General features: G+C 57.5%; 110 protein-coding genes, 2 tRNA genes and 2 pseudogenes (1 of these 114 running past the window's edge). 65 read left to right on the top strand and 49 right to left on the bottom strand.

The features are described 5' to 3' along the window. The 5 genes in view from AC2FFD_RS11855 to AC2FFD_RS11835 are tightly spaced (at most 21 nt apart) and all read left to right on the top strand, a layout consistent with a single transcriptional unit that may run on beyond the window. A protein-coding gene (locus AC2FFD_RS11855; RefSeq protein WP_171617376.1) for a flagellar hook-basal body complex protein crosses the window boundary here: on the top strand, window positions 1-4 show its final stretch. 707 nt of this gene lie to the left of the window's left edge; only the last 4 of its 711 coding nucleotides appear in the window; the start codon falls outside the window, past its left edge; the stop codon is at window positions 2-4. A 21-nt stretch (window positions 5-25) separates the two neighbouring features. Then, window positions 26-811: a flagellar basal-body rod protein FlgG gene (flgG, locus tag AC2FFD_RS11850; RefSeq protein ID WP_170345694.1), complete on the top strand. Its 786-nt coding sequence runs from the start codon at window positions 26-28 to the stop codon at window positions 809-811. Continuing rightward, window positions 811-1,227: a flagellar basal body P-ring formation chaperone FlgA gene (gene flgA / locus AC2FFD_RS11845; RefSeq protein WP_170345693.1), complete on the top strand. Its 417-nt coding sequence runs from the start codon at window positions 811-813 to the stop codon at window positions 1,225-1,227. Before flgG ends, flgA begins: the two co-directional genes overlap by 1 nt. Next, entirely contained in the window at window positions 1,227-1,958 is a 732-nt protein-coding gene (gene flgH, locus AC2FFD_RS11840) for a flagellar basal body L-ring protein FlgH (protein WP_170345692.1), read from the top strand. The genes flgA and flgH overlap by 1 nt, the downstream gene beginning before the upstream one ends. A 9-nt stretch (window positions 1,959-1,967) precedes the next feature. Beyond that, window positions 1,968-2,474 carry a flagellar basal body-associated protein FliL gene (locus AC2FFD_RS11835; protein ID WP_209834197.1) on the top strand — a complete coding sequence of 169 codons (507 nt, stop codon included), beginning with the start codon at window positions 1,968-1,970 and terminating at the stop codon, window positions 2,472-2,474. Between the two features lie 33 nt (window positions 2,475-2,507). On the opposite strand, the gene AC2FFD_RS11830 is transcribed toward AC2FFD_RS11835, so the two are convergent. From AC2FFD_RS11830 to AC2FFD_RS11795, 8 genes are all read right to left on the bottom strand, one after another. Further along, window positions 2,508-2,894 carry a hypothetical protein gene (locus AC2FFD_RS11830; protein WP_496873142.1) on the bottom strand — a complete coding sequence of 129 codons (387 nt, stop codon included), beginning with the start codon at window positions 2,892-2,894 and terminating at the stop codon, window positions 2,508-2,510. Continuing rightward, window positions 2,891-3,979 (bottom strand): flagellar type III secretion system protein FlhB, encoded by a 1,089-nt coding sequence (gene flhB, locus AC2FFD_RS11825; RefSeq protein WP_496873141.1) that lies wholly within the window; start codon window positions 3,977-3,979, stop codon window positions 2,891-2,893. Before flhB ends, AC2FFD_RS11830 begins: the two co-directional genes overlap by 4 nt. Next, window positions 3,976-4,749, bottom strand: a complete 774-nt coding sequence (locus tag AC2FFD_RS11820) for a flagellar biosynthetic protein FliR (protein ID WP_496873140.1) — start codon at window positions 4,747-4,749, stop codon at window positions 3,976-3,978. Before AC2FFD_RS11820 ends, flhB begins: the two co-directional genes overlap by 4 nt. Continuing rightward, a complete protein-coding gene (gene flhA / locus AC2FFD_RS11815; protein WP_425079376.1) occupies window positions 4,746-6,833 on the bottom strand; it encodes a flagellar biosynthesis protein FlhA in 2,088 nt (695 codons plus the stop codon). Before flhA ends, AC2FFD_RS11820 begins: the two co-directional genes overlap by 4 nt. A 9-nt stretch (window positions 6,834-6,842) precedes the next feature. Next, window positions 6,843-7,541, bottom strand: a complete 699-nt coding sequence (locus AC2FFD_RS11810; protein WP_496873139.1) for a transglycosylase SLT domain-containing protein — start codon at window positions 7,539-7,541, stop codon at window positions 6,843-6,845. 73 nt (window positions 7,542-7,614) lie between these two features. Continuing rightward, window positions 7,615-8,043: an Lrp/AsnC family transcriptional regulator gene (locus tag AC2FFD_RS11805; protein WP_171120148.1), complete on the bottom strand. Its 429-nt coding sequence runs from the start codon at window positions 8,041-8,043 to the stop codon at window positions 7,615-7,617. Window positions 8,044-8,095: 52 nt separating this feature from the next. After that, window positions 8,096-9,415, bottom strand: coding sequence for an MFS transporter (locus AC2FFD_RS11800; protein ID WP_170345685.1), 1,320 nt, complete (start codon window positions 9,413-9,415; stop codon window positions 8,096-8,098). A 3-nt stretch (window positions 9,416-9,418) separates the two neighbouring features. Further along, on the bottom strand, window positions 9,419-9,676 hold the full coding sequence (locus tag AC2FFD_RS11795) for a metal-sensing transcriptional repressor (protein WP_257599819.1): 258 nt from the start codon (window positions 9,674-9,676) through the stop codon (window positions 9,419-9,421). A 133-nt stretch (window positions 9,677-9,809) separates the two neighbouring features. Here AC2FFD_RS11795 and AC2FFD_RS11790 point away from each other — a divergent pair, with 133 nt between their 5' ends. The 7 genes from AC2FFD_RS11790 to ptsN all read left to right on the top strand — a co-directional run bounded on the left by AC2FFD_RS11790 (window position 9,810) and on the right by ptsN (window position 14,593). Then, window positions 9,810-10,424 (top strand): ribonuclease D, encoded by a 615-nt coding sequence (locus AC2FFD_RS11790; protein ID WP_496873138.1) that lies wholly within the window; start codon window positions 9,810-9,812, stop codon window positions 10,422-10,424. Continuing rightward, window positions 10,421-11,389 (top strand): KpsF/GutQ family sugar-phosphate isomerase, encoded by a 969-nt coding sequence (locus AC2FFD_RS11785; protein WP_170345682.1) that lies wholly within the window; start codon window positions 10,421-10,423, stop codon window positions 11,387-11,389. The genes AC2FFD_RS11790 and AC2FFD_RS11785 overlap by 4 nt, the downstream gene beginning before the upstream one ends. An 11-nt stretch (window positions 11,390-11,400) precedes the next feature. Next, entirely contained in the window at window positions 11,401-12,000 is a 600-nt protein-coding gene (locus AC2FFD_RS11780) for an LPS export ABC transporter periplasmic protein LptC (protein WP_257599821.1), read from the top strand. Between the two features lie 3 nt (window positions 12,001-12,003). After that, window positions 12,004-12,495 (top strand): LptA/OstA family protein, encoded by a 492-nt coding sequence (locus tag AC2FFD_RS11775; RefSeq protein ID WP_425079372.1) that lies wholly within the window; start codon window positions 12,004-12,006, stop codon window positions 12,493-12,495. Beyond that, window positions 12,495-13,253 carry an LPS export ABC transporter ATP-binding protein gene (gene lptB, locus AC2FFD_RS11770; RefSeq protein ID WP_152459766.1) on the top strand — a complete coding sequence of 253 codons (759 nt, stop codon included), beginning with the start codon at window positions 12,495-12,497 and terminating at the stop codon, window positions 13,251-13,253. The genes AC2FFD_RS11775 and lptB overlap by 1 nt, the downstream gene beginning before the upstream one ends. A 252-nt stretch (window positions 13,254-13,505) precedes the next feature. Then, window positions 13,506-14,069 (top strand): ribosome hibernation-promoting factor, HPF/YfiA family, encoded by a 564-nt coding sequence (gene hpf / locus AC2FFD_RS11765; protein ID WP_170345680.1) that lies wholly within the window; start codon window positions 13,506-13,508, stop codon window positions 14,067-14,069. 59 nt (window positions 14,070-14,128) lie between these two features. Beyond that, complete coding sequence (ptsN, locus tag AC2FFD_RS11760) at window positions 14,129-14,593, top strand: PTS IIA-like nitrogen regulatory protein PtsN (RefSeq protein WP_117872900.1); 465 nt, start codon at window positions 14,129-14,131, stop codon at window positions 14,591-14,593. Between the two features lie 56 nt (window positions 14,594-14,649). Here the strand turns inward: ptsN and dalA are convergent, their stop codons facing one another. Further along, window positions 14,650-15,165, bottom strand: coding sequence for a divisome-associated lipoprotein DalA (gene dalA, locus AC2FFD_RS11755; RefSeq protein WP_171120163.1), 516 nt, complete (start codon window positions 15,163-15,165; stop codon window positions 14,650-14,652). A 169-nt stretch (window positions 15,166-15,334) separates the two neighbouring features. Here dalA and AC2FFD_RS11750 point away from each other — a divergent pair, with 169 nt between their 5' ends. Further along, on the top strand, window positions 15,335-15,934 hold the full coding sequence (locus AC2FFD_RS11750) for a L,D-transpeptidase (RefSeq protein WP_170345678.1): 600 nt from the start codon (window positions 15,335-15,337) through the stop codon (window positions 15,932-15,934). Between the two features lie 139 nt (window positions 15,935-16,073). Next, window positions 16,074-16,256 carry a hypothetical protein gene (locus AC2FFD_RS11745; protein WP_117870963.1) on the top strand — a complete coding sequence of 61 codons (183 nt, stop codon included), beginning with the start codon at window positions 16,074-16,076 and terminating at the stop codon, window positions 16,254-16,256. 72 nt (window positions 16,257-16,328) lie between these two features. On the opposite strand, the gene hemH is transcribed toward AC2FFD_RS11745, so the two are convergent. Together hemH and AC2FFD_RS11735 are read right to left on the bottom strand one after the other, a co-directional pair. After that, window positions 16,329-17,378 (bottom strand): ferrochelatase, encoded by a 1,050-nt coding sequence (gene hemH / locus AC2FFD_RS11740; protein ID WP_257599823.1) that lies wholly within the window; start codon window positions 17,376-17,378, stop codon window positions 16,329-16,331. 56 nt (window positions 17,379-17,434) lie between these two features. Next, window positions 17,435-18,265, bottom strand: coding sequence for a methyltransferase domain-containing protein (locus AC2FFD_RS11735; protein WP_496873137.1), 831 nt, complete (start codon window positions 18,263-18,265; stop codon window positions 17,435-17,437). On the opposite strand from AC2FFD_RS11735, the gene AC2FFD_RS11730 reads away from it, so the two are divergent. Genes AC2FFD_RS11730 through AC2FFD_RS11715 form a run of 4 tightly spaced genes read left to right on the top strand, consistent with a single transcriptional unit; the run spans window position 18,246 to window position 20,589 of the window. Next, on the top strand, window positions 18,246-19,010 hold the full coding sequence (locus AC2FFD_RS11730) for a double zinc ribbon domain-containing protein (protein ID WP_496873136.1): 765 nt from the start codon (window positions 18,246-18,248) through the stop codon (window positions 19,008-19,010). The two genes, AC2FFD_RS11735 and AC2FFD_RS11730, sit on opposite strands and share 20 nt — an antisense overlap. Before the next feature lie 38 nt (window positions 19,011-19,048). Next, on the top strand, window positions 19,049-19,306 hold the full coding sequence (grxC, locus tag AC2FFD_RS11725; RefSeq protein ID WP_152459773.1) for a glutaredoxin 3: 258 nt from the start codon (window positions 19,049-19,051) through the stop codon (window positions 19,304-19,306). Continuing rightward, window positions 19,306-20,136: a carbon-nitrogen hydrolase family protein gene (locus AC2FFD_RS11720; protein WP_425079368.1), complete on the top strand. Its 831-nt coding sequence runs from the start codon at window positions 19,306-19,308 to the stop codon at window positions 20,134-20,136. Before grxC ends, AC2FFD_RS11720 begins: the two co-directional genes overlap by 1 nt. 12 nt (window positions 20,137-20,148) lie before the next feature. Further along, window positions 20,149-20,589 (top strand): MarR family winged helix-turn-helix transcriptional regulator, encoded by a 441-nt coding sequence (locus tag AC2FFD_RS11715; protein WP_170345673.1) that lies wholly within the window; start codon window positions 20,149-20,151, stop codon window positions 20,587-20,589. Between the two features lie 100 nt (window positions 20,590-20,689). On the opposite strand, the gene AC2FFD_RS11710 is transcribed toward AC2FFD_RS11715, so the two are convergent. Both AC2FFD_RS11710 and ubiG read right to left on the bottom strand, forming a co-directional pair. After that, window positions 20,690-21,271: a hypothetical protein gene (locus AC2FFD_RS11710; RefSeq protein ID WP_496873135.1), complete on the bottom strand. Its 582-nt coding sequence runs from the start codon at window positions 21,269-21,271 to the stop codon at window positions 20,690-20,692. Window positions 21,272-21,281: 10 nt separating this feature from the next. Beyond that, window positions 21,282-22,028, bottom strand: coding sequence for a bifunctional 2-polyprenyl-6-hydroxyphenol methylase/3-demethylubiquinol 3-O-methyltransferase UbiG (gene ubiG, locus AC2FFD_RS11705; RefSeq protein WP_425079365.1), 747 nt, complete (start codon window positions 22,026-22,028; stop codon window positions 21,282-21,284). 48 nt (window positions 22,029-22,076) lie between these two features. On the opposite strand from ubiG, the gene pip reads away from it, so the two are divergent. The 6 genes from pip (at window position 22,077) to infB (ending at window position 29,371) form a co-directional block, all read left to right on the top strand. Then, window positions 22,077-23,054, top strand: coding sequence for a prolyl aminopeptidase (gene pip / locus AC2FFD_RS11700; RefSeq protein ID WP_496873134.1), 978 nt, complete (start codon window positions 22,077-22,079; stop codon window positions 23,052-23,054). Continuing rightward, complete coding sequence (locus AC2FFD_RS11695) at window positions 23,051-23,872, top strand: ABC transporter substrate-binding protein (protein ID WP_496873133.1); 822 nt, start codon at window positions 23,051-23,053, stop codon at window positions 23,870-23,872. Before pip ends, AC2FFD_RS11695 begins: the two co-directional genes overlap by 4 nt. 160 nt (window positions 23,873-24,032) lie before the next feature. Next, window positions 24,033-24,623 (top strand): ribosome maturation factor RimP, encoded by a 591-nt coding sequence (gene rimP, locus AC2FFD_RS11690; RefSeq protein ID WP_152459779.1) that lies wholly within the window; start codon window positions 24,033-24,035, stop codon window positions 24,621-24,623. Next, entirely contained in the window at window positions 24,623-26,242 is a 1,620-nt protein-coding gene (nusA, locus tag AC2FFD_RS11685; protein ID WP_170345668.1) for a transcription termination factor NusA, read from the top strand. Before rimP ends, nusA begins: the two co-directional genes overlap by 1 nt. Window positions 26,243-26,264: 22 nt before the next feature. Then, window positions 26,265-26,888, top strand: coding sequence for an RNA-binding protein (locus tag AC2FFD_RS11680; RefSeq protein ID WP_257599831.1), 624 nt, complete (start codon window positions 26,265-26,267; stop codon window positions 26,886-26,888). Window positions 26,889-26,896: 8 nt separating this feature from the next. Beyond that, entirely contained in the window at window positions 26,897-29,371 is a 2,475-nt protein-coding gene (gene infB / locus AC2FFD_RS11675) for a translation initiation factor IF-2 (RefSeq protein ID WP_170345666.1), read from the top strand. Window positions 29,372-29,444: 73 nt separating this feature from the next. Here infB and AC2FFD_RS11670 read toward each other — a convergent pair whose 3' ends face one another. The 6 genes from AC2FFD_RS11670 to AC2FFD_RS11645 all read right to left on the bottom strand — a co-directional run bounded on the left by AC2FFD_RS11670 (window position 29,445) and on the right by AC2FFD_RS11645 (window position 35,078). Further along, entirely contained in the window at window positions 29,445-30,269 is an 825-nt protein-coding gene (locus AC2FFD_RS11670) for an alpha/beta hydrolase (protein WP_496873132.1), read from the bottom strand. A 3-nt stretch (window positions 30,270-30,272) separates the two neighbouring features. Continuing rightward, a complete protein-coding gene (locus AC2FFD_RS11665; RefSeq protein ID WP_496873131.1) occupies window positions 30,273-31,157 on the bottom strand; it encodes a tryptophan 2,3-dioxygenase in 885 nt (294 codons plus the stop codon). Between the two features lie 64 nt (window positions 31,158-31,221). Next, a complete protein-coding gene (tdh, locus tag AC2FFD_RS11660; protein WP_496873240.1) occupies window positions 31,222-32,250 on the bottom strand; it encodes an L-threonine 3-dehydrogenase in 1,029 nt (342 codons plus the stop codon). A gap of 19 nt (window positions 32,251-32,269) precedes the next feature. Continuing rightward, window positions 32,270-33,220 carry a PLP-dependent cysteine synthase family protein gene (locus AC2FFD_RS11655; protein ID WP_496873130.1) on the bottom strand — a complete coding sequence of 317 codons (951 nt, stop codon included), beginning with the start codon at window positions 33,218-33,220 and terminating at the stop codon, window positions 32,270-32,272. Then, the gene (locus AC2FFD_RS11650; RefSeq protein WP_496873129.1) at window positions 33,217-34,404 is read right to left on the bottom strand and encodes a glycine C-acetyltransferase; all 1,188 of its coding nucleotides are present in this window, start codon (window positions 34,402-34,404) and stop codon (window positions 33,217-33,219) included. The genes AC2FFD_RS11655 and AC2FFD_RS11650 overlap by 4 nt, the downstream gene beginning before the upstream one ends. Window positions 34,405-34,514: 110 nt before the next feature. Then, complete coding sequence (locus AC2FFD_RS11645) at window positions 34,515-35,078, bottom strand: helix-turn-helix domain-containing protein (RefSeq protein ID WP_170345661.1); 564 nt, start codon at window positions 35,076-35,078, stop codon at window positions 34,515-34,517. Between the two features lie 116 nt (window positions 35,079-35,194). Here AC2FFD_RS11645 and AC2FFD_RS11640 point away from each other — a divergent pair, with 116 nt between their 5' ends. Continuing rightward, the gene (locus AC2FFD_RS11640) at window positions 35,195-36,370 is read left to right on the top strand and encodes an acetyl-CoA C-acyltransferase family protein (RefSeq protein ID WP_170345660.1); all 1,176 of its coding nucleotides are present in this window, start codon (window positions 35,195-35,197) and stop codon (window positions 36,368-36,370) included. 95 nt (window positions 36,371-36,465) lie between these two features. Here the strand turns inward: AC2FFD_RS11640 and ubiB are convergent, their stop codons facing one another. Beyond that, a complete protein-coding gene (ubiB, locus tag AC2FFD_RS11635) occupies window positions 36,466-37,995 on the bottom strand; it encodes a 2-polyprenylphenol 6-hydroxylase (protein WP_170345659.1) in 1,530 nt (509 codons plus the stop codon). 3 nt (window positions 37,996-37,998) lie between these two features. Next, window positions 37,999-38,751, bottom strand: coding sequence for a bifunctional demethylmenaquinone methyltransferase/2-methoxy-6-polyprenyl-1,4-benzoquinol methylase UbiE (gene ubiE, locus AC2FFD_RS11630; protein ID WP_170345658.1), 753 nt, complete (start codon window positions 38,749-38,751; stop codon window positions 37,999-38,001). 86 nt (window positions 38,752-38,837) lie between these two features. On the opposite strand from ubiE, the gene mutM reads away from it, so the two are divergent. From mutM to recF, 6 genes are all read left to right on the top strand, one after another. Beyond that, a complete protein-coding gene (gene mutM, locus AC2FFD_RS11625; RefSeq protein ID WP_496873128.1) occupies window positions 38,838-39,689 on the top strand; it encodes a bifunctional DNA-formamidopyrimidine glycosylase/DNA-(apurinic or apyrimidinic site) lyase in 852 nt (283 codons plus the stop codon). Between the two features lie 66 nt (window positions 39,690-39,755). Continuing rightward, the gene (gene acuK, locus AC2FFD_RS11620) at window positions 39,756-40,532 is read left to right on the top strand and encodes an acryloyl-CoA hydratase (RefSeq protein WP_117870917.1); all 777 of its coding nucleotides are present in this window, start codon (window positions 39,756-39,758) and stop codon (window positions 40,530-40,532) included. Between the two features lie 223 nt (window positions 40,533-40,755). Then, entirely contained in the window at window positions 40,756-41,019 is a 264-nt protein-coding gene (rpsT, locus tag AC2FFD_RS11615; RefSeq protein WP_170345656.1) for a 30S ribosomal protein S20, read from the top strand. A 556-nt stretch (window positions 41,020-41,575) separates the two neighbouring features. Continuing rightward, entirely contained in the window at window positions 41,576-42,961 is a 1,386-nt protein-coding gene (gene dnaA / locus AC2FFD_RS11610) for a chromosomal replication initiator protein DnaA (protein ID WP_170345655.1), read from the top strand. Window positions 42,962-43,185: 224 nt separating this feature from the next. Next, a complete protein-coding gene (gene dnaN / locus AC2FFD_RS11605; protein WP_170345654.1) occupies window positions 43,186-44,307 on the top strand; it encodes a DNA polymerase III subunit beta in 1,122 nt (373 codons plus the stop codon). 59 nt (window positions 44,308-44,366) lie between these two features. Continuing rightward, window positions 44,367-45,464 carry a DNA replication/repair protein RecF gene (recF, locus tag AC2FFD_RS11600; protein WP_257599837.1) on the top strand — a complete coding sequence of 366 codons (1,098 nt, stop codon included), beginning with the start codon at window positions 44,367-44,369 and terminating at the stop codon, window positions 45,462-45,464. On the opposite strand, the gene AC2FFD_RS11595 is transcribed toward recF, so the two are convergent. Further along, entirely contained in the window at window positions 45,461-46,027 is a 567-nt protein-coding gene (locus tag AC2FFD_RS11595; RefSeq protein WP_257599838.1) for a carboxymuconolactone decarboxylase family protein, read from the bottom strand. The two genes, recF and AC2FFD_RS11595, sit on opposite strands and share 4 nt — an antisense overlap. Before the next feature lie 100 nt (window positions 46,028-46,127). Here AC2FFD_RS11595 and AC2FFD_RS11590 point away from each other — a divergent pair, with 100 nt between their 5' ends. The 3 genes from AC2FFD_RS11590 to AC2FFD_RS11580 all read left to right on the top strand — a co-directional run bounded on the left by AC2FFD_RS11590 (window position 46,128) and on the right by AC2FFD_RS11580 (window position 50,346). Beyond that, on the top strand, window positions 46,128-46,700 hold the full coding sequence (locus tag AC2FFD_RS11590) for a TetR/AcrR family transcriptional regulator (RefSeq protein ID WP_496873127.1): 573 nt from the start codon (window positions 46,128-46,130) through the stop codon (window positions 46,698-46,700). A gap of 114 nt (window positions 46,701-46,814) precedes the next feature. Then, entirely contained in the window at window positions 46,815-49,232 is a 2,418-nt protein-coding gene (gene gyrB, locus AC2FFD_RS11585) for a DNA topoisomerase (ATP-hydrolyzing) subunit B (RefSeq protein ID WP_257599840.1), read from the top strand. A 385-nt stretch (window positions 49,233-49,617) separates the two neighbouring features. Then, window positions 49,618-50,346, top strand: coding sequence for an SDR family NAD(P)-dependent oxidoreductase (locus AC2FFD_RS11580; protein ID WP_257599841.1), 729 nt, complete (start codon window positions 49,618-49,620; stop codon window positions 50,344-50,346). A 48-nt stretch (window positions 50,347-50,394) separates the two neighbouring features. Here AC2FFD_RS11580 and AC2FFD_RS11575 read toward each other — a convergent pair whose 3' ends face one another. Beyond that, window positions 50,395-51,150: an N-acyl homoserine lactonase family protein gene (locus AC2FFD_RS11575; RefSeq protein ID WP_496873126.1), complete on the bottom strand. Its 756-nt coding sequence runs from the start codon at window positions 51,148-51,150 to the stop codon at window positions 50,395-50,397. A gap of 41 nt (window positions 51,151-51,191) precedes the next feature. Between AC2FFD_RS11575 and AC2FFD_RS11570 the strand changes: the two genes are divergently transcribed. The 3 genes from AC2FFD_RS11570 (at window position 51,192) to AC2FFD_RS11560 (ending at window position 54,298) form a co-directional block, all read left to right on the top strand. Further along, entirely contained in the window at window positions 51,192-52,310 is a 1,119-nt protein-coding gene (locus AC2FFD_RS11570; RefSeq protein WP_496873125.1) for a pyridoxal phosphate-dependent aminotransferase, read from the top strand. Between the two features lie 188 nt (window positions 52,311-52,498). Beyond that, on the top strand, window positions 52,499-52,972 hold the full coding sequence (locus AC2FFD_RS11565; RefSeq protein ID WP_257599844.1) for a DUF427 domain-containing protein: 474 nt from the start codon (window positions 52,499-52,501) through the stop codon (window positions 52,970-52,972). 84 nt (window positions 52,973-53,056) lie between these two features. Next, entirely contained in the window at window positions 53,057-54,298 is a 1,242-nt protein-coding gene (locus AC2FFD_RS11560) for an ABC1 kinase family protein (RefSeq protein WP_496873124.1), read from the top strand. Window positions 54,299-54,472: 174 nt separating this feature from the next. Here the strand turns inward: AC2FFD_RS11560 and AC2FFD_RS11555 are convergent, their stop codons facing one another. Further along, a complete protein-coding gene (locus AC2FFD_RS11555) occupies window positions 54,473-54,919 on the bottom strand; it encodes a thiol-disulfide oxidoreductase DCC family protein (protein WP_496873123.1) in 447 nt (148 codons plus the stop codon). A 613-nt stretch (window positions 54,920-55,532) separates the two neighbouring features. On the opposite strand from AC2FFD_RS11555, the pseudogene AC2FFD_RS11550 reads away from it, so the two are divergent. From AC2FFD_RS11550 to AC2FFD_RS11505, 10 genes and pseudogenes are all read left to right on the top strand, one after another. Next, window positions 55,533-56,057: pseudogene (locus AC2FFD_RS11550) on the top strand (deoxyribodipyrimidine photo-lyase); the annotation flags it as partial. Window positions 56,058-56,117: 60 nt separating this feature from the next. Continuing rightward, a complete protein-coding gene (locus tag AC2FFD_RS11545; RefSeq protein ID WP_496873239.1) occupies window positions 56,118-57,191 on the top strand; it encodes an FAD-binding domain-containing protein in 1,074 nt (357 codons plus the stop codon). Further along, complete coding sequence (locus tag AC2FFD_RS11540) at window positions 57,188-57,328, top strand: DUF2256 domain-containing protein (RefSeq protein ID WP_425079349.1); 141 nt, start codon at window positions 57,188-57,190, stop codon at window positions 57,326-57,328. The genes AC2FFD_RS11545 and AC2FFD_RS11540 overlap by 4 nt, the downstream gene beginning before the upstream one ends. Then, a complete protein-coding gene (locus AC2FFD_RS11535) occupies window positions 57,268-58,569 on the top strand; it encodes an FAD-binding domain-containing protein (protein ID WP_496873122.1) in 1,302 nt (433 codons plus the stop codon). The genes AC2FFD_RS11540 and AC2FFD_RS11535 overlap by 61 nt, the downstream gene beginning before the upstream one ends. Before the next feature lie 3 nt (window positions 58,570-58,572). Further along, window positions 58,573-60,072 carry a cryptochrome/photolyase family protein gene (locus AC2FFD_RS11530; RefSeq protein ID WP_496873121.1) on the top strand — a complete coding sequence of 500 codons (1,500 nt, stop codon included), beginning with the start codon at window positions 58,573-58,575 and terminating at the stop codon, window positions 60,070-60,072. Window positions 60,073-60,087: 15 nt separating this feature from the next. Continuing rightward, window positions 60,088-60,336, top strand: a complete 249-nt coding sequence (locus AC2FFD_RS11525; protein ID WP_425079346.1) for a YdeI/OmpD-associated family protein — start codon at window positions 60,088-60,090, stop codon at window positions 60,334-60,336. Window positions 60,337-60,372: 36 nt separating this feature from the next. After that, window positions 60,373-60,633 carry a YdeI/OmpD-associated family protein gene (locus AC2FFD_RS11520; RefSeq protein ID WP_425079345.1) on the top strand — a complete coding sequence of 87 codons (261 nt, stop codon included), beginning with the start codon at window positions 60,373-60,375 and terminating at the stop codon, window positions 60,631-60,633. Window positions 60,634-60,910: 277 nt separating this feature from the next. Further along, window positions 60,911-61,141 carry a hypothetical protein gene (locus AC2FFD_RS11515; RefSeq protein ID WP_496873120.1) on the top strand — a complete coding sequence of 77 codons (231 nt, stop codon included), beginning with the start codon at window positions 60,911-60,913 and terminating at the stop codon, window positions 61,139-61,141. A 286-nt stretch (window positions 61,142-61,427) separates the two neighbouring features. Beyond that, window positions 61,428-61,880, top strand: coding sequence for a TspO/MBR family protein (locus AC2FFD_RS11510; RefSeq protein WP_425079343.1), 453 nt, complete (start codon window positions 61,428-61,430; stop codon window positions 61,878-61,880). An 11-nt stretch (window positions 61,881-61,891) separates the two neighbouring features. Continuing rightward, window positions 61,892-62,446 carry a CIA30 family protein gene (locus AC2FFD_RS11505; RefSeq protein WP_425079342.1) on the top strand — a complete coding sequence of 185 codons (555 nt, stop codon included), beginning with the start codon at window positions 61,892-61,894 and terminating at the stop codon, window positions 62,444-62,446. Window positions 62,447-63,005: 559 nt separating this feature from the next. Here AC2FFD_RS11505 and AC2FFD_RS11500 read toward each other — a convergent pair. Continuing rightward, window positions 63,006-63,512, bottom strand: coding sequence for a hypothetical protein (locus AC2FFD_RS11500; RefSeq protein ID WP_425079340.1), 507 nt, complete (start codon window positions 63,510-63,512; stop codon window positions 63,006-63,008). Window positions 63,513-64,428: 916 nt separating this feature from the next. Between AC2FFD_RS11500 and AC2FFD_RS11495 the strand changes: the two genes are divergently transcribed. The 4 genes from AC2FFD_RS11495 to AC2FFD_RS11480 all read left to right on the top strand — a co-directional run bounded on the left by AC2FFD_RS11495 (window position 64,429) and on the right by AC2FFD_RS11480 (window position 66,719). After that, entirely contained in the window at window positions 64,429-65,391 is a 963-nt protein-coding gene (locus AC2FFD_RS11495) for an IS1595 family transposase (protein ID WP_496873119.1), read from the top strand. 201 nt (window positions 65,392-65,592) lie between these two features. After that, window positions 65,593-66,123: a hypothetical protein gene (locus AC2FFD_RS11490; protein ID WP_496873118.1), complete on the top strand. Its 531-nt coding sequence runs from the start codon at window positions 65,593-65,595 to the stop codon at window positions 66,121-66,123. A 231-nt stretch (window positions 66,124-66,354) separates the two neighbouring features. Further along, the gene (locus AC2FFD_RS11485) at window positions 66,355-66,510 is read left to right on the top strand and encodes a hypothetical protein (protein ID WP_496873117.1); all 156 of its coding nucleotides are present in this window, start codon (window positions 66,355-66,357) and stop codon (window positions 66,508-66,510) included. Next, window positions 66,510-66,719 carry a hypothetical protein gene (locus AC2FFD_RS11480; protein WP_496873116.1) on the top strand — a complete coding sequence of 70 codons (210 nt, stop codon included), beginning with the start codon at window positions 66,510-66,512 and terminating at the stop codon, window positions 66,717-66,719. Before AC2FFD_RS11485 ends, AC2FFD_RS11480 begins: the two co-directional genes overlap by 1 nt. Window positions 66,720-66,826: 107 nt before the next feature. Here the strand turns inward: AC2FFD_RS11480 and AC2FFD_RS11475 are convergent. Further along, window positions 66,827-67,352 (bottom strand): annotated as a pseudogene (locus tag AC2FFD_RS11475) (IS5 family transposase); the annotation flags it as partial. A gap of 148 nt (window positions 67,353-67,500) precedes the next feature. Here AC2FFD_RS11475 and AC2FFD_RS11470 point away from each other — a divergent pair. Together AC2FFD_RS11470 and AC2FFD_RS11465 are read left to right on the top strand one after the other, a co-directional pair. Beyond that, window positions 67,501-68,097 carry a TetR/AcrR family transcriptional regulator gene (locus AC2FFD_RS11470; RefSeq protein ID WP_480685681.1) on the top strand — a complete coding sequence of 199 codons (597 nt, stop codon included), beginning with the start codon at window positions 67,501-67,503 and terminating at the stop codon, window positions 68,095-68,097. 122 nt (window positions 68,098-68,219) lie between these two features. Continuing rightward, window positions 68,220-69,326 carry an alkene reductase gene (locus AC2FFD_RS11465; RefSeq protein WP_496873115.1) on the top strand — a complete coding sequence of 369 codons (1,107 nt, stop codon included), beginning with the start codon at window positions 68,220-68,222 and terminating at the stop codon, window positions 69,324-69,326. A 512-nt stretch (window positions 69,327-69,838) separates the two neighbouring features. Here AC2FFD_RS11465 and AC2FFD_RS11460 read toward each other — a convergent pair. The 5 genes from AC2FFD_RS11460 to AC2FFD_RS11440 form a co-directional block, all read right to left on the bottom strand. Continuing rightward, window positions 69,839-71,338, bottom strand: a complete 1,500-nt coding sequence (locus AC2FFD_RS11460) for an AMP-binding protein (RefSeq protein ID WP_170347396.1) — start codon at window positions 71,336-71,338, stop codon at window positions 69,839-69,841. Continuing rightward, complete coding sequence (sauS, locus tag AC2FFD_RS11455) at window positions 71,335-72,738, bottom strand: acylating sulfoacetaldehyde dehydrogenase (RefSeq protein WP_496873114.1); 1,404 nt, start codon at window positions 72,736-72,738, stop codon at window positions 71,335-71,337. The genes AC2FFD_RS11460 and sauS overlap by 4 nt, the downstream gene beginning before the upstream one ends. Before the next feature lie 64 nt (window positions 72,739-72,802). Further along, the gene (locus tag AC2FFD_RS11450) at window positions 72,803-73,765 is read right to left on the bottom strand and encodes a tripartite tricarboxylate transporter substrate binding protein (protein WP_257599854.1); all 963 of its coding nucleotides are present in this window, start codon (window positions 73,763-73,765) and stop codon (window positions 72,803-72,805) included. Window positions 73,766-73,814: 49 nt separating this feature from the next. Further along, complete coding sequence (locus tag AC2FFD_RS11445; protein WP_496873113.1) at window positions 73,815-74,285, bottom strand: tripartite tricarboxylate transporter TctB family protein; 471 nt, start codon at window positions 74,283-74,285, stop codon at window positions 73,815-73,817. Further along, window positions 74,282-75,793 carry a tripartite tricarboxylate transporter permease gene (locus AC2FFD_RS11440; protein WP_496873112.1) on the bottom strand — a complete coding sequence of 504 codons (1,512 nt, stop codon included), beginning with the start codon at window positions 75,791-75,793 and terminating at the stop codon, window positions 74,282-74,284. Before AC2FFD_RS11440 ends, AC2FFD_RS11445 begins: the two co-directional genes overlap by 4 nt. Before the next feature lie 99 nt (window positions 75,794-75,892). Here AC2FFD_RS11440 and AC2FFD_RS11435 point away from each other — a divergent pair, with 99 nt between their 5' ends. Continuing rightward, window positions 75,893-76,933: a LacI family DNA-binding transcriptional regulator gene (locus AC2FFD_RS11435; protein WP_496873111.1), complete on the top strand. Its 1,041-nt coding sequence runs from the start codon at window positions 75,893-75,895 to the stop codon at window positions 76,931-76,933. 280 nt (window positions 76,934-77,213) lie between these two features. On the opposite strand, the gene AC2FFD_RS11430 is transcribed toward AC2FFD_RS11435, so the two are convergent. Both AC2FFD_RS11430 and AC2FFD_RS11425 read right to left on the bottom strand, forming a co-directional pair. Continuing rightward, window positions 77,214-82,826, bottom strand: coding sequence for a RecQ family ATP-dependent DNA helicase (locus tag AC2FFD_RS11430; protein WP_496873110.1), 5,613 nt, complete (start codon window positions 82,824-82,826; stop codon window positions 77,214-77,216). Window positions 82,827-83,480: 654 nt separating this feature from the next. Continuing rightward, a tRNA-Thr gene (locus tag AC2FFD_RS11425) sits at window positions 83,481-83,556 on the bottom strand. Between the two features lie 175 nt (window positions 83,557-83,731). On the opposite strand from AC2FFD_RS11425, the gene AC2FFD_RS11420 reads away from it, so the two are divergent. Continuing rightward, window positions 83,732-84,607: a hypothetical protein gene (locus AC2FFD_RS11420; RefSeq protein ID WP_496873109.1), complete on the top strand. Its 876-nt coding sequence runs from the start codon at window positions 83,732-83,734 to the stop codon at window positions 84,605-84,607. Between the two features lie 267 nt (window positions 84,608-84,874). On the opposite strand, the gene AC2FFD_RS11415 is transcribed toward AC2FFD_RS11420, so the two are convergent. The 4 genes from AC2FFD_RS11415 to AC2FFD_RS11400 form a co-directional block, all read right to left on the bottom strand. Beyond that, window positions 84,875-85,594 (bottom strand): alpha/beta fold hydrolase, encoded by a 720-nt coding sequence (locus tag AC2FFD_RS11415; RefSeq protein ID WP_496873108.1) that lies wholly within the window; start codon window positions 85,592-85,594, stop codon window positions 84,875-84,877. After that, window positions 85,591-87,132 carry an ABC transporter permease gene (locus AC2FFD_RS11410; RefSeq protein ID WP_257599861.1) on the bottom strand — a complete coding sequence of 514 codons (1,542 nt, stop codon included), beginning with the start codon at window positions 87,130-87,132 and terminating at the stop codon, window positions 85,591-85,593. Before AC2FFD_RS11410 ends, AC2FFD_RS11415 begins: the two co-directional genes overlap by 4 nt. After that, window positions 87,129-88,184: a quaternary amine ABC transporter ATP-binding protein gene (locus AC2FFD_RS11405; protein ID WP_257599862.1), complete on the bottom strand. Its 1,056-nt coding sequence runs from the start codon at window positions 88,182-88,184 to the stop codon at window positions 87,129-87,131. The genes AC2FFD_RS11410 and AC2FFD_RS11405 overlap by 4 nt, the downstream gene beginning before the upstream one ends. A gap of 67 nt (window positions 88,185-88,251) precedes the next feature. Next, window positions 88,252-89,217, bottom strand: a complete 966-nt coding sequence (locus tag AC2FFD_RS11400) for an ABC transporter substrate-binding protein (RefSeq protein WP_425079331.1) — start codon at window positions 89,215-89,217, stop codon at window positions 88,252-88,254. A gap of 268 nt (window positions 89,218-89,485) precedes the next feature. Here AC2FFD_RS11400 and AC2FFD_RS11395 point away from each other — a divergent pair, with 268 nt between their 5' ends. Beyond that, complete coding sequence (locus tag AC2FFD_RS11395; RefSeq protein WP_496873107.1) at window positions 89,486-90,370, top strand: LysR family transcriptional regulator; 885 nt, start codon at window positions 89,486-89,488, stop codon at window positions 90,368-90,370. 50 nt (window positions 90,371-90,420) lie between these two features. Here AC2FFD_RS11395 and cuyB read toward each other — a convergent pair whose 3' ends face one another. After that, window positions 90,421-91,128 (bottom strand): cysteate racemase, encoded by a 708-nt coding sequence (gene cuyB / locus AC2FFD_RS11390; RefSeq protein ID WP_496873106.1) that lies wholly within the window; start codon window positions 91,126-91,128, stop codon window positions 90,421-90,423. Window positions 91,129-91,131: 3 nt separating this feature from the next. Continuing rightward, window positions 91,132-92,145: a D-cysteate sulfo-lyase gene (gene cuyA / locus AC2FFD_RS11385; protein ID WP_480685713.1), complete on the bottom strand. Its 1,014-nt coding sequence runs from the start codon at window positions 92,143-92,145 to the stop codon at window positions 91,132-91,134. A 122-nt stretch (window positions 92,146-92,267) separates the two neighbouring features. Between cuyA and AC2FFD_RS11380 the strand changes: the two genes are divergently transcribed. From AC2FFD_RS11380 to AC2FFD_RS11370, 3 genes are all read left to right on the top strand, one after another. Beyond that, on the top strand, window positions 92,268-93,191 hold the full coding sequence (locus AC2FFD_RS11380) for a LysR family transcriptional regulator (protein ID WP_496873105.1): 924 nt from the start codon (window positions 92,268-92,270) through the stop codon (window positions 93,189-93,191). Between the two features lie 133 nt (window positions 93,192-93,324). Next, window positions 93,325-94,662 carry a serine hydrolase domain-containing protein gene (locus AC2FFD_RS11375; RefSeq protein WP_496873104.1) on the top strand — a complete coding sequence of 446 codons (1,338 nt, stop codon included), beginning with the start codon at window positions 93,325-93,327 and terminating at the stop codon, window positions 94,660-94,662. A 181-nt stretch (window positions 94,663-94,843) separates the two neighbouring features. Then, window positions 94,844-97,636, top strand: coding sequence for a bifunctional aconitate hydratase 2/2-methylisocitrate dehydratase (locus tag AC2FFD_RS11370; protein WP_496873103.1), 2,793 nt, complete (start codon window positions 94,844-94,846; stop codon window positions 97,634-97,636). Between the two features lie 214 nt (window positions 97,637-97,850). On the opposite strand, the gene AC2FFD_RS11365 is transcribed toward AC2FFD_RS11370, so the two are convergent. The 5 genes from AC2FFD_RS11365 to AC2FFD_RS11345 all read right to left on the bottom strand — a co-directional run bounded on the left by AC2FFD_RS11365 (window position 97,851) and on the right by AC2FFD_RS11345 (window position 101,062). Further along, window positions 97,851-98,372, bottom strand: a complete 522-nt coding sequence (locus tag AC2FFD_RS11365) for a GNAT family N-acetyltransferase (protein ID WP_170347379.1) — start codon at window positions 98,370-98,372, stop codon at window positions 97,851-97,853. Next, window positions 98,369-98,923, bottom strand: a complete 555-nt coding sequence (locus AC2FFD_RS11360) for a helix-turn-helix domain-containing protein (RefSeq protein WP_496873102.1) — start codon at window positions 98,921-98,923, stop codon at window positions 98,369-98,371. The genes AC2FFD_RS11365 and AC2FFD_RS11360 overlap by 4 nt, the downstream gene beginning before the upstream one ends. A gap of 118 nt (window positions 98,924-99,041) precedes the next feature. Next, a complete protein-coding gene (locus tag AC2FFD_RS11355; protein WP_257599869.1) occupies window positions 99,042-100,055 on the bottom strand; it encodes a Fe(3+) ABC transporter substrate-binding protein in 1,014 nt (337 codons plus the stop codon). Window positions 100,056-100,771: 716 nt separating this feature from the next. Further along, window positions 100,772-100,897 (bottom strand): type B 50S ribosomal protein L36, encoded by a 126-nt coding sequence (gene ykgO, locus AC2FFD_RS11350; RefSeq protein WP_005648635.1) that lies wholly within the window; start codon window positions 100,895-100,897, stop codon window positions 100,772-100,774. Window positions 100,898-100,987: 90 nt separating this feature from the next. Then, window positions 100,988-101,062, bottom strand: a tRNA-Val gene (locus AC2FFD_RS11345). A 148-nt stretch (window positions 101,063-101,210) separates the two neighbouring features. Between AC2FFD_RS11345 and AC2FFD_RS11340 the strand changes: the two genes are divergently transcribed. Continuing rightward, window positions 101,211-102,071, top strand: coding sequence for an N-formylglutamate amidohydrolase (locus AC2FFD_RS11340; RefSeq protein ID WP_170347375.1), 861 nt, complete (start codon window positions 101,211-101,213; stop codon window positions 102,069-102,071). 2 nt (window positions 102,072-102,073) lie between these two features. Here AC2FFD_RS11340 and AC2FFD_RS11335 read toward each other — a convergent pair whose 3' ends face one another. Continuing rightward, complete coding sequence (locus AC2FFD_RS11335) at window positions 102,074-103,327, bottom strand: DNA polymerase IV (RefSeq protein WP_170347374.1); 1,254 nt, start codon at window positions 103,325-103,327, stop codon at window positions 102,074-102,076. Between the two features lie 338 nt (window positions 103,328-103,665). Further along, window positions 103,666-104,376 (bottom strand): orotidine-5'-phosphate decarboxylase, encoded by a 711-nt coding sequence (gene pyrF / locus AC2FFD_RS11330; RefSeq protein WP_170347373.1) that lies wholly within the window; start codon window positions 104,374-104,376, stop codon window positions 103,666-103,668. Window positions 104,377-104,463: 87 nt separating this feature from the next. Between pyrF and AC2FFD_RS11325 the strand changes: the two genes are divergently transcribed. From AC2FFD_RS11325 to clpB, 3 genes are all read left to right on the top strand, one after another. Further along, window positions 104,464-105,720 carry a tetratricopeptide repeat protein gene (locus tag AC2FFD_RS11325; protein WP_496873101.1) on the top strand — a complete coding sequence of 419 codons (1,257 nt, stop codon included), beginning with the start codon at window positions 104,464-104,466 and terminating at the stop codon, window positions 105,718-105,720. Between the two features lie 93 nt (window positions 105,721-105,813). After that, entirely contained in the window at window positions 105,814-106,131 is a 318-nt protein-coding gene (locus AC2FFD_RS11320; RefSeq protein ID WP_170347371.1) for a hypothetical protein, read from the top strand. Between the two features lie 126 nt (window positions 106,132-106,257). Beyond that, window positions 106,258-108,876 carry an ATP-dependent chaperone ClpB gene (gene clpB / locus AC2FFD_RS11315; RefSeq protein ID WP_496873100.1) on the top strand — a complete coding sequence of 873 codons (2,619 nt, stop codon included), beginning with the start codon at window positions 106,258-106,260 and terminating at the stop codon, window positions 108,874-108,876. 45 nt (window positions 108,877-108,921) lie between these two features. Here clpB and AC2FFD_RS11310 read toward each other — a convergent pair whose 3' ends face one another. Both AC2FFD_RS11310 and AC2FFD_RS11305 read right to left on the bottom strand, forming a co-directional pair. Then, a complete protein-coding gene (locus AC2FFD_RS11310; RefSeq protein WP_257599875.1) occupies window positions 108,922-109,407 on the bottom strand; it encodes a hypothetical protein in 486 nt (161 codons plus the stop codon). Window positions 109,408-109,578: 171 nt separating this feature from the next. Further along, entirely contained in the window at window positions 109,579-110,394 is an 816-nt protein-coding gene (locus tag AC2FFD_RS11305) for a cyclase family protein (protein ID WP_171364160.1), read from the bottom strand. Window positions 110,395-110,725: 331 nt separating this feature from the next. Here AC2FFD_RS11305 and msrP point away from each other — a divergent pair, with 331 nt between their 5' ends. Both msrP and msrQ read left to right on the top strand, forming a co-directional pair. Further along, complete coding sequence (msrP, locus tag AC2FFD_RS11300; RefSeq protein ID WP_257600893.1) at window positions 110,726-111,628, top strand: protein-methionine-sulfoxide reductase catalytic subunit MsrP; 903 nt, start codon at window positions 110,726-110,728, stop codon at window positions 111,626-111,628. Between the two features lie 4 nt (window positions 111,629-111,632). After that, the gene (gene msrQ / locus AC2FFD_RS11295) at window positions 111,633-112,247 is read left to right on the top strand and encodes a protein-methionine-sulfoxide reductase heme-binding subunit MsrQ (RefSeq protein WP_170347367.1); all 615 of its coding nucleotides are present in this window, start codon (window positions 111,633-111,635) and stop codon (window positions 112,245-112,247) included. Window positions 112,248-112,365: 118 nt separating this feature from the next. Here msrQ and AC2FFD_RS11290 read toward each other — a convergent pair. Further along, window positions 112,366-112,604 (bottom strand): hypothetical protein (locus tag AC2FFD_RS11290; protein ID WP_496873099.1); only part of this gene is annotated, 239 nt, incomplete at its 5' end.

Below are 112,604 nucleotides of genomic sequence, written 5' to 3'. Positions count from 1 at the left end.
CTGATTTGGATGAGGAGAGTTGGACATGCGGGCCCTTAAAATTGCCGCCACCGGGATGACAGCACAACAGATGCGGGTCGAGACGATCTCGAACAACCTCGCGAATATGAATACCACCGGCTACAACGCCCGACGGGCCGAGTTCGCCGACCTGCATTATCAACAGATGGCGCGGGCCGGCACCGTGAATGCGTCGGACGGAACGGTTCTGCCCACGGGTATTCAACTGGGTCTGGGTGTGCGACCGGCAGCGGTGACAGTGCAATTGGAACAAGGCGCCTTGTCGGCCACCGGGAGCGATCTGGATGTTGCAATCGAAGGTCGCGGATATCTGGAGGTGACCTTGCCCAGCGGTCAGGCTGCTTATACGCGCGACGGCAGCTTGAAGCGGTCGGCGGAAGGACTGATCGTTACCTCTGACGGGTTTGCGGTTTCGCCTGAAATCACCATCCCCGACGATGCGCGTTCTGTTTCGATCAACGCGTCGGGCGAGGTCTATGCATATTTTGACGATTCCCCCGAAGGTCAGTTGCTTGGCGAGTTTACGCTGGCCAGTTTTTCGAACGCCAAAGGGCTGGAAGCCGTCGGAAGCAATCTGTTCAAGGAAACCGAAGCGTCCGGTGCTCCGGTTCTGGGTACGCCAGGCGAAGACGGTCTGGGAACTTTGCGGCAGGGATATCTGGAAGACAGCTCGGTTGACGCCGTTCGCGAAGTTACCGAGCTGATCGAAGCGCAACGCGGCTATGAGATGAATGCCAAAGTCATCACCGCGGTGGACCAGATGATGAGCGCGACAACGCAGGTACGGTGATGCGATATCTGGTTCTTTCTCTGGTGCTGCTGGCGCCAATTGCCGCCCAGGCTGACATCGTGGTGCCGACACGCACGATCCGGGCCAAGGAAGTCATTTCTGCGGCCGATCTCGAGTTGAAGCCAACAGATGTTGCGGATGCAATTTCAGACCCTGACCTTCTGATCGGACAAGAGGCCCGGGTGGCGCTCTACCCCGGTCGGCCAATTCGCGGCTCTGATGTCGGGCCACCTGCCATCGTGGATCGAAACGATCTGGTCGTGCTGGTGTTCAGCAGCCAACCCTTGTCGATCACCACAGAGGGCCGGGCCTTGGGGCGCGGTGCGGCGGGGGATCGCATTCGGGTCATGAACCTTTCATCCCGAACAACCGTAACAGGCCGAATCCGTCCGGACGGTCAAATCGAGGTACAGTGATGCACGGATTGCCAAAAACCCTTGTCCTGACGGCTTTTGTCTTGTCCGCATGTGGTCGAATGGATCATTTGGGCAAACCGCCAAGTTTCACACCCAACGAGGATTCCCCGGAACAGGTTGCAATGTTGTGGCCGGGTTTGCCATTGCACACCCAACCCCAGCGAAACGTCGACCGGTCCTCTTTGTGGAGCGGCGGGCAGCATTCGCTTTTGGGCGACCAGCGTGCGATCAAGAAAGGCGACATCCTGACCGTTGTCATCGAGTTGGACGAGAAGGCCGAAATTTCAAACAACACCAGACGATCCAGATCCGGGTCTGAGAATCTTGAAGTCCCCAGCCTCTTTGGCCTGCCTCAGCGTGTGCAAAAGAACCTGCCCCAGGGCGCGTCCTTGGATGAAGCCGTTTCGATTGAGGCGGATTCCTCAAGCTCTGGCCGCGGATCCGTCAGGAGAAACGAAAAACTGACTCTGCGTGTTGCCGCAACAGTGCTGGATGTGTTGCCGAACGGAATTCTTTCAATATCGGGATCCCAGGAGTTGCGGGTCAACTTCGAGCTGCGAGAGCTTCTTGTCACGGGATATGTCCGCCCGCAGGACATCTCGCGGCAAAACGAAATAACCTATGACAAAATCGCGTCAGCGCGCGTGTCATATGGCGGCAGAGGGCAGATAACGGATGTCCAGCAACCCCGCTATGGTCAGCAAGTTCTTGATTCCCTTTTGCCGTTCTGAGGTGAGACCGTGGTTGCGAAATTGATTCCCGTGATTTTTCTGATTGTTGGACTCGGCGCGGGTATTGGCGCGGGGCTGGCTTTTGCACCTGCGAAAAAACCTGAAACCGCGGTTGCCGAAGAAAAAGCAGTCAAAGAGGACAAGGCGACCGGCAAGAAAACAGGAAAATCAAAGGAAAAGGGTGAGGCGAAAAGCTTTGAATATCTGAAAATGACCAAGCAATTCGTCGTCCCCGTTGTGAAAGACGACCAGATCGAAGCCATGGTAACGCTGTCGCTGAGCCTTGAGGCGAACCCGGCAATTACAGAAACCTATTATGCAATCGAGCCTAAACTCAGGGATGGCTTTCTTCAGGTTCTTTTTGACCATGCAAACACGGGTGGTTTTGACGGGGCTTTTACAGAATCCGGGAACCTGGATGTATTGCGGAAATCCTTGCTGGAAGTGGCGCGCAAAGAATTTGGCGACGACGTGTCCAAAGTGCTGATCCTGAGTGTAAACCGACAAGACAGCTGACACTGGTCAGCCCGAAACTTCGGGCCGGTCAAGCTATGGCCCGAAGTGCTTTCTGGTTTTTGCTTTTCGGTTTGCCTGCTGAACGTTCTTCCGCAATGTTTCCACGGCTTGTTTTCGCCCAAAAGCAGCACGTAAAGCTTCCATTCCGGCCAGTTTCTGCGCGCGGGTTCGTGCCAGTTGCAGGTTCAATTGTCTCCGCGTCGCGGACTCCCAACTATTCCAGAGAACGTCGGTACCTGAAACCTGATAGCCTTCGACCTTGGTGCTGTCTTGGCGCGCCTGATGGAGTTGACTGTCCAATCTGGCAAGTTGCTGCCTGATCCGTGCCTCGGCCTCCAGGATCGGTCGCAGCGCTTGAAACTGCTTCTGAAACGCTGCGTCGGTCACTTTTTCCAGATCGGGTAATTGCGTGCGAGTCATCGAACTTGCTCCTTCGCGCGTTTCCGCATCGCTTCGGCAAACCGGATCGCGGCGGCAACAGGATGATAGTGCTCTTCGGTGATCTCCTGACCTATGTCCACGGTCGCGTGAAGTGCGCGAGCTGTGGGAGGGTCCGAATGGATCGGAACGCCTGCTTCTCCTGCGGCGGATCGGATGGTGGCGGCGATTTCGTCCACCCCCTTGGCAACACAAACCGGGGCGCTGCCCGCAACCCGTGTCCATTTCAGCGCCACGGCATAATGGGTGGGGTTTACGATCACGACATCCGCGCCGGGAACATCTGCCAACATTTGGTTGGTTGCGATTTCCTGTGCACGCTGGCGCCGGTGTTGTTTGACATGGGGGTCGCCCTCGGCATCCTTGGTTTCATCCATGATCTCCTTGCGCGACATACGGTTCTTGCGCATGTGCTCGGCATATTGCCAAAGGAAATCGACAACCCCGATGGCCAGTGCGATTGCGATCACGATGAACAGAAAGCGAAACAGCAGGTTCATCATCAGCAGAATGGATGATTTTGCCGGCGCCGCGCTGGCAGACAGAATCTCGGTTAGATTGGCCTTCAGAAACAGCGCAAGGCAGGTGCCGTAGATCAACAGTTTGGTGGTGCTTTTGGCAAACTCGAACAACCCGCCCCGTCCGAACTTGTTCTTTGCGTTCGAAATCGGCGAGATACGCGAAAGTTTTGGTTTCAGTTTGCTTGGGGCAAAGATCAGCGCGCGCTGTGCGATCAAGTTCAGCAGAACAGCCGCGGCAGGAAGGCAGAACAGCAAAGCAACAGGCAGTAGGGCACTTTTCAAAACCCCAGCAACCGGAGCATGCGATGGCCCATCCGTCAGAAGCCTTGCAAATGCGTCGGACTGATCGATCAGGACCATGAACACGGTGCCCATATGCTCGACGGTGTATTGACCGACTGTAAGCAGGGCGATCAGAAGCCCGGTATATGCCGCCACAACCGACAAGTCGTTGGATTTTGGAACCTCACCTTTCTCGCGCGCTTTCAGCAGTTTTTGCGGTGTCGGTTCGTATGACTTGTCGCTTTCGTCATCACCTGCGCTCATCTTTGCGCTCCCATCGGGTTGGTGAAGAAAGCGACCAGCGCGTCAGCCCACACGGAAAGGATCAGCGGTGTGCCTGCGAACAGCAGAAACAGCCCAGCAAAGGTAATCGCCGGAGCACCGACGAAGGCTACCATCAACTGCGGCATTGCCCGGTTGATGACCCCAAGTGCCAGATTGTAGATCAATGAGGCGATGACGAACGGCGTTGCCAGTGCAAAAGCCAGCCCAAAGCTGTTGGCGACCTGATGCAATCCCCAGCGCGACACATCCGAGGCTTTGGGTGCCAAACCTATTGGAAACAGGGCATAACTCTGGATCAGGAACTGTGCGGCCCGGACGTGCAGGTCCATGATTACCGCGAGTGTCAGCCCTGCCAGGGTTAGCAGGTATCCCATGGCGGGGACCGGATCGGCCGCCGCGCCACCCAGCAGTTGCGACAATGACGTGGACTGAGCCGCAATAGACCCTGCGGTTTGCAGTGCGAGAACGAAAAGGCGCAAGCCTATCCCAAGGACAAGCCCGATCAGAACTTCGGTGCCGACCAGCCGCACGGTCGCCCAAAGGCTGGGGTCAATTCTGACGGGAGGCGCAGCGGGCAGTATGATCAGCGTGAAAGCAACGGAAGCACCAAGCTTTACCCGTGTCGGAATACTACGTTCACCGAAAGCTGGGAGCAGCGAGACAAGAGCGGAGACGCGCAGAAACACGACAAAGGCCTGCCACATTGCTTCGGCCAGCTGCGACAGCATTTCTGGCGGCAGGGCAATCACGCTGCAACAGTTCCGACCAAGGCAGGTTTGGCTTCCAGCCCGATTTCTTCGAAGGACAAAACCGGGTTGGACACGCCGCGTGCCTGCATGACGGTGCGCAGCAACCGACGGCGCCGGGTCGAGGTCACGACAGCCGGAAACAGGCCGTTGTCAGCGGATTTGGCGATGCTGCTTACAACTCCGTCGGCCAGTTTGTTGAACACGTTCGGGGGCAGCGCGACGTCCATGCCGGTATTTGGGGCGTCGATCTGGTAAGAGGCGAATGTGTCCTCCCATTCCGGGGCCAACTGGATCAGAGGGATCGAACCATCCTCGCGCTTCATGTCCGCGACCAGCTGAAAGCCAAGACGCTGACGCACCAGTTCACAGATGCCTTCGGGCTGGGTTGTGGTCAGCCGCGCCTCGGCGACACTTTCAAGGATCAGCGCCATGTTCCGGATCGACACACGTTCGTCAAGCAGCAGGCGCAGAACCGCGTGCAAAGTGTCGATCGGCACTTTGTCGGGGATCAGTTCATCCAGCAGTTTGCGGTTGGCTTCGGCGCGTACCGGGTCGCTCAGACGGGTCATTTCCGACAGCAGGCGACGGAGGGATTTCAGGGTCAGCAGGCGCGAGAAGTTCTGTTTGATGATCTCCAGCAGATGGGTGGCAAGAATTTCGGGCGGTGAGACTATAGTGGCTCCATTCAGCGCGGCGTCCTCCTGATCCTTGGGCAGGATCCAGCGTGCCGGAGCACCATAGACCGGCTCGGTCACGTCATTGCCCTCCGGCAAAAGGTCAAAACCGTCCTGCACGAGCGCCAGGATCAGATCGGGGTGCAAGACACCGCGTGCCTGTTCGACGCCCTGAACCTTGATCACATACGTTCCGGTCGGCAGGTCGGCGCGGTCGGTCAAGCGGATTTCGGGCAGGATCAGGCCAAAGGTCGACGCCACATAGGTCCGCATATTGGCAATTCGGGCGTCCAGCCCGGTGCCCGGATTCAGAACCATGCTGACCAGATCCGGCGCGAACTCCAGATGGACATCATCCAGGTCCAGGATGTCGCCGATAGCTTGGGATGTCGGCGCTTCGGTTTCGGTCGAGGGCAGGTTTGCCGATGCGGTTGCGTCTTTCTGTTTTCGGTGAACATTGTAAGCCGCGTATCCCAGAATGGCCGCGCCAAGGATGAATGGCAGAAAAGGGAGACCGGGCACCAGCGCGAACAGGACCATGAGCACCGCGACAGTGGACAATGCTGCCGGGTGGCGGCCGAGTTGAGAAAAGATGGCGGTGTCTGTTGCCCCCTGCGTGCCGCCCCGTGCCAGCAGCAGGGCGGACGCTATGGAAATGATGACGGCGGGAATTTGCGACACCAACCCGTCGCCGACGGTCAGAATCGCATAGGTTTCGAACGCCGAGGCCACGGGCATTCCATGCACGACGACGCCCATGACCAGGCCCATGACGAGGTTCAGCAACGTGATCAGAAGCCCGGCGACGGCGTCTCCCTTCACGAATTTCGACGCACCATCGAGAGAGCCAAAGAATGTCGTCTCCTGCTGTTCCAGCTCTCGCCGTTCCTTGGCTTGCTGATGATCGATTGCCCCGGCGGACATATCGCTGTCGATCGCAAGTTGTTTGCCGGGCATCCCGTCCAACGCAAAGCGTGCGCCTACTTCGGCCATGCGGGCAGCGCCCTTGGTGATGACCATGAAATTCACGATCAGCAGAACGCCGAACACCACCAGCCCAAGAAAAATGCTGCCGCCCATGACGAAACTGGCAAAACCTTCGATCACGTCTCCTGCCGCATTCGGGCCGGTGTGCCCCTGCCCGATGATCAGTTTCGTCGACGAAACATTCAGCGACAGGCGCAACATCAGAGACGCCAGCAGAATCGTCGGGAAGGACGAAAAGTCCAGCGGGCGTTCAATGAACAGGGTCAGGGTGAAGATCAGGATCGCCAGCGCAAAGGAGGCCGCCAAACCCACGTCCAGAACCCAGGCTGGCATGGGCAGGATCATCATGACGATGACCGTCATCAGCGCAATCGCCAGCAGGACAGTAGGCGAAAACAGGGACTGGATGTCGATCTTGGGCACGCGAAACTCCTAATTGAAGGCGATAAACGCTGTTGCGGCGCCTGCGGCTGGCACCAGAGACCCAAGCGCGCCGGTCCGGGGCGATGCCGCCGGAATGGGGATCAAGGGGAGTCCGGCCCCGGTGAACGGATCCCGAGATCTGGCCGCAACCCGGGTTCGGGGGCCACCCTCGAGCTGTGCCAGCACCGTATGAAACCGCTCTTTGTAAGCTTCGGCAAGGGGTGATGTGCGGGAATGGTAAGCCCCCGCTGCCGCGGGCCACGATCCAAGCTCGGCATGGAGTTCGTTCAGGAACCGGGCGGCGTAGGTTGCATTCTCATCTGGATCGAACATCGCGTCTATCGAACGGAAGGCTTTGCCGTGCCAGCGATAATTGATCTGAAAACAGCCCACATCAAAGCTGCGTGCGCCGGTTTTGAAGATTTTGAACGCATAGGCCTTGGCTTCGACCTCGGACTTGAACCAGTACCCCTGACCGCCGACATTGATCGTCCAGGGCCAGGGCTGCAACCGGCCGTCCAGCCTGCGCCCGGTTTCAACGCGCGAGATGGCGCGCAGCACGTCCAGGGGCACGCCTTCGGACAAAGCGGCGCGGCGCGCGGCCTGATCGCACAGGTCACCGGTTTTGGCATCTGGCATGGCAAACCCTGCCTGCGCCAAAAGCACATGCACCAACATGAGTAACAGCGGGAACTTCTGATTTGGCATTCTGCCGGTCCGGGATTCTGATCTGTCCCGGCCAAGCTAGCCAACGATCGGTTTACAGAGAGTTATCGCCGCTTCAGTTTCGATCTATCCTGCGCCCGAACACGACGCTGGTATTGGTGCGCAGGACACCGGGGATCTTCGCCAGGTCGTCGACCAGAATGTCCAGATCCTCCAGCCTGGGCGCCTCTGCCGACAGCATAAGATCGAACTCTCCGTTGATCGACAGGCATAGCTTGACCTCGGGGTAGGCTTCGAGCCGCCTGATGATCCGGCTGGTTTCCTTTTGCTGCACTTCAAGCATGACGATGACCTGCACTTTCGGCGTGTCTTCGGTGGACCCGAGGCGCACGGAATATCCTTCGATCAGGCCGCGCTGTTCCATCCGGTTTATTCGCTCGTGCACGGTTGTCCGGGCAACACCCAGCGTGGTCGCAATCTGCGTGGTCGAGGCGCGTGCGTTGGCTTGCAGGGCGGCGATGATGCGGCGGTCAAGCTGGTCCATTGGGGCTCTGGTTCGTGGTCATTCCGGGTTGAGATCAGATCGAAGCGCCCGCTCAGGGTTCGCGCGGGATGCGCGGGTGCAGATCGTCGATGATGATCGGATGCGCGTGCGGGCCTGGCCCGGCCAGATGTGGGTGATCGGGCGGCAGGTCGGGGTGATCATGGGTGATCGGTTCCTGGTCGAGGCGCGGCCAAAGGCCGATTGCACCGACGACGCCGGCCACGGACAGCGTCGCCATGCTGCTGAGTGTGACGGTCGGACCAAACACGGTCATCAGCCACCCTGCCAGCGGGTAAAGAACCAGCCAGCAGCCATGCGAAAGGGTAAACTGTGCGGCGAAGACGGCAGGGCGATCCTCGGGGTGGGCCGACCGGGTCAAAAGGCGGCCCGAGGGTGTCAGGGTGGTGGAATATCCGAAGCCGGTGAATGCCCACAACGCGGTCAGCAACCCGAGCGACAGAGGAGCAATTGCGGCCAGCATCGCGGCGACGGCCATGGAACCAGTGGCAAAAACGGCGCCCGCGACCATGACCCGACGGTCCTCGATCCGATCCAGAAGGCGGGGCAAGGTAAAGGCCGCCAGCATCGATCCGCCCCCGAACCCGGCCAGGGCAATGGCCACGGCGCTTTCCGACAGGCCCAGATTGGCACGCACGATGACCACGGTGTTCACGATCACCATCGAGCTCAGTGCCGCCGCGCTCCAGCTGAGTGCAAGCAGCCCGCGCAACCGGGGTGTTTTCAGATAGATACGTATGCCGCGTGTGGTGCGGTCATAGATGCCGCGGGGCCGGCTTGGCTTGGGTGACGGAAGCACGACCGAGACAACCAGCATTGCCGATGCGACAAAACCCAGCGCAGTACCCCAGAACAGGCTGTTGAAGCTGACCAGCAGCAGCAATGCGGCGGCGAACATCGGGCTCAACAGGCTTTCCATATCGTAGGCCAGGCGCGACAGCGACAAGGCACGCGTGTATTCAGCTTCGTCCGGCAGCACGTCCGGAATCGTGGCCTGAAAGGCGGGCGTAAAGCCCGCCGACGCAGATTGCAGCACGAAGATCAGCACGTAGATCTGCCAGACTTCGGTCACGAACGGCAGGCACACTGCCACCGCAGCGCGGATCAGGTCCAGCACGACCAGCATCTTGCGACGATCCAGACGCTCGGCAAATGCAGCGGCGAGTGGGGCAACGGTGACGTAAGCCACCATCTTGATCGTCAGCGCGGTGCCAAGGACAAGGCCCGCGGCATTCCCGGCCAGATCAAAGGCGAGCAGCCCCAGCGCAACCGTGGCCAGCCCGGTTCCGGTCAGGGCGACGATCTGGGCCGCGAACAGGTGGCGGTAGGTGCGGTTTCTCAGAATACTCAGCATGGCTCAGAGGTACTTTGTGATCGCTTTGAACTCTTCGATCCCGCTGCCATCGTCGTCAGAGGACAGGCAGTGTTCGATATGATCATGAATCAAAGCGCGTTTGGCATTGGTGACAGCCTTTTCAACAGCAAACAACTGTTGTGCGACGTCCGAACAGGGGGCTTGCCCCTCGAGCATGGCAATGACCTTGGCCAGATGCCCATGGGCCCGCTTCAGCCGGGCCATGATCTGTGGATGTGACTCGTGGGCGTGATTTGACATGGCTTATCCATATCCCCCCGATGGGGATATGGTCAAGGATTTGGCATCGAATGGCCCGCGACTTTTGGACGGCGTTGAGTTTGGGGGCCAAACCGCCTATCTCGGGGGCGATGTCGCACAAAGGAATAGTCGCGTGGCGAACCATTTGTACAAAAACGATCTGCCGGATGGGCTGGATCTGGGCCCGGTTGTGGCCATTGACTGTGAAACCATGGGGCTGAACCCGCATCGCGATCGCCTGTGCGTGATTCAGATGTCAGGTGGTGACGGAAACAGCCATATCGTTCAGGTGGAAAAAGGCCAGACCCAGGCGCCGAACCTGAGTGCCATGCTGGAAAACCCTGACGTGCTGAAGCTGTTTCATTTCGGACGTTTCGACATTGCCGCGATGTATCACACCTTTGGCGCCCTGGCCGCACCGGTTTACTGCACCAAGATCGCCAGCCGGCTGGTGCGCACATACACCGACCGCCACGGGCTGAAGAACCTGTGTCAGGAACTGATTGGCGTGGATATCTCGAAACAACAGCAGATGAGCGATTGGGGCGCTGAAACCCTGACGGATGCGCAACTGGACTATGCGGCCTCGGACGTTCTTTATCTGCACCGCCTGCGGGACGAGTTGAACAAGCGGCTGGCGCGCGAGGGTCGGGCCGAGATGGCGCAGGCCTGTTTTGACTTCCTGCCGATGCGTGCGAAGCTGGACCTCGCCGGTTGGCCCGAAACGGATATTTTTGCGCACTCATGACCGATACCGAAGCATTCCTGAAAACCGCCCGCCAGGTCGTCACCGATGAAGCCCGTGCGCTGGACGTTCTGGCCGACAGCCTTGACGAACATTTTGCCGAGGCCGTGCATCTGATCCTGAAAGCCACCGGGCGTATCATCATCAGTGGCATCGGCAAATCGGGCCATATCGGCCACAAGATTGCCGCCACTCTGGCAAGTACCGGAACGCCTGCCTATTTCGTGCACCCGGCCGAGGCCAGCCATGGCGATCTGGGCATGGTTTCCAAAGGCGATGTGGTGCTGGCGATTTCGAATTCCGGCGAAGCGCCCGAGCTGGCCAACCTGCTGGCCTTTACGCGCCGCTTTGGCATTCCGCTGATCGGGCTATCCAGCAAGCCAGAAAGCACGTTGATGAAACAGGCCGATGTGCATCTGCTGATCCCGTCGATGGGCGAGGCCTGCGGTTATGGCATGGTGCCTTCGATCTCGACGACGCTGACCCTTGCCATGGGCGATGCGCTGGCCATTGCGCTGATGAAGTATCGCGATTTTCGCCCCGAGGATTTCCGTGCCTTCCACCCCGGCGGCAAGTTGGGAGCGCGGCTGAGTACGGTGGGTGACCTGATGCATACCGGCGACGCCCTGCCTCTGGTCGCCGCGAACACCCCGATGAGCGACGCGTTGATCGAAATCAGCCAAAAGGGTTTCGGCGTGGCCGGTGTAACGGATGCGCAGGGGCAGTTGTCGGGCATCATTACGGACGGTGACTTGCGGCGGCACATGGATGGCCTGCTGGATAAAACGACCGAGCAGGTCATGACCGCCAATCCGACCACCATAACACCGGGCGCCTTGGCGGAAGAGGCGGTGGCGATCATGAATGATCGCAAGATCACTTCGCTGTTCGTGGTTGACGAGGCTTCATCAGGTCAGCCCCTGGGCCTTCTGCATATCCACGACTGCCTGCGCGTCGGCCTGGGCTGAGGGAGGCTGAAGTGGACAGGTATTCCCGCATGGTACAGTTCCTGAAGGTTCTGTTGCCGCTTGCGGCCATTCTAATGCTGTCCACCGTGTTCCTGCTGTCCCGCAGCATCGAAACCAACGTGTCGGTGCCATTTGCAGAGAAAGACATTGACGAGCGGCTGGCGCAGCAGGTGGTCACACAGCCGAAGTATCGCGGGACAACCCGCAAAGGCGAAGATGTCCAGATCGAAGCCATCCAAGCCAAGCAGGGCGGCGAAGACGAAACTCCGACCGCATCCGAATTTCGGGGCCGTCTTGGGCTTCTCAGCGGTGGAGCGATATTTCTGGATTCCAATTCAGGTTTGATCCGCCCTGATGAGGGCACGGCAACTTTTGTCGGCGACGTGGTGATTACAACCGCCGACGGTCTAAAGGTCACAACGGATCTGCTCAACACGTCGCTGGACGAAATCCGGGGCGACACGCCGGGGCAGGTAAATGGAACCGGGCCGATCGGCAACTTTTCCGCCGGACGCATGACCTTCGGGGCTGAAAAAAAGGACGGACCGGTCCATATTGTTTTTACAGACGGCGTGAAGCTGGTATACGAGCCTGAAAAAGCAGAAAGATAACCTGTGTTCGATTTTCGTTTTGTTCCTTTGTGCCTTGCTCTGGTTGCAGGTGCCGTAACCGCGACTGCGCAGGAGGCGCAGGTGGCTTTTGGTTCTGCAAATGCCGACCCAAGCCTTCCGGTCGAGGTCACGTCCGAAACGTTGAACGTCAACCAGGAGGACGGTTCTGCCGAATTCCTCGGAAATGTCGTCGTCATCCAGGGCGAAATGCGGCTGACCGCTGAACGGGTTCTTGTGATCTACAACGAGGAACGATCGGCGATTGAACGGATGGAAGCCACCGAGAATGTAGTTCTGGTCAGCCCGCCGGATGCGGCAGAGGGCGATTGGGCAGAATACACGATCGATTCCGGTGTGATCGTCATGAAAGGCAATGTCCTGCTGACGCAAGGCCCCAGCATCATCAGCGGCGATCAGATGAACGCCAATCTGACAACCGGCACAGCGACCATGACCGGGCGCGTCAAAACGATCCTTCAACAGGGAAACAACTGATGGCGCGACCCGACCTGTCAGTGGCCGAAGGCAATTCCGGGCTGCGCATCGAGAAGCTGCGGAAATCCTACCGTAAGAAAACGGTGATCCGCGATGTCTCGATGACGCTGGACCGGTCCGAAGTCGTCGCCCTGTTGGGACCCAACGGGTCGGGTAAGACCACGACTTTTTATTCCGTGGCAGGGCTTGTTTTCCCGGAGGCCGGCAAAGTCACGATAGATGGCCAGAATGTTACGACTTTGCCGATGTACCGGCGTGCGCGAATGGGAATCGGTTATCTGCCGCAGGAAATGTCGATCTTTCGCGGCATGAGCGTCGAGGACAATATCGCTGCGGTACTGGATATCACGGTTCCTCATGCTCACAGGCGGAAAGAACGGCTGGAAGAGCTGTTGTCGGACTTCTCGATCGAACATCTGCGCCGCGCGCCGGCTCTTGCCCTTTCCGGCGGTGAGCGCCGCCGCGTTGAGATAGCGCGATGTTTGGCCGCAGATCCGAAATATCTTTTGCTGGACGAACCATTTGCGGGTGTTGATCCGATCAGCGTCGGCGATATCCGGCATCTGGTGGCCGACCTGAAAAAACGGGGGATCGGTGTTCTGATCACCGACCATAACGTGCGGGAAACGCTGGAAATTGTCGATCGCGCTTACATCCTGCATGACGGGCAGGTTCTGATGTCCGGCACACCTGACGAGGTCGTCGAGAACGAGAATGTCCGCCGTGTCTATCTGGGCGAAAACTTCCGTATTTCATAGGCTTGCTCTGGTCTGCGTCGGGTGCATGGCGGAAATCGCGTATATACACATCTGTTTTGATTGACTCTTCCGTCGTCTCTTGCCTCAATTGTCGCATGGCATTTACCCGGTTTCAGTCTGGAGATCGTTGTCCCTTCGTTGAAGGGCTGGAGTTAAGACAACCGCGGAAAGTGCCTCGACCCCCCACCCGATAAAAACAAGTTCGTCACGCAACGTGACGTCAGAATGGGTGTGAATTGTGAAGGAGATCACATGCGTTACCAAATCAGCGGAAAACAGATCGACATCGGTGCGGCGCTTCAGACTCACGTGCAGACCGAATTGGGCGAGGTTGTGAGTAAATATGCTCAGCGGCCTACCGATGCCAACGTCGTCTTTTCCCGTTCAGCGCATGAATATGTATGCGAAACAACAGTGCACCTGTCCACCGGGCTGACCGCTCAGGCCAAGGCGCATGCAACCGAAATCTATGCAGCGTTCGAGGCATGCTGCGACAAAATGGAAACACAACTGCGGCGCTACAAACGTCGTTTGAAGGACCACCACAAGGATCGATCCGAGCCGGTTGAACTCTTTGGGGCGTCCTCTTATATCCTCGCCTCTGACGAATCGGACACGGCCGATGAACCCGAATCGCTACAGCCCATGATTGTGGCTGAGATGGAAACAAAAATCCCGTCTTTGAGCGTTGGTGAAGCCGTGATGCAAATGGAACTTGCCGGTGCCCCGGTGCTGGTGTTCAGAAATGAGAACAAGGATGGATTGAACGTCGTGTATCGTCGCGAAGACGGTAACATCGGCTGGATTGATCCTTAACAGGCAAGGATACGGGGCCGCACCCGCCGAGGCGGGTGCCGTTCCCATGGAGCGTGATCATGGAGCTTTCGAGCATACTGAAGCCCGAAGCAGTGCGTGTACTATCCGCCGCTTCCAGCAAGAAGCGGTTGTTTCAGGAAATCGGCGATGTAGCAGCCGCCAATCTGGGGCTCGACTCTCAGGCGGTCGTTGACTGTCTGCTTGAACGGGAAAGCCTGGGCCCGACCGGTGTGGGGCATGGCGTTGCGCTTCCGCACGCGCGTTTGCCCGAGCTGGATTCGGTTTCGGGCGTATTCGTCATGCTGGAAAAGCCCATCGACTTTGGGTCGGTTGATCGTCAACCCGTCGACATCGCCTTTGCACTGTTTGCACCGGAAGAGGCCGGCGTCGATCATCTCAAGGCGCTGGCGCTTGTGTCGCGCACGCTGCGGGATACTTCGGTGTGCACCAAGCTTCGGGCGAACCCTGATCCGGTCAAACTCTATGCGATCTTGACCGAAGCGCAGTCCATGCAAGCAGCGTAAACTGAAAAAAAGCCCCCGAAATCCGGGGGCTTTTTCTGTGTAAGCGGTGATCGGGATCAACCGCCGGTTCCCATTTCCAGCGTCCACCAGATTTTCCCGCCTTTTTCCTGATGCCAGGCGAACCCCATCTGCGTGGCCTTGGGGTCCATAATGACGGCGCGCGGTCCGGGTTCCTGCATCCAAGCAGCAAGGGTTTCGGTTTCGGTTTCGTAGGTCTCGGAAATGGCTTCACCGAGGAATGTGCCGAAATATCCGACCCGTGCAGCCCGATCGATCGGAGAAGAACCGTCGGACCCAAAGTGCCAGGGCCGGTTCTGCCTTGCCATGTCCTTGGAATGGGTCGCCGCCGCCGCGTTCAACTGCGCGTTCAGCTGGACAGGCTGCAATCCCTGGGCCTGACGCAGGGCGTTGACCGAATCAACCATGCGGAACTGCAACTTTTCCGGGTTGCCGCGAATTTTGTAGACCGTGGGCAGCGGGCGGCCGTCCGCACCAATGGTTGTGGTGCCGGTGTCTGTACATGCCGCCAGCGCGACAAAGCAAATCAAAAGTAAAGAAACGATACGCGTCATGATCGACCTGGTTATTGTGTCTTTACAGGGCATAGCGCGCCTGACAGCTCTGAGCAAACGCGCAATGGCCCCAACTTGCGTGATTCTGCCGGTTTGATTTGCGACTGAAGCATTCTGGCAATAGAATGTCACGGATTTCAGACTTCACTTGAACACAGGACCCGTTGTCATGGTCAAAAAGCGCATTCAAACGTCTACACGCAGGGGTTTTCTGGCTGGGGCCACCGCAACGCTGGCAACCCCCGCACTGGCACAGTACACCCCCGGTGATCCGCTGCGTCCCGCACCCGAACCCGAGCCATCGGTGCGCCGGAACGTATCGGGTTTTCGGGCACTGGATTGGCAGCCGTATTTTTCGAACACCAGAAACGGCGCCATTCTGGTCGATACCGTATCGCGCGCGCTGCACTATTGGTCGGATGATCAAACCATATACAAACTATACCCTTCATCGGTTCCACTGACCGAGGAACTGACCCGCCGGGGGCGCACCAGCGTGATCAGAAAGGTTGAAGGGCCCAGCTGGTCTCCGACTCCGTCCATGAAAAAGCGAAACCCGGAATGGCCTGACTATATCCCTCCTGGGCCGGATAACCCGCTGGGAACACATGCTTTATACCTGAGCTGGAAATACTATCGCATTCACGGAACGCACGATACGCGCAAAATCGGTCGCCGGTCGTCGAATGGCTGTATCGGTCTGTTCAACGAAGACATTGCCGAGCTGTTCTCGATGGCGAAGGTCGGCACGCAAGTGTTGCTAATTTGACGACATTTTCGTGTGGGAACCCGCTTAGCGGTCAAGTTGCAATTGCATTCCAGCGTCAATGCTGATTAGAAAAAACCACGAGGTAAGTCTTAGATGTGCGGTTCCGGGCATTGGAACTGCGCAAATTCTGGAGGTTAATATGAAGAAACTCGTTCTCGCTGCTGCTCTGACTGCTGCTGCTTCGACCGCTTATGCTGGTAACCTGGAAGAGCCGGTTGTTGAAGCACCTGTTGTTGTAGAAGAAACTCAGGGTTCGTCGCAGGGCATCCTGCTGCCGCTGATCCTGTTGGTCGTTGTTGCTGCTGCTGTTGCTGCAAGCTAATCCGACACGGAATTCATGAAAAAGGCGGTGGAGCAATCCACCGCCTTTTTTGTTTTCCCAAGGCTGTGCCGGTCAGTCCAGCCAGCCGCGCAAGTTTTCTTCGATCACCGTGCCCAATGCAGCAATGTGCGCCGCATCGTCATTGAGGCATGGAATATAGGTGAAGGTTTCACCGCCCGCGTCTTCAAAGCTTTCCTTGATCTCTTCGTTGATCTCTTCCAGCGTTTCGATGCAGTCGGCCGAGAATGCCGGCGCGATGACCGCTATGTTCTTTTTGCCCTGCTTGGCCAAATCCGCCACATGATCCACTGTATAAGGTTTCAGCCATTCCTCGGGGCCGAATCGCGACTGGAACGTCGAAACCAGTTGATCATCCGACCATCCCAGCCGTTCCTTCAGCAGCCGTGTCGTCTTGGCGCACTGGCAATGATAGGGATCACCCTGTTGCAGATACCGTTCCGGCATCCCGTGATACGAGCAGACCAGAATATCGGGTTTTGTCTCTGCCGCTGCATAAGCACGTTCAACCGATTGCGCCAGGGCGTCGATATAGGCGGGTTGGTCGAAATAGGCCGGTACGGTTCGCGAGGCGGGCTGCCAGGTTTCGTCCATGAGTGCGCGGAAGAACTGGTCATTGGCGGTGGCCGTGGTTGCGCCCGCGTATTGTGGGTAAAGCGGGAAGAACAGAATACGGTCACAGCCTGCGGCAACCATCTCGCGCACTTTGGATTTGGTTGACGGGTTGCCGTAGCGCATACAGAAATCGACCATCACCTGATCCCCGTACCGATCCTGCATCGCGTCGCGCAGTTTGGCAGTCTGGTCCTTGGTGATCGTCATAAGCGGGCTTTCGCCCTTCTCGTGATTCCAGATCGATTTGTAGGCTTCACCCGAACTGAATGGCCGCTTGCTGAGGATGATCCCCTGAAGAATCGGTTGCCATTTCCATTTCGGATAGTCGATGACCCGCTGATCCGACAGGAACTCGTTCAGATAGCGGCGCATCGGCCAATAGGTGTAATCGTCCGGGGTGCCCAGATTGGCCAGCAAAATGCCAACGCGGCCCATCTTGACCTTCGGATGGTCGGCAGGGGCATGAGCGGGGCGAGTGGCATCAAACATGTGGGCATTCCTGAGTTATCGTGTTCTGACCTGAGATAAAGGGATTTGGTTGCGCGTCAATCCGGCAGTTTGCCCTCTTCCGTGCGCAAGGCATCTGCAAGACGCATTTGGGCTGACCCCGGGCGCAGCGGCTTTGGTTGGCAGCCATCGGGGGACCAACCGGTCAGGCAAATCAGTTCGAAGGTTGCGGCAAGGCGGCCTGTTTCCGTCGAAAAGTGATCGGAATAGACGCGCTGCGCGGTTTCGAACACTCTGCGTCGCGTCGGGCATTTCAACCGGGCAGCCAAAGCGTTGGTTTCACCCATGTCCCTCAGATCGTGCATCAGGTGCCAGATGTCGCGGTATTCTGCCGTCAACGGTACGGCATCGGCCACTGGCAATGCCAGACCGGCCCGTTGCAGCAATCCACCCAGATCGCGCAGCTCGGCCATGGGGGCGATTCGGGGGCTGAGCCCGCCCGTGACCTCGATTTCGGCCTGACCCAGCGCGGCGCGCAATTCGTGAAGGGTCTCACCCCCGAGGCACAGGACAAGCACCAGCCCGTCTGGCTTCAAAGCCCTTTTGCATTGGATCAGCTGGCCGACCGGGTCATTGGCGCAGTGCAGCGCCATCACATGAATCGCCAGATCATGCGCACCGGGTTGCAGTGACAGCACATCGTCATCCGCGACAATGGCGGCATCCGGAAAAACGTCTGCCCAAAGCTGTGGGAAAGGGGTCACAACCGCAGGTGCCGTAAAGCTTCTGTTAACCATGGAGAGCCGATCCTGAACCTCATCAATGGCGGCGCGGTGCAAGAACAGGGCGTCGTCCTTCGCGCGGGCGCGATGATGCAGAATGGCGTTACGGTCGAAAAGAGAGGATGCGGTGGGCTCGGGCAGTTTCATAGGTCGCAAGTATCGCATTGCGCGGCGGATTCAAACTGCCCTTGCATTGATCTATCCGCCGCGATGCATGGGTTGCGGAGAGCCGACGGAATCAGATTTCGGCCTGTGTGGGACGTGTTGGCGGGATACGCCGTTCATCGGTGGCACGGTTTGTGAAAGCTGTGGTGTGCCAGTGATCGGAAGCGCAGACAGGTTCCGGACCGAGTGCGACGATTGTCTGAAAACCCCTCCGCCGTGGAAAGCGGGTCGCGCTGCGCTGATGTATGATGGGAAGGCGCGGTCACTTGTTCTGGCTTTGAAACATGGTGACCGGACCGAACTGGCCCGCCCCGCTGCGCGTTGGATGGCGCAGGCCGGGCGCGAGCTGTTGCGGCCCGGGATGGTGATTGCTCCGGTGCCGTTGCATTGGTCGCGCCTGCTGAAACGGCGATACAATCAGTCTGCACTGTTGGCACGCAACCTAGGGCGAGAAACCGGATTGGACTGCGTGCCGGATCTGCTGGTGCGCAAACAGCGGACCCCGGTGCTGGACGGAAAGACCGCGCGGGAAAGGGGCGAGACCTTAGAGGGCGCAATTGACATCCACCCAAGGCGGGCACTGCATTTGAAGGGGCGCGATATCCTGCTGGTGGATGACGTGATGACATCCGGCGCGACGTTGGCGGCGTGCACGCGTGCGTGTCAGGCCGCAGGGGCAAATCATATTTTCGTGTTGGCACTGGCGCGCGTTGCCAAGGATGCCTAATTCGCCCAAGATTGCACGAAATCCAAAGGGACCGGAACATGAAGCCCGTAGAAATCTATACCTCGCCGCTCTGTGGTTTTTGCCACGCGGCCAAGCGTCTGCTGAAGCAGAAAGGCGTTGAGTTCAAGGAAGTTGACATTCTGATGCACCCCAAACGCAAACCCGAGATGATCCAGCGCGCAGGCGGCAAACGCACCGTGCCTCAGATTTTCATCGGGACGCAGCATGTGGGCGGCTGCGACGACCTTTACGAGCTGGAGCGGCAAGGCAAGCTTGACCGTCTGCTTGCGGCCTGATGAAGACCGCGCTGCTGCAAATCACCTCGTCGGATGATCCGGTCGAAAACCTGGACATGGTGCGCGCTATGGCGGCCGACGCGGCAGGGCAGGGGGCGCGGTTTATCCTGACGCCAGAGGTCACGAATTGCGTGTCAAACAGTACGACGCGGCAACACGAGGTTCTTCAGCACGAAGAAGACGACATCACCTTGGCCGGCCTGCGGGATCAGGCCGCCCGACTGGGCGTTTGGGTGTTGATCGGATCACTGGGGATCAAGACTCATGACGCTGACGGGCGGTTTGCCAACCGCTCTTTCATGATCGATCCGCAAGGTCAGATCGTGGCGCGCTACGACAAGATCCATATGTTCGACGTGCAGGTCACGGAAACCGAGACGTTCCGCGAATCGAAAAACTACCGCCCCGGCGAACAGGCGGTCATAGCCGAGACCGACTTTGGCAAGGTGGGGCTGACCATCTGTTACGACATCCGGTTTCCATACCTGCACGCGGCTTTGGCACAGGCAGGCGCACGGGTTTTGACCGTTCCGGCGGCGTTTTCACCGGTAACGGGCGCCGCACATTGGGAATCGCTGTTGCGGGCCCGGGCGATCGAGACGGGCTGTTGGGTCTTGGCTCCGGCACAAACGGGGGAACACCCGACGACGCGTGGAAAGACACGTTTTACCCATGGGCACAGCATGGTTGTGGACCCTTGGGGAAAGGTGCTGATCGACGCAGGGACAGATCCGGGCATTCACATTTTCGATTTGGATGATAGTTCTGTGACAGAGGCGCGCCGTCGCGTGCCGTCGTTGACACACACCCGGTCTTTCACGGGACCCTGACAGAACTGAACAATGACAGAAGACACCAATGCCCTTGCGGTTACGCTGTTCAGCGAGATCCTGACCGCAGACCAGTTGTTGCGTAACCGGCTCAGCCGGGTGCTGCCCAAGGGCATGGAAATTTCGCATTTCTCGGTGCTGAATCATCTGGTTTTTGTCGGCGACGAGCGTAGCCCCGCGCAACTGGCCAGCACATTCCACGTGACCCGAGGCGCGATGACCAACACCTTGGCCAAGCTGGAATGGTCCGGGTACATCCACATCCGCCCCGACTGGGACGACGCCCGCCGCAAGATGGTGGCGATCAGCCCCGCAGGCCGACGGGCGCGGGATCAGGCGATTTCCTCGATTGCACCGCTGATCAACCGCGTGGTCGGAGAGCTGGGGCTGGAGCGGGTCCGCAGCGCCCTGCCAGTACTGCGGGATTTGCGGTTGCAGTTGGAGGGGGAGTAGGGATCAGCGAACCGTTGTCCCAAGGTGGATCCAGGACTGGTGTGGTCGGGCGCTGGCAGGCTTGATGCTCATGCAATGTGCCGCGGACTAAACGGCCACTTCATTCTAAGAGCATTCTATCCAGAAGCTGCCGTAAATCACGGGGATGCAAAGCAGGAAGATCAGCCAACCAAATTCCGGCCGAAGCCGCCGCCGCAAAAAGAAGGCAGGATTCAATTCCTTCTTTGCCCTCATATTGCCCACCATGAACAAGCCATACCAAATACTCTCCTTTTTCTTCTTCATTCGTGGAGAATATTCTCCCTACATTGCATCCTTCGTCAGAGAGTTCGTGTTTGGAAAATGGTTCTGTCGCCTCCTCCGTCAGTTCTAATTCGACTGGTTTCACAAACTTGCCATCCGAAACTATCTCGGGGTCAATAAAGACGAAAAAATACAACGCCCTTACCAGATCATAGTTGTTCGAGTTCGAACCCAAGTAACGATCTGCTATTTCCTGAGTCGCCTCAGAGACTTTAGGATCGCTTACATAGCCATACAGCGGAACGCCTTCATGTTCGTACACGAACACGCCCGCATTCTCTTCTGCTGTGGCTAGTGTGTTATCGAACAAGGTAGCAGCGGAAATTGCCGCACCAAAAAATACCGCGCGCCACGGCGCGCAACTTAAAGATCGAATCAAAAAACCTACCTCACCCCGGCTTCACACTCGCCGTCACGTAATTCACGCTCAAGTCCCGGTCCGAGATCGACCAGCTCCACAGGATCGGGTTGAAGACAAACCCCTTGCGGTCCACCGGGTCCAGCCCGGCCTGACGCAGCAGGTCGAACAGTTCATCCGGGGTGATGAACTTGTTCCATTCATGCGTGCCGCGCGGCAGCCAGCGCATGACGACCTCGGCCCCGAAAATCGCCATCGCATAGGATTTCGGGTTGCGGTTGATGGTTGAACAAATCTCCAACCCGCCGGGCTTAAGCAACTGACGCGTGGCGGTCAGATAGGACAGAGGATCAGCCACATGTTCGACCACTTCCATGTTCAGCACCACATCGAACTGCTCGCCCGCAGCGGCCATGTCCTCGGCCGTGGTGTGGCGATAGTCGATTTGCAGCCCCGATTGCTCGGCATGGATGCGGGCCACGGGCAGGTTGCCCTCGGCGGCGTCGGCACCCACAACGTCAGCACCGAGCCGCGCCATGGGTTCGCTCAGCAGCCCGCCGCCGCAGCCGATATCCAGCAGGCGCAGGCCTTCGAACGGCGTCGGCGACTTTAGGTCGCGATCGAATTCACCGGCGATCTGCTGCGTTATGTAGTCCAGCCGGCACGGGTTAAGCATGTGCAATGGTTTGAATTTTCCGTGCGGGTCCCACCATTCAGCCGCCATCGCCTCGAATTTTGCGATCTCGGACGGGTCCACCGTGTTCGGATGCGCTTGCATTCCTGTCTCCGTGTGCTCTTTTACGCTTAAGGACTATATAGGGCCATAATGGACAAGTACCCGGACCAAAAGCGCGCAGTTCAATATCTGTATCCGCCGATCGACCCTTTCGATCAGCGGATGGTCGATATGGGCGATGGGCACCGTATCTATGTGGAACAATGCGGCAATCCTGACGGCATACCCGTCGTGATCCTGCACGGGGGGCCGGGTGGTGGGTGCAGCCCGGCCATGAGGCGATACTTCGATCCACAGGCCTACAGGGTGATTCTGTTTGACCAGCGCGGATGTGGCCGGTCGCGCCCTACCGCTTCGGTCGAAGACAACACGACGTGGCATCTGGTGGCCGACATAGAGCGGCTGCGCAAACTGTTCGAGATCGAAGAATGGATCGCATTTGGTGGCAGTTGGGGTGCGACTCTGGCGTTGATCTATGCCCAGACTCATCCCGACCGTGTCAGCCGGTTGGTGTTGCGCGGCGTGTTTCTGGCGACTCAGGCCGAGCTTGACTGGTTTTACGGCGGCGGCGCCGGGCGGTTCTGGCCCGAGCAATGGCAGAAATTCACCTCGCTGCTGCCCCAGGTTGAACTGGGCGACACCATTGCCGCCTATAACAAACGTCTGTTTTCGGGCGACCGTGCGACAGAGATCCTGTACGCGCGGGCCTGGTCGCATTGGGAAAACGCGCTGGCCTCGATCCACACCAACGGATCGGTTGGCGAAAGCCCCGGCGAATACGCGCGCACCTTTGCGCGGCTCGAGAATCACTATTTCACCAACAAGGCGTTTCTGGAAACGGACGGGCAGATTCTGGATCAGATGGACCGGATCGCGCATATCCCCGGCCATATCGTGCAAGGGCGCTATGACATGATCTGCCCGCCCCAGGCCGCATGGTCGCTGGCCGAACGCTGGCCGAATGCCGAGTTGAAGATGGTTCGTCAGGCGGGGCACGCACTGTCAGAGCCGGGCATCAGCGCAGAGCTGGTACGAATCATGGATCGTGTGGCGGAGGGTATCGCATGACCCGGATTGACCGCCGTGCTCTCTTTGCCTCTGGTGCCGCGGCTGCATTGCTGGCAGCGACAGGTGCATCCCTTGCCGGGACGCCCAAGAAAGGCGGGACATTGCGTCTGGCCGTTCCGCGCGATGACAGCCTCGAGCAAGTGGTGCGTGGAGCCGTTTTCGACACAATGACCGAAATCGCCCCGGATGGTACTTTGCGCGGTGAGCTTGCGACCGGCTGGCAAACCGACGCCGATGCACGGGTCTGGAGCTTTGATTTGCGTGATGACGCGGTCTTTCACGATGGCGAACCCTTGCAGATTGCCGATGTCATGGCCGTTTTGGCCGAAATCGGAAGGCCCGAGGCCCTTGCCCCCAACCGCCTGCGGCTTGAACTTGCCGAGGCAAATCCCGGATTGCCTTTCCTGCTAGCCGACAGCCGCTTTGTTGTTGCGCGCGCCGGTGAAACCGTAACACCGTTGCGCAACGCCAACGGTACCGGCTGCTATCGTGTCGAACGGGCTGAGGATGGTCGCCATTTTCTGGGCCGCCGTGTCGAGGGGCATTACAAGGATGGTCAGGCCGGATGGGCTGACGCGGTCGAAATCATTGTAATCCCGGACCCTGCTGTGCGGGCCGAGGCGCTGCGGGACGGGTATGTCGATATCGCGGCGCTTCCGGATCTGGCCGGAATGCGAGGCACGCGCGGTGTCCGGTTCCACCCCTCCGAGGCCGACATGGCCCTCGCCGTATCGGATGCTGTCGGGATGCCGCGGCAGATTGCCGGGAACGCTGCACTGGACGATGGCCGCATCGCCGAACGATGGTGGATGGTGTAAATCCGATCGCGAATCCCGCTGGGGGTTGCAGACTCGGACCATCCTGCGTATATGCAGTTTCAACAGCGGCGCGTTGGACTTCTGGCCCAAGGCTCCACCGGAAAATTCGACGGGCCGCGCGCCCGTTTTTTTGTGCCCGACTGACAGGGTAGAGTACCAGATGACAAACGACCTGATAGCAAAAGCTGCCATTGACCGGCGACTGGCCGAGATCATCACCCCGGTGATCGAGGATCTGGGGTATGAGCTGGTCCGCATCCGCCTGATGAGCGGCAAGCAGACCACGCTTCAGATCATGGCCGACAAGCCCGATGGCGGTATTGAAGTGGATGACTGCGCCGAAATTTCCAACGCGGTCAGCGCCACGCTGGATGTCGAGGATCCGATCCTTGACGCCTATACGCTCGAGGTGTCGAGCCCCGGTATCGACCGCCCTCTGACCCGTCTGAAGGATTTCGAGACCTTCGAAGGGTATGAGGCCAAGATCGAGACCGCCGAACTGATTGACGGCCGCCGGCGCTTCAAGGGCGAATTGGCTGGGATCGAAGGGGACGAGGTTCTGATCAACATCCCCGAGGGGGATGAAACCATCACCATCGGTCTGCAATTCGACTGGCTGAGCGATGCCAAGCTGGTCCTGACCGATGACCTGATCAAGGAAATGCTGCGCCAGCGCAAGGATGCCGGCGCCCTGAACGAAAACGCTTTCGACGAGATTGAGACCGAAGGGTCCGAAGAGGAGACGAACTGATGGCAATCACCTCAGCAAACCAGCTGGAGCTGTTGCAGACCGCCGAGGCCGTGGCCCGCGAAAAGATGATCGACCCCGGCCTGGTCGTCGAAGCGATGGAGGAATCGCTCGCCCGTGCCGCCAAAAGCCGCTACGGCGCCGAGATGGACATCCGCGTGTCCATCGACCGCAAGACCGGCAAGGCGACTTTCACCCGTGTTCGCACCGTGGTCGAAGATGACGAGCTTGAAAACTATCAGGCCGAAATGACCGTCGAGCAGGCCAAGCAATACATGGAATCACCCGAAGTTGGCGATGTCTATGTCGAAGAAGTGCCTCCGGTTGAAATGGGTCGGATCGCGGCTCAGTCCGCCAAGCAGGTCATCCTGCAAAAAGTGCGCGAAGCCGAGCGCGACCGTCAGTACGAAGAATTCAAGGATCGCGCGGGCACCATCATCAACGGTGCGGTCAAGCGCGAAGAGTTTGGCAATGTCATCGTCGATCTGGGCGGTGCCGAGGCGGTTCTGCGCCGCAATGACAAGATCGGCCGCGAAAGCTATCGCCCGAATGACCGGGTGCGCGCGTACATCAAGGAAGTGCGCCGCGAAGTACGTGGCCACCAGATCTTCCTGTCGCGCACCGCGCCGGAATTCATGGCCGAGCTGTTCAAGATGGAAGTGCCGGAAATCTATGACGGCATCATCGAGGTCAAGGCCGTGGCCCGTGACCCCGGTTCGCGCGCCAAGATCGCCGTGATTTCCTATGACAACTCGATCGACCCCGTCGGTGCCTGCGTGGGTATGCGCGGCAGCCGCGTGCAGGCCGTCGTGAACGAGTTGCAGGGCGAAAAGATCGACATCATTCCGTGGAACGAAGATCAGCCGACTTTCCTGGTGAACGCGCTGCAACCGGCCGAGGTTTCCAAGGTGGTTCTGGACGAAGAAGCCGGCAAGATCGAGGTTGTCGTGCCCGAAGAACAACTGTCGCTGGCCATTGGCCGCCGCGGTCAGAACGTGCGTCTGGCCAGCCAGCTGACCGGTCTGGACATCGACATCATGACCGAGGCCGAAGAATCAGCGCGCCGCCAGAAGGAATTCGAAGCCCGTACCAAACTGTTCATGGACAGCCTGGATCTGGACGAGTTCTTTGCCCAACTGCTGGTCTCGGAGGGCTTCACCAACCTCGAAGAGGTTGCCTATGTCGAGATTGAAGAACTGCTGGTCATCGACGGCGTTGACGAAGGTACCGCGCAGGAACTGCAAACCCGCGCCCGCGAGTATCTGGAGGCACAGGCCAAAGCGGCACTGGACGCGGCGCGCGAATTGGGGGCCGAGGACAGCCTCATTGAATTCGAAGGTCTGACACCCCAGATGGTGGAAGCACTGGCCAAGGACGACGTGAAGACTCTGGAAGACTTCGCAACTTGTGCCGACTGGGAACTGGCCGGTGGCTGGACGACAGTCGATGGTGAACGCGTCAAGGACGACGGTGTACTAGAGCCTTTCGGTGTAACGCTGGAAGAAGCGCAAGACATGGTCATGACCGCGCGTATCCTGCTGGGCTGGGTCGATCCGGCCGAGCTGGAACAGGCGGAAGAAAACGTCGACGGTGACGCAACAGACGAGGAGGTCGAGGCCTGATCTCAGGCTTCGGGTGGCGTGTATGAGTCGCGGTGGCGCCCATAAGGATCGGTCAGACGGACCCGAGCGCAAGTGCATCGCCACAGGCGAGGTTCAGCCCAAATACGGGCTGATCCGCTTCGTGGCGGGGCCGGACGGTCAGGTTTTTCCGGATGTCGCGGCGAAACTGCCGGGACGAGGGGTCTATGTGGCGGCGGATCGTGCCGCTCTGGACAAGGCCATCGGAAAGAAACTGTTTGCGCGGGGGTTCAAGGCACAAGTGACCGTGCCCAAGGACTTGGCGGAAGAGGTTGAAAAGCAGATCGCACGCCGCGTTGTCGAGCTGCTCAGCCTGGCGCGCAAGTCCGGCGACGCGGTTGCCGGGTACGAAAAGGTCAAGACGTGGCTGGACCGGGAAGAAGCACAGGTGCTGATTCAGGCCGCAGATGGATCGGGGCGCGGTAAGTCCAAGCTGAGTACGCCGCACTTCGGAAAATACATAGGTTGGCTGACCGCAGACGAATTAGGACAGGCATTTGGGCGCCAAACGGTGATTCATGCTGCCTTGGCCTCTGGCGGACTCGCCAAACGTGTTGTAGAGGAAGCGCAGCGCCTGCGTGGCTTGCGCGAAACGGATGACGGCGGCAGGGGCCGCACGGAAGGGTAAATAGCTTTATGAGCGATAATGACGGCAAAAAGACATTGGGTCTTCGTGGCGGGGCACGCCCCGGAAATGTGAAACAGAGTTTCAGCCACGGACGCACCAAGAATGTCGTGGTGGAAACCAAACGCAAACGCGTGGTGGTCCCCAAGCCGGGCGCAGCAAAGCCGGGTGGCGGTGCTGCACCATCGGGTGATCCGTCGCGTCGTCCTGCGGGAATTTCCGATGCGGAAATGGCGCGCCGCATGAAGGCGTTGCAAGCGGCCAAGGCACGCGAGGCCGAAGAGGCCGCAGCGCGCGAGGCTGCTGAAAAGGCGCGCGAAGAAGAGCGCGCACGCCGCCGTGCGGAACAGGAAGCCAAGGAACGCGAACAGCGCGAAGCCGAAGAGCGTGCGCGTCAGAAGGCCGAGGATGAAGAGCGCAAGCGCAAAGAGGCGGACGAAGCCGCCAAACGCGCCGCTGCCGCGCCCGCACCGGAAGAGCCCAAGGCGGCTCGCGCTCCGGCCAGCAAACCTGCGCCGGCAGCCACGCCGCGCAAACAGGACCGCGAACGTGAACAGCGTGGTCGTGGCAAGGGTCGTGACGACAATCGCCGTTCGGGCAAGTTGACTCTGGGTCAGGCGACAGGTGGCGAAGGCAACCGTCAGCGCTCGATGGCCGCGATGAAGCGCAAGCAGGAGCGTGCGCGTCAGAAAGCCATGGGCGGTGCCGTTGAACGGGAAAAGGTGATCCGCGACGTACAGCTGCCCGAGGCGATCATGGTCTCGGAACTGGCCAACCGTATGGCCGAACGTGTGGCTGACGTGGTCAAATCGCTGATGAACATGGGCATGATGGTCACGCAGAACCAGACCATCGACGCCGATACTGCCGAGCTGATCATCGAAGAATTCGGCCACAAGGTCACTCGCGTATCCGATTCGGATGTTGAAGACGTCATCAAAGAGGTCGAAGACAGCGAAGCAGATCTGCAGCCGCGTCCGCCGGTCATCACCATCATGGGTCACGTTGACCACGGCAAGACCTCGCTGTTGGACGCAATCCGCGACGCGCGCGTTGTGGCGGGCGAGGCTGGTGGCATCACCCAGCACATCGGCGCGTATCAGGTGAAAACCGATGGCGGCGCAACGCTGACCTTCCTGGATACTCCGGGCCACGCGGCGTTTACGTCGATGCGCTCGCGCGGTGCTCAGGTTACGGATATCGTGGTTCTGGTTGTCGCCGCCGATGATGCGGTGATGCCGCAGACGATCGAAGCGATCAATCACGCAAAAGCGGCCGGAGTGCCGATGATCGTGGCGATCAACAAGGTCGACAAGCCGGATGCAAATCCGGACAAGGTGCGCACCGATCTGTTGCAACACGAAGTCATCGTCGAGAAGATGTCGGGTGACGTCCAGGATGTCGAAGTGTCCGCCATCACGGGTCAGGGTCTGGACGAATTGCTGGAAGCCATCGCGCTTCAGGCCGAGATTCTGGAACTGAAAGCCAACCCCAACCGCGCCGCTCAGGGGGCCGTGATCGAGGCTCAGCTGGACGTGGGTCGCGGCCCGGTCGCCACGGTTCTGGTTCAGAACGGCACATTGCGTCAGGGTGATATCTTCGTTGTGGGTGAGCAGTACGGTAAGGTCCGTGCGCTGATCAACGACAAGGGTGAGCGCGTCAAGGAAGCTGGCCCCTCGGTTCCGGTCGAGGTTCTGGGCCTGAACGGTACGCCCGAAGCCGGTGACGTTCTGAACGTGACCGAGACCGAAGCACAGGCCCGTGAAATCGCCGCCTATCGTGAACAGGCCGCCAAGGACAAACGCGCCGCTGCCGGCGCCGCGACCACCCTCGAGCAGCTGATGCAGAAGGCCAAGGAAGACGAGAACGTGGCCGAGTTGCCGATCCTCGTCAAAGCCGATGTGCAGGGTTCTGCCGAAGCCATCGTTCAGGCGATGGAAAAGATCGGGAACGACGAGGTGCGCGTGCGCGTTCTGCACTCGGGTGTGGGTGCGATCACCGAAACGGATGTCGGTCTGGCGGAAGCCTCCGGCGCGCCGGTCTTTGGCTTCAACGTCCGTGCCAACGCATCGGCGCGGAACACGGCGAACCAAAAGGGTGTCGAGATCCGCTATTACTCGGTGATCTATGATCTGGTCGACGACGTGAAAGCGGCCGCATCCGGTCTGCTGAGCGCCGAGATCCGCGAAAAGTTCATCGGCTATGCCGAGATCCGCGAAGTCTTCAAGGTTACCGGTGTCGGCAAGGTTGCTGGCTGTCTGGTCACCGAAGGTGTTGCGCGCCGTTCCGCAGGCGTCCGCCTGCTGCGCGACAACGTGGTGATCCACGAAGGCACGCTGAAGACGCTGAAGCGCTTCAAAGACGAAGTGGCCGAGGTTCAGTCGGGTCAGGAATGCGGTATGGCGTTCGAAAACTACGACGATATCCGCCAGGGCGACGTGATCGAGATCTTCGAGCGCGAAGAGGTTACCCGCACCCTGGATTGATCCGAAGCGGGATGAACTCAAAAAAAAACAGCGGCACCGATTGGGCCGCTGTTTTTGTTTAAATAATGCCTCGTTACGTGTCGGTCAGGAATGTCCCGGAATGCAGGATGATGTCGAAATGGTGCATTCCGTGTTTCAAGGCAAAGCTGACCGAGTGCCCGGCCTTGCGCAGACGTTCCGCATAGTCGCGGCTTTGTCGAATGAATTCGCCGGTGTCCCGTTCCCCCACTGAAACATGATAGCGGGGGCCCGGTGGGGGCAGGTTGCGGATCGGGGACAGATCGTTCACTTCGACCGGGGTCAGGTGCAGCGGATCATTCACGGATGTCAAACTGACGGGTTCCAGATCATAAACACCGCTGATCAGAAGCACGTCACGCACACGCAGCCCGGCACGGGCCAATGCGCCGGCCGAGGTCGCCATGACCATGCTAGCCAGATGAGCGCCGGCACTGTGCCCTGACAAGGTGATCCGCGTCGGGTCGAATCCCAGTGCCTCGGCCTGTGACGCAAGCCACAGAAGGGCGTCGCGGCATTCGTCGACCATTTGATCCAGCCGCGCATCCGGAGCAAGCGTGTAGTTCAAGGTGGCAAAGGATTGCTCGGCTTCGATCAGCGCCGGGGCCATCATGGCCGATTCGCGCTGGCTGAGATCCTGCCAATACCCACCGTGAACAAAGACATGCAGCGGGGCGCCGGCCCCCTTCGCGGGAAAGAAATCCAGCACCTGGGCTGGGGTGCCGCCATAGGCCAGGTTGGCCTGAACGGGCAGCTCGGCACGGGCTTGCGCACTCAGCGTTTGATAGCTGGCCAGATAAGGGGTCAGGTCGCCACCGATCATCGAACTGGGAGAGTATTCCCGCTCCAGTTCGGCTTGTGAAAATCCGCGATACAGCATGGATCAGCCCTGCCCGCTGTACATGAGTTCCGTCCGCACATCATAGAGGTCATGAAAGAACCGCAACTCAAGCGCCTTTCGCAAGAAAGCAACGCCGCTGGAACCTCCGGTACCGGGTTGCATTCCGATCACACGTTCAACCGCAGTGGCGTGGTCAAAGCGCCAGCGTTGAAACAGGCTTTCCACATCCATGAGCTTTTCGGCCAGCGCATACAGATCCCAATACTTGTCCGTGTTGCGGAACACGTCGACCCAGATCTGAACCACGCGCGGATCACCGGAATAGGGTTCGGAGTAGTCCCGCTCGATCAAGTCTTTTGGAACGTCGAACCCCTGTCGGGCCAGCATGTGCAACACTTCGTCATACAGGGACGGTTTGGTCAGGGCGGCGTTCAGCATCTCCATCACCTCGGGGTCATGCTCGTGCACTTTCAGGGTCGAGGCATCCTTGTTGCCCAGAATGAACTCGATCTGCCTGTACCCATAGCTTTGAAACCCGGAAGAGTTGCCGAGGGCCTGCCGAAACGTCATATAATCGGCCGGCGTCATGGTCAGCAGGGTTTCCCAGGCCGCAATCAATTGCCGTTGAATGGCCTTGATGCGGTCGAGGTTCTTCATGGCGGGTCCGAATTCATCTTGTTGCAGGAACCGGCGGACCTCGACCAGTTGGTGATGCATCAGTTTCAGCCACAGCTCACTGACCTGATGAATGATGATGAACAGCATCTCGTCAGGTTGTGCGGGGTCCTGAAACGTCTTTTGCAGGTTCAGCAGCGTCTTCAGTTGCAGGAAGTCGCCATAGCTTTTGCGGTGCGTTTCGGCGAAATCAGTGACCAGGGTGTCTTCGACCCCCCGCTGCAACAGACGATCGTCTTTGTCCTCGCCCATCTCATGCCTCCCTTGTGCAAGTCTTGCACCTGTCTAGGGGCTGAGGTTGCAACTTTCCAGCGCGTTAGGCCCAGTCCAGAACAACCTTGCCGGACAGGCCTGATTTCATCGCGGAAAACCCTTGGGCGAAATCATCAACCGCAAAGCGGTGCGTGATCACGCGGGACACATCCAGACCGTTTTGCAGCATGGCGATCATCTTGTACCACGTCTCGAACATCTCACGCCCATAGACCCCCTTGATCGTGATCGCCTTGAACACGATGCGCGACCAGTCAACCGGAGACTTGCCCGGTGGAATCCCCAGCAACGCGATCTTTCCACCCATCACCAACGCTTCGACCATCTGGTCCAGGGCGGCCTGCGAGCCGGACATCTCAAGCCCGACATCGAACCCTTCTTTCATCCCAAGCTCGGCGATGACGTCCTGCAAATCCTCGGTGGATACATCGACGGTCCGCACCGAAGGAACCACATGTTCCGCCAGTTTCAATCGGTCTGCATTGATGTCGGTGATGACCACGTTGCGCGCACCCGCGTGACGAGCGACGGCAGCGGCCATGATGCCGATGGGGCCTGCACCCGTGATCAGAACATCCTCGCCCAGCAAATCAAAGCTGAGGGCAGTATGCACTGCGTTGCCCAGCGGATCGAGGATGGCTCCGATCTCATCCGGTATGTCGTCGGGCAAGGGAACCACGTTGAAAGCAGGCAGTTTCAGATACTCGGCAAATGCGCCCTGTTCGTTTACTCCTATGCCCCGCGTGCCCGGATCCAGGTGGAACTTTCCGGCGCGGCTCTGGCGGCTGTCGGTGGTGATCAGATGACCTTCGCCCGAGCACCGCTGGCCGATTTCAAGCCCTGTCACGTTGCGTCCGATCTCGACGATCTCTCCGGCAAACTCATGGCCGGTGATCATCGGAACCGGCACGGTATGAGAGGCCCATTCATCCCAGTTCCAGATATGGATGTCGGTGCCGCAGATGCCCGTCTTGTGGATGCGGATCAGCACGTCATCCGGGCCGATTTCGGGGATCGGGGCCTGCACCACCCACAGCCCCTCTTCGGGTTTGGATTTTTCCAGTGCTTTCATCGTGTTGGGTCGCATGGACTTACTCCCACAAATCGGTCGACAGGTATTTCAGGCCGCTGTCACACATGATGATTGCGACGCATCCGCCTTCCTCGGGACCGCGAAGCAGTTCAATTGCCGCGGCAAGGTTCGCGCCTGCCGAATAACCGGCGAATATCCCCTCGGTGCGGGCCAGAAGCCGGGCACAATCCCGCGCGGCCTTTCCCGAAACAGCAAGGTGTCCGGCCAATTGGGCGCCCTTCAGATGCACCAGATCACCCATGGCGTAACCACCGCCCTGAATGGGGTGATCCGGGATCGAAACCGGTTCACCGGCCAATGCGCGTGCGCCTTCGGGTTCTATGGCATAACACCGTACGCCGTGTCGGTTCAGATACTCTGCCGCGCCAGCCAGTGTTCCACCGGATCCTGCAAAATCGCAGAATGCCGTAACGGTGCCTTCGGATTGCGCCCAGATCTCGGGCCCGGTCCCGGTTTCGTGGGCCTTGGGATTTCCCGAATGACCAAATTGATCGGCACGATATGCGTTACGTTCGGCTGTGATGCGTTTCGCCTCGACATCGACCAGTTCAAGATCGGCGCCCGAGACTTCGCCGGGTTTGCTGCCCGGGGCCTGGGGCACGATGACAACTTCGGCCCCCAGGGCCCGCATCATACGTGCACGTTCGACCGAGTTCCCGGCGCTCATGACTGCCACGAAAGGATGGCCCAGAATACCGCAAACGATAGCCAGCCCGGTTCCCATATTGCCCGAGGTCAGCTCGACCACCGTTTGCCCAGGTGACAGAGAACCGTCTGCGCGCGCCGTTTCGATGATGGACTTTGCCGCGCGGTCCTTTTTCGAAAACCCCGGCAGCAAGTAGTCAAGCTTGGCGATGATACGCCCGTTCAGCTTCTGCTGGGCACACATGCGCGACAGTTCAACCATGGGGGTGTCGCCGATCACATCGATGACCGATGGAAGGATCATTCGATGACCCCCAGTTCTTTGCCGACCTTGCCAAATGCGGACAGGGCGCGGTCCAGTTCATCCCTGGTCAGAGCCGCGTTCATCTGCGTTCTGATCCGCGCTTGCCCGCGTGGGACGACCGGGAAGAAGAAGCCCGAAACATAGACGCCTTCGTCGAACAGTCGTGAGGCCATGTCTTGTGCCAGCGTCGCCTCACCCAGCATCACCGGGATGATCGGGTGTTCCCCGGGCAGCAGGTCAAAACCGAGCTTTTCCAAGCCAGCGCGCCAGTACTTGGCGTTTCCGAACAGTTGCGCGCGCAGCATGTCGCCTTCTTCGACCAGACGGATCGCCTCCAATCCGGCAGCGACGATGGAGGGCGGCAGCGAGTTTGAGAACAGATAGGGCCGCGCCCGCTGCCGCAGCAGGTCGATCACTGGCTGCGGCCCGGCGATATAGCCGCCGATTGCCCCCCCAAGTGCCTTGCCCAAGGTTCCCGTCAGAATATCCACATCGACGCCGAAATGATCCGGTGTGCCGGCCCCGTTCGGCCCCATGAAGCCGGTCGCGTGGCAATCGTCCACCATGACAATCGCATCGTATTTATCGGCCAGTTCCCGGATTTTCGGCAGGTTGGCCAGATAGCCGTCCATCGAGAACACGCCATCGGTGGCGATCATGATGTGCCGCGCCCCGTCCTCACGCGCCTGTTTCAGCCAGGCTTCGAGATCGTTCATGTCGTTGTTCAGATAGCGATAGCGTTTGGCCTTGCACAGCCGCACGCCGTCGATGATCGAGGCGTGGTTCAGGCTGTCCGAAATGATCGCGTCTTCCGGACCCAGCAGAGGTTCAAACAGCCCGCCATTGGCGTCGAAACAGGCGGCAAAAAGGATGGAGTCGTCCTTGTTCAGGAAACTGGCAAGACGTTGTTCCAGTTCGCGGTGAATGTCTTGCGTGCCGCAGATGAACCGAACCGACGCCATGCCGAATCCCTTGGGGCCCATAGCTTGTGTTGCGGCCTCGATCAGCGCGGGATGATCCGCCAGACCCAGATAGTTGTTGGCACAGAGGTTGATCACCTGCTTGCCGCCGACAGTAATCTCACCGCCCTGAGGCGAGGTGATCATTCGTTCGCGTTTGTAAAGACCCTCAGATTCGATCTGCGCAAGTATGTCCGTGATATGGGACAGGAATGCATCTGCCATGGCGACCTCCGTTCAACTGAGTCGCACATCTAACATAGCGGATGAAATTCCCAAATAGGGGAAATTCAATATGAAGGAAAAATATCCGTGAAGGTGGAATTTCGCGGGTGTCAGGCGTTTTTTACGATCAGGAATACCCGGGCCGGTCCTTTGGCACAGATGGAATGCGCAATGTCGGCGGCATATCGGGCCGTGTCCCCCTGGTTCAACTCGGTCACCGCATTGCCTGAAGTGACCTTGACCGCGCCTTCCAGCACGGTGAGCTGTTCACGGGCACCGCGGGCATGGGGTTGGCTGTTCAGGGCCCCGTCCTCGTCGAATTCGATATCATAGACTTCATGACCCCCGGCCTCTTCAGGCGGTGACAGGATGCGAATTCGGCAGTTCTGCCCCATATTGTCGATGCTTGGGACCTCGGAGCTTCGCAGAACCTCGATCTGGTCCGTGGCCTTTGCGCCCTCCAAGAGACCGGCGAAATCCACCTGCAACGCGCGTGTCAGGTTCCACAGGGTCGAGATCGTCGGGCTGCTTTCTCCGCGTTCGATCTGACTGACCATGGACCGGGACACGCCGCTGAGATTGGCGACCGCTTCCAGGGACAGACCCTTGGCCCGTCGCGCCTCTTTCAAGCGGGCGGGCAGGAGGTTCAGGATATCGTCTGTGTCTTCCGTCATGACGGAATCCATGGGGGCTGCGCAACGCAATGTCAATTCCCGCCGTGACGGGACGTCTGGGGCGACAGTGCCATTCTGCGCATGCATAATGCAGCGAAATTCAGGAGGAGTAGCTCATGAGCGATATCGTTATTCTCGACGGTGCCCGCACCGCAATTGGCACCTTTGGTGGTGCGCTGGCTTCAACCGCGCCGATTGATCTGGCCACTGTCGCGACGGAAGCGGCGCTTGAGCGCTCGGGGGTTGAGGGGGCGCAGATCGGGCATGTGGTGTTCGGTCATGTGATCAACACTGAACCGCGTGACATGTATCTGTCGCGTGTTGCCGCGATGCAGGCGGGCATTCCCAACGGCACACCGGCCATGAACGTGAACCGTCTGTGCGGATCCGGCGCGCAGGCGATCGTGTCAGCCGTGCAGTCCCTGATGCTGGGCGATGCTGACTTTGCCGTTGCGGGCGGAGCAGAGAGCATGTCACGAAGCCCCTACATCGTTCCGCAGGCGCGCTGGGGCGCGAAGATGGGCGACGTCACCTCTCTAGACATGATGCTGGGTGCGTTGAACTGCCCCTTCGGCACAGGACATATGGGGGTGACGGCCGAAAACGTGGCGGATGAGCATCAGATCAGCCGTGAACAGATGGATGCGTTCGCATTGGACAGCCAGACACGTGCGGCTGCGGCGATCGAGGCTGGGTACTTCGATAGCCAGATCACTCCGGTACAGGTCAAGGTCAAGCGGGACATGGTCGATTTCAAAGTCGACGAGCATCCAAAGGCGACGACCGCCGAAGCGTTGGCCGGTCTGCGCCCGGTGTTCAAAAAGGACGGGCGTGTGACGGCCGGCAATGCCTCGGGCATCAATGACGGGGCGGCGGCGATGGTGTTGGCGACAGCGGATGCGGCCGAAAAGGCTGGGTTGAAGCCGAAGGCGCGTGTCATTGGGTATGCGCATGCGGGCGTGCGGCCGGAAGTCATGGGCATTGGCCCTGTTCCGGCAGTGCAAAACCTCTTGAAGAAGACGGGCTTGTCAGCAGAAGATTTCGACGTGATCGAAAGCAATGAAGCCTTCGCCGCGCAGGCTCTGGCCGTAAATCAGGAGCTTGGATTGGACGCAAGCAAGGTGAACCCCAACGGCGGTGCGATTGCGTTGGGGCATCCGGTGGGGGCCACTGGTGCGATCATCACGCTGAAAGCGCTGTACGAGCTGGAACGCACCGGTGGGTCCAAAGGGCTGATCACCATGTGCATCGGGGGCGGTCAGGGGATTGCCATCGCCATCGAACGGCTCTGATCCGCAAGTGGTGCGGGGGGCTGTCTGCCCCCCATCGCGCAAGGCGCGATTCCCCCCGAGGATATTTTTGGCCAGATGAAGCAGGTAGGTTGGTTTTAGTTGAGCGCGCTGATCAGCAAGACCAGCGCTGCACCTGCTGCGGCTCCGAACGTGGCAGGCAGAACAATGGACCACAGGGTGGACGTCTGCGGTTCGTCTTTCTGGGTTTGTGCGATCAGTGCGTTTTCGACCAGGGCCGGCAGACGCGGGCCGAAGCGGGCCAGAACCATCGCGGTTTTTCCCAAATCCCGCAGGGCCGCCCGGGGGCCGATGGATTGTTTGATGTAGTCTTCGACCACGGGGCGGGCGACCTCCCAGATGTTCATATGTGGGTCGAGTGAGCGCGCGACGCCTTCGACGACAACCATGGTGCGTTGCAGCAGGATCAGCTCGGTTCGTGTTTCCATCCCGAACCGTTCGGTCACTTCGAACAGATAGCTCAGCAACCGCCCCATGGAAATATGCGTGGCATCCATGCCGAAGATCGGCTCGCCCACGGCCCGCAGAGCGCGGGCGAACTCGTCCACGTCCTGATTGGCGGGAACATAGCCGGCTTCGAAATGCACCTCGGCCACGCGTTTGTAGTCGCGGCGGATGAAGCCAAACAGGATTTCGGCATAGACCCGGCGTGTGTATTCATCGATATGCCCCATGATGCCGTAATCATAGGCTATGATGTCTCCGTTCGCGGCCACCTTCAGGTTGCCCTGGTGCATGTCGGCGTGGAAAAAGCCGTCGCGCAGGGCATGGAGAAGGAACAGGCGCAGGACACGTTCGGCCAGATCATTGCGGTTGTGACCTGCGGCATCCAGAGCATCATTGTCACCCAGTGCGATCCCGTCCGCCCAGCTGAGCGTCATGACGCGGCGCGCGGACAGTGACCATACAACGGGGGGCAGCCAGAAGCCGGCGTCGTCCTTGGTGTTGGCGGCATATTCTGAGGCCGCCGCGCTTTCCAGACGCAGATCCAGTTCGCCGCGTACGACACCGTCGAAATGCTCGATCACTTCCATCGGGCGCAGACGGCGCGCGCCAGGCGCGCAGAGTTGCACCATGCGGGCGGCGAAATAGAACGCATCGACATCTTTGCGGAACGCGCGTTCGATCCCCGGGCGCAGGACTTTGACCGCGACATCCTCACCCGTGCTGGTCAACTTGGCCTTGTGAACCTGCGCAATAGATGCAGCGGCAATCGGCTCGCTGAATTCGCTGAACATGTCCGAGATCGGCTGACCCAGTTCTTTCTCGACTTCGGCCATCGCGTCGGCTTTGGAGAAAGGCGGTAGCTTGTCTTGCAGAACGCGCAGTTGCTCGGCCAGTTCATTTCCAACGACGTCCGGGCGGGTCGAAAGCACTTGACCGAATTTTATATAGGCGGGGCCAAGCGCCGTCAGGGCGCGCGTGGCGGGTGGCATCCCGGGGTCGCCCTTGTAGCCAAGCCATTGAAAGGGTTTGCCCAATGCGTGGGCCAGGATGCGAACGGCGCGCGGGGCTTCGAACGCATCCAGTACCACGTTCATTGCGCCGGTGCGCTCGAGCGTGGCGCCTGTGCGGATCAGGCGGATGATGTTATGGGGACCACGCATGTGTCAGATCTTCCAGCCGGAATGCAGCGCGGCGATACCCATGCTCAGGTTCCGGTATTTGGCGTTTTCGAAACCTGCGGTGCGAACCATGTTCAGGAACGTTTCCTGATCGGGGAATTTTCGGATCGATTCGACCAGGTATTGATAGCTGTCATAGTCATTGGCGATCAGTTTCCCCATGCGCGGGATGACGTTGAAACTGTAGAGGTCATAGAGTTTCTGAAGCCCGTCATTGGGCAGTTGGCTGAATTCCAGAACCATCAGGCGGCCGCCGGGTTTCAGCACACGGTAAGCCTCGTTCAAAGCTTCTTGCGGGCGGGTGACGTTCCGAATGCCGAACGAGATCGTATAGACATCGAATGTATTGTCTTCGAAAGGCAGGGCCATGGCATCGCCCACGACCCAGTTCAGGCTGTCCGACATCTGATCTGCTTCGGCGCGTTGCCGCCCTTCGATCAGCATCGGCTCGGTCAGGTCCAGCACCGTGGCGTGGCCGTGGCCCGCGCGCTTGAGGAACCTGAACGAGATGTCGCCCGTTCCGCCGGCCACGTCCAGCAGCCGCTGGCCGGGGCGCGGCGCCAGCCAGTCCATCATGGCGTCCTTCCAGACCCGGTGGATACCCATCGACATGACATCGTTCATCACGTCATATTTCGAGGCAACCGAGTTGAATACGCCCTGCACACGCCCGGCCTTTTCGGCCTCGGGGACGGTTTCGAAACCGAAATGAGTGGTCTTGTCGCTGTTGTCGGACATTTGCCTTGCCGTTTGTCGAATTTCGCCTCTGTTATAGGGCCAAGAGAGGCGGGCACAATGCGGCCCTTTGAATTAGGAGCCCTGTAATGCCCGAATTACCTGAGGTCGAGACAGTAAGACGCGGCCTGAGTCCTGCCATGGAGGGGGTCGTGATCGAACGGGCTGATGTGAATCGCCCCGATCTGCGCTGGCCGTTCCCCGAACGTATGGCCGAACGGCTGACCGGGCAGCGGGTAGAGCGGCTGCGGCGGCGGTCGAAATACATCCTGGCGGATCTCCGCAGCGGCGAGACCTTGTTGATCCACCTGGGTATGTCGGGGCGGATGACGGTGTCGGGCGACCCGTTGGGACAGTTCGTCCATGACCATCCCGCCGTGCAGAAACATGACCATGTGGTCTTTCATATGGCCAATGGCGCACGCATCACCTTCAACGACCCTCGCCGGTTTGGCGCGATGGACCTGTTGCAAACGGACAACGCCGAAAATCACAAGCTGCTGTCGGTTCTGGGGCCCGAACCCTTGGGCAACGATTTTCACGACCAACACCTGATCGATGCGTTCAAAGGCAAGAACACGCCTGTCAAATCCGCCTTGCTGGATCAGGGAATCGTTGCCGGTCTGGGCAATATCTATGTTTGCGAAGCTCTTTATCGCGGCCGAGTGTCGCCACGTCGCAAAGCCGGACAGATTTCGGCACCCCGCGTGGCGGCGCTTGTTCCGATCATCCGGCAGGTGTTGCAAGACGCCATAGAAGCCGGCGGGTCCTCGCTGCGGGATTTCCGCCAAGCCGATGGAGAACTTGGATATTTTCAGCACAGCTTTGATGTCTACGGTCGCGAGGGCGAGGCCTGCCGAACCGAAGGGTGCGGAGCGCCGATCAAGAGAATCACCCAGTCCGGTCGCTCATCCTTCTATTGTGCGCAATGCCAAAGATAGCTTGATCCAAGTTTTTCGCGTGGTAAGGAATCGTACCTGAACGGAACAACCGGAAGCTTTCCTCTCATGGCTTTTGAGACGATCATCGTCGAAATCGAAGACCACGTCGCACTTATCAAACTCAACCGACCGGATGCGTTGAACGCGTTGAACACCCAGTTGCTGGGTGAGCTCTGCACCGCGCTGGAAGATGCGGACAGCAATGACAAAGTGCGCTGCATCGTGATCACCGGATCGGACAAGGCCTTTGCCGCCGGCGCGGACATCAAGGAGATGTCCGAGATGAGTTTTGTCGACGTCTACAACATCAACCTTTTTGCCGACGCGAATGATCGTGTGACCGCGATTCGCAAGCCGATCATTGCGGCCGTGGCAGGCTATGCGCTGGGCGGTGGATGTGAACTTGCCATGCTGTGCGATTTCATCATCGCGGCGGACACCGCGAAATTCGGCCAGCCCGAGATCAATCTGGGCGTCATTGCCGGATTGGGTGGAAGTCAGCGTCTGACACGGTTTGTGGGTAAATCCAAATCGATGGACATGAACCTGACGGGGCGTTTCATGGATGCGGACGAAGCTGAACGCGCAGGTCTCGTGAGCCGGGTGGTGCCGGCCAAGAAACTGATCGAAGAAGCCGTGAGCGCAGCACAGAAGATTGCCGAGAAATCGCAGCTGACCGCAATGGCCGCGAAAGAAGCGGTGAACCGCAGCTACGAGCTTCCGCTGAGCGAAGGTATGTTGTTCGAGCGTCGTGTCTTCCATTCGATGTTCGCAACCGAAGATCAGAAGGAAGGCATGGCTGCGTTCCTGGAAAAGCGCACGGCGCAATTCCGCGACAAGTAACGCGCGGGATCTCTATGGCGGGTGGGCTTGAGCCCGCCCTTTTTTCCTGGCCATGGTTTGAAGAATCAACTTGGCAACTCCCCAAAACTTGGGTAAAGAGCGCCGCTATACATGCGCGTGCGGCCCGCTTGGCCCGACTCACACTCGTGATTTCTGATCCGGTGCGGATATGTCCGTGGCGCGCAACCCAAGATTAACGTACCGTACAAAAGGTCAGAGACACATGGCTAATTCGCCTCAGGCAAAGAAACGCGCCCGTCAGAACGAAAAGCGTTTCGCAATCAACAAAGCACGTCGTTCGCGCATCCGCACCTATCTGCGCAAAGTCGAAGAAGCGATCGCATCCGGCGACAAGGACGCGGCGACCGCGGCCCTGCGTGCGGCTCAGCCCGAGCTGATGCGTGGCGTCACCAAAGGTGTCTTCCACAAGAACACTGCGGCCCGCAAAATGTCGCGCCTGTCCGCGCGTGTCAAAGCGCTGGGTTGAGCTTTCGGGTGACCCTGCGTCACGTCAGAAAAGCTGAACTATTCTGAAAGGCGTCGCACATTGCGACGCCTTTTTTCGTGTTGCCAGAAAACCGCGCCTTCACGAAACCGAGAGATTCTTTCGGCCAAAGACCCGAGTCAATATCGAAGTTTCGTTGCCGCGCCCCGCTTCGAATTGCTACCACTGATGTCAGCGATTCACTCGCTTGGGGGGACAGGCTGTTTACCCGATTGAACTGACGGGCATCAGAACGATCTGGGGACAATTGTCGACGACTGGCGCAAGCCAGGCTGCCGATCTGTCGTGGTTTCCGGGTTATACCCGGTGATCTCGGCCCTGTCTAAAAAATTGAGATTGCGACGTGCAACCCGGTTTTCGGGGCGCTCTGTTATTGTTGAGCGTCAGATTTGGGGTTTGCCGAGCATTCCGGGACAGTCCCGCCAAGCCATTTGGTTTGGCGACAGGATACCTATTGCGTGTGAATACAACACCGGGAAACCGGCTTCGTCTGAATAAGGCTGACAGGCCAATAAGAATGGGATGCGTGAGGCGCTTAATGACACAAGAGAAATGGGGACTACTGCGTAACAAATTGCTGAAGGCCATCGGTCGGAACAACTATACGACCTGGATCGAGCCTTTGGAATTCAAGGAGCTTCAGGATGGCGTGGCGGTTTTCTCGGTGCCGACCAATTTCATGGGCAATTATGTCAGCCAGAATTTTGCGGACCTCATTTTGTACGAGCTGAACACCGCAGGTGAAACTGTGCAACGTCTGGATTTCCGCGTCGCTGCAAACTCGCCAGCCCGGCCCAAGCCAGCTGTCGATACGCCGCCGGTGGCAAAGCCGGAACCTGTCGCCGCGCCGAGCGAGGACCCGGCGCAGGATACATTGGAATCGCTTCAGGCCGCCCCGTTGGATTCCCGCTTTACCTTTGACAGTTTTGTCGTCGGCAAACCCAATGAACTGGCCCATGCTGCTGCGCGTCGGGTATCCGAGGGCGGGCCGGTGACCTTCAATCCGCTGGTACTGTACGGCGGCGTGGGGCTGGGTAAGACCCACCTGATGCATGCCATTGCATGGGAGCTGAAAACCAAACATCCCGAACTCAATGTTCTGTACCTGTCGGCGGAACAGTTCATGTACCGGTTCGTGCAGGCCCTGCGCGAGCGTCGGATGATGGATTTCAAACACCTGTTCCGTTCGGTTGACGTTTTGATGGTTGACGACGTGCAGTTCATCGCCGGCAAGGATTCCACTCAGGAAGAGTTTTTCCACACGTTCAACGCGCTGGTGGATCAGAACAAGCAGATCATCATCTCGGCCGATCGCGCCCCGGGTGAGATCAAGGATCTGGAAGATCGGGTGAAATCCCGCCTGCAATGTGGTCTGGTGGTCGACCTGCACCCGACCGATTATGAACTGCGTCTGGGCATTTTGCAGAACAAGGTGCAGCAATACAGTTCATCCTATCCGGACCTGGCGATTGCCGATGGCGTTCTGGAATTCCTGGCGCATCGCATCTCGACCAATGTTCGGGTGCTGGAAGGTGCCCTGACCCGTCTGTTCGCGTTCGCGTCGCTGGTTGGCCGCGAGATCGACATGGAACTGACCCAGGATTGTCTGGCGGATGTGTTGCGCGCCTCGGAACGCAAGATCACCGTTGAAGAGATCCAGCGGAAGGTGTCTGAATACTACAACATCCGCCTCTCCGACATCATCGGCCCAAAGCGCCTGCGTTCTTACGCGCGTCCGCGTCAGGTGGCGATGTATCTGTGCAAGCAGTTGACCAGCCGGTCGCTGCCCGAGATCGGCCGCCGTTTTGGCGGGCGAGATCACACGACGGTCATGCATGGCGTCAAACGCATTGAAGAGCTGAAGCTGACCGATGGTCAGATCGCTGAAGATGTGGAAATGCTGCGCCGGTCACTTGAAGCCTGATCTGCGCCTGTAATGCAGGAAACCGCCCCGGTTCCTCGGGCCGGGGCGTTTCTTGTGCGCATTAGTCCACGGTCGGATCAGAACTGGTGCCTGTCAGGCACGCTGCCCTTGACGCTGGACGCAATCCAACCCAGAAAACCGTAAAAAATCCTTGTGCCTCAGGGTGGAACCGCTAACGTGCCAGTCCCGCCCATGTCGGTACGCAAGTCAGAGGAATTGAGGGTATGAAGATCAGCATCGAACGCGGCACCCTTCTCAAGGCCGTTTCGCAGGCCCAATCCGTAGTGGAACGCCGCAATACCATTCCCATACTTGCCAATGTTCTGATCGAGGCGGAAGGCGATCAGGCGCTGTTTCGCGCGACCGATCTGGATATCGAGGTGGTCGACAAGGCCCCGGCGCAGGTCGAGAAAGCCGGCGCTACCACCGTGGCCGCGACCACCTTGCACGAGATCGTGCGCAAATTGCCCGACGGTGCCCTTGTCACCCTGACCGCCGACAACGCGGCAGGGCGTTTGACGGTTGAGGCGGGTCGGTCGAATTTCTCGCTGGCGACGCTGCCGAAAGAGGATTTTCCGGTCATGGCGTCGTCGGAGTATCAATCAAACTTCACGGCTTCGGCTGCCCTGCTGCGACGGTTGTTCGACAAGTCGAAATTCGCGATTTCAACAGAAGAGACCCGGTATTATCTGAACGGTGTCTACATGCATGTGGCCGACGGATCCGATGGCGGCAAGGTGTTGCGCTGCGTGGCCACCGACGGTCATCGGCTTGCTCGGATCGATGCCGATTTGCCGGATGGTGCAGAGGGCATGCCGGGCGTTATCGTCCCGCGCAAAACCGTGGGCGAGCTGCGCAAGCTGCTGGACGATGATGAAATGGATATTGCGGTTTCGGTCAGCGAAACCAAGGTGCGTTTCGCCACGCCGGATATCACACTGACCTCGAAGGTCATCGATGGCACCTTTCCTGACTACACACGCGTCATCCCGCAAGGAAATACGCGCAAGCTGGAAGTTGATGCCGCCGAGTTCGCACAGGCCGTGGACCGGGTGGCAACGGTGTCTTCCGAGCGTTCGCGTGCGGTGAAGCTGCAACTGGATGGCGACAAGCTGGTTCTGTCGGTGAATGCTCCAGATAGTGGCGCGGCCGAGGAAGAACTGGCCGTTGCCTATGGTGATGAGCGTCTGGAGATCGGGTTCAATGCCAAATATCTGCTGGAGATCGCGTCTCAGGTGGATCGAGAGAATGCGGTGTTCATGTTCAATTCAGCTGGCGACCCGACCCTGATGCGCGAAGGCAATGACCAGAGCGCGGTTTACGTCGTCATGCCAATGCGCGTCTGATCGCGCGGACGCGCGATGCCTCCGGCGGGAGTATTTTTGAAAAGATGAAGGGAGGGGTCATGGGATTGGCCCTGACCGAGCTTACGGTCTCGCATTTTCGGTCTCACAAGCTGGCGCGGTTGTCTCTGGACGGGCGGCCGGTGGCGATTCACGGGCCGAACGGGGCGGGCAAGACCAATATTCTGGAAGCGGTATCCTTGTTTTCACCCGGTCGCGGAATGCGGCGGGCAAGCGCGGCCGAGATGACGCGGCGGCCCGAGGCGTTGGGCTGGAAACTGTCGGGACTGTTGCATTCGCAGGGTCAGAATTTCGAAATCGAAACCTGGTCTGAGGGCGGTGCAGCGCGGCAGGTAAGGATTGATGGAAAGACAGCCACCCAGATTGATCTGGGCAAACTTGCGCGGGTGGTCTGGCTGGTTCCGTCCATGGACCGCCTGTGGATTGAAGCGGCCGAAGGCCGGCGCCGGTTTCTTGATCGCATTGCGCTCAGTTTTGATCCGTCTCATGCGGAGGCCGCGCTGACCTACGAAAAAGCGATGCGCGAACGTAACCGTTTGCTGAAAGAGCAGAAGCGTGACGCGCATTGGTATGCCGCGCTTGAGGGTCAGATGGCGGAGATGGGGCATCGTATCCACGCAGCGCGATTGGCGGCGTTGCACCATCTGAGGGTGGCGCAGGATCAGGCGGAAACGGCATTTCCGTCTGCCGAGTTGGAATTGGTGCAAACCGAAGGTGCGATGCCCGAAACGGCTGAGGATTTGCGCGAGGCTTTGAATGAAAGTCGGTTCAGGGATCTGGCTGCGGGCCGGACTTTGGTCGGGCCGCATCGGTCGGATCTCTATGGCGTGTTTGCTGCCAAGGGTGTTCCGGCCAAGGATTGTTCCACCGGTGAGCAGAAGGCGCTGCTGGTTTCATTGATCCTGTCCAATGCACGAGCTTTGGCCGCAATGGTGGGGGCGCCACCAATCGTATTGCTGGATGAGGTGGCCGCACATCTGGACGCGGGTCGGCGCGCCGCACTTTATGACGAGATTTGTGCGTTGGGTTCTCAGGCCTGGATGACGGGCACCGGGCCTGAACTGTTTGAAGAGTTGGGTGACCGGGCCCAGTCGCTGGTCGTTTCCGAAAGCGATGAGGGATCAGTCGTGGCGGTTTAGGCCGGTTCGTTGACTTTACGTTCCCACAGGAAGCCGCGCATGGCTTCATCGACTGGCGTTTTGGCCATGTGGTTGACGTAGTTCGACATGGTTTTCTGTGCCAGACCCAGCACCACGTCCAGAACCGCGCGATGCGAATAGCCCGCGTCGAAGAACGCCTGAAGCTGTTCCTCGGTCGGGTTGCCACGGGTTTCCATCACTTGCAGGGTGAAGGTGCGCAGCGCTTCGAGCTTGGCGGAAGGCAGTGGAGTTTCATTGCGCAGAGCCTGGGAGATTTCGTCTGATACCTTCATCATCTTTGCGATGCCGGTGTGCGCGGGCACGCAATAATGGCATTCGTTTTCCACATTGATGGTCTGCCAGACGACGGTTTTCTCATCGTTGTCGAAATCGGTCTGCAAGAACAGGCCGTGCAGAACCTGATAGCCTTCAAGGTGCTGTGGGCTTTCTGCCATCACCTTGTGCAGGCCCGGCAAACGTCCAAAAGCGGCCTGGGACTTTTCCAGCAGAGGTTTGGATGCTTCGGGTGCGGATTCGAGGTCATGAGACGGGAAGGTGGCCATGTCGGATCTCCTGTTTCTGGCGCGATGGGTGGTATTTAGGGTTTCTTGAGCGATCACTCAAGTATATATTTGAGCGAGCGTTCAAGAATTGGTGATGCCGATGCCCCGTAAACCCGCATATGATCGCGACGCGTTGATCGCGAAGGCCCGTGACATCTTTTGGCGTCAGGGCTGGGCTGGTACGTCGCTGAAAGACCTGGAGCGGGAATTGAAGCTGAAACCCGGCAGCTTTTATGCTGCATTCGGGTCGAAAGATGCGCTCTATGCGTTGACGCTGGAACGCTACACGCAAGAAGGTGTGGCGCGCCTGAAAGCCCTTGCCGAAAGTTTGGGGCCGAAGGAAGCGCTCAAGGCGCAACCTCGTCTGGTCATCGAAGCGGTCGAGAACCCGGCAAAGGCCTGCATGTTGGCAAAAACATATGCTGAGTTGCAGGCGAAGGATCATGCGCTTGCGGATCAGGCCGCGTGTCACATGGCGGAAATGAAAGCGTGTTTCGCCGACCTGTTCCGCAGCGCCCAGGCTGCCGGTGAAATCCGGCCCGAACATGACCCGGATCGGCTGGCGGCGCGGTATCAGTCGGATCTTCTGGGGCTTCGGTTGTCGGCTGAACGCAAGGATGTCGATGCGCGGGAAATCGCGGCGGATATCGCTTCTGACATCGACCAGTTGTGAGGTGGATTCGGGTGCGCAGAAAACGACCCGAGCATACACAAAATATTGGGGGATCGCGTGACAATCCCCACCAGAAAACGTATAAGGTACCAAAATAATATAGGTACTGACTGAATGTCCGAAGACGCACAGGCTCCCCAGGAATACGGCGCAGATTCCATCAAAGTTCTCAAAGGTTTGGAGGCCGTTCGCAAACGCCCCGGCATGTATATCGGGGACACGGATGATGGCTCGGGCCTGCACCACATGGTGTATGAGGTTGTCGATAACGGGATTGACGAAGCGCTGGCGGGTCACGCCGACCACGTGACCGTGAAAATTCACGCGGATTCCAGCGTTTCTGTCAGCGACAACGGTCGCGGAATTCCGGTTGATATCCACCCGGAAGAAGGCGTGTCGGCAGCCGAGGTTATCATGACCCAGCTGCATGCGGGCGGCAAGTTCGACAGCAATTCCTATAAAGTATCGGGCGGTTTGCACGGTGTGGGTGTTTCGGTGGTAAACGCGCTGTCGGATTGGCTGGAGCTGCGCATCTGGCGCGCGGGCAAAGAGCACGTGGCACGCTTTGAGGGGGGCGAAACAGTAGAGCACCTGAAGGTCGTCGGTGAGTGTGGCGATCGTACGGGAACCGAAGTGCGCTTTCTGGCGTCAACCAACACGTTCTCGAACCTCGAATACTCGTTCGAGACGCTGGAAAAACGGCTGCGTGAATTGGCGTTTCTGAACTCGGGCGTGCGGATCATCCTGATCGACGAGCGCCCGGCAGAACGGCTGGAAACCGAGCTGTTCTACGAGGGTGGCGTGAAGGAATTCGTCAAGTATCTCGACCGGTCCAAAACTCCGGCCATGCCCGAGCCGATCTATATCAAGGGCGAGCGCGACGATATCGGCGTCGAGATCGCAATGTGGTGGAATGACAGCTACCACGAGACGGTGCTGCCCTTTACCAACAACATCCCGCAGCGTGACGGCGGGACCCACGTGGCTGGGTTCCGCGGCGCGCTGACCCGGACGATCAACAACTATGCGCAGTCCAGCGGGATCGCGAAAAAGGAAAAGGTCAGCTTCACCGGTGACGATGCGCGCGAAGGTTTGACCTGCGTATTGTCGGTGAAAGTGCCCGACCCGAAATTCTCGTCCCAGACCAAAGACAAGCTGGTTTCGTCCGAAGTCCGTCCGGCGGTCGAAGGGCTGATGAACGAAAAACTGGCCGAGTGGTTCGAAGAGAACCCCACAGAAGCCAAGAGCATCGTCGGCAAGATCATCGAGGCCGCGTTGGCCCGTGAGGCTGCGCGCAAGGCGCGCGAACTGACCCGGCGCAAGACCGCGATGGATGTGAACTATCTGGCTGGCAAGCTGAAGGATTGTTCCGAGAAAGACCCATCCAAGACCGAAGTCTTCCTGGTCGAGGGAGACTCGGCCGGCGGGTCTGCTCAAACCGGCCGGGACAGGCTGACACAGGCCGTTCTGCCCCTGCGCGGTAAAATCCTGAACGTCGAGCGCGCCCGGTTCGACCGGATGCTGTCGTCTCAGGAAATCGGCAACCTTGTTATGGCGCTGGGCACGGGCATTGGCCGCGATGAATTCAACATCGAAAAGCTGCGCTACCACAAGATCGTCATCATGACCGACGCGGATGTGGACGGCGCGCATATCCGGACGCTGTTGCTGACCTTCTTCTATCGGCAGATGCCGGAATTGATCGAGGGTGGGTACCTCTATATCGCGCAACCGCCGCTGTATAAGGTTTCCCGCGGAAAGTCAGAGGTTTACCTGAAGGATCAGGCCGCTCTGGATGACTATCTGATCAATCAGGGCGTCGAAGGCGCTGTTCTGAAACTCGGCTCGGGTGAGGAAATCATCGGCCAGGACCTGACCCGCGTGGTCGACGAGGCGCGTCAGCTGAAACGTGTTCTGGATGCGTTTCCAACACATTACCCGCGCCATATTCTGGAACAGGCCGCCGTGGCTGGGGCTTTCGTGCCGGGTGCGGTGGACGCCGATCTGCAAGGTGTGGCTGACAAAGTCGCCGCGCGGCTGGACCTGATCGCTTTGGAATACGAACGCGGTTGGCAGGGTCGGATAACACAGGATCACGGCATCCGACTGGCCCGTATTCTGCGCGGTGTCGAAGAGGTTCGCACGCTGGACGGCCCGATGCTGCGCTCGGGCGAGGCGCGCAAGACCGGCAGCTTTACGCAGAGCCTGCAAGAAATCTACAACTCTCCGGCCACCTTGATCCGTCGTGATCGCAGCCAGATGATCCACGGTCCGCTGGACTTGTTGCGGGCCATTCTGGAAGAGGGTGAAAAGGGCTTGTCCCTGCAGCGCTATAAAGGTCTGGGTGAGATGAACCCTGACCAGCTGTGGGAAACGACACTGGACCCGGATGCGCGGACGCTGCTGCAAGTGCGCGTGGATGACATGGTTGAGGCGGATGATCTGTTCACCAAGTTGATGGGTGACGTCGTGGAACCTCGTCGAGAGTTCATCCAGAAAAACGCCTTGAGTGTTGAGAATCTGGATTTCTGATTATTTTGTAGGTTTGCGCATAACACTTCGCACACCCCATAAGTTTGCGCAGTTTGCCCATAGTTTTGCGCTGCGCGATTGTCTGCCCTAGCGGTGAATTCAATCATTTTTTGGAGTAGTCGTTGCGGTTATGGTCCTATGTGTTGCTCAATCCCGCAAAGGGCCTCCCTATAGAACCTTGGGTTCCATGCGGCCTCTTTGCTTGGATTCTCGCGAACGGCCGCGATGCGCAGAAAGCTGACTTTGCAAAGTCTAGCTTGAGCCCAAAACTGACGTGCACTGAATTAAACGAAATTGGCTTTCGCCGCTTTCAAAAAAAAGGGGTAGTGAGTTTCCTTCTTTAATTCGAAGTATCCCAAATCATACCTAGGTAGGAGGAGTTACCATGAAGACAGCGGTTGTGACCGGCGCCGCGGGAGGGATGGGGCAGGCCATCTGCCGCCAATTGCAGACAAACGGGTTGCATGTGATTGGTCTGGACCTCAAAGAAGAGCGTCTGAACGAACTGGCATCAGAATTTAGTTCGGACTTCACACCTATTTCCGTTGACTTAACTGATCCTTTGGCCGTGGCTCAAACGTTTGAGCGCATTAGGACAGCCCATGGCGGTCTGGATGCTTTGGTAAACAACGCTGGCACCTGCTTTATGTCTGACTTCCCGCACATTCCGCCCGAGGAACTCGAAAAGCAGATGGCAATCAACTTTAATTCTGCATTCCATTGTTGCCAGCAAGCGGTCCAATTGATGTTAGAACGCGAAGGCATCAAAAAGATTGTAAATATCTCATCGAACGGTGCTTACAATTTCGATGTGTTCGACCCTCCGCACTACCGCGCGTCAAAGGCAGCGATGGATACCCTTACAAAAGACCTCGCCCGTCGATACGCACAGGATAAAATCTGTGTAAATTCTCTGGCACCTGCCATGACTGAGACACCGTTGTTCAATGTCTTGACCGAGGAAGTCTTGAAGAAAGCCGTTAGTGCCATGCCACATGGTCATGCGATGCTACCTGAGCAAATCGCCTCTTGGGTTGGTTTTCTCATTTCACCGGCAGGGGATGTTTCCAGTGGGAATGTGATTATTCTGAACCAAGGGCGCGACGTCAGATAACTCTTTGGTGCGACATCACTTTTCGGAAAAATGGTCCAAGGGGTGGGGTCAGCTGTAGACTTCTGGTGCTTTCTTCAGAACAGGCCACTGCTTTGGACAATGCCCATAGATTACAAAGGCATCTCGCTCGGATGCCAGACGCATCAACCTGTCTGCGCTGGCAATTGCTGCATCTTCGTCCCAAGACCCGGCAAACTTCTCGTCGATTTCTGCTGGTCGGGAAATCGCATCACTGGTCAATAAAATCGCCCCCGACGGAAGATGGACCATCACGGCGATCTGGCCAGGCGCATGGCCTGGCGCCGCCAAAACTAAGATACCCGGCCCAATCTCTACGTCGCCATCAATAACCAGGTAATCCTGCTCGGGCCATTCCATCGGCCGCATATCGCCCCAGTACAACGGGCGAGGTAAGGCTCGCTCGGCAGAGGAGATGAGAATGGGACTGTTTGGAAAGTCGCCCAATGCACCGATATGGTCGATATGGGTGTGCGTACAAATCTGTAGTGTAATGTCTGACGGAATAAGCCCGAGTTTTGCCAGCTGTGCGCGTGGCAGATTGTCTGGTTCGCACTTCAGAACCTCGCCGAACTCATACAATCGATCTTCTTTGACCGCGGCGTCGGTATCAATGGCGTATTTTTCAGGAAATCCTGTGTCGATGAGTATTGCTTCTCCCAAATCTGTCCGGATTAGAAACCCGCAGATACCTATGATGCGGCCAGTGGAATGGACCTTGAACAGCCCGTAGTCCAAAACCGCAAGGTCAATCGGTCGCCCTTTGACAAATCCCTCTACTTGCACAGACTCTCTCCCTGATTGACTACAAAGATTTTGAGTAGAGCATGAAAGTCAAGATACACACACTCTTTCAGTACCTACTGGATACCACGGAAGCGGATCCAGAAGCTTTCGTTGGGTTTTCCTTGTCCGAGTCGCCGCGTTTGGGTGAGTTCATGGATGCGCTGGATCCAGCGCTGCCGTTGGATTGGAACCAAAACAGCTTTCGGGGTCTGCCTGCTTTACGACGACATGTTTTGGACCGCGCCGGCTTGTCTGATGTTTGCAAGCCAGACGACGTCCTGATCACCGCCGGCGCAGCAGAAGCCAATTATCTTGCATTCATGCAATTGGTCCAACCGGGCGACGAAGTCGTAACGGAACGCCCGGGCTGGCCACAAGCGGGCGTATTGGCAGAGGCAGTTGGCGCGACGCTAAAAGTTGTCGACCGAGAAGAGAGTGCTGGTTGGGTTTTGCCGCTCGACAAAGTTGAGGCCGCAGTATCAGCGCGCACGCGGCTCATCTTTATGACCAACCCCAATAACCCCACCGGGAAGTTGATGACACAAGCAGAGCTGGAAAGGCTTGTCCAAATCGCAGATCGCGTAGGTGCATGGCTGGTTGTTGACGAGGTTTACGCGGGATTGGAGTGGGACGGGTCCCGTGCCCCTTCGATTGCTGGTTTGTATCCAAGGGGTATCACGACGGGCAGCGTTTCCAAGGCACTGGGGCTCCAGGGGCTACGCACCGGCTGGATGATATGCCGTGATTCAGATCTCATTTGGGACGCTATTATTCTGCGGGAAAACTCGAGCGAAATTATGAATATTCTCGGCGAAGTCATCGCCGAAATCGCCTTGAGGTCTGACCGATATAATCAGGCTTTGAAAACTGCACGGGCAGCTGGGATGAAAACGCTGGAACGCCTGGATAGGTTTGTTGCCGATCAGCCCAACCTCGATTGGGTCAAACCTCAGGCTGGATTAATTGGTTTGGCACGGCTCGATGGGATTGATGGCGACGTGTTCGCCAAACGCTTGCTCGCCGATCCCTATCGGACATTTCTACTACCGGGTTCGTCTTACGGGATGCAGAACCACATCCGACTGGGTGTGGGGGGAGGTGCTGCTGCCAACCTCGACCTTGGCCTAGAGCGCATGGACGAACTATTGGCAAACTGGTAGATTTAGGACACTCATTTCGACGGTTCGGGCTGCTAAGTCGGTCAAATAACGTTGCCCGTCCCAAGCTGACACTAAGCCCAATTTTGGTGCAAGTTCACCTGCCATGCGCTCAAAGCTCTCTCGCTAGAATAACGCTGTCGGCGCGCTAGTTCGAAGATGGAACAACTGATTCATAACCAAGGTTCGAAATGACAGGTTGGACAACTGAAAATGTTCAAGACTATCCCCGGCCACCTGCGCTGCGGGAGGTGCCCCATAACTTACGGATAGAGTTTGGCGGTCGAACAATCGTAGAAACTGACCAGGCGTTTCAGGTTCTCGAGACCCACCACGCCCCCACGTATTATATTCCGCCGCAAGACATTGATACCGTTCTGACAAAGGCCTCAGGTAGATCATACTGCGAGTGGAAGGGTGTTGCGAGCTACTGGGACGTTCAGAGCGGGGCAGCTGCGGCTAAGAAAGCTGCGTGGAGTTATGCTGCACCAACCACCAGATTTGAACAGATTAAGGACTATCTCGCCTTTTACGCCGGACTTATGGATGCTTGTTTTGTTGGTGAGTACCGGGTGATCCCGCAACCCGGGGACTTCTATGGAGGCTGGGTCACCGAGAACTTGAAGGGTCGTATAAAAGGCGCTCCGGGCACGGAATTTTGGTGAGGATAAATGACGGACCCTAAATCCTCGCCAACCCCTTTGGCCGTTCCTACAAGCCGTTTGGTCCGTGTTGCCGGTTTGAGCAGCATGACAGCAGGCATTGCGGGGAACGTGGCAGTACGCGCCCTAAGAGAGATCGGTCGCGGTGCGCGACCCGATATGCGTGGTTTGTTGATGACACCCGGCAACGTGACACGAGTCGCGGATCAACTTGCTCGCATGCGAGGCGCCGCGATGAAGGTGGGTCAGTTGATTTCGATGGATGCAGGTGAGGTCTTGCCGCCCGAACTGGCTGACATCATGGCGCGTTTACGAGATCAGGCGCATTTCATGCCACCGAAACAATTGCGTGACGTCCTGAACCGAGCTTGGGGTGCAGGCTGGCGAAAATCCTTCCAATCTTTCGATGTAAGGCCCATGGCGGCAGCGAGCATTGGGCAAGTACATCGTGCGACATTGAAAGACGGGCGCGATGTGGCGATCAAAGTGCAATATCCCAGTATCGCGCGCAGTATCGACAGCGATGTCGCCAATGTTGCTGCGCTGGTTCGCATGTCAGGTTTGCTTCCCCAAAGCTTTGATCTGGATCCGTATATCCAAGAGGCGCGCAGTCAACTGCATGAAGAAACCGATTATGAACGCGAGGGACACCACCTGCGCCATTTTGCAGACCTCTTGCAGAGTGATGAAGCGTTTGAAATCCCGGAGTTCTTTCCGGATTGGAGCACGCCAGAAGTTCTGACGATGTCTTTTCTGGAAGGTCGCCCTATCGAGGCCGTGAGTGATGCGACCAGCGAGGAACGCAATCGAGTTTCAGAATCCTTGGTCAATCTCACGCTGCGCGAGGTTTTCGAGTTTGGTATCATGCAGAGCGACCCAAACTTTGCCAATTACCGATACAACCCATCCAATGGAAAAATCGGTCTCTTGGATTTTGGCGCGGCACGCGCACTGCAACCATCTGCAATAGATGGATATTTGGATCTGTTGCGCGCCGGTTTGCTTGAAGACGGCGCGGCGCTTCGTAAGGCTGCCATACAACTGAAGCTTATTGAAGGTGATGGTCCATTTGACGACCGGATTCTCGGAATGATCCACAGCGTTTTCGAAGCAATTCTATCTGCCAATGAATTTGATTTCTCTGACCGAACTCTTTCCCACCGCCTGAACAAAGAGGGAATGGCGTTGGCCGAGGTTGGCTATATCCCACCCCAGGTGCCAATGGACGTTCTTTATCTTCAGCGAAAGATTGGGGGAATGTTCCTGTTGGCTACTCGATTGAATGCCTCGCTGCCCGTGAAGACGCTGCTTGAAAAGTACGTCATCTGAACCAGCCCAATTCACTCAAAACCAACAAGCCGAACAACTAAAAACCTGCGTCACTGATCAGTGTGACCAACCCAAGACGAAGTGTGAATACGGCGCAAACGTTGCCAAACGCGGATTCGAGAACGCCTTTGAAGAGCCAACCCAGCCATTAGAAATGCCCATCGTTTAGGTTGATCATGTCGACGAATTTGTCCTGTTAACCGGCTTCGCTCCGAACCAAGAGGCGATCTTCGAAAGCTTCGGTCTTAAGGGCAGGAAAACTCGGTATGTAAGTTCTAGCAGGGACGTTACCCCCGGTAAGCCTGCCAGACGCGCCAGCCAACGCCATTTGGGTAAAGTGCCCCAGAGTTCCGTGAACCCGCGCGCACCGGACACAAGTTCTCCATCTGGTCGGCGCACAGTGAATCGATCCATCGCTTCTTGCCGCGTTAGATTTGCACCGACACGAGCATTGGGTTCTGAAACGTCGACAAACCGCAGGTGTTCAGCGCCCTTGCAAGAAGCATAATGCCCGATCTCAACGGAGCAAAGCGGGCATGATCCATCGTAGTACACCGTAGTGTGCGATTGATCGGCGTCATCAGATGTGAGTGCAAACTCAGCATTGTCCGTTTTGTGCATTTTGTTTGACCTTGCCCATTGGGTTTCGCCGATATGCTCGTGAGAGTTAGCGCGAAAACCAAAGAAACAATGGGGCAGTCGTGGAACACAGATGCGCCATGAAGCCGCAACTTGGGATGCCGCAAGTCATAGTTAACGGCGGCTTTGCTCGAATTGCAGGCGTATAGGCAAAATTTTTGCATAGTGCGCGAGGCTTGTAGTTATCTCGCGGTTTGCTGAAGAGAGCTTAAAAGTCGCCGCCACAAAAAATTGACTACGGCAATCAAATAAATTCAATGGTTTCCGTATCGAATGATCGACGAGGCGAAATGCTGCATGAGCCTAATTTACCGATTTCGATGCGCAAACGAGATGACTCGGTTTAGATTTAGCTTTCTCCCATTAACGATGCATTGGGGATAGATGTTCTGGGGTTCGCTGCCAATTGCGCTCACGGTGCTTGGTGGCGTACAGGTCGTTGTGGTGGTCTCTTTAACCTGTGTTCAGAAATCAGAGTTCAAACAAATGAAAGTTGGGCCAACTCTGTTCTTGGCATCGTGTTTTAGGGCTCAGAGCCGTCACCAGTCTATGTCACTTTCGCCAAGGTCTCATTCTCCAGGCCAGACGCTCATCAATGAGTTCGCGGAAACTTCCAACCTTCAAGTGCCGAAGGCCGATGGCGCCTGCGCAAAGGCCGCGTCCACAGCGAAGTGGAGAGGTGGTTGAAACAAAGATCCGATTTCTGTGGCCATACGTACAGTACTTGAGGAACGGAGGTATCGTGCAAGTCGTTTGGTTCAAACGGGATTTACGGGTAAATGATCATCCGGCACTTTCGCAGGCGTCTGAGGTCGGGCCAGTTCTGCCACTCTATGTTGTTGAACCGGAGCTTTGGCAGCAACCCGACGCGTCAACACGGCAGTGGAACTTTGTTGCTGAGACAATCGCCGGACTTCGAAAAGACCTTGGGGAACTTGGCCAGCCTCTTGTTGTGCGCACTGGGCAGATTGTGTCGGTCCTATCCGAGTTGAAGGATCTTGGTCTAGTCGACGTACTTTGGTCACACGAGGAAACAGGGAACAATTGGACGTATCAGCGGGACCGTCAGGTCGCGGAATGGTGCAGGGATCATGGTGTGCAGTGGCAAGAAGTGCAAAACCACGGCGTTTTTCGCAGGCTCAAGTCTCGTGACGGCTGGGCGGAACGATGGGACAGGTTTATGGCATTGCCCGTTTCGCCACCAGTTGCGCTGCAGCATATCGATATAGAACCAGGGTATATTCCCACGGCGCGCGACCTCGGCTTGCGGGATGATCTTTGCGTTGGTCGTCAAGCCGGTGGACGAGCTGCTGGTTTGGAGCGGCTGAACAGCTTTCTGACATACCGAGGCAAAAGATACCAACGCGAGATGTCCAGCCCTTTGGAGGGAGCCGTTGCGTGTTCGCGGCTGTCGCCCCACCTGGCTTGGGGCGCGCTTTCTATGCGCGAGGTCTCGCAAGCGACTGAAAGGCAAAGACGCCAATTGCCGCCACAAGCAAAGGACTGGCGCAAATCACTGCGCTCGTTTTCGGGCCGGTTGCATTGGCATTGCCATTTTATTCAGAAACTCGAGGATGAACCTCGGATCGAGTTTGAAAACCTGCATCGCCTCTACGACGGGCTTCGACCGAAAGCGCCAGATTGCGAGCTTTTGGCTGCCTGGTCCATAGGCGAAACGGGATATCCGTTTTTGGACGCATGTATGCGGTCATTGCAAGCGACGGGGTGGCTCAACTTTCGGATGCGCGCAATGGTGATGGCCACGGCGAGCTATCATCTTTGGGTGGATTGGCGAGCCCCGGGTGAGCATTTGGCGCGCATGTTTACGGACTATGAGCCAGGCATTCACTGGAACCAGGTGCAAATGCAATCAGGCACCACTGGCATCAATACCGTGCGCATCTATAATCCAGTTAAGCAGGGCTATGATCAGGATCCAGACGGGGTGTTCATTCGGACATGGTTGCCGGAACTGGCCCATATTTCGGATCGGTACATCCACGAACCCTGGAAAGCCCAAGATGGGAAACAAGTCATCGGAGCGCATTATCCAGAGCGTGTTTTTGACCATCTCGCAGCAGGCAAAGCCGCGCGAGAGCGGGTATGGGGCGTCCGCCGGAGCACTGAGTTTCGCGCCCAAGCGCAAGCCATCGCGGCAAAGCACGCGAGCCGAAAGACCAGGCGGACTGCTCGCAAAAATGCGCGGTCGGCTCAAGATCAAGAGCAACTCGGCCTGCCTTTGGGGGACCAATGATGAGGATGCGGAAGAAAGCCGATTTGCCCCAGAAAATCTGCCCGATCTGCAAGCGCCCGTTCACCTTGCGCAAGAAATGGAAAAACGTTTGGGATCAAGTGAAATACTGTTCGAAGAAATGCAGGTCGGCCGCATGACCGAGATTTTTCCAGAACTTGCGGAAGCGAAAGAGACGATCAGTTTCAAGCCCACACGAACCAATGGCCTTAAAAGGCTGAAGCAGTTCGTGGGACGCGCCGGTCGGCATTATGCAGGTAAGCGGAACTACGATTTTGGGACCGATCAACGCAGCAATGTATCGGGTTTGTCACCTTGGCTGCGCCACCGTTTGATAACGGAACAAGAGGTACTGGCAACTGTACTAGCGTCCCATAATTCCGACGCGGCGGAGAAGTTCGTTCAAGAAGTGTTCTGGCGCACTTACTTCAAGGGCTGGCTGGAACAGAGGCCCAGCGTCTGGGCACATTATCAGCGGGATCTGTTGAGTGCTTTAGAGCGACTAAAATTCGATCAGGGCTTAGAGACCCGTTTCAACGATGCAGTGAACGGCAATACCGGCATCGACTGTTTCGATCATTGGGCGCGGGAACTGGTGACGACCGGTTACCTGCACAACCATGCGCGCATGTGGTTTGCATCAATCTGGATTTTTACGCTCCATATACCCTGGCAGCTTGGCGCGGACTTCTTTTTGCGGCATTTGCTGGATGGCGATCCCGCATCGAACACGCTGAGCTGGCGGTGGGTCGGCGGATTGCACACAAAAGGCAAAACCTACCTCGCGCGACCTGATAATATTGCCAAATACACCGAAGGACGGTTTCAACCAAAAAACCTCGCCAAATTTGCCGAACCTCTGACCGAGACAGCAGAACACCCGCTTATTCCGCTTTTAACTCCGCAAGAGCCCCCAGAGGGCCCTTACCTCATGCTGTTGACCGAGGATGATCTGTCAGCCGATAGCTTAATGCCGACATCGCCTGCTGCCGCGATTGGACTTTTGGCGACGCATGGTCGGTCTCCTAATCCGATTGCAGGCGCTGTAACGGATTTTGCCGAAGGCGCGATGAATAGCGCCCTGGAACCTCACGGAAAGCGCGCGCAATCCGCCGAGGATTGGAGTGATCCGTTGATCGAGGCAGCGCGGAATACCGGTGTCAAAACCATTGCAACAGCCTATGCGCCCGTCGGCCCCACTCGGTCACGACTGGATCGTGCGGAACCTCTGTTGAGGGACGCTGGCATGTCTTTGAACCGGATAATACGACCCCACGACACGATAACATGGCCTCATGCAAGGGCCGGCTTCTTTGGTCTTCGAAAGAAGATCCCATCGCTTTTGAGCCAATTGAACCTGGCCACCCAACCAAGGCCATAGCCGGTGTCCACTGCCGCGCTTTTACTTCCCAACCAATTGTTTGCCCAGCACCCCGGTGTGGCTGCCCGACCCGACGCGGTTGTGCTTTTCGAAGACCCGCTTTTCTTTGGCGATGCGTTTTATCCTGCCATGATGCACAAGCAAAAGCTTTGGCTGCACCGTGCTTCCATGACGCGCTATCGCGATGGCTTGGTCGCCAAGGGATTTGATGCCGCTATTTGGCCCTTTGAGCGGCAGCCGGGCGCTTGCCTGCGCCTGTTTCAAAGTCTGCGGGACCGCGGCGTCAGCCATATAATCATGGTTGATCCGGTAGACTTCATTGCAGAAAAACGTCTTCGGGCGGCGGCTGGCAGAACCGATATCACGCTCGATTTCCGACCATCACCTGGTTTTTTGAACACTCGGGCCGACAATCAGGATTGGTTTGCCGGTCGCAAACGCTGGTTCATGGCAGAGTTCTACAAAAGCCAACGCCGCCGCTTGAATGTGTTGATGGACGGCGGTCAACCGGCGGGGGGACAATGGAGCTTTGACAAGGAAAACCGTAAGAAAGTGCCCAAGGCGCTGTTGGGCAGCCTGCCTTGGATCGACTGGCCTTCCCATGAGGCGGTTGATGAAGCAGCGAAAGCAAGCGTACTTGATGATTTTCCAGAAGCGTTGGGCAGCTTGGATACGTTGTATTATCCGACATCACACAAAGATGCGTCCGACTGGCTGGCGCAGTTTCTGGAACGGCGGTTTGATCACTTTGGCGACTATGAAGATGCCATTGTTGCGGGTGAAAGCTGGCTGTGGCATGCCGTTCTCACGCCAGCCTTGAACATTGGATTGTTGACGCCCAAACAGGTCTTGGACGCTGCACTGGCGCATGCGGATCGCAAGGGTATTCCCCTGAATTCGGTAGAAGGTTTCATCCGCCAGATCATTGGCTGGCGTGAGTTTATGCGTGCAACCTATGAAAGCCTGGGTGTGCCGATGCGCACTACAAATCACTGGGGCCATCACCGACCAATGCCCCGCGCTTTCTACGACGGAACCACTGGTATTGATCCGCTGGACGACACGATCAAAAGGGTGCTCAAGACAGGGTATTGTCATCATATTGAACGCCTCATGATTTTGGGCGGATTTATGTTTCTGTGCGAAATTGATCCGGATCATGTCTATCGCTGGTTCATGGAAATGTTCGTCGACAGCTATGATTGGGTGATGGTTCCCAATGCCTACGCGATGAGCCAGCATGCCGATGGCGGGTTGATCACCACCAAACCGTACTTTTCGGGTTCAAACTATGTTCGCAAAATGAGCAATTGGGGCAAAGGGCCCTGGGCCGACATTTGGGACGGGCTTTATTGGCGCTTTATCCTGAAACACAGCGATAGACTGGCTGGCAATCCCCGATGGGCGATGATGTGCCGTACGGCTGAACGGATGTCGCCAGAGGCCAAGAGCACGCACATAAAGACGGCTGAAGCTTTTTTGCGACGGATGACACAAGCATGAACACTATGGTGGCGCGTGACTGATATTGAGGTCACATCCCGTGATCAACTGTGGGAGTGGCTGAGCACGCATTTTGCCCAACGTGATAGCGTCCGGCTGATCACGTGGAAGGCGGCACATCCGCAGAAATATGTCAGTCGGGACGAGGTGCAGGATGCGCTGATCGCGCATGGTTGGATTGATGGAAGACGATTTACAATCGATGAAGACCGGACGGCGCAATTGATCAGCCCGCGAAAACAGCAAGCTTGGTCCAAAAGCTAAAAGGACAAAGCAGAGCACCTTAGGCAAGAAGGCTTAATGCACCCCGCAGGAGAGGCGTCTATAAAATCCAGTAAGGCGTCAGGGCTATGGAACTTCTTTGATGACGTCGATGCTCTGGTTGTGCCAGACGATTTATCCGGTGAATTGGACCTGAACAAATGGGAGCAATTGCCCCCCTCTTACCGACGCAACGTCCTTCGCTGGATCAAGATTGCCAAGAACCCAACAACGCGCCAACGACGGATCAACAAGACGGTCGAAACAACGCATACTGGAAAAAGAATGCAGCAAATGTAGCGCTTTCTGGTTTGCCCTTGGTTTGCAATCGTAATCTGAGCTTTCGTAGTGAAAGCGTGTGGACATCAAACTAACCTGTGCTGAAGACGACCGCGTTGTTGTGCTGTCCCATCAGATCTGGCCCGATGGTCTGGTGGACGTGGGGACCGATTTTAGTGCGGTGCATGGAACTTCGAAAGGCCCTGTCGGCTAAACCGCGATAGTCAAATGGCATAAGTCTGATCCAAGAAATCCGCCGAAGCGTATATATCACGAACCAATTAGGAAGGAGATAAATATGCTCCCGAAGAGTATTCTTGCGGCGATCCTTGGATCACTTGCAGCCACCTCGCTTCAAGCCGGAGTTCAAATTCGCTTCATAGAAGGCGCACCCAAAGACCGTTTTGTTTTGACAAATGTCGGAGCTTGTGAAGTAGAAGCTTCGACCCTCAAAATTGACTTGTCGCAATCTGCCGGACGTCTGATTTTCGACGTTACCGAAAAAGGCGCGGGTGTAGAGGTATTCTAACCTCTCGAATTCGTTGAGGGTGCAGATGCTCTGCGGCAAATTCCAGCTGTCGTGGACGGGCAAGATTCAATTGCGCTTGAGATCGCCTCCTTCGCAGCCGGGGACAAACTCGCCTTTACCATCGATGTAGATGACACTATCGGGCAACGCGAAATCACCGTAACCGGGTCGGAGATCGAAGGCGCCACAGTGTCATATACTGATGCGGATAAGACCAGTACTGCGACCTTCTCTTCCGAAGCACTTGTCAACGTGACGACAAAGGACTGCTGAAAGCTGTCCCGCAATGTCGAATTCGTTGATCCGCATAGCATTCCTTGCGCTCGTGGTGGGCGGCGGCATCCTGATCGGGACACTGACTGCACCTGGCGAATGGTACGCGCAGCTTTCCAAACCGGCTTTCAATCCACCAAATTGGATTTTTGGTCCGGTTTGGACGGTGCTTTATGTCTTGATCGCTATGGCGGGTTGGCGCCAGTTCGAAACAGACCGAAGCTCGACCGCAATGAAGCTATGGTGGGCTCAGATGGGTCTGAACTTTTTGTGGTCCCCAGCCTTTTTCGTACTGCAACTGCCGTGGTTTGCCCTTGTTGTCATTGTCGCGTTGTTGGCTGTCATTGTCATGTTCATAGCTCAGGTCAGGGCTTCAGATCGGGTTTCCGCACTGGCCTTCCTGCCGTATTTTGCATGGGTCGCATTTGCCACGGCGCTGAACCTTTCCATTGCGATACTGAACTGAGAAGGAACAATATGCGTGCCAACTTCATTGGGCTTGTTTCAGGTCTTGCCATCATCGGATGCACAATGGCTCAGGCTGATGGAAAATTAACTGAAGACTTCTCCAAGTCTCCGGAGACGCGTTGGGACTACGTCGCCGACACCGTCATGGGAGGAGTTTCTTCAGGGCAGGTCCAGTTTCGATCGGAAGGTGATGTCGCATTCGCGCGGCTGACCGGGACCGTCAGTACAGAAAACAACGGCGGTTTCATCCAGTTCCGACGCAAGTTGTCTGATCGGCCAGATACGGGTGTATCAGGCGTCAGGCTATTGGTACGGGGGAACGGCGGGCCATACTTCGTTCATCTCAGAACACGTGGTACAGTGCTTCCGTGGCAATACTATCAGGCCGCGTTTGCAACTTCTAACGAATGGACAGACGTTTATTTGCCTCTGTCAGGCTTCAAGGCTTCAGGTGCCATGTTGCGCACTACTCCTGTCGCAAACGCAATCATCTCAGTTGGAGTTGTAGCCTACGGGCGCGATCACGAGGCCCGCGTAGATGTCAGCGAGATTGGTTTCTATTGAAGGTTTCCAGAGAGAGGGCTGCGATCTTCAAATAGGTCTGTTTGACATGGTTCGAGATCGAAGTGTGTCAAAAGAAACTGCAAAACTTGATTATGGATGTCCGCTTAGGGCTGGTTGCGGTCAACCATGCTCATCGCAGAGACTGATAGTACATGGTTCCGCAAAGCAGTGTTGAGGATATGGTTATCCGGGGCGCTTTGGTTCCTAGCAGAAGAGGCGCTTAGAAGAAGCGTGCACTACTACAACGACAGTCGCCATATAAGACATCTTTTATTAAGTATTGGGTAATGGCGGCAGGTAAGCTGTACTAGCGGTCTGGGTCTGTATCGAGTTTGCCCCAGAGATCATTAACCAGATCTGAGAAGCTATCATTCGAGGCCTCTTTGGGTAGTACACCAGCTCTTCGCCGGCGTTCGACCTCGGCCGTTAGTTCTTCCTCTGTAGCTGTCTCAACCACATCACATCGAAGAGCTGTCCGTATTCATGAGCTTCCGGGCGTAGTCCTCGTCATCGTAGGCTTCCATGATCTTTTCGAAGGTCACTTGTTGTTCGGCGGTCATCACCATTCCTTCTTCACGCACGCGGGGCACCGATTACGGTCATCCGTTCGGTCGATCTGAGCGAAAAAGCCACAGACCGAGCACGTCATTTGATCTCGAATAGGCTTCTTTTGAACGCCAAACAGCCGGTGCCGTTCCGGATGGCGCTTGCTAACGACATCATGCCCGCACCAACAACAAAGTGTCTTGTACCAGCCGTCCAGAAGTTGGGTCTCGGCACTATTTCCGCATCGTTCACAGCTGTGATTTGCACGCGCAATCGTCTCAGCGATCATCGACTGGATGTGTCGATCATCACACCTGTGGTAGATGCGGAACTCTCCCAGCTTCTCCTTGATCTGGAGGACAAAGGGGTAGGTGACACCCTTCAGATCGCAGTATTCCTTAACCTCCGTGAAGAGCTTTGTGACCAAGCCGGACCAGCCTTCGGGTGTGCGTCCGAGGCTCTCTTCGACCGATTGCTTGATGTCGTTGAAATCAATTGCGTTCGAAACGTCGTCCGCCATGTCGGACACCTCCTGAGGATGGTAGGAGGCGTCGGAATCGAACCGGCTCGCGCACTCTAATCTGGAGCAATTACAAGGATATAAGCCTCGCCCGCATACCAATGCTGCCTCCCACGGATTTCGCGTGGGTTATCGACCTCAGGCCGATATTCGATGGCAGTGGATGCGTGTATACGTCATGACCGGAAGCTGAACCAGTTAGGGCGCCACCGTGTCAAGTCGGAGTGCGCGCCAGCCCGAGATCCACCGCGTAGTTCTGGGAACCTTCTAGCTTAACGTGTGCCCAAATGACTGAAGCAACTTGTTTGGAGGGTTGGTCAGCTTGGCGTAGGTCTCACATAGTGAGACGATTCGACACTCGATGTTCAAGGTTAGAACTCAGCATCTACGCTGAAGAACAAAATAAGACAGATCAAATCTCGCGAAAGCGACCGAGCTTCTAGGGTTAGCTCAAATACTGCGGCTGGGCTGTATCCGACTGCCTGACGCTGGTCCAACATAGGATTCTATCCAGCTGCGACGGGTCGATGGTGCGCAACAGCCCTTCAACGGGCTCCGGGTTTAGCGTTCTGTTTCGACCGATATGTTCTATGACGTGACGTATCAGCCGAATGCATATCAAGCCCACATCGCCGGAGTTTTTTGGGATCTATCGCAAGCGTGCAAGTGAACTGCATTCTGCAAACGAGAGTTGAAATTTGCTAATCAAAGCGTAGCTGTGATTGAAGGAAAATACCAAAAAGTTGTAGGGCTTGTTCAGAAACCACTGTCAATTGAGCGTGCACTCTGAACCACGCAAACTTATGGACAAATCGTGCAATGTTATGCGCAAACGTCGCGCAAATTTAGGCGATTGTATACTTGACAAACCCATAGCGGATTCCCATATCAACATCAAGAAGTTGAGGGAAATGAAATGTCCGTTCTGTCCAAAGCCTATATGTACGATGAAGCCGAAGCGTTTAAGCACGTTGAAAGCATCATCTGGCCGGACGGTCCGGTATGCCCTCACTGTGGTGTCGTAGATCGCGCCTATCGCCTTGAAGGTGTCCGTACGAAACCGAGCAAGAAGAACCCGGAAGGCAAGGAGCGTCACAGCCTCTGGAAGTGCCGCGAGTGCCGCAAGCAGTTCACGGTTCGCAAAGGCACCATCTTCGAAGAAAGCCACATTGAAATGTTTAAGTGGCTGCAAGCCATTCACCTGATGGTGTCCAGCAAGAAGGGTATCAGCAGTCACCAACTACACCGCGTTCTTGAGATTACCCACAAAAGCGCGTGGTTCATGTCCCACCGTATTCGCGAGGCAATGCGTTCTGATGGCAACGTTGACTTCGGCGCCGGTGGCGGCACCGTAGAGGTTGACGAAACGTTCATTGGTAAGGAGCCGGGCGTAACCAAATCAAAAACGGCGCGCGGATTTGCTCACAAAATGAAGGTTCTGACGTTGGTGGATCGCGAAACCGGTAAGGCGCGCAACATCATTGTGGACGATCTAAAGCAGACAACGCTGTTGCCGATCCTTCGCGATAACATCGCAGCGGAAGCGACTGTGTATACGGATGAGGCAAAGCAATACACGCATCTTGGCCGTGAATTTGCAGATCATGATTTCACGACGCACAGTAAAGGTGAATACGGTCGCGGACCCGTTCACACCAATACGGTTGAGGGATACTTCAGCATCTTCAAGCGTGGGATGAAGGGCGTTTATCAGCACTGCGCCAAGAAGCACTTGCATCGCTATGCGGCTGAGTTTGAATTTCGGTACAATAATCGCGTTACCAATGGTGTTGATGATCAGTTGCGGGCCACTATCGCCCTACAATTTATTTCAGGAAAGAGGCTGACGTATCGAGGGACTTACGCAAGCAAAACTTGATGCAAGAAAATTGCATTCCGCGAGAAAGCGAAAATGAAAGCAAGAAAAGTGATGTTTTTGATGCATGAGCTTGACACCTGCAAGAATCATATTAATGTGCTGAATCAAAGAGGGGCCACAAGACATGGTGTCCGGACCCCTCAAAGAAATCGGGAGTAGGGATTCGGCCCCCTATGATCTCCCTCAGAATGTGAGATCAATATGTCTGAGCACGTTGAATCAGTCAAGCAAGTAATTGCTGAACTTCGGACATGGAGTGCCGGAAACCGTGAGGCCAACCGTAGCTCTGTGGCTGACAAGTTTGATGCCTTGATCGCCCCGTTAGAGACTGCGGTAGATGAACTTGTACGGCTCTACGGTTTGACTTCTGCCCTTCCTTCTGACCTCGGAAATATCCACGACCTCCCGCCTGAACTTCTGGAAGAGTTGTCCGTTGCCAAGACTGACGAGCTTGAAGATCAACTCGTCACCGTGATTAAGGCATACGGTGACGAGGCGTCGCTCGACCAAATTCTTGTCGGTCTATATCGGAAATTTGGAGTCACCCAGAAACGGCGTTTTGTTCAAAACAAGTTATATCGCATGGACACTGCGTTTAGCGTTCCTGGTCGGAAGGGTGTTTACACTACTGATGTAGAAAAGCTGAGCGAAGAAGATATCGAAAAAGAGGCGTTGCGCCCAAGTGCAGCGACCGATGAGGGACATTCGTGGGACGATGAAATCCCCTTCTAGGGGTATGGCCCCGGCACTCAAGGCCGGGGTCATTGAGATGCGGGTGACTTGGTGTGGTGGCCGTCCTTCCCAGTCTGGTCCACCGGGGGTTCGACTCCCCTCATCCGCTCCTAAACAGCCCCCCTCCACAAGGGGCTAATGCAAGAGCCGCGCGGGGTCCAAACTCGTTGCGGCTCTTGTCGTATATATATGTATCTATAGACTCGCAGTCAAATGCCATGAGGTCATGCGATGAGTGCCAAAAAGAAATCCCAAGCTGACAAGTTCACAGAGGTCGCCCGCCAACTAGAGGCGGACGACGATGAAGAACGATTCAACGAGAAGCTGAAGAAGCTGGCGAAACAGAAGCCCGGAGAGGCCTCAACAAGCGACGAAGGAGACGAGTGATGGCGGAGGAAGTCGCAGATCTGTGCCGCGAGTATGTCTTTGCCCACGCGGGTGACTACGACGATCACGAGGAAGATAAGGCGGTCGAGGCTCTAACCAGAGGCTTTAGGGCGCACGCCAAGAAACTGGGTTGGGAGCCACCACATTTTCACATCGACGTCACGGATCGGGTTCGGGCGGCTTTGAGGATTCATCGCAAAGACCGATAAAGCGGGTTTGTCAAATATACAATCGCCCAAATTTAAGGGCGAAGACACCCGAATTATCTAAACAAAATCAATGATGGCAATGCAGCGTTATGCGCGTCCCTACATTATTTGTAGGGACGCTTGTCGTATTTCACCGGTTTCGTCCGCTGTTTCCGGAAAGGGATGCAGGTGCGTATCCCGTTGTCTTTCAACGCTTCTCGGAACCAGTCGGCGTCATAGCCGCGAACTCCGAGCAGCCAGTCGACATCCGGCAGGCTGCTCAGCAATGCCCGTGCGCCGATGCAATCGCTGACCTGCCCGGCGGTGACGAAGAAGTTGATCGGGCGCCCCAGGCTGTCCCAGATGGCGTGCATTTTGGTGTTCACGCCGCCCTTTGTGCGGTCAATCAGGCGTCCACGCCCCCCTTTTTGACGCCCAGACTGGACGCTGTGCGATGGGTCTTCTGATAGGTGGCGTCGATCATGACGGTCCTTTCTTCACCGTGCCCGGTAGCCAAACCGACCATCATCCGGGCGAAGATGCCCTGTTCGTGGCTTCTCTCGGACCGGTGGCGTTCAGCCACGCACCTCCACCGCTTCCAGCGGTTGTACAGGGTCTTGTGCGGCCGTATTCCCTGGGCGCCTCCCGCCACCGCTCTCGCCGCCACTTTCATCTTCTGGCTATGAAGCAAGAACGAGACCTGACCCAAAATTCCATTCTCTGGCCATAATATGGACTGACTATTCCAAAAATTGCCTACCGCCACCTTGAATTTCTGGACCAATCATTCCAAATCATACGCATGAGCACAGAAACTCTCCCAATTACCGACATCAAGCCGACCGCAGGCCCGGGTCGGCCTCGTGCCTTCGACGAAGCCGAGGCTTTGGAGAAAGCCTTGTGCGTATTCTGGCACAAGGGCTACGAGACCGCGTCCGTGGACGATCTGACCAAGGCCATGGGTTTGAGTCGGTCCAGCTTTTATGGAGCATTTGGCAACAAGCAGGCTTTGTTTCACAAAGCCCTCAGGCACTATTCAAGGCGTGGTTTGAAAGCTCTGCGTGACGTCGCGGACGCGGGCGGAGATGACCCGGTTGGTGCGATAATGGAAGCTTTGGCAAACCCGCAAGGAGGTCGTGACGGCTGCATGCTGATCAATTGCCTTACGGAGCTTGCTCCTCATGATGATGAAGTGGCGGCTCTCGGGCGGCAGCATTTGGAGAGTATTGACGAGATTATTGCGAGAGCGCTTGAGCCTTCAAATCCGGGACAGGCACTCGACAAGGCACGAGCCTTTGCATCCCTTGCAATCGGCACACTAGCCTTCCGCAAGGCGGGCGTTCCGGCTGAGCAGATATCGCAAACCCTGAAACAAGCCCGGTTGGTGATTTCGCCATAAGGCCTCCTGCCACCATAAGGAAATGAAACCTAACACAAACTCAATCAAGAGACAGTGACCCCAATATTGGACTGATTGGTCCAATAATATCTGAACGAAGTTTACCAAAGAAGGAAACAGCAATGGCTGATGAAAAACTGTTCTCCGGCATCAAAGCTGGTGCAATCGAGCTGAAAAACCGCATTGTCATGGCGCCACTGACCCGCAACCGGGCAAGAGCCGAGGATGACAGTGTCCATGAATTGCAGGCGAAGTACTACGCGCAGCGGGCAGGTGCTGGTCTGATCATCACGGAAGCATCGCAAATCTCGCCCCAGGGCAAAGGCTATGCCTGGACGCCGGGCATATATTCCGAAGCGCAGATCGACGGCTGGAAAAAAGTGACTGACGCCGTCCATGCCAAGGATGGGAAGATCGTAATCCAACTTTGGCATGTGGGCCGGATTTCGCATACCAGCTTGCAGCAGGACGGCGGCGCCCCTGTAGCGCCATCCGCAATCGGCGCAAAGGCCAAGACCTTTGATGGCGAGCAGTTTGTTGAAACATCGGAACCGCGGGCTTTGGCCATCGAAGAAATTGCAGGCATTGTCGCCGACTACCGGAAGGCCGCGGAAAACGCCATGAAAGCCGGATTTGACGGTGTCGAGGTCCATGCCGCCAATGGATATCTGATCGATCAGTTCCTGCGCGACGAGTCCAACAAGCGTGAAGACGAATACGGAGGTCCTGTCGAGAACAGAGCGCGGTTCCTGAAAGAAGTCATGGACGCCGTTGTCGACGTGTGGGGTGACGACCGCGTCGGTGTCCGCCTCAGCCCGTTCTCGAACGCCAACAACATTTCCGACAGCGACCCGCAGGCGACGTTCTCGCATGCGATCAAATTGCTGAATGGCTATGGGTTGGCCTATCTCCATCTCGTAGAAGGGCAGACCGGCGGCCCGCGCGATATTCCGGAAGGTGGTGACCTGAAGGCGCTCTATGAATTGTTTGACGGAGTGAAAATGGGCAACAACGCTTATGACCGAGACATGGCGATTAAAGCGGTTGAGACCGGCGCCGTCGATCTGGTGGCCTTTGGTCGGCCGTTTATTTCCAACCCGGATCTTGTCAACCGGCTGGAGAAAGACGCCGCGCTGAATGAACTCGATCCCACCACTCTCTACGGCGGCAATGAAAAAGGGTACACCGATTATCCGGCACTGGAAGAGGAAGCGGTCGCCGCAGAGTGATACATCGCTCTTAGCCCCGTAGTGACGGGCAATACCAAGCATAGTGAGCGCGCCGGTTTGGATGCGCTCACCTGGCAGTTACAGAAACATCCGTTCTTGAAGCGAGGATCTATCACAAGCCTGCGAATAAACTGCTTCCCTATGATCAGGGTTGAATGTTTCCAATCAGAATGCACTCTTGATTGAGAGGCACCCGGTTTTAGTTGAAGAAGATGTGCGGTGATTACCATCAATTGAACGCGTTTCTCGAACAGCGCAGTGTTGTAGGAAAATCGTGCAAATTCAGGCCCAAATGCCGCGCAAAACTTTGCGCGAGAATACGCAAAATTTCCAAACAAAATCAATGTTGGCAATGCAGCGTTACGAGCACACCTACACAGGTCGGGTTGAGCTCTGGTTCCGGTCGAAGCCTCGGGAATGTCGTCATTGGCCAACGTTGTGCATGTGCCCGCACTGGCTTGCATATCGGATATTGCACGCCTGTTTGCGGGGCCTCCATGGGCTGCAATCGGTCACTGTGTCAAAACAGGCAGCTTGATCCTTTGGATCTTTCCAGATGGCCCCTTTGGCAAGTCCTGCAACAAGTGCACCCTATCAGGCGATTTGAAAGCACCCAGCCGTTGAACGCAAATCGCGATGAGTTGGTCGGATGAAACGCTTGACCCGGTTCGCAATTTGACGGCGGCCTCGACGCGTTCACCGTAGGTTTTGCAAGGGCGTGCAAATGCGGCAGCCTCGATCACGTCAGGGTGCGAATAGAGAGCTTCGTCGATTTCACGTGGGGCGATGTTTTCTCCGCCCTTTATGATCAGCTCTTTCAACCGGCCCGTCACGAAGAAGTAGCCGTCTTCGTCCATGTGCCCCAGGTCTCCGGTGCGCAGCCAGCCATCGGGCGTGAATGTCGCGCGCGTGGCATCCGGATTCTTCAGGTATTCTCTCATCACATTGGGGCCACGTACGGCGATTTCGCCCTTGGTGTTTGGCGGCAGGGGGGTCAGATTTGCCGACAGGATACATGCCTCGTTGCCGTAAGCTTTGCCCGGCGATCCAATTTTGCGGACGCCCGGCGGTAGCGGGTTGGACAAGATCTGTGCGGCTGTTTCCGTCAGGCCCATTGTTTCTACGATGGGGACTTCAAAACGGGTTTCGAACGCGGTTTGTACATCCGGTGCAAGCGGCGAGGATGCCGAGCGGCCGAAACGAAGACGTGCTCTGGTTTCATGCGCGGGTGTCAAATCGGAATGCAGCAAGTGCGAGATAATGGTCGGCACCACCGAAAACCACGTGGCCTTGGCGCTCTGGCACTGGTCCCAGAATTTGCGCGTTGAAAACTTTTCGGCCACGGCCAGGGAACCGCCGGAAACAAGCGCGCTCAGCACGGTCACGCAGAGCCCGTTGATATGATAGATTGGCAGCACGCAAAGACCACGATCCGCCGGTGTCAGCTTGTGCGCAACGGTGGGGGTCCATCCACCTGCCAGCAGGCTGACGTGACTATGCACGACCCCCTTTGGGCGACCGGTGGTTCCCGAGGTATACATGAGCAGCGCGTCGTCATCGGGACCAAGCGCATGGAGATCAGGGGCCTTGTCGAAACGAGCGGCAGAATACCGCGTCATCTCTTTGGGGCGAACTCTGTCGAACAGATCGGTCTGCGCGTTGCCGACGAACGCAATTCGTGCGTCGCAATGTCCCAACGCATATCCAATGGCCTCGTCCCCGGCGACAAGGTTGATGACCGTTGCGCGGAACCCGCCATAAAGCACGCCGTAGAGGCATTCTATCGCCTCGCGCCCATTCGGTTGAAGGATGGCAACGCTGGCCCCCTTGTCCAATCCCTGCGCTGTCAGATTTTCGGCCAGTTTTCGTGCCCGATCCCTCAGGGTTGACCAGGTTAGCGCAGCTTCGCCGTCGAAAAACAGATAGGCATCACGATCACCGATGGTGCTTGCGCGTTCGTCCAGCCAGCTGCGGATTGTCCCGCCTGGGGGCATCTGATCGTCCATGCTCATGCCCCCGCATCAGCCCAGTATTCCGCGAAGATATCTTCGACGGAGGGTTCAATTGCCGGGATTTCACGGACAATTTTGGTGCTTTGGACAAAGTGCTTCCAATGCAGGTTCTCATCAATCGCATTGCCACCCCAACTGCCACATCCCATCGAAAGCGAGAAAGGCATGCCGTTGTTGAATGACCCTCCGGTCGCAAAGGTGTGAGCCTGATTGACGATTACGCGGCAGGTGGGCATCGAGGCACCCAACGCCACCGCACGGGCATCTTCGGCGGTGTGTATCCCGATGGAATGCCCCGCGCCCTGATACTGCAAGATTCGAGCGGCAATGGCTTGGGCGTCCTCAAAATCGTTTGCACGATAGAGCGCGGCCACGCGGCTTAGTTTCTCACCCGAAAGCGGATGATCCGGACCGACCCCCTTGGTTTCAACTGCAAGGAACCTGGTGTTTTCAGGCACCTGACCAACCATGCCCAGTGCCTTGATCATCCTGTCGGCGTCCTGTGCGATCACTTCGCGGCTCAGATGCCCATCCGGCCAGAGCTTTGAGACGATCTGGTTTTCGTCCTTCACCAATGCGCCTCCTTCATCGGCAAGGGCTGCGACGAAATCATCATAGATTGCGTCGACGGCGATGATCGCGTTTTCGGACGAACAGGAGGTCGCATTGTCGAAGGTCTTGGAGGCAGTGATCTTCCGGGCAGCGGCCTTCAGGTCAGCTGTCTCATCGACGATCACGGTGACATTGCCCGCGCCGACGGCCACCGCAGGGGTGCCGCAGGTCTGCGCGCGATGCACATTGTTTTGACTGCCGGTGCAGATCACCCGGTCGCTGAGTTCCATCATCGCCTGAGTCTTGGCCTTGGAACCCGGCGGAGGAATCATCTGGACCAGATCGTGATCCAGCCCCAGTTTGTCGAACTCGGCATGAATGTAACGCAAAAGCAGCTCGCAGCTTGCGACGCCTTTGGGTGACGGGGCGACAACGACCGAGTTGCCGCATTTCAACGCGTTGATGATGTTGTTGGCGGGTGTGGCTGCCGGGTTCGTCGACGGCACCACGGCGCCAATCACTCCGATTGGGCGCGCAATCTCGGTGATGCCGGTACTTGCATCCTCATGGATGATCCCATGGGTTCTGACGCCTTTTATGTCGCGCATCAGGCCAAGGGTCTTGCGATGGTTCTTGATCACCTTGTCCGGCACGTTGCCCAGTCCTGTCGTCTCGACCGCAAGTTCGGCCAAAGCCCTGTTGCGTGAAGGCTCCATGATCGCCCAGGCAGCAGCAGCGGCTGCGCGGTCATAGCGCGTCTGGCTGGCGCCGGCTTCGTATTCCTTCTGAGCGGCGCGCGCACGGGTCATGATCAAACTGACTTGGGCGATATCATCATGTGCATTCATCATTGAATTCCTGTTGGTGGGGACAGGGCGGAAACCGCCCCATCCTGTGCCACTGCTCAAATCGTCAAAGACCCGCCAGAAGCTCTTGCAGGGTTTCCTGACGTGCGGCCCACATCTGTTGAACCTCTTCGCGGGTCATGATGTGCATGGGTGACCCACCGGCTTTCATTTTTCCTGCCACCCGCGCGTTCTTGAACATCTCCGGGACTGTTGCGGCCAGTTTGTCGATGACCTCTTGCGGGGTGCCCTTGGGGACCATGACACCGCGGAAATTCACGCTGGCATTGTCGATGTCATAGCCTTGCTCTTTCAGTGTGGGGACGTCCGGCAGGAACGCGTTGCGTTCCAGATCGAATACGCCAAGGATTTTGACATTTCCGGCTTCCTGCGCGCGGAACGCATCGGACAGGTTGTTCACGCCGCCCATGACGTCGCCTGCAATCACGGCCTTCATGGCCGCCGCACCGCCGCCCTTGGTCGGGATGTACGCCATTTTGACCCCGGCTTCCTTCTCAAGCTGCAAGGCGGCGATGTGGTGCCCGACGAACAGGCCCGCACCCGAAAAGGTCAGCTTCCCCGGGTTCTCCTTGGCATAGTTCACCACTTCTTGCATGGAATTGAAGGGGCTGTCTTTGGCCACGACGAATACCGCAGGATCTGCGCCCCAGTTGGCGATGGGCTCGAAACTGTCTGCCGAATATTCAACGCCGCCCTTGATCGACTGGGCGATGAAATGCGGGATGTTGTAAGCCGCCAGCGTGTAGCCATCAGCCTCGGCCTGTGTCGCAAACCAGTTCCAGCCGACACGGCCACCTGCCCCCGGCTTGTTGATGATCGCGATGGGCATTCCAAGCGCGTCTTCGTTGCCTGCAGTCATTGTGACGATACGCGCCTGAAAGTCGGTGGCGCCACCCGCACCATAACTGACCATCATCATGATGGGGCGTTCGGGGTAGTCCTGCGCCACGGCCGCGCCACCGGTCAGGGACATCAGCGCCAGTGCAGCGCCTGCCAGTAGATATTTCATTTCAGATCCTCCCTTGGATTTGCGTAAGCCGCTTTTCGCGCGGTCTTTTTCAGAAAAGTATTTCTCGTGGCGTGTAAACTTTGAGAAGCATGGCGAAGAGCCCATACATTACGGCCAAGTACCCGATCGTGATGATCACACGCCTGGTCCAGGTTTTGATTTCTCCATGCGGTGCAGGGTCATAGAAGCTGAGCAGCAAGAAGAATGTGATCGTTCCGGCGGTGTAGAACCCCAGCGTCTTGGCGGCCCAAAAGATGTAGATGAGCGCGATAGCCAAGCCAGGCAGAAGCCAAATGAAATCCTTGCGCGAGACGCCGTTGCCCACCTTGGTCCAGCCCAGAAGCGCCTTGGCAAACGTCCACAGGGCCAGAACGACAAACACGGTCGAAATCAGGCGTGGGAACAGGAAGGCTTCGGCCGGTTGCTGGGTATAGCTGACCCATGCCACCCAGATCCCGACGGCGGCAATGACGCCGGACGCCACGACATGTTGTGCGCGTGGAAGACTGACGGAACTCATGCCATGATCTCCTCTTTTGATATGTAGCGACGACTGCGAAGCTCCATCCAGACTGAATAGGCGATTGAAGCGATGACGATTGCGATCAGAACGATATTCAGCGTTCCCGTCAGGAAGTAGCTGGCCATCCCTTCGCTGGCCCCTGCAATCATCGATCCTTGAATGAAGTTCGCCTCGGCAATCGGGCCAAGGATCAGGCCAAGCACCAGTGGTGCAGCTGAAAAGCCAAAACGCTCGAGGAAGTACATCATGATTCCAAGAGCCGCCATGACATAGACGTCGCCCATGCTGGACTGAACTGAATAGCTTCCGAAGACTGCCAGGCCCAGAACAACTGCGGCCATGACGCTTTGCGGTACCTGCGCCACCCGGGCGGCAAGACCAGCGACATAAAGCCCGAAGATGCACATCAACACCTGTCCGATCAGCATCGAGTTGATGAAGGTCCAGGCAACATCCGGGTGGTTGTCGAAAAGGTCCGTGCCCGGAAAAATCCCGTGGATCAACAGGCCGCCCAGCAACACCGCTGCGGTCGGCGACCCCGGGATCGAGAGCGTCAAAAGCGGAACAAGGCTGGGGCCGACCATGGCGTTGTTCGCACTTTCCGCCGCGATCACGCCTTCGCTGTGGCCCTTTCCGAATTTCTCGCGCTCTGGGCTGAATTTCTTGGTCTGGTCATAAGCGACCAAACCCGCGATCTGTCCACCGACACCCGGAATCAGCCCGATGATCGAGCCGGTAACGGTGCCGATGCTCAGCGCTCTCGGGCGGCGCAGAAGCTCACGCACCGCATCCATGATCGAATGCTTTTCGACCTCGATCACTTCGGCATTTGCCGCATTTCGACCCTTGGCGAACATGGTCAGGACCTGAGGAATGGCAAAGAGCCCGATGAGCGCGGCGATAATGTTGATGCCGCCGCCAAGCGCCGGGTGGAAGATGAACCGTTGCGCCCCCATGATGTCATCGAAGCCAATGGTCGCAAGCCAGAGACCGATGCATCCCGACAGCAATCCTTTGACAACGGATGCACTATCCAGCGACCCAATGACGGTTACGCCCAGGATGGCGAGCCAGAACAGGTGGCTTGGTCCAAAGGCCAACGCCCATTGCGCAAGAACCGGTGTCAGGAAGATGAGCAGAAGCACTCCGATCACCCCCCCAACGGCAGATGCCATAAAGCTCAGTTGCAACGCCTGTGCGCCCTTGCCCTGCCTGGCCATCGTATGCCCATCCAGCGTCGTGGCGATGTTTGCGGGCGCTCCGGGGATTTTCAGAAGGATGGCGCTGACCGCGCCGCCCGCGACCGTCGAGGTATAGGCCGCGCCAAGAAGGATCAGCCCCTGAACGGGTGCCAGATGAAACGTGAATGGGATCAGCAGGGCCACGGCCATGGTGGGCGACAGTCCGGGGGTTGCCCCCAAAATCAGCCCGCCAATCGTGCCCAGGAGCAACAGCCCGAACGAGACCGGTGTGAAGACATCTCCGAAGTAATACAGAAATTCCACGTTGCATCCCTGTGTTTGTTTGCGCGTTGACATTTTAGGCTAAGAGATGAAAATAGTTTTGCAAATGTTTTCATAAAAAGCCTCGAATGAGCGAAATTTATGGTTAAAAAACATAAAGATAAGCCGGATATTGTCGCTGTTGCCAAGGTTGCCGGTGTTTCCATCTCGACAGTTTCGAGAAGCTTCAATCATCCGGAATTGCTCAAGCCGGCGACTCGAAAAAAGATCGACCGGGCGGTGCAGAAGCTTGGTTACATTCGCAACCGCGCCGCGCAAGTCATGCACGGCCGACGCAGCGGAACTGTCGGGCTGGTGGTGCCGACAATCGACAACGCCATCTTCGCTGAACTGATCCAATCCTTCTCGGACGGGCTGGACCGGCATGGCTTCACGATGTTGATTGCTTCGCACGGGTTCGATCTGGAGCGCGAATACAAGATGCTGCGCAAACTGATGGAGCATCGCGTTGACGGGCTTGCGCTCATCGGGCTTGAACACTCGGAGGCGACCTATCAATTGATCGAACAACAGGGTGTTCCGTCGATTGCAATCTGGAACTATGACGATCAAGCGCGATTGTCTTGCGTGGGTGTTCAGAATTCAGAGGCTGGCCGTTTGTCCGCACGCCACTTGCTGGATTTGGGGCACCGCGACATAGGTTTGATCTTTCCCGACCCCGCTGGGAATGATCGCGCATATGACCGGTTGCACGGCGCCTTGGAAGAATTGCGATTGGAACGGATCGAGGTTCCCGAACAATGGCGCCTGGAAGCTCCCTACAGCATTTTGGAGGCCAAACGCGCCTGCATAAGCTTGTTGGATCATTCACCACGTCCCACCGCTATATTATGCGGCAATGACATTATCGCTCAGGGCGTGCTGTACGCGGCAAAACACTGCGGTGTGCGTGTTCCCGAAGACCTGTCCGTCATGGGAATCGGAGATTTCAAAGGCTCAAGCGAAATCGAACCGTCACTCTCGACCATTCGCATCCCGGCCAAGCGCATTGGCGCCCTGTCCGCGGAATTGATCACAAACATTGTCGCAGAGCATTCCGAAAGGATCACGACAACCAAGTGCGACCTGAAAGTGCTGACCAGGGCATCGACATCCACCCCATCAAGAGCGCGGTCCAGGTGAAGCTCGGGACGTCCTTCACCGATACAAGTTCCGAGACCAGTATCTTGACCGGGCGGTGTCGAAACATCAGCGTCGAAAGTCTGCTCTTTTGGTTTGTTGCCAATCAAATGCTCTTTTTGAGAAGGTCGATACTCCGCGTCGACCATGTTTTGCGCTTGTCGAAAAACGCACAAGGAAGTCCCTTGAACGAACATCTTTGATCGCAGCATCACCCATGACCCTTGAACGTCCGGCACGGGGCCGTTCAGAGGCCACTTGATCTTTCGAAGCAGCCAATCCATCAATCTTCGATCAGCGAAAAATCGTCATCGTCGTTCGATTTTTTTTCGCGGCTTCCCGCTTTTCTGGATCGCCGTGGGCCTTTGGGAACATAGTCGTCGTTCAACGCTTTTTCGACCAGCCAAGTCGCGTGGTGATCCGGGAAACCTTCGCCGTAACGGCGGATCAGATCGATGTATTTGAAGCCAAGCGCAGAAATCTTGGTGATTTCTTCGCCGGTCGAAGCGTATTTGACGACAAGGCCGCCGCCCTTGGGCGCCAGTACTATGTTTTTCTCTGCCAACGCCGCCGAAAGACCATCCCAGGAACCTGTCTCGGCAACAACTGTTTCGATGAACGTTTTGAGGTCGCGTTTCGGCGGCTTTTCAATCTCCTGTGGTTCTGGAACCAAGACCTCCAAAGCCTGTGCAGAAGGGTGCGCCGTTTGTCGATATGGATTTTCCCGGGCACGGTCCGTCTGGTCAGCCTCTGGGGTTGTCGGCATCAGCGGAGCATTCGAGGCTTCGGCATTCTCATGTCGGAAGATCAGCTCAGGCAGTACCGTCTCCCAGCTGTCGCGCCTGTGATAGTGTGCATAGTCTTCACTGCTGTCGATTTTGCGCCAATTGATAATCGCACCGATCTGACCAGAGGCGAACACATGCCCACGGGGGGGCTTCCACGATTTGGCCATACGTCCGACAACACGGTTTTGGGCGTCCAGCAAGACCCAATGAGGTTGTTGAAACACCAGGGAAAGAGAGTCCCCGACCTTGGCCGAGCGCACGGCCTTGTGCACGTCATGTGCATCCCCTTGGCGACCGGCGAACGACAAGTCCACGATATCCAGCGCAGGCATCTGGTATTTCGTTGCGGGCAACGAGGTTTCGTTCAGGTCGGGCGTCACGCGCCTGTGCAGAACTGAATCTGAACCCGATTTCAGAAACGGGTGCTCTCCGGATGTCAGCACGGTCAGGCTTTGCTGTGCACGGGTCATTGCCACGTAGAACAGGCGACGAGGAGCTTCGGGATCTTCTTCCTTCGAAACCCGCGTCCAGCCGCCGTTCAGAATGGCGACATGGTCGAATTCAAGGCCTTTCGCCCTGTGCGCCGTCAGCAACAGCAATCCGCGCTGTTCGCCCCGCGTATCCCGGGACCAGTCAGCAATCCATTCAATGATGTCAGGTACCGGCATGGTTTTGGTGCCCAACTCCCGGGCCAGCTCCGCCACACCTTCTGCCAGCAAATCCACCCATTTGTTGCGAGGTTGATCATTCAGGACCGTGAGGATGTCCTGAATACCCAGAAGTGCGCCTTGTTTCCCGCGCAACCCGGATACCAGACGTTGGGTTTCCCTCAATCGCCAAACATTTGGAAGCTCTTCGTTGGCCATATCCACGCGCAATCCCTGCACCTCGGCATAGGTCCGAACGGCATCCAGTGATTTCCAGTCTCGGGAAATCACGGCAACGCGGGACCAGTTCCAATTGGGGTCCAGTCGAGACAGGCGTATCAGCTCATCGATGGCTACCGCCGCTTGCGGCATGGCGCCGGGTGGGACGTCAAGCAGCTGCACTCGACCTTGGGCAACGGAATCCTTCTCCTCCAGACGCCCGCCACTGGGTTGGGAAACTCGCGCCTGATTTATCCTGATATCGTGGTCCGCCTTCATTCGATCAGCCGCTTTGGATATGACCTGATTGGCGGCCTCGACAATATGAGCCGTCGAGCGGTAATTCTCGATCAGAAATGATGGTCTGGCCTTGTAGTCCTCTTCGAACCTGCGGATGAAATCGACCGAGGCACCGTTGAAGGCATAGATATTCTGGTCATCATCGCCCACGGCAAACAGGCTGAGTTTAAGTTCGGCATCTTCCAGCGACCGACCTGCCACGGCGGAAATGAGCGCATATTCCTCTGGGCCAATGTCCTGATATTCGTCCACCAATATCCAGCGAAACCCTTGTATCAGGCTTTCGCGCTGTGCCTCGGCTTCGGCTTTGGTCAGCCCTTCGGGGCTGAGCTGGCGCACCGCCTCCAGAATGACATTGTCGAAATCTTCCGTTGCGGCCTCAACCCCGGCAAAACTGGCTCCAACCAGCTTCATTGCAAGCGAATGGCACGTCGAGATCGTGACCCCCGCCGCATCATCGCCCACCAGCGCCCGCAGCCGAACACGGATTTCGGCAGCAGCGTGGCGGTTGTAGGCCAGTACCAGAATACCGCGCGGGTCTTCACGCTTCATCCGCAACAGATAAGCGATCCGATGCACCAGAACGCGGGTCTTCCCCGATCCGGGGCCCGCCAGAACCAGAACATTGGTCTGGTCGCGATCGTCCGCGACGATGTCCTGTTGGACCTTGTTGCCCAGATCATCGACAATGGCGGTCCAGGACTTGTTGGTTGTCTGTCGTCGGACCTCACGTGCCATGCCGGGCATCCAACGTTTCATGAACTGCTCTTTGTTGAGCAGAAAATAATCTTCCGACAGGCGTTCGGCGTCCGTCATCCTGTCCAGACCGGTTTCTGCATAAGTTGCCATGACATGGGTCTGAAGCGTCTGTTCGGCGTAATGCTCTTCCAGAGGAAGGAAGTCGGATTGCGTGAACTGGCCGCCTTTCGGGTTGAGGAATATGGTCATGGCGGGGCGGAACACCGTCAGCCCTTTCCCCAATGTCAGCACGCCCTGTTCATGCATCCACAGCAGCGAGCGATCCAAAAGCTTGGTCATGTCGCGCAGACCGCTGGATTTCAAAACGGCATCCTGCGTGAGCTGCGCCAGAAGGTCACCCACAGTGGTTTCAACCGGCAGGTCTTTGCCGCGCGCGCCTTTGTCAAGCCGCCCGGTCAGGAATTTTAGTAGAATTTCAGCCGCTTGCCACCGGAGCTCGGCCGTCTGGGCAATGACTTCCCACGATCTTACCCGCGTCACGTTCAGGGTGTTCCTGCTGATTTTGCGCAACCTGATATTGCCGGTGCCACCATCCTGCCCCTTGCCGTCCCGTGCTATGCCCCGGATCAGTTTGTCGATGATATAAGGGCGGGCATCGGTGTGGTCCTGATCGCGCAGACGCTGGCAGGTTTCCTGCAGGTTCAGGGGCATTGGCGTTTCCTTGTCGGCATCCGGTGCCAGCTCTCGCATCGATGCGATCAAATCCCGCTCCAGATTTGCAGCCTGCGTGAGGCGTCCGGAAGACGATTGCGCCACACCGACATGGATGAAGAGCGTGATCGCGACGTCGTTGCGCGCGATGCCAAAGCTTTCGAGATTGGCCATTGCCTTGGTCAGTGCACCGGGTGTCAAACCGCTGACGCCGCAGAGCTGATCGGTTGAGATCCCTTCATCCGCCGGGGCCAAAACCAGATGCTGCACGATGGCCAGCAATTGTTTGCGATACGCTTGGGTGATCTCCGCATCCGCAAGCCGTTGTTTCGCCTCGTCCAAGGTGCCGACCGTCAGCGAAGACGGGAAAATACGAACATGGTTCTCTTCGCGCGTGACAAGGGTCGCTTCCTCAAGCCATGACACCGCCGTCTTGACACGGGTGTCATCCGTCGCGCTGTCCCGTTCGAATTCTTGATCCTTTTCGTCTCGGACAATCTCACCCGCGGTGGCGACGATCTTGCCAGTCTTGCGTGTGCGCTCGTCGATCCGGCGCAGGGCTTTCAGAATGGCTCCGATTTCATGCCGTGCCAAACGCGAACCCGCAGACAGCCTGAACTGGCGCTCCACATCATCCCCGGCGTACAAAAGCACGCAATCGGCGCCTTCGCGGTCGCGTCCGGCGCGCCCAGCCTCCTGTAGGTAGTTTTCCAACGACCCGGGTATGTCTGCATGAACCACCAGCCGGATATCGGGTTTGTCGATGCCCATGCCAAAAGCGTTGGTGGCTGCGATCACCCGCAGGTCTCCGACCCGGAACCGTTCCTGGACATCGTGTTTGTCATCAGACCCGAGCCCGGCGTGGAAATGTGCAGCGTCCATGCCTTGTGATTTCAGAAACTCGGCAACGCGCTCGGTCTCTTTACGCGTCGCGCAATAGATCACGGCGCCGGATCGGCCCTCAGCGGGCAGCAACTCTTCGATCACTTTCAGGACATCGGTCAGTTTGCTGTTCTTAGTTGTAGGCCTGACATCAAATGTCAGGTTCTTCCGCGATGCCCCACCATCAAGCGACAGCAGTTCGACCCCGGCGCGAGACTGGAAATGCTCGACGATATCCGCGATCACCTCGGGTTTGGCGGTCGCCGTGAGGCAAAGGATCGGGGCAGGGGGCTGGTCGCCCGAGAACTCTTTGATGAACCGCCCCAGATACCTGTAGTCCGGCCTGAAATCATGACCCCATTTCGACACGCAGTGCGCCTCGTCAATAGCCCACAGGCCAACTTCGCGCTGTGCCAGCACCGACCGGATGGACGTACTGCGCAATTGCTCGGGCGAGATGATCAGAATGCCCGCATCGCCCATGCGAACCTTGTCCAGCGCGTCTTGTCGCTCGGGCATGGACATCTGACCATTCACAGTCACGGAACAGGAAATACCTACGCGCTCCATACCCTGAACCTGATCGGCCATCAGCGCGACCAACGGGGAAATGACCACGGTCAACGCCCCGATTTTGTCGAACCGCGACAAAGCGGGCACCTGGTAACACACGGACTTGCCGGTGCCTGTTGGCAGAATGCCCAACAGGCTGTTTCCGGACATTGCCTCATCGACAATGCGCTCCTGCAAGGGGCGACCATCTGGATCCACAGGCTGTGGGCGGAAACTGTCGAACCCGAACCACCTGTTCAGCGCACGGACCGGGTCATTCTGTTCCGCGCACCACAGGCAGGCGGGGTCTTTGCAGGACGTATCCCTGAGATGCCGGACAATCAGAGATGCCTCGCGAAACTGCGCCCGGACCCATGGCGGCATGACCGAGTCCCCTCCCGCTACGGTGATCCAGGACAGGGCATAGGCCATGGGCCATCCGTTTCGGGGATTGCCAAGCCGCCTCAGAGTCTGTTCGACCCTTTTGCCACAAGCCCGACCATCCAGCATCCGGCGGATGGCAGTGACGGCTTCATCCTGCGGCGGGCAATTGGCTTTTCGTAGGTACTGGAAAACCGCATCGAACCCTTCCGATTGTTCCATTCGGGTGGTCAGGTAGTGATAGGCTGCAAGGGCATCCGGCTCGCTTTGGGCAAGGTTTTGAAAAGCGTCGAGCTGATTGGCCAGTGCCTCAAAGACAAGCTGGGCGTCCAGTTCCGGATCATTGATATGCCCTGCGGCCAACCGCCCGTCGTGATAGTGTTTGACCAGATGGTGATAGGGGTTGCGCGGGAAGGCCAGCGGGTTCAGCCACAGCGTATCAATCGGGGCCTGCATGATCCGGCCCAGCCGTGGTCTGGCGGCGACCAGGTGTTCCATATCGTGGTGCAGAAAATTGTGACCAATCGGGTGTGAAACACTTGCGATGGCCTCTTCAAGGCGGTCGAGATTTTTCTCCAGCGCGCTGGCGCCCGACTTCAAAGCTGGTTGCTCATCGTTTCGAACGGCGGCAAAGGCAAATACCTTGGCGGTTTTGGGATCCACCTCCAGATCGATGGACAGACATTTGGAAAGAAATTCGGTATGTCGACCGTTCATTTGTGATGCGCAACTGTTAATGGGTGAAGTCAGAGAATACCTTTTTGAGACATTGTACAACGGCGTTGTTGCGGGCCTTCGTCAGAGGCCCGACTTTCCCTTTTCCCAGCCGAAGCCAGGCAGGCGGGCGATCTGGACGGTTGCTCGACGCCCGTGCCGTTGTCCGTTGGGTATTGTATTGCTCCGGTGTGTCCGCAAATGTCGGGATGCCGAGCTCAGCCCGTTTCGGTTCGCGCTCGCCCTTGGTCAGGGCATTGCCTTCCTGAATTGCGAGCAGCGCCTTGCCAACCTGTTTCTTGTCCCAGGCGCAATGCGTGCCTTGGTTCGCCCATTGGCCGAGTTTGACGGCGCGGGTCTTCCGGGCCTCAGAATCCCACTTTTTGACCTACCATGTTTTGACCCCGCCTTTGGTGACGCACAGGCGCAGATCCTTCACATCTGGGTCGGTGAACCATGTCGTTTTGTCCGCTGACAGCGTTTTGAGGTTCGAATCTGAGAACTTAAGCTGCGGCATATCGTGTCCTTGTAAAACCGCGTTCGTTACAAGGTTCACGTTACGTTCTAACCCATATCAAACCCAACCAAGAAACAGGCAAGCACCTGAATTTGTTAGGTATAACTGACTTTATGGCGTTGAAAACTAAGCGTTTTAAGTGGTGCCCCCACACGGACTCGAACCGCGGACCTACTGATTACAAATCAGTTGCTCTACCAGCTGAGCTATAGGGGCACTGGCTGTCGATTACTTCCTCTGGCAGTTGACTGCAAGCCTGAATTTTAGCCCAAACTTAGACATTGCCCGATTTCCTGAGAACGTGCAAAAAAACGCTGAATTCATCCGTTGCAAGTATCTCGCGAATGGTAACGGACGTGGCTATGCAGAAAAGCCAAGGGGTAAAGGAAAAATGCAGGTTGCCATCCACGCCGGTGTTGCTTTTTCGGATGAAGGGCTGGTGATGTCCTCGCTTGGCGCGAATAGGAGGGTCCTGGCCGAGTACCGAACTGCGGTTCTGGGGCCGCGTCGGTCCCGGCTATTCGTGAAAGTGATGTCTGAATCGATTATGCAGGGTGTATCTGATGCAGACGCACGGAACAGATTGTCCGAGCTTGTTGCCGGAAACCAGAACCTGGACCGCGTGGTTGTGTCGAGTGACAAGTTCTTTGGCCCCAGGCGCACCGCGCTGCAAGACGGCCAGATCTATCCGTTTGCGGGGAATAGAACGGCCCATACGGACTCTCTGCTGGATGGCGCCCAGGTTCAGGTGTTTGCAGGACTGGTGAACCCCGGGGTTTTCATCCCAAAGATTCTGGCCTCGATCCATGAAGACCATCGGCGGGACATTCTGGCCAGTACCGATTTAAGCTGCCTCAGCTGGCTTGGCATGATCGAGGACCTGCGGGATCTCGCGCCTCAGGTTCAACTCACCTTGTGGGAACACGAGAATTCCCCGCTTATCTGGGGCGATGTCATCCGCGCCATAGCGGGATTGCCTGATGAGGCTGTGCTTCACGAAGAGTTTGCATTCCTGTCTTCTCTTTTGACAGAGGCGGGACAACGTCATGTATTGGACATCGTGAGAAAAGGGGACACCCTTGACCGGACCGGCCGACGTGAAGAGATGGCAAATATTCTGGACGAATACGCCAGACCGGAACAGATCGAAGAAGAGCTCGACTTGCCGGGTTGGAACTCTGACATAGTTGAAGCGTTCACAGAGCTTTACGAGCAGGATCTGGCCACGATCCGGTCCATGCCCGACGTTCGTGTTTTGCAAATCTGATCGCCTGCGCAATGCTGTCGGCTGTGTTGCACAAATGGCGCGAAAGAAACTTTTCCACGAATCCGGCGTGAGGGCAGGAGCGCATGCCTATTCGGGGCCCTGCTGAAAATCAGGTCACGAACCGGGCGTCTTGCGGCGACGCGGTGATACGGAAAAGCCTGCCGATCAACTGATGGATCTGACGGACCATGGCGTTCGACCAAATTGATCATCCGGTTCTTCGCAGATTGGCATCATCTGACCGGTTCATTTGTTTGGCGCAATGCATCAGGCAGCAAGGTAATCTCGTAATATCCCATTGAACAGATCGGCTTTTTCCAGATGCGTCGCATGTGCAGAGTTTGGAATCACCGCGAGGTTTGCATTCGGGATGGATTGCCACAGCTGTTCCGTCTGACTCCATGGATAGGTGCGATCACGATCCCCCCAGATAACCAGCGTTTTCGTCTTGATTGCCGGCAGGTTATCAGCACCGCTCCAGGAATGCATCGCGTCCAAACCAGCGAGCATGGCTTTCAGATTGCTTTTCTGCGCTATCGTGGCGCAAAGCTCGTATTCCAGGGCTTTTTCGCGTTCGAGAAACCAGGTTGCCGCAATCCGCCGCGCCGTCACTTTCGGCCCGTCTGAACAGGCACGGGTTTTCGAGGTATCAATGGTCTCGAACCGCCCGGGCAGCACTCCTACGGACCCGGTGCCATAAAGAACCAAACGGTCAACACGCTCGGGCGCACGGGCAACCATTTCCTGCGCGACCATTCCACCCATCGAGTGACCAACCAGGTGGAATGTCTCGATATCGCGCAACTTCAGCTCATTCAGAGCCCAGTCCGCGAATCCCGAGATGCTGCAAAATGCGTCGCGTTGCGCATTTTCGCCAAAACCCGGCAGATCCAGCGTGATGACATCGTAACCTTGCAAGGCCTCGACCTGGCGTTGCCATTGCCGACTGCCGCCCAGAAACCCATGGACAAATACGATGGGTGTCATTTCCGGCCGCCCTGCACAATCCGATCCAGAATCATCGCACAGAACAGGATTGAGAACCCTGCAAGGATACCCTGGCCAACATTCGCGTACTGCAACGCTTCCAGAACGTCTTCGCCCAGCCCTTTGGCACCGATCAGCGAAGCCACGACAACCATTGCCAATGACAGCATGATTGTCTGGTTGATCCCCGCCCGGATCGACGGGCTTGCCAGCGGCAAGTCGACCTTGGTGAGCAGGTACCATTTGTTGGCGCCGAAACTGATCGCCGCCTCGCGTACACTTTCGGGTACGCCGCGCAAGCCTAGGACGGTCAGGCGCACCACTGGTGTGCCGCCGAAAATCATCGTGACCACGACCGCCGCCGGCTTGCCGACACCAAAAAACGCGATCACGGGGACCATGAAAACAAAGGCGGGCATGGTTTGCATGAAGTCCATGATCGGCTGGATGAAAGCATAAAACCGAGGCCGACGCGCCGCGAACATGCCCAGCGGAATTCCGATGACAATCGACAGGCACGCCGCTGTCCCCAACAAGGCCAGCGTAGTCATAGCGCCCTCCCAGAAGCCCAACAGCCCCATATAGGCCAGAAACGCGCCCGAGTAGATTGCCGTGCTGACGCCCGCAGTCAGCCATGTCAGCAGAATGATGAGACTGGCGATCACGATCCAGGGCGTCTGCACCAAGATGACCTCAAGCGCGTCCAGCAGTGTACGGATACCGAATGTCAGCCCGTCAAAGAACGCTTCGCTGTTGCGCACGCACCAGGCGATGAAGTCTTCCACCCAGGTGATGCTGGTCAGACGGATGTTGGGGTCTGTCGGGAAATGGCTGAGCAACGAGAAGCGCCCCGGAAAGCTGTAATGCATCATCGCCGCAGCAACGATCAGCGCCATGAATACCGCGCTGAACACGATCTGCGATACCGGCATTGCTGATCGGATTGAACGATCTGACAACCATTCCGAGAAACGCGCCTCGAGCGCCCAGTTTGCCACCTGTGACTGAACAAGCTTGACGATGATCAGAATGATCAGTCCGGTCAGAACGATGTAAGGCCCTTCCGCGGCCATCGCTTCGGCTTCGGCGCGGATGCCGCCTATGTTTTCCTCGAGCGAGTCCACCGTTCGCTGATAGACGTCGATCTTGTCCGAATTGTTTTCAATAGCAGCGGCCAACTGCTGACGGCGCAGTTCAAGCGTCCCTTCAATCGAAGCGATGCGTTCCATAGCCTCGGCCGCCAGATCGCCGAACATCCCGCGCGCGATCTGCACATAGGCTATTGTTTCGAGGATCAGAAATGGCAGCGCCCATGACCACAAGCCCCGGGCACCGAACCAGACCGGACCAAACAATCCGGCCATCAGATTGAAGGTTGGTGTAAAGCGGGACGACGCGCCGATCTTGTCGAAGTTGCGGATGTAGTAGTCGGGGCTGGTGCGTACAAATTCCCGTATGTTTTCGCGCCGCTCTTCGGCATACGCCAATGCGGCTTCGCTTTCGGTATCTTCCAGCGGGTTCACATCAGATGTGCTCATGACACTTCGGTCCCTTCGATCACGGTGCGCAACAGATCGGCACGGGTTATGACGCCAACATCCACGCCGCCGTCCTCCACCAGGATTGCGCTGTCGTTGTCGATTGCCAGATTGATCAGCGTGCTCAGGTTCTCACCCTCGTTTACACGTGGGGCATCTGCCGATAGCGGCCCATGGGTCGCAACATGCTCTGGTATGGGCCGCATGACCGCATGGGCGCGCACCACTTTGAGCCGCGATATGCCCGCAACGAAATCGGCCACATAGTCATCTGCGGGGTTCATGACGATGTCTTCGGCCGTCCCGATCTGTACCACCTTGCCGTCGCGCATGATCGCGATCCGGTTCCCGATGCGAACTGCTTCATCTAGGTCGTGGGTGATGAAGATCGTCGTCTTTTTCAGGATTTTGCTCAGTCGGATGAACTCATCCTGCAATTGCCGCCGGATCAACGGGTCCAGCGCCGAGAACGGTTCGTCCATCAACAACACATCCGGGTTCGCCGCCAGTGCCCGGGCAAGGCCCACACGTTGCTGCATACCACCGGACAGTTCGTGTGCGAATTTCGATCCCCAGGCTCCGAGTTCGACGATATCCAGAATAGCGGCGGCCTGGCGCATGCGTTCATTCTTGCTGACCTGCCGGATTTCCAGCGGCATTGCGACATTGTCCAGCACAGACCGATGCGGCATCAGCGCAAAGTTCTGAAAAACCATACCAATCTTGTTGTTGCGAAACTGCTGGAGCTCTTTCGGACCCAGAGCCATCACGTCAGTGCCCTCGATTTCGATCTTGCCGGCGGTAGGTTCCAACAACCGGTTGAAGTGGCGGACCAGAGTGGATTTTCCGCTGCCTGACAGGCCCATGATGCAGAATATCTCGCCTCGGTTGACCGACAGGCTGACATCCGCCACGCCGACAACGCAGTTGTATTCAGCCAGCACCTGGGCCTTGTCCAACCCGCGGTCGCGGATCGCTTGCAGCGCCACCTCGGGCCTGCCCCCGAATATCTTCCAGACATTCGAGATTTCAATAACGGTATCGTCGCTCATGGGTCCCCCAGAGGTGCGCATTTGGGTGGCGCCGCCAATCGCCGCCACCCTGTTTCTGGACGCGCGATCAGAGACCCAGCCAGGCGTCGACACGATCCGGGTTCGCTTCGACCCATTCGCGGGCAACCTCTGCCGGATCCCGGCCCTTGCCGCTGATCTCATAGGCGAACCCGCTCACATCATCCGCCGTCAATGCGAAATTCGCGAAGAAATCAGCAATCGCCGGAGAGCGCTCTGGCAGCGTGTTGGACCATGCAATCTGTACGTTCTTGAGGGCGTCCTTGGTCGCAACGCTGGATTTGTTGTACCAGTCCGGATCATCAGATGGCTGGACCATCACGTATTTTGCCGGGTCAAATGGCGGCTCGGTCAACATCTGGACGTCGAACATGTACCAGACCGCATGCGGCTTATAGCAATAGAAGGCGTACCCTTCACCCTTGGCTATGCTGTCCTTGATCCGCGCGGTCTTCACACTTTCCTCGGCACGGATCGGCTCGATGAAATCAAGCAGGCCGTAATCGCGGGTTTTGACTTCGTTCACATTGGCCGAAGCCCAACCCGGCGCGCCAATCCACATTTCACCTTTGCCATTGCCGTCACTGTCCATCAATGCGGCTACATCCGGGCGACCCAGATCAGCGATGTCGGTGATGTTGTTGGCTTCACCAAAGTCTTTGCTGACGCAAAAGCCCTGATTGCCCTCGTAGGGGTTCGACGACAAGGTAACGGTGCCGGCTTCGTCCACATATTTCTTGGTGAAACTTTCCTGGTTGGGCAGCCAAACATCGGGATGCACATCGATATCGCCCTTGCCCTGATCCATCGCCTGAAAGATCGTGGCGTTGTTGCCGGGCACATATTCCACTTTGCCACCGATGCGCATTTCCACGACCGCGCCCAGCAGATGGGCAATGGCCTGTGCGCCGGTCCAGGATGGCACGCCGATTTTCACCTCTTCGGCTGCGAATGCAGGCATGGCGCAGACGCTGACCGCAGCAGCCATCCCCAGCGTTTTTAGATTGGTTCTCATGGTCTTCTCCTCTGTTGAAATGCGCCGTGGTTCGGCGTCGTTTTTTCCGTCGTTCGACTTTCCTATTGCGCAATAGGGTCGTGCCAACTTGCTTTTGGCCGCAACTTCGGACGGAAGGCTGAAAAGAGGACCAACCGCCAGACCCTACCCAGAAGTCTAGAACAGGAACTTTTCCGAGAGCCAATTCGAACATTTCATCAAACTATTCTGTTTCTGCATAGTTCCTGTATGCTTGTTGAAAACGGTCGTTAACAAGCGGGGATACGCATTGGATCTGAATTGGCTACGCGACTTTGAATGCCTCGCCCGGACCTTAAACTTCACCCGTGCGTCGGATGAGCGTAACATCACGCAATCCGCATTCAGTCGCAGAATCAAGGCGTTGGAAAGCTGGGTCGGGCTGCCCTTGGTCAATCGGGCAACCTATCCCGTGCAATTGACCGAGGCCGGCAAACAATTCCTGCCTGTTGCTCAGGCGGCGATTTCACAGCTGTCAGAATCCCGCCAATCCCTGCGGGACGCCGACCGGGGCGACAGTCGGTTCATCCGATTTTCGGTTCTGCATACCATTGCGGTTAATTTTTTGGCAGCCCGCATAGAGGAATTGCAGAAACAGATCCCGGATCTGCGCACGCGCGTCCTGTCCGATTCTCTGAGCACCTGCTGTGATCTTTTGGTCGAAGGCGCGGTGGATATCCTGCTGTGCTACTATCACCATTCTGTCTCGCCCATGATCGACGAAACCGCGTTCGAGCGTAAGGATCTGCTGAAGGATCGTCTGATCCCGGTAGCTGCTATTGAGCCGGTACGGACAATGGGGTGGGATTTATCCAGACAGGATGGCCCGCCGATCCCCTATCTGGCCTATGACCGATCGTCGTTTTTGGGCATGGTCGTCGAAAACACCGTTGACCGGAAACCCCAGAATACCGAGACGATTTATGTCGATAGTCTGGTCGAAACGATCAAGCGACGATTGATGACAGGCAGCGGATTTGCCTGGATGCCCGAAACGGCGATTGCCGAGGAACTTGATCAGGGGGTATTGGTACCGGTCGGTGATGATGCATGGTGCGCGACATTGACGATTTCAGCCTTTTCCAATCCGGCCAGCTTGGATCAGATCGCGTACCAGCTTTGGCAGCGGTTGTGACCGGGCAAAACGATTATGGGCCCAGCGACTGCCGTTGAAAAAGCCCTACGCTAACTCGCATTGCAGCCCGTCTGAGAAAAACTGACGATCGCGCGGACCAGCAGATCGACCGTGTCCACTGCATTGGCGTCGTCCGCGACGCTGTCGGCAATGAGGGAAAACTCGGAGCAAGCGACAAACTGTAAGTCTGCCCCCGACTCGACCAATGCTTTTGAAGACGCGCGCAGCGTTTCGCGCGCCTTGTCGCTTTGGCCGTTGACCTTGAGCGCGCGGATCGCGGCCAGCATCGCGTCGTCATCCGTGGACCAAACGGTCGACAGCCCGCGCGCTTGCAGGGCTGTTTCGAAAAGACAAGTATGGCGCACCGCCGGAGACGCGAGCACACCAACGCACCCACCCTTCCCGAGTGTCCCGGCGGCGTGATCCGCAGCCAGATCAACCATATTCAACAGCGGAACGGTCACGGCATCGGTGATCGCCTTGGCATAGTGATGCGCCGTGTTGCAGGGCATTGCCAGCGCCACGGCGCCGGCATCCTGAAGACGTCGCGCCATCGTCGCCAGTGTCGGCCCCGGATCTTCGCCCGACCCTTCGATCAGATGCGCGATCCGCGATGGCACCTGTGTGTTCATGTCGATCAGAAGCGGAATGTGGTCCCGATCATCGCGCACCGGTACAGCCTCCACCAGCTTGCGCTGGAGGAGGATCGTTGCCTCGGGGCCCATGCCGCCAAGAATGCCGATGGGGCGCAGCATCATTGCTCAGATATTCACCCAGCGGTTTTTGTGATCGAACGCAAAGTCATACCCCGCCAAAGCCGCGGCGCCGCCCGTGTGAAGGAAAACGACCCGCTGGTCTTTGAACTCGCCTTTGCGCGCCAGATCGATCAGGCCCGCCGCGCCCTTGGCCGAGTAGCAGGGATCCAGAAGGATACCTTCCAATTCAGCAAACATCTGGATCGCTTCGATGCCGCTTTCAGTGGGCAGGCCATAGCCTTCACCGACATAGTCGGTATTGGCCATGACATCTTCGCGTTTTACCACGCCTGCGCACCCCAGTTTTTCGGCTGTCTTGCAGGCGAGGTCGTAAACCATCTGTTCCTGCTTTGGCCGAGGTGCCCTTGTCCCGATGCCAAGCACCGGCACCTGCGCATTCATGGCGCACATTCCTGTCACCAAACCTGCCTGCGTACCGGATGAACCGGTTGCATGTACCAGACGGTCAATCCGCAATCCGCTGTCATTGGCCTGCCCCAGCAGTTCAAAGGCCGCGTTTACATAGCCCAGCGCCCCGGTCGGGTTCGAGCCACCGCCGGGAATGACATAGACATTGCGGCCTTCTGCCCGTTTCTTCTCGGCAGCCTTTTCCATTTCGCCCGGCATATCGTGACCTCCGGGAAACTTCTGGGTGGTCGCGCCGTGCAAGTGGTCCAGCAGGACATTGCCGTTTGTATTGTAGTTGCCATCTTGATAGCCGGTGCGATCTTCCAGAAGAATATGGCAATCAAGGCCCAGCTTGGCGGCAAATGCTGCGGTTTGCCGACCGTGGTTGGTTTGTGTGGCACCTTGCGTCATCACCATGTCCGCGCCCTGCGCTTCCGCTTCGGCCATCAGGAATTCCAGCTTGCGTGTCTTGTTGCCGCCGGTTGACATGCCGGTGCAATCGTCGCGTTTGATCCAGATTTCCACACCCAGCTCTTTGGAAAGCCGCTTCATCGGTTCAAGCGGTGTCGGCAGATGGGCGAGGTGAAGGCGGGGGAAGCGGGCGAGATGCATATCACAATTCCTAATATTGATTTTCGTCAATTTACACTTTGAATTACCGCGCTGCTAATTCGAAATTCAGCAAATATGTTGCAACAATTGCATGTTAATCAGGTCTGCGGTATCTGGTACACATGCGCCTGGAATGGATCGATGACATATTGGCCGTGTTGGACAACGGATCGCTGACACGCGCCGCGGAAAAACGGCTGCTGACTCAATCTGCCTTTACCCGTCGCGTGCGGCTCATCGAAGGCAGTATCGGTGCGACCCTGTTTGACCGTCGCCGCAAACCCGTATCCCTGATGCCGGGCGTTCAGGCGTTGGAACCTGAACTGCGCGAGCTGAGTGCGCGCCTGCACAAACTGCGTCACAGTTTGAAAACAGAAAGCGATCAGGCCAGCCAGTCGTTGTCGCTTGTGTGTCAACATGCGCTGACGACAACCGTCTCGCCGAAAGTGGTCCGGATGTTGACCGAAAACAGCGATATCTCGGTTCAGGTGCGATCGGGGAATCAGGACGAGTGTCTGTTGCAGCTGATTTCGAAGGAAGTCGATTTCGCGATCATGTACGCGATCTCGGACGGCAGGGTGCAAAACCTCGAAAATGCGTTTGAGGCAAAGTCGCTTGGTGCTGATACTTTGATCCCGGTATGTGCCCCGGCAATGCGCAGGGAATTGGATGGCAAGACCATTCCCGCGATTGTCTACCCGCCTGATGTCTTTCTTGGGCAGGTGTTTTCCCGATTGATTGCACCGCGTTTGCCCGACAAAACCAGAATCATGGCCAAAGCCGAGACGGCCCTGACTTTGGCAATGCTGCAATATGCCGTGAATGAAATCGGCGTTGCATGGCTACCCCACTCTTTGGTCGCCACGCCGCTTGCTCAGGGGCAGCTTGTAAGCGTTGAAGAAGCTCTGCCTGCACAGGCGCTGACAATAAGAATGGTCCGTTTGGCTGGACCGCAGTCAGAGTACAGTGAACAGATTTGGCAACGTCTCGCAGGGCAGTTGCAAAGCTTTTGGTTGTCGCAGGATCAAAGCAACGAGGCCAACTGAGCAATTTACAGAGAAAGATAGAAACGCCGGGTCTGCCGGTCAGCGTCGGAAGAATACGCAACGGAATAGTGGCAAAACCGAGCTGGATGTATCTAACCTGTGCTGAAAAGACAGCAACAGGGCAGGTCTGCGGGTGTTCAGGAAGATATTGAAAACGGGTCTAGGTGTCGTGGTTCTGGGCATCGTGGGAGTGCTTGGCTATCTGCTGATCGCCCCGCCGGACTTGCTGAAAGTGGGTACGAATTACTCGGCCAAGATCGTCTGTTCGAACGTTTTCATTGCAGGACGTGATCCGGACGAGGTCCTTACGGTGGATGTGCAGGCCCCGGGGCATCCGCTGCTCAAACATGTTTCGATTGAGGTCGATCGACAGGCGCAGACTGTTCACGCGCGGCTCTTTCGGTTCTTCGCGCCCGCCACGTCGCAGTTCCGGCCGGGGTTTGGCTGCACCAACGTCCATGGTACATCCCTGAGTGCGCAGCGGTTTGAAGCCGCCAAGTCCCCGATGTCCGGCCTTTGGCCAACGGGAAACGACGTTGCGCTGTCTGATGATCCCAAAATTCAGGCCGTCTTGTCGGATGACAAGCTGCTTGGCGAAGGATACCGCGCCGTAGTGGTGGTTCAAGGCGGGCGCATCGTGGCCGAACGCTATGCGGAAGGGTTCGACGCCGACACGCCGTTGCTGGGCTGGTCCATGACCAAAACGGTCACAGCGGGGCTGATCGGAACGTTGATCAACGCGGGCCGGATGAATGTATCGGACACCCTCGTCGACAGCTTTCCCGAATGGGCAGAAGACGCAAGGCGAGACATTACTGTTGCGGACATGCTGGCAATGACAAGCGGTCTGCAATGGAATGAAGAGTACGGAGACGTGTCAGACGTGACCAGGATGCTGTATCTCAGCGATGACATGGCCAGTTTCGCTGCTGACCGTGCACTGGAAGCCGGCATTGGAACCGATTTCAACTATTCCTCCGGCACGTCCACCGTGTTGTCCCGGGTGTGGCAGGACAAGCTGCCCGATGGCGGTTTGAGCCATCCTCGGGATGCGCTTTTTGAGCCGCTCGGCATGACTTCGGCGATCATCGAGACAGATGTCGCCGATACATTCATCGGGTCCAGCTATATGTACGCCACAGCCCGTGACTGGGCGAGGTATGGCCAGTTTCTGCTGCAAAAAGGGGTGTGGGATGGCGCACAGATCTTGCCCACAGGTTTTGTGGACTGGATGTTCGAGCCCGTTGCGGCGTCTGACGGGGAATATGCCAAGGGTCATCTTTGGTTGAAGTCGCCGGGCGACCTGCCACCGTTCGAAGATGCGGTTTGGTTGCAAGGGCATGACGGTCAGTCCATCGGAGTTTTCCCGTCGCGTGACATGGTGGTCGTGCGGATGGGGCTTACACCTTCACGGTTGGGCTATTCTTCTTTGCCCTTGGCGAAAGCGCTTATTGCGGCTTTCGGGGGTTAGGGGATCGACATTCCCATCGACGCACCGCCCGACATAGCGGCGGTCATCGCCCGTGGGGCAGGACACCGGGTCGCAGATCGGTGACTTGATTGCTGGCATGATTTGGTATACCGCCGCATACAAATTCAAGGTGCCGGGCTTTTTCGTGACCCGGTGCATCAGCTAAATGGTCGGAACCGTCATGAGCCTTTACACAGAATACCTGAACGAAATCGAGACGCGCAAAGAACAGGGCCTGCACCCCAAACCCATCGAAGACGGTGCCCTTTTGCAGGAAATCATCGGGCAGATCAAAGATGCGGGTCACGCGCAACGCGCCGATTCACTGAACTATTTCATCTACAACACGCTTCCGGGCACAACCAGCGCCGCAGGTGAAAAGGCGCGCTTTCTGAAAGAGATCATCCTGGGTGAGGCAACGGTCGAAGAAATCTCGCAGGATTTCGCGTTTGAATTGCTGTCGCATATGAAGGGCGGCCCGTCGGTGGATGTTCTGCTTGATCTGGCGCTGGGCGACGACGCAGAGATTGCGCAGAAGGCGGCGGCAGTTCTGAAAACACAGGTGTTCCTGTACGACGCAGACACGGACCGGTTGAAAGCGGCGTTTGAGGCCGGGAACCCCGTCGCCAGGGACATTCTGGAAAGCTATGCCAAGGCCGAGTTCTTTACCCGGCTTCCCGACATCGAAGAAGAAATCAAGGTTGTGACCTATGTGGCGGCCGAAGGGGATATTTCGACCGACCTTCTGTCGCCCGGCAATCAGGCGCATTCGCGGTCGGACCGTGAATTGCACGGCAAGTGCATGATCTCACCTGAAGCACAGGCCGAGATTCAGGAATTGCAAAAGCAGCATCCGGACAAGCGTGTCATGCTGGTTGCTGAAAAAGGGACGATGGGCGTTGGATCGTCGCGCATGTCCGGAGTCAACAACGTCGCATTGTGGACCGGAAAGCCAGCCAGCCCCTATGTGCCTTTCGTGAACATCGCACCGGTTGTTGCCGGTACAAACGGGATTTCACCGATCTTTCTGACCACCGTCGGCGTAACCGGCGGGATCGGCATCGACCTCAAGAACTGGGTCAAGAAAGTGGATGCCGACGGCAAGCCGATTCTGAACAATGACGGCAATCCTATCCTCGAGCAGAAATACTCCGTCGAGACCGGAACGGTGCTGACCATCAACACCAAGGACAAAAAGCTGTACAATGATGCAGGCGACAAAGAACTGGTCGATCTGTCATCGTCCTTCACGCCGCAAAAGATCGAATTCATAAAGGCCGGAGGATCTTATGCCATTGTCTTTGGCAAAAAGCTCCAGACATTCGCGGCCGAGACGCTCGGTCTCGAGCTGAAATCCGCTTTCGCACCGTCCAAGGAGATCTCGCATGAAGGGCAGGGCCTGACGGCGGTTGAAAAGATATTCAACAAGAACGCGGTTGGCGTGGCCGAAGGCAAAGTTCTGCATGCGGGCTCGGACGTTCGGGTGAAGGTCAACATCGTCGGTTCGCAGGACACCACCGGTCTGATGACGGCGCAGGAACTGGAAGCCATGGCGGCGACAGTGATATCGCCCACCGTTGACGGCGCCTATCAGTCTGGCTGTCATACAGCTTCGGTTTGGGATTCCAAAGCGCAGGCAAATATCCCGAAACTGATGAAATTCATGAACAACTTTGGCCTGATCACCGCGCGTGACCCCAAAGGTGTTTATCACCCGATGACAGACGTGATTCACAAGGTCTTGAACGACATCACCGTGGATGACTGGGCAATCATCATCGGCGGCGACTCGCATACGCGTATGTCCAAAGGCGTCGCGTTTGGTGCTGACTCGGGTACTGTTGCACTGGCGCTGGCCACCGGCGAAGCCACCATGCCGATTCCGGAATCGGTCAAGGTGACGTTCAAGGGTCAGATGGCGGATCACATGGATTTCCGCGATGTGGTTCACGCCACCCAGGCGCAGATGCTGAAGAAATTCGGTGACAACGTGTTCCAGGGCCGGATCATCGAAGTTCATATCGGAACGTTGCTGGCGGATCAGGCATTCACTTTCACCGACTGGACGGCCGAGATGAAGGCCAAGGCGTCGATCTGCATCTCAGCGGATGACACGTTGATCGAATCTCTGGAAATCGCGAAAAGCCGTATCCAGATCATGATCGACAAAGGAATGGATAACGAGGCCCGGACACTGCAAGGCCTGATCGACAAGGCCGATGCGCGGATCGCGGAAATCAAGTCGGGTGAAAAGCCTGCCCTGAAACCGGATGAAAACGCCAGGTACTTTGCCGAGCTGGTGGTTGACCTGGATGAGATCAGCGAACCCATGATCGCCGACCCGGATGTCAATAACGCCGATGTATCCAAGCGTTACACCCACGATACGATCCGGCCGGTTTCCCACTACAAGGGGGAAAAGAAGGTCGATCTGGGATTTGTTGGATCGTGCATGGTGCACAAGGGCGATCTGGTCATCGTCTCGCAGATGCTGAAAAACATCGAGCAGGAGAAGGGCACGGTAGAGTTCAAGGCCCCGCTGGTCGTTGCTGCGCCCACCTACAACATCATCGATGAGCTGAAGGAAGAAGGCGAGTGGAGCATTCTTCAGAAGTATTCAGGCTTTGAATTCGACGATCTGTTCCCAAAGAGCAAAGCGCGGACGGAATACGAGAACATCCTGTATCTGGAGCGTCCGGGATGTAACCTCTGCATGGGCAACCAGGAGAAAGCCGCAAAGGGCGATACTGTCCTGGCCACGTCCACACGCCTGTTCCAGGGGCGTGTTGTTGAGGATGCGGCGGACAAGAAAGGTGAATCCCTGCTGGCATCGACCCCGGTGGTGGTGCTGTCGGCTGTTTTGGGCCGGATGCCGACCGCCGAGGAATACAAGTCGGCCGTGAAGGGTATCGACCTGACCAAATTTGCGCCTCCGATGGAAAAGCCCGCAGGCACGAAGTCAGCGCATTTCTGAACGCAAGGCACTTCATTGATTGCCCGGTCACCCCTGAAGGTGGCCGGGCGATTGAATCCGAATGCGTTCAGGCCTGGTTGCAGCGCGTGCCGCGATGACTCTGACCCAAAGGCGCGGCATGGGGATGCCCCGAACCTTTCGCACGGCTTCGCGTGGACCACATGAAAAATCATGGAAAATCCATGTCCCACGGTCATAAGGTCGCTGTTTGGCGTCAGGCTGACAGCTCTTTATACATGTAAGTTGTGGGTTCCAATTTGGTTTCGAACGGGTTCCGGCAGTAGTTCGGAATTTCCCCGGCGATCTGAAACCCAAGGTCCAGATAGAGCAATCGAGAAGGGTCGGTGCTGCGGGTATCAAGAACCAGCATCGTGCGTTCCAACTCTGTCGTTCGTTGAAAGAGGGCTTGCATCAAGGCGCGGCCAAAACCGCGCCGTCTGGCGTTCGGGTGCACCAGAAGTTTCGCGACATCGGCGCGATGCGGCTGATTGGGCATGGTCGCGGGGATCAGTTGCACCGTGCCCTGAATGCGCCCGTTGTCGTGGAGGACAAACAGCTCCAATGCAGCGGATTTCAGTCCGGGCCGAACTTTTTGCAGCCAGTAGTTTCGTGCGTCACCCTCGGTAAACGGAAGGACAAAGCCGATGCTGGCCCCGTCATGCACACAGCCGTGGAGGATTTCCGCCAGATCATCTACTGCCGCGCTGAAATCGGGATCGGTCAGACGCGAGATCATATCAGCACCAAGAGATAACGCGCACCGCGAGATGCGCCGGTTTCGAACCGGGTCGGGCCCGACAGGTGATAGCGCAGGCTATCTCCGGCGCTCAGCGCATGGGGTGTTCCGTCAACAGTCAGTGTCAGTGCGCCGTCGATCAGGACCAGATGGTGTTCCTGCCCGGACTTGGGCGGCGCTTCGTAAGTGATGACCGTGTCGCGCGGCAGGTGGCATTCCACGACCTCGGCGTTCAGGCCGTTTGCAGGGGGTGAAACTGCACGGCGGGTAAAGCCAGTTTCGGGATCGCGCCATTCGGTCTGGCGTTCAAACGGCACTTTGGGGTCAAAGCTGTCTTCGACCATCATCAAAAGCCGGGAAATCGGCAGGCCATAAGCGGCACAGAGGCGGCCAAGATTCTCAGCGGTGGGGCTGACCTCTCCTTTCTCCATGCGGGACAGCGTGGCGCGGCTGATTCCGCTGTGAGCAGCCAGTTGATCCAGCGACCATCCGCGCCCGTGGCGGAGATCGTTCAAACGAACGGCAAGGCGGTTTGAGAGGTTGTCGAGCATGGATCACAAACGAGAGGAGTTTTCATTTACGGGAAAAGTACAAAAGAAATATGGTTGTGTAAATGAAAAAGGGCACGGAAACTCCGCACCCTTCGTAAGCCTCTGACGATGTGGCGGATTACTTCCAGCCGACTTCGTTGAAGATTTTCTGTGCTTCCGGGATGTTCTTTGCGACCTCAGACAGGTTCACGTCGTCAGCTTTGAACTCACCCAGTGCCTTTACCGATTCCGCCAGTTCAACACTCTGTACTGCCGGGAATTCGTCATTGCCCGCCGAGAAGTACTTCTGCGCCTGATCGCTTGCCAGATACTCCAGGAACAGGATTGCGTTTTCCTTGTTCGGCGCATGTGCCGCGACGCCACCGCCCGACAGGTTCATATGCGCACCATAGCTGTCCTGATTGGGGAAGACCCAGCCGATCTTGTCGAGGTCAGAGGACAGGCCTTTGACGTCTTTGCGGATAGCCCGCGCATAGTAGTAGGTGTTCGATACAGCGATATCGCATTCACCCGAAACGATGCCACGCAACTGGTCGGTGTCACCGCCCTGCGGGTCTCGGGCCATGTTGGCGACAACGCCTTCGGCCCAGGATTTTGCAGCTTCGGCGCCTTCATGTGTGATGATCGAAGCGAGCAGGGTCTGGTTGTAGGTGTTGGTCGAGGACCGGATGCAGATCAGGCCCTTGTATTCCGGCTTGGCCAGGTCCGCGTAAGTGGCCGGCGGATTGGCAACGTTTTCCTTGTTGTAAAAGATGATCCGACCGCGCTGTGAAAAGCCGAACCATTGGTTGTCTTCGTCCTGAAGGTTGGCGGGGATGCGCTCTTCCAGGGTTTCGCTGTCGATTGCTTGCAGAATGCCCGCATCTTTGGCACGCGCCAGGCGAGACGTGTCGACCGTCAGCATGACGTCTGCCGGAGAGTTCGCGCCTTCGGCTTCCATACGCGCGATCAATTCATCCGCCTTGCCTTCGATCCGGTTGATCTTGATTCCGGTCGCTTCTTCGAAATCGGTGTAGAGGCGTTCGTCGGTGTCATAGTGGCGCGACGAATATAGGTTCAGTTCGCCTTCGGCGGCGGCCGATCCGGCGATCAGGGCCGACAGGGCGGCGGCGATAAAGCGGGTGGTTTTCATCTGTGTATGTCCCGGTTGTCGATTCTCATGAGCGGGAATTTCCCGACTGATTTGCTCAATTAAAGGAATTCGAGCGGGATGCAAGGAAATCTGACAAAAATACTTGGTAAAAAATGCCGCAGCGGCAGCAGGGGCCGTATCATTTGTTAACGATGTCGGGGTCAGTTGGTAGGGCGCCGTCGGAAACCGGCAAGCGCGCAGGTGTCGGGTCGGTTGGGTGCAAATGAAGGAAGGGCTGTCGAATTGGTCGAAGTATTGCTGGATGCCGTGACGCTGCTGTAGCTTCTCGGGCTGGTCGCGGGTCCGGTCTGGATTTGCGTCAAGCAGCCCGGCTTTCCGTCCGGGTTCACCTGGAGCTTCGTGGTCGTCGTCGGTCTGACCATCCTGTTTTCGTGGTGGCGCGACTACGCGCTTGATCTGGAGTTGCTTGCAATGGGTGTGGATCTTGACGGTTTCACGACCGATGAGCGGATGCGCGGTGTTGCGCCACACTTGCGGGACCAGGCCGAGCGCATGGTCTTTTCCCCCGAACGATTGGGCGTCGGCTGGCCGATAAAGGCAGGGTTCGCCCTGTTCGTTTCAGTCCCCTACGCGATGGCGGTCTGTTGCATCATCTGGCTGCTGCGGGCGATGCGCAGGCGGGGCCGCGGGACGGGTAGGCACAAAAAAAAACCGCGCCCGAAGGCGCGGCTCTTTAAAGCGATGTTTCGCCGTTCTCAGCCCTGGCGAGCTTTGAACTTGCGCTGCGTCTTGTTGATAACGTAGACGCGGCCTTTGCGACGCACAACACGGCAGTCGCGGTGCCGATTCTTGAGCGAGCGGAGCGAGTTCTTGACCTTCATGGTCTGTCTCCAATCTGCGGCGCCTTCATCAAGGACGTGGCCAGCGCCTGGGTTACTCGGGTGTCCCGGATCTCCGGAACAGTGAAATCATGGTGGGCGGTACAAGGATCGAACTTGTGACCCCTTCGATGTCAACGAAGTGCTCTACCGCTGAGCTAACCGCCCACTTTCCCTTTGCGTGATCAGCCCCATAACGAAATGGGGCGCGGAACCCCGCGCCGGTGGAGGGGTCTATAAAAGGAGTCGCAAAAGGGTTCAAGGGGTTTGGCAGAACTATTTTCCGGTCTATGTTGATTGCGAAGATGGAGGGATCATGCAGAACGCAGCCTTTGTATTGGATATGCCGGAAAACCGCAGTTCATGCGTGGTTTTTTCATCTCCGCATAGCGGGCGGAATTATCCCGAAGCGTTTCTGAAGCGGTCCGTTCTGAACCAAAGTGTGATTCGATCCTCGGAAGACGCATTTGTCGATCAATTGTTTGCGGCAGCAGCCGAGAATGGCGCGCCTTTGATCAAAGCGACCATGCCGCGCGCCTATCTGGACCTGAATCGCAGTCTGGACGAACTGGACCCGGCGTTGATCAGCGGTGCCCGCAGGCATGGGCACAACCCCAGGGTCGCATCAGGGCTGGGTGTGATTCCCCGCGTTGTGGCCAATGGACGAGCAATCTACAGCGGCAAGCTGACCATGGACGAGGCGCGGCTGCGTATCGACACCTACTGGCGACCCTATCATGCACGGTTGAAATCCCTTCTGGCCGAATCACATGAGAAATTCGGCCAGGCCATACTGGTGGATTGCCACTCGATGCCGCATGAGGCGGTCGCCATGGCCGGTACGATCCGAAACAAACGGCCCGAGATCGTGCTGGGTGATCGGTTCGGTGCTTCGGCCTCGCCCGAAATCGTGGACCTCATCGAATCGGCGTTTGCTGCGGCAGGTCTGAATGTGGTGCGCAATGCCCCGTTTGCCGGGGCCTATGTGACGCAGACTTACGGCCGACCCACCCGCCAGCAACACGCGATCCAGATTGAAATCGACCGGGCCTTGTACATGGACGAAGAAAAGATTGCGCCGAACGCCAATTTCATGACGTTTTCGAAACTCCTCCGACAGGTGGTGCGCGACATATCCAAAATCGGTTCAAAACCTCTCCGTCTGGCAGCGGAATGAAGCTAGCGCAAAGCGCGGCCCTTCACGATTGCTTCCGGGCCGAACCTCTGGCGGATTTGGTCGGTGGCGCGCTCGGCCTGTGATCTGCGGACCGCGTCGGGGTCAAGCAGGTCGCCGGAAATGTCGGCCTGATCCGCCGGGCACAAGTCAGACAGCCCACACCCCAACAGGCGGTACGGCCCCTGATCCCCCACCTGATCGAAAAGCCCTTTTGCGGTGCGATAAATCCTGTCCGCGATCTGCGTTGCGTCCCGCAATGACACGCGCCGCGTCAGAACTTTGTGGTTGGCTTTCTTCAGCTTCAGCGTAACGACCCGGCCAGCCAGATCCTTGGCCTTGGCCCGGTCCGAGACCTTCAGGGCCATGCGCCACAAATGTCCGTCCAGAACGTCAATATTGGCGGTGTCCTCGAAAAACGTGGTCTCATTGCTGATGGATTTCATCGGCTCATGGGCTGAAACGCGCCGTTTGTCCTGACCCCGTGCCAAATGCCACAGGCGATACCCCATCGAGCCGAAACGCGCAGTCAGAGCCTCCTGATCCCAACGCAGCAAGTCGTTGAAGGTTCGAATCCCCGCACGGTCCAGCGATTCCTGCGCGGCGGGGCCAATCCCCCAGATCAACCGTACGGGTTTGTCATTCAGAAACTCTGCCGTCTCGGCCTTGCCAATCACCGAAAACCCGCGGGGCTTGTCGAGATCCGAGGCAACCTTGGCCAGAAACTTGTTGTGACTCAGCCCGATGGATCCGGTCACACCCAGTTCATCTTTCATGCGTTTGACGAGGCGCGCCAACATGGCGGCCGGGGGGGCTCCGTGCAGGCGTTCGGTGCCGGACAGGTCCATGAAAGCTTCGTCCAGGGACAGGGGTTCGACCACCGGTGTCAGTTCGTCCATCATGGCGCGGATGTCCCGTGACACCTGGGCATACACGGACATGCGTGGTTTGATCACGACGGCATCGGGGCATAATTGCAGCGCTTTGAACATGGGCATGGCGGATCGCACACCGCGAATTCGGGCCACGTAGCATGCCGTGGAAACGACGCCGCGTTTGCCGCCGCCGATGATGACAGGCTTGTCTGCCAGTTCCGGATTGTCCCGCTTTTCCACCGAAGCATAAAAAGCATCGCAATCCATATGAGCGATGGACAGGTCAAAGAGTTCGGGATGAGACTTTATCCTGGGGCTGCCGCAGGCCGTGCAGCGCCGTTCGTTTGTCAAATGGGTCAGGCAATCTCGGCAAAGACCGGGCATCTGCGTCCTCGTGTGTTCCGCAGTTGTCTTGGGGGTCCTTTATATCATCCAGTGATATCGATCAAAGATCATTCAGAGAAAAGAACCCCCCGCGCTTCGCGGGGGGGAAGTAACGAACCTCAGGAAGAATAGGTTCGTTGGGGAGTAAATCCCCTTAAGAATCGCCAAGATTTTCGGGCTGAGATAGGGTAAAGCGCGCTTTTGAAAAACTCGCTTTTTGAATGTGTGTTTTCTGGCACAGGGACGATTTGGCGCGGATTCGCGAAAAATTGACGTAAGGTCAAGCTGTTGTGGCGGTATTTCAGCATGAATCCCTGCTGAAACGATGACCCTGCTCATCACGTTTTCAGAGAATTTAGCTCGGTCAAAACGGCTGCGGCCGCGGATTTCGGATCTTCGGCCTGATAAATGGGGCGGCCAACTACGATGTGATCCGCTCCGTCCTGGATGGCGCTGGCCGGTGTGGCCACACGTTTTTGATCGCCCAGGGCCGCGCCTGCCGGACGCACGCCGGGGGTTACGATCAGTCGGCCCGTCGCCTGGGGCAGGGCGCGGATCAGGGCGGCCTCCTGCGGGCTGGCGATCACGCCGTCGGCCCCGGCCTCGAAGGCGTGGGCGGCGCGTTCCACCACCATGTCCTGAACGTCACCGGCCTTCATCATGCCGGCATCCAGATCGTCGCGGTTCAGCGAGGTCAGGATGGTCACCGCAAGGATCTTCAGATCCTTGCCCGCCGCCCCTTCCTTGGCAGCACGCACCACATGCGGGTCGCCATGCACGGTCAGGAAATCCAGATCGAACTGCGCCAGCCCTCGCACTGCGTTTTCCACCGTGTTGCCGATGTCGAACAGCTTCATGTCCAGAAAGATGCGCTTGCCGTGTTCCTGCTTGAGCTCATTGGCCAGTGCCAGCCCGCCGCCTGTCAGCATGCCCAGGCCGATCTTGTAGAACGAAACGGCGTCGCCCAGCGTCTCGGCCAGCTTCAGCCCTTCCAGTGCGTTGGGGACGTCGAGGGCGACGATCAGGCGGTCATCGGCGGTTTGGGGCATTGGTTCGACCTTTCAGGCTTGACGGGATCGGCGCTTCTGTAGAGCGTGTGGCGCATTGAGACAAGAAAAGACGCAGGAAAATACGGGATGATACGGTTGGGTGTGGTGGCCTCGGCGGCTGTTTTGGCCGGGGCGGGCGCGGTCTGGGCCGGTGAAACGGATTGCGGCGAGGCCCGACTGGTCTGGGCGGACGTCAAGGACAGCGGGTCGGCGACGGCCATCGAGAGTTTTGCACAGATCTACGCCGATTGCCCGATCTATTCGCAGCTGGCGCGCGACCTGCTGGTGGGGTTGACCGGCGAGGCCCCTGCGCCTGCAAAGGCCGACGCCCCCAAGGAACCACAACGGCGCCTGCGGGTCTCCGACCTGCGCCCCCGGCCGGAACCCGCCCCCGATGATCCGCCGCAAGAACCCGACTTTTCGGACGGAGAGTATGAGTGCCTGACGGCTGCCGCCGCCCCGGGCCAGTCGCCTTACTTCGACGGGGTGAAATGGGCCGACATGGACGCCGAGAATGCGATGGCGATCTGCGCCGATCTGCTGTTGAAAGATCAGGATGTCGATGCCGAGGTCGTGGCCGCGTTCGGCCGGGCTCTGATGAAGGGCGGCAAGCTGGAAATGGCGCTCGAGTTTTCGGAACTGGCCGCGATGGAGGGCAGCGGGCTGGCGATGAACACGCTCGCCTCGCTCTATAATGATGGCGAGATCGTTCCCGAGGACGCCGAGACCGCGTTTGCCTGGTACATGGCCGCTGCCGAAACCGGTCTGCCGATGGGGATGCACAACGTCGCGTATGGCTACGAAAACGGGAAAGGTGTTGCGCCCGACATCGACAAGGCGCTGTACTATTATCAAAAGGCCGCGTTCTTCGGATATGAGCCGTCTCTGCTGCATCTAGGCGTAATCTATCGCGAAGGCACGCATGTCACGCGCGATATGCAGCGCGCGGTCGACTATCTGAAGATGGCGGCCCGAAACGGCAGCGCCGATGCCGCGGCGCGTCTGGGCTATATCTACGAGATCGGCGAGAACGGCTATACCAAGGACATCGAACAGGCGCTGGATTATTATTTCCAGGCGGCCAAGCAGAACAATGTCGTGGCGCTGCGCAATCTCGGGTCTTTGACCTATCACGGGCGGGATGGTGTGCCCCAGGACACGGAAGCGGCCCTGTTGTTCTGGGGCAGGGCCGCAAAGCTCGGCGATATGAAATCGCAGCGCAAATTCGGCCGGTTGCTCTATGAAACCGGCGATGTCGAAGAGGCGCTGAGGTTTCTTCGCCTCGCGGCCGAGCAGGGCGATGACGAGGCGCAACAACTGATCCGGCAGATCGAAGGCGATTGAGACCCGAGGCCGGGGGACATGGTTTCCCCGCACTGTCTCAACTGTGCTATGGTGCGGCCATTCTGAATCGGAATTGCACCAAGGGGACAGACCATGAAGCACCTCATTCCGCTGGCTGCGGCAGCGGCCATAGCGGCCTGCACCGACACGCCGCCGACCGCACCCGAGACCGGTGCCGCACCGGCCCCCACCAATGACGACCTTTACCTCGTAGGCGGTTATCGGTCCGAGGATGACTGGTGCCAGTTGACCGGCGAAACCGCCTTTACAGTCAATTTCCTTGACCACACCGCCGACCTTGTATCCTGCCCCACGGGCAGCGCCGCCGCGCAGTCGCTGGTCGAGACGAACGACGCCCAGCAGGTGGCCGAAACCGGCGGCTACACCGTCTATACGATTCCGCGTGGTTGAGGCGTTTTTTCACTCTCTAGCCTCTTGAAGCTGCGGAGAAGTTTCCCAGATTGAGGTCAAGGCCCGGACCACTGCGTGCTGCCAAGCGGGCGCAAATCCACGGGGCGCTTGGAAAAGGAGAATATCATGGACTTGAACAAGTTCACCGAACGGGCACGGGGGTTCGTGCAGGCGGCGCAGACCATTGCGCTGCGCGAGGGGCACCAGAGGCTGGAGCCCACACATATACTCAAGGCATTGATGGATGACGATCAGGGGCTGGCAAGCAATCTGATCACACGCGCGGGCGGCGCGCCGGACCGCGTGGTTGAGGCGCTCGACGCTGCAATGGGCAAGATCCCGAAAGTCAGCGGCGATGCGAGCCAGATTTACATGGACGGCCAGACTGCCAAGGTTTTGGACGAGGCCGAGAAGATCGCCACCAAAGCGGGCGACAGCTTTGTGCCTGTCGAACGCGTGTTGATGGCGCTGTGCATGGTCAAATCCAAAGCCAAAGAGGCGCTGGAAGCCGGTGCCGTGTCTGCGCAAAAACTCAACGAAGCCATCAACGACATCCGCAAAGGTCGCACTGCTGACACCGCAACGGCGGAAGAGGGCTATGATGCGCTCAAGAAATATGCCCGCGACCTGACCGAGGCTGCGCGCGAAGGCAAGATCGACCCGATCATCGGCCGCGACGAGGAAATCCGCCGCGCGATGCAGGTCCTGTCGCGCCGCACCAAGAACAACCCGGTTCTGATCGGTGAACCCGGCGTCGGTAAAACCGCGATTGCCGAGGGCATGGCCCTGCGCATCGTCAACGGCGACGTACCGGAATCGCTGAAGGACAAGAAGCTGCTTGCGCTCGACATGGGTGCGCTGATTGCCGGTGCGAAATACCGTGGTGAATTCGAAGAACGCCTCAAGGCCGTTCTGACCGAGGTCACCGAGGCCGCCGGTGAGATCATCCTGTTCATCGACGAGATGCACACGCTGGTTGGTGCGGGTAAATCCGACGGTGCCATGGATGCTGCCAACCTGATCAAGCCTGCGCTTGCTCGGGGTGAGCTGCATTGTATCGGCGCGACCACGTTGGACGAGTACCGCAAATACGTCGAAAAAGACGCGGCCCTTGCGCGCCGGTTCCAGCCGGTGATGGTTCAGGAACCGACGGTCGAGGACACGATCAGCATTCTGCGCGGTATCAAAGAGAAGTACGAGCTGCACCACGGAGTCCGTATTTCGGATTCGGCGCTGGTGTCGGCCGCGACCCTGTCGCACCGCTATATCACCGACCGCTTCCTGCCCGACAAGGCCATCGACCTTGTCGACGAGGCGGCCGCGCGTCTGCGCATGGAGGTGGACTCCAAGCCTGAAGAACTGGACCAGTTGGATCGTCAGATCCTTCAGATGCAGATCGAGGAAGAGGCGTTGAAGCGGGAAGACGATGCGGCATCGAAGGATCGCCTGGAAACCTTGCAGAAGGATCTTGCCGAACTTCAGGAAAAATCCGCCGAGATGACCGCGCAGTGGCAGGCCGAACGCGACAAGCTGGCGGGCGCGCGGGAGTTGAAGGAACAGCTCGACAAGGCGCGGGCTGATCTGGAAATCGCCAAGCGCGAAGGCAACCTCGCCAAGGCGGGTGAGCTGTCCTATGGCATCATCCCCGAGCTTGAGAAAAAGCTGTCCGAGGCCGAGAATGCCGAAAGCAACGCCATGATGGCCGAGGAAACGGTGCGTCCGGAACAGATCGCCAGCGTTGTCGAACGCTGGACGGGCATCCCGACCGCAAAAATGCTCGAAGGCGAACGCGACAAGCTGCTGCGCATGGAAGAAGCGCTGCACGCCCGCGTGGTCGGCCAGGACGAGGCCGTTACAGCTGTGGCCAACGCCGTGCGCCGGGCCCGCGCCGGTCTGAATGATGAAGGGCGGCCGCTGGGTTCGTTCCTGTTCCTTGGGCCAACCGGTGTCGGTAAGACCGAGCTGACCAAAGCCGTCGCCGAATATCTGTTCGACGATGAAAACGCGATGGTGCGGATCGACATGTCGGAATTCATGGAGAAACACGCGGTTGCCCGTCTGATCGGTGCCCCTCCGGGTTATGTCGGCTATGACGAAGGCGGTGTGCTGACCGAAGCCGTGCGGCGCAGGCCCTATCAGGTCGTGCTGTTCGACGAGGTCGAAAAGGCGCACCCGGATGTGTTCAACGTGCTGTTGCAGGTTCTGGACGATGGCGTTCTGACCGATGGTCAGGGCCGCACCGTGGACTTCAAGCAGACGCTGATCATCCTGACGTCGAACCTCGGGTCTCAGGCGCTCAGCCAATTGCCTGAGGGTGCCGATAGTGCGCAGGCCAAGCATGACGTGATGGATGCCGTTCGAGCCCATTTCCGGCCCGAATTCCTGAACCGTCTGGACGAAACGATCATCTTCGACCGGCTGAAACGGTCGGATATGGCTGCGATTGTTGACATCCAGCTGGGTCGTCTTCTCAAACGCCTGGCCGCGCGCAAGATCGACTTGGTACTGGACGATGCCGCCAAGGAATGGCTGGCCAATGAAGGCTATGACCCGGTCTTCGGTGCCCGCCCGCTGAAACGCGTCATCCAGCGCGCCTTGCAGAACCCGTTGGCCGAAGCTCTGCTGGCCGGTGAGGTCAAGGACGGCGAGACTGTTCCAGTGACCGCCGGGCCCGATGGCCTGATCATCGGTGACCGGTTGGGAACTTCAGAACGACCCCGCCCGGATGATGCCGTGGTGCATTGATCTGAAACCGTGAACTGAAAGGCCCGCCATAAAGGCGGGCCTTTTTCATGTCGGCTTTCCATAGCCTTTGTTCAGATAATCACTGAGGACCTTCATCCAGACCTGCGCTTTCTCCATTGGAAACTGGGCCGTGAACCTCAGCTTCACAATACAATTGTCCACGACGCCGACTGCCAGAAGTTCGGACAGGCCATCCGATGCCTTGGCCTCGGCCCGATACGGCAACACCTGCGACGGATCACGCAACTGATAGGCGTTGATTTCGCCAAGCTCGGCACCGCGCCGCGCAGCTATTGCAGCGATATCGCGTGCAGCTTGCCTGAAGCTTTCAAGGGCCATTTCGGATGAGACGTCCCTTTGTTGATGGTCATAGAAGAAAACCGTGATCTTGGAGGACGGGTCTGCGAAAGTGGCGGAATAGCCGAGGCCCGGATGGCTGTCTTCATAAACTTCCGACCCGATCTGGTTCAGATCGCTCAGGACCTGCGGCGCGCGCTCAAACAGCTTTTTGCACGATTGAACATCAGCCAATGCCGGTCCGCACAGCAAAGACAGAGAAACAACAAGTGGTCTGAGCAACATGGAGGCAGGGTGTCCCGAACAGATCAAGAATGCACGAAGTCTTGGTCTGCAACTGTGGCGGAGTTTTGGCCCTGCCGAAAAAATGGCCGGGCGGGCGTTGGTCAGCCGCCCGGGCATTCGTCAGATCAACGCAAAGATCCGGGCCGGCCCGCCGGTGCCCCCTTGGTGCTTGGGTGCGCCGATCACCAGCGTTGCACCCGACGCAGGCACGCGATCCAGCCCAGCCAGACATTCGATCCCGAACCGGCCTGACGGCAACCACGCGTAATGCGTCGCGAAATCTGCGGACATGCCGTGATCAAGAGACAGGGTATCGACGGCAATTGATCGCGCTCCGGTCTCTTCCATCAGCATCTGCGCGGCTTCAACGTGGAAGCCCGGGTAATGCTGCGCTTCGCCGTCGAAATTGCGGAACTCATCCGTGGCGGTTTTGCCTGCCCATCCGGAGTGCATCGCCACGCAGGCACCATCAGGGATATCGCCATTGGCCGCAATCCAGGCTTTCAGATCGTCCGGGGTGACGCGCGTGTCAGCATCCTCGGCCGCTCGGGCGGCGATGTCCACGACGCATAAGGGGGCGACCAGATCCGTGACGGGGATTTCATCAACCGACGTCCCATCCGCCGAGAAGTGAAGCGGCGCATCGATATGCGTGCCCGTATGTTCGTTGATTGACAGGTTGAACAGATTGAAGCCGTGATCAGCAAAGTTGAATGCTTGCTCGGCGGAAATGCCGGGTTCGCCGCCCCATGTCGGGAAATCCGGGCTCAGCGTATGGGTCATATCCTCGACACCGCCATGCCCGGCCGCCAATGCTGCCGGCGCGACGGCCCCGGTTGCGGCTGCTGCAACACCCGAAGCGGCGGCAGCTTTGAAGAACCCGCGACGAGACAGCATCTTGTCTTTGACGGCATTCATTACGCAGATATCACACATTTTTCTTCCTCCCATTGCGGCCAAAAGGCTGCAATCGCAGCCTTGCCTCGCGTTCGGCTTGGCGTGGCGTCCGTATGACAGAGTGCAGCCTTGCGCCCGCAGTTGTAAAGTTTTGTGCCCGTGTTCTGACGGTAATCCACGAAAACCGCGGTTTTCCGCCGGGCTCCAAAAGTTCTCGGGTCTATGGTTTCCGGTGCTGAAAACGTTACTCGAATGCTCAGTCACACCGGAACGTTACAATCACGTCGCTCAATCGTTACGCCTGTTTCCGTGGCTCTGTGCTATCAGCGCACTACGTCACCACTGACTGTTGCACATGACGGAGACCCATATGGCGCATCGCTGGACCAACACTTTGACACATGCCGACGTCACCCCCCGGGCGGCGTTTCTCAACCGGAGGCAGGTTATGGCCGGGCTGGCAGGTGTCGGCCTGACTGCGATGGCCAAACCGGCGGCAGCACAGGATGGGTTGGAGCCGAACACGTGGGAAGAGATCACCACGTACAACAACTACTATGAGTTCGGGACTGGAAAAGATGACCCGGCGAAATATGCTCATACGCTGGTGACCGAACCCTGGAGCGTCACGATTGACGGTCTGGTCGACCGTCCCGGTGACTATGATTTTCAGGCCATCCTGTCAGAGATGACGATAGAGAAGCGGATATACCGCTTCCGCTGTGTTGAGGCTTGGTCGATGGTAATTCCGTGGAACGGATTTGAGCTGGCCGACCTTCTCAATATGGCGGGCGTGCAAGACGGTGCGAAATATGTTGCTTTTGAGACGGCCTATCGCCCGGACGAGATGCCGGGAACGCGGTATCCCGTTCTTGATTGGCCGTACCGAGAGGGCCTGCGCCTGGACGAGGCGATGCACCCTCTGACGATCATGGCAACCGGAATTTACGACCGCCCGATTCCCAACCAGAACGGCGCGCCTTTGCGTCTGGTCGTTCCTTGGAAATACGGCTTCAAATCGATCAAGTCGATCGTTCGGATCACGCTCACCAAGGATGAACCGCCCACCAGCTGGAACATGTCCAATCCACGCGAATACGGGTTCTACAGCAATGTGAATCCCAACGTGGACCATCCACGCTGGTCTCAGGCTTCCGAACGCGAGATCGGGGGCGGGCTTTTCGCGTCACGTAAGCCGACCCTGATGTTCAACGGCTATGAACAAGAGGTCGCCAGTCTTTACGAGGGCATGGATCTGGCCAAGAACTATTAGAATCATGCAGTCGATTAACCAGACACTCCGCCGTATTCCGGTATGGGCGATATATCTGCTGGGGGCGTTGCCCGCGCCCTGGCTGTTTTATCTTGGCCTGACCGGTGGTCTGGGGGTCGAACCGATTGAGGCGTTGGAGCACAGATATGGGGAACTGGCCCTTCAGTTGCTGATTGCCGGTCTGGCGGTCACACCCCTGCGCCGGCATGTCGGTCTCAACCTGATGAAGTTTCGCCGAGCGATCGGGGTGCTCACGTTTGTATACGTCGCGTTGCATCTTCTAGTGTGGCTGGTTCTGGATGTGCAGCTTCCCAGCCAGATCTGGGCGGATATCCTGAAACGCCCATACATAACGGTCGGCATGACGGCGTTCCTTCTTCTGCTTCCGCTGGCGTTGACTTCCAACAACTGGTCCGTGCGCCGACTGGGACCGCGCTGGCGCAAGCTGCACCGCCTTGTATACGCGGCAGCACTGTTGGGGGCGATGCATTACCTCTTGCTGGCAAAAGGGTTTCAGATCGAGCCGCTTGTTTACCTGGCTACCATCATCGCCCTGCTTGCCCTGCGCCTGCCGATTCCCAACCTGTCTTTGTGGTCCAACAGGGCCGATTCCGCCTGACTCGGAGGTGAGTCTGTGGGTAATCATGTGCATAACGCGCTGAACCGGGAATTCTGACCTGCCTTTACATGGTTGGCGGCGGCAGCACGCTTGATTGACTTGAGTTAAGTATCTGTAATTATTTTATAAATGAACTTTTCAAGAATTTCTTCTGTTTTTGTGTATTTTCCACTTGCGGGTTTTGTTGGTTATACTTAGAACCCCCTTCACCGGCGCTGCTGAGGCGGTGCTGATGGGTCGGATAGCTGGCCTGACGGACTGGAAAGACGGTTGAGACGCCCGGGAGAGACCGGGGGCATCTGAGGTTAGGATTTAGGCGGGCGCGCTGAGGGATTGGCGCAACGGTCTGGTTTTTGG

The sequence above is a fragment of the Ruegeria sp. YTSC002 genome, assembly GCF_059609845.1.
The sequence above is the reverse complement of the archived record's forward strand: the minus strand, read 5'-3'. Positions and strand labels throughout refer to the sequence as shown.

Coding starts and splice junctions, on each gene's coding strand:
- AC2FFD_RS11795 (WP_257599819.1), bottom strand. CDS start 9,676: ATGTCAAATCACGCCCACGAGTCACATCCACAGATCATGGCCCGGCTG.
- flgG (WP_170345694.1), top strand. CDS start 26: ATGCGGGCCCTTAAAATTGCCGCCACCGGGATGACAGCACAACAGATG.
- AC2FFD_RS11380 (WP_496873105.1), top strand. CDS start 92,268: ATGCGCCTGGAATGGATCGATGACATATTGGCCGTGTTGGACAACGGA.
- flhB (WP_496873141.1), bottom strand. CDS start 3,979: ATGAGCGCAGGTGATGACGAAAGCGACAAGTCATACGAACCGACACCG.
- dnaA (WP_170345655.1), top strand. CDS start 41,576: ATGACACAAGAGAAATGGGGACTACTGCGTAACAAATTGCTGAAGGCC.
- AC2FFD_RS11445 (WP_496873113.1), bottom strand. CDS start 74,285: ATGAGTTCCGTCAGTCTTCCACGCGCACAACATGTCGTGGCGTCCGGC.
- AC2FFD_RS11680 (WP_257599831.1), top strand. CDS start 26,265: ATGAGTCGCGGTGGCGCCCATAAGGATCGGTCAGACGGACCCGAGCGC.
- mutM (WP_496873128.1), top strand. CDS start 38,838: ATGCCCGAATTACCTGAGGTCGAGACAGTAAGACGCGGCCTGAGTCCT.
- dnaN (WP_170345654.1), top strand. CDS start 43,186: ATGAAGATCAGCATCGAACGCGGCACCCTTCTCAAGGCCGTTTCGCAG.
- hpf (WP_170345680.1), top strand. CDS start 13,506: ATGCGTTACCAAATCAGCGGAAAACAGATCGACATCGGTGCGGCGCTT.
- AC2FFD_RS11340 (WP_170347375.1), top strand. CDS start 101,211: ATGCAGAACGCAGCCTTTGTATTGGATATGCCGGAAAACCGCAGTTCA.
- msrP (WP_257600893.1), top strand. CDS start 110,726: ATGGCGCATCGCTGGACCAACACTTTGACACATGCCGACGTCACCCCC.
- AC2FFD_RS11415 (WP_496873108.1), bottom strand. CDS start 85,594: ATGACACCCATCGTATTTGTCCATGGGTTTCTGGGCGGCAGTCGGCAA.
- AC2FFD_RS11450 (WP_257599854.1), bottom strand. CDS start 73,765: ATGAAATATCTACTGGCAGGCGCTGCACTGGCGCTGATGTCCCTGACC.
- ubiG (WP_425079365.1), bottom strand. CDS start 22,028: ATGCAAGCGCATCCGAACACGGTGGACCCGTCCGAGATCGCAAAATTC.
- hemH (WP_257599823.1), bottom strand. CDS start 17,378: ATGTTTGATGCCACTCGCCCCGCTCATGCCCCTGCCGACCATCCGAAG.
- AC2FFD_RS11810 (WP_496873139.1), bottom strand. CDS start 7,541: ATGCCAAATCAGAAGTTCCCGCTGTTACTCATGTTGGTGCATGTGCTT.
- AC2FFD_RS11665 (WP_496873131.1), bottom strand. CDS start 31,157: ATGGGCGAGGACAAAGACGATCGTCTGTTGCAGCGGGGGGTCGAAGAC.
- AC2FFD_RS11595 (WP_257599838.1), bottom strand. CDS start 46,027: ATGGCCACCTTCCCGTCTCATGACCTCGAATCCGCACCCGAAGCATCC.
- AC2FFD_RS11535 (WP_496873122.1), top strand. CDS start 57,268: ATGGAAAAACGTTTGGGATCAAGTGAAATACTGTTCGAAGAAATGCAG.
- AC2FFD_RS11640 (WP_170345660.1), top strand. CDS start 35,195: ATGAGCGATATCGTTATTCTCGACGGTGCCCGCACCGCAATTGGCACC.
- AC2FFD_RS11805 (WP_171120148.1), bottom strand. CDS start 8,043: ATGGACCAGCTTGACCGCCGCATCATCGCCGCCCTGCAAGCCAACGCA.
- AC2FFD_RS11750 (WP_170345678.1), top strand. CDS start 15,335: ATGGTCAAAAAGCGCATTCAAACGTCTACACGCAGGGGTTTTCTGGCT.
- AC2FFD_RS11745 (WP_117870963.1), top strand. CDS start 16,074: ATGAAGAAACTCGTTCTCGCTGCTGCTCTGACTGCTGCTGCTTCGACC.
- AC2FFD_RS11715 (WP_170345673.1), top strand. CDS start 20,149: ATGACAGAAGACACCAATGCCCTTGCGGTTACGCTGTTCAGCGAGATC.
- AC2FFD_RS11545 (WP_496873239.1), top strand. CDS start 56,118: ATGGCATTGCCCGTTTCGCCACCAGTTGCGCTGCAGCATATCGATATA.
- pip (WP_496873134.1), top strand. CDS start 22,077: ATGGACAAGTACCCGGACCAAAAGCGCGCAGTTCAATATCTGTATCCG.
- AC2FFD_RS11735 (WP_496873137.1), bottom strand. CDS start 18,265: ATGAAACTGCCCGAGCCCACCGCATCCTCTCTTTTCGACCGTAACGCC.
- AC2FFD_RS11405 (WP_257599862.1), bottom strand. CDS start 88,184: ATGAGCGACGATACCGTTATTGAAATCTCGAATGTCTGGAAGATATTC.
- cuyA (WP_480685713.1), bottom strand. CDS start 92,145: ATGCATCTCGCCCGCTTCCCCCGCCTTCACCTCGCCCATCTGCCGACA.
- pyrF (WP_170347373.1), bottom strand. CDS start 104,376: ATGCCCCAAACCGCCGATGACCGCCTGATCGTCGCCCTCGACGTCCCC.
- rimP (WP_152459779.1), top strand. CDS start 24,033: ATGACAAACGACCTGATAGCAAAAGCTGCCATTGACCGGCGACTGGCC.
- infB (WP_170345666.1), top strand. CDS start 26,897: ATGAGCGATAATGACGGCAAAAAGACATTGGGTCTTCGTGGCGGGGCA.
- AC2FFD_RS11480 (WP_496873116.1), top strand. CDS start 66,510: ATGGCGGAGGAAGTCGCAGATCTGTGCCGCGAGTATGTCTTTGCCCAC.
- recF (WP_257599837.1), top strand. CDS start 44,367: ATGGGATTGGCCCTGACCGAGCTTACGGTCTCGCATTTTCGGTCTCAC.
- AC2FFD_RS11520 (WP_425079345.1), top strand. CDS start 60,373: ATGCACCCCGCAGGAGAGGCGTCTATAAAATCCAGTAAGGCGTCAGGG.
- flgA (WP_170345693.1), top strand. CDS start 811: ATGCGATATCTGGTTCTTTCTCTGGTGCTGCTGGCGCCAATTGCCGCC.
- nusA (WP_170345668.1), top strand. CDS start 24,623: ATGGCAATCACCTCAGCAAACCAGCTGGAGCTGTTGCAGACCGCCGAG.
- flgH (WP_170345692.1), top strand. CDS start 1,227: ATGCACGGATTGCCAAAAACCCTTGTCCTGACGGCTTTTGTCTTGTCC.
- gyrB (WP_257599840.1), top strand. CDS start 46,815: ATGTCCGAAGACGCACAGGCTCCCCAGGAATACGGCGCAGATTCCATC.
- AC2FFD_RS11540 (WP_425079349.1), top strand. CDS start 57,188: ATGATGAGGATGCGGAAGAAAGCCGATTTGCCCCAGAAAATCTGCCCG.
- AC2FFD_RS11505 (WP_425079342.1), top strand. CDS start 61,892: ATGCGTGCCAACTTCATTGGGCTTGTTTCAGGTCTTGCCATCATCGGA.
- AC2FFD_RS11370 (WP_496873103.1), top strand. CDS start 94,844: ATGAGCCTTTACACAGAATACCTGAACGAAATCGAGACGCGCAAAGAA.
- sauS (WP_496873114.1), bottom strand. CDS start 72,738: ATGAATGCACATGATGATATCGCCCAAGTCAGTTTGATCATGACCCGT.
- clpB (WP_496873100.1), top strand. CDS start 106,258: ATGGACTTGAACAAGTTCACCGAACGGGCACGGGGGTTCGTGCAGGCG.
- AC2FFD_RS11555 (WP_496873123.1), bottom strand. CDS start 54,919: ATGCACAAAACGGACAATGCTGAGTTTGCACTCACATCTGATGACGCC.
- AC2FFD_RS11365 (WP_170347379.1), bottom strand. CDS start 98,372: ATGATCTCGCGTCTGACCGATCCCGATTTCAGCGCGGCAGTAGATGAT.
- AC2FFD_RS11500 (WP_425079340.1), bottom strand. CDS start 63,512: ATGGCGGACGACGTTTCGAACGCAATTGATTTCAACGACATCAAGCAA.
- AC2FFD_RS11470 (WP_480685681.1), top strand. CDS start 67,501: ATGAGCACAGAAACTCTCCCAATTACCGACATCAAGCCGACCGCAGGC.
- ubiB (WP_170345659.1), bottom strand. CDS start 37,995: ATGCGTGGTCCCCATAACATCATCCGCCTGATCCGCACAGGCGCCACG.
- cuyB (WP_496873106.1), bottom strand. CDS start 91,128: ATGATGCTGCGCCCCATCGGCATTCTTGGCGGCATGGGCCCCGAGGCA.
- AC2FFD_RS11335 (WP_170347374.1), bottom strand. CDS start 103,327: ATGCCCGGTCTTTGCCGAGATTGCCTGACCCATTTGACAAACGAACGG.
- AC2FFD_RS11830 (WP_496873142.1), bottom strand. CDS start 2,894: ATGACTCGCACGCAATTACCCGATCTGGAAAAAGTGACCGACGCAGCG.
- AC2FFD_RS11645 (WP_170345661.1), bottom strand. CDS start 35,078: ATGACGGAAGACACAGACGATATCCTGAACCTCCTGCCCGCCCGCTTG.
- AC2FFD_RS11435 (WP_496873111.1), top strand. CDS start 75,893: ATGGTTAAAAAACATAAAGATAAGCCGGATATTGTCGCTGTTGCCAAG.
- AC2FFD_RS11580 (WP_257599841.1), top strand. CDS start 49,618: ATGAAGACAGCGGTTGTGACCGGCGCCGCGGGAGGGATGGGGCAGGCC.
- AC2FFD_RS11720 (WP_425079368.1), top strand. CDS start 19,306: ATGAAGACCGCGCTGCTGCAAATCACCTCGTCGGATGATCCGGTCGAA.
- AC2FFD_RS11355 (WP_257599869.1), bottom strand. CDS start 100,055: ATGAAAACCACCCGCTTTATCGCCGCCGCCCTGTCGGCCCTGATCGCC.
- AC2FFD_RS11410 (WP_257599861.1), bottom strand. CDS start 87,132: ATGAGCACATCTGATGTGAACCCGCTGGAAGATACCGAAAGCGAAGCC.
- AC2FFD_RS11590 (WP_496873127.1), top strand. CDS start 46,128: ATGCCCCGTAAACCCGCATATGATCGCGACGCGTTGATCGCGAAGGCC.
- AC2FFD_RS11490 (WP_496873118.1), top strand. CDS start 65,593: ATGTCTGAGCACGTTGAATCAGTCAAGCAAGTAATTGCTGAACTTCGG.
- AC2FFD_RS11565 (WP_257599844.1), top strand. CDS start 52,499: ATGACAGGTTGGACAACTGAAAATGTTCAAGACTATCCCCGGCCACCT.
- AC2FFD_RS11460 (WP_170347396.1), bottom strand. CDS start 71,338: ATGAGCATGGACGATCAGATGCCCCCAGGCGGGACAATCCGCAGCTGG.
- AC2FFD_RS11570 (WP_496873125.1), top strand. CDS start 51,192: ATGAAAGTCAAGATACACACACTCTTTCAGTACCTACTGGATACCACG.
- AC2FFD_RS11420 (WP_496873109.1), top strand. CDS start 83,732: ATGCAGGTTGCCATCCACGCCGGTGTTGCTTTTTCGGATGAAGGGCTG.
- ykgO (WP_005648635.1), bottom strand. CDS start 100,897: ATGAAGGTCAAGAACTCGCTCCGCTCGCTCAAGAATCGGCACCGCGAC.
- lptB (WP_152459766.1), top strand. CDS start 12,495: ATGGCGCGACCCGACCTGTCAGTGGCCGAAGGCAATTCCGGGCTGCGC.
- AC2FFD_RS11785 (WP_170345682.1), top strand. CDS start 10,421: ATGACCGATACCGAAGCATTCCTGAAAACCGCCCGCCAGGTCGTCACC.
- AC2FFD_RS11320 (WP_170347371.1), top strand. CDS start 105,814: ATGAAGCACCTCATTCCGCTGGCTGCGGCAGCGGCCATAGCGGCCTGC.
- AC2FFD_RS11655 (WP_496873130.1), bottom strand. CDS start 33,220: ATGATCCTTCCATCGGTCATCGATGTGATCGGCGACACCCCCATGGTT.
- AC2FFD_RS11325 (WP_496873101.1), top strand. CDS start 104,464: ATGATACGGTTGGGTGTGGTGGCCTCGGCGGCTGTTTTGGCCGGGGCG.
- AC2FFD_RS11430 (WP_496873110.1), bottom strand. CDS start 82,826: ATGAACGGTCGACATACCGAATTTCTTTCCAAATGTCTGTCCATCGAT.
- acuK (WP_117870917.1), top strand. CDS start 39,756: ATGGCTTTTGAGACGATCATCGTCGAAATCGAAGACCACGTCGCACTT.
- AC2FFD_RS11800 (WP_170345685.1), bottom strand. CDS start 9,415: ATGCTGAGTATTCTGAGAAACCGCACCTACCGCCACCTGTTCGCGGCC.
- AC2FFD_RS11400 (WP_425079331.1), bottom strand. CDS start 89,217: ATGAGAACCAATCTAAAAACGCTGGGGATGGCTGCTGCGGTCAGCGTC.
- dalA (WP_171120163.1), bottom strand. CDS start 15,165: ATGACGCGTATCGTTTCTTTACTTTTGATTTGCTTTGTCGCGCTGGCG.
- grxC (WP_152459773.1), top strand. CDS start 19,049: ATGAAGCCCGTAGAAATCTATACCTCGCCGCTCTGTGGTTTTTGCCAC.
- AC2FFD_RS11485 (WP_496873117.1), top strand. CDS start 66,355: ATGAGTGCCAAAAAGAAATCCCAAGCTGACAAGTTCACAGAGGTCGCC.
- AC2FFD_RS11560 (WP_496873124.1), top strand. CDS start 53,057: ATGACAGCAGGCATTGCGGGGAACGTGGCAGTACGCGCCCTAAGAGAG.
- msrQ (WP_170347367.1), top strand. CDS start 111,633: ATGCAGTCGATTAACCAGACACTCCGCCGTATTCCGGTATGGGCGATA.
- AC2FFD_RS11495 (WP_496873119.1), top strand. CDS start 64,429: ATGTCCGTTCTGTCCAAAGCCTATATGTACGATGAAGCCGAAGCGTTT.
- AC2FFD_RS11650 (WP_496873129.1), bottom strand. CDS start 34,404: ATGGCAGATGCATTCCTGTCCCATATCACGGACATACTTGCGCAGATC.
- AC2FFD_RS11515 (WP_496873120.1), top strand. CDS start 60,911: ATGCTCCCGAAGAGTATTCTTGCGGCGATCCTTGGATCACTTGCAGCC.
- tdh (WP_496873240.1), bottom strand. CDS start 32,250: ATGAAAGCACTGGAAAAATCCAAACCCGAAGAGGGGCTGTGGGTGGTG.
- AC2FFD_RS11305 (WP_171364160.1), bottom strand. CDS start 110,394: ATGTGTGATATCTGCGTAATGAATGCCGTCAAAGACAAGATGCTGTCT.
- AC2FFD_RS11510 (WP_425079343.1), top strand. CDS start 61,428: ATGTCGAATTCGTTGATCCGCATAGCATTCCTTGCGCTCGTGGTGGGC.
- rpsT (WP_170345656.1), top strand. CDS start 40,756: ATGGCTAATTCGCCTCAGGCAAAGAAACGCGCCCGTCAGAACGAAAAG.
- AC2FFD_RS11360 (WP_496873102.1), bottom strand. CDS start 98,923: ATGCTCGACAACCTCTCAAACCGCCTTGCCGTTCGTTTGAACGATCTC.
- ptsN (WP_117872900.1), top strand. CDS start 14,129: ATGGAGCTTTCGAGCATACTGAAGCCCGAAGCAGTGCGTGTACTATCC.
- ubiE (WP_170345658.1), bottom strand. CDS start 38,751: ATGTCCGACAACAGCGACAAGACCACTCATTTCGGTTTCGAAACCGTC.
- AC2FFD_RS11695 (WP_496873133.1), top strand. CDS start 23,051: ATGACCCGGATTGACCGCCGTGCTCTCTTTGCCTCTGGTGCCGCGGCT.
- AC2FFD_RS11670 (WP_496873132.1), bottom strand. CDS start 30,269: ATGCTGTATCGCGGATTTTCACAAGCCGAACTGGAGCGGGAATACTCT.
- AC2FFD_RS11465 (WP_496873115.1), top strand. CDS start 68,220: ATGGCTGATGAAAAACTGTTCTCCGGCATCAAAGCTGGTGCAATCGAG.